The sequence below is a fragment of the Faecalibacterium sp. Marseille-P9590 genome, assembly GCF_017377665.1.
Lineage (GTDB): Bacteria > Bacillota > Clostridia > Oscillospirales > Ruminococcaceae > Faecalibacterium.
In genome coordinates this window covers 1-114,876 of sequence record NZ_JAFREF010000008.1, presented here as the reverse complement: position 1 = coordinate 114,876, position 114,876 = coordinate 1, and the positions used below count along the sequence as shown (strand labels likewise).

Here is a 114,876-nt window from a genome sequence, read left to right as displayed (position 1 = left end):
ATCCGAACCTTTTCTCGATAGGAGAAGGGTTCGGATTTTTTGTTTTCTTTGGAAATGACAATTCCGGCTCCTTCCCGACGACTGTGTGTCCAAAACCTTATCAGAAGAACCGTATAACAAAAGTCACAACTGTAAAGGTGCCGTAAGGCAGAAAGGACACGATTATGAAGTACGATGAAAGAACTTGCAAATTCAACATGGATACCGGCTGCGTGGAGCTGCTGCTCCGGGATGGGAGAATGATCTCCATTGACTGCACCGGGGTCGAGGATGAATTGGACGTGACCATGGCGCAGAGGACGGAACTGGACTACCTCATCTACAATGACCCGCTGGCGTATGCCGAACTGATCTTGAACGGTGAGCCGGACGAGTATCTGAGGAATGTAACAGGTAGTCACGGATTAGAGGATTGAACGCAAAAACAGGGTGCGCCCTGCCGGACGCACCCTGCAAAAATCCACACACGATAAGTAAGGCAGGGAGTTCCCCAGAGCAGAGTTCCCATAAAACAGTATTTGCAAAAGTTCCCGCAATGGGGCAGATTTGGCGTGACTTCGGTCACGCCTTTTCTTTTGCTTCCAGTTCATCCAGAGGGATATACCCCAGCCCATCATACTTAATATGGATGTGCTGCACCCGCTTTCCGCTGGACTTATCCGGGGCATCCACATAGATGGCCGACACCAGTTCACGGAGAGCATAAGGGGTGAGTTCTTCAATATGAACGTACTTGTGCGCTTTCTGGACGAACTTCTCAATATTCTCGATCTGCTGTTCCTGTACTTCGATTTCCTGCTGGATAGAGAGGGCTTCCTCTTCCAGATGCTTCTGTTCGGCATCGTAGCTCTGGCTCATCATGTCAAAGCGTTCATCGCTCAGCTTTCCGCTGGCGTTATCCTCGTAGATTTTCATGAACAGCCGTTTGAGGTCTGCAATCCGCTTCTCATTCCGGGCAAGCTGCTTCTTCAGGACGGTCAGCTTTTCGGTGCTTTCCACCCGAAGCTGCTCCTCCATGACCTTGCGGAAGTAGTCTTCATGACGGAGAATGTAGTCCGTCACCCGCTGAACATGACTCAGTACACGTCCTTCCAGAACCTTTACCCGGATGAAGTGTCCCTTGCACTTGCTCCCGTTCTTCTTGTGCAGAGAGCAATCAAAGAAGTCTTGACTGAAGTCCCTGTTGTTGGACGAACCATATTGCATCTTAGAACCGCAGTCAGCGCAGTAGACCATACCGGAGAAAATGCTGCTCTTGCCTGTCCGGGTCATGCGGTGACGCTGGTTACGAATCTCCTGAACCTTTTCAAACACATCATCGTCAATAATGCGCTCATGTGTATCTAGGAAGATAGCCTGATTTTCCACAGGATTCAGATGTCTCTTTTTATCCCAGATAGAGTTAGTATAGGTCTTGAAGTTGACTGTGCAGCCAGTGTACTCCCGGCGTTCCAGAATCAAACTTACTGCTCTTTTATCCCAGCGGTAAGGGTCTTCCGGGGCAGGTGCGTTTGTACTCCGGCCATGGCTCAACTTGTAGGCGGTAGGAGTCAGAACTTTATCTGCCCACAGTTGGTTCGCAATTTGGGTCGGCCCACGTCCCTCCATGCACATGGAGAAGATGCGCTTCACAATCGCAGCCGCTTCCGGGTCAACAAGCCAATGCTTCGGGTTCTCCGGGTCTTTCACATAGCCGTAGGGGACATTGACCGTCAGCGGTACTCCACGCTCTCCCTTGGCCTTCTGGACAGCCCGAATCTTGCGGCTGGTATCGCGGGCGTAAAACTCGTTGAACCAGTTCTTAATGCCCGCAAAATCGTTGTTTACGCTGTTCGGGTCAATGGTGTCGTAATTGTCGTTAATGGCAATGTAGCGAACGCCATACTGGGGAAAGGTGAAGTTTGTGTACAGACCCGTCAAGGCAGAGTTGCGCCCCAGTCGGGACAGGTCTTTTGTGATAACGATTCCTACACGCCCTGCTTCGATCTCGACCAGCATACTCTGAAAGCCGGGGCGGTCATAGTTCGTGCCAGAATAGCCATCATCAACAAAGAACACCGGGTTCGAGAAGTGGTTCTTTTTAGCGTAGTCCAAAAGGATATCCTTCTGGTTCTCGATAGAAAGGCTTTCGCCGAGTCGCTCGTCCTCCTGCGACAGTCGGCAGTAAAGTGCGGTGATTTTATTCGTTGCTCCAGACATTGTTGTGTCCTCCTTATTCTGTGGAGCAACTGTCAGTACAGGATTGGTTACCGGGTCAAGTATAGCAGAATTGGGCGCAGTTGTCATTCGTCTGCACCCTCATCTTCAAATTTTTGCTGGGCGTTCTTGGCAACAATGCGCTCCAGCTTCTTCAAAAAGGACTCCTTGCCCTCATAGCTGCCGGTCACGGTATAGGTGGTGTGACCGACTTTCTCCGTGGTAGTCAGTTCTGGAATCCAGAAGGCGGACAGGTTCTTGACATGGAGATTGCCGTTCTCATCTACATAGGAGCCGTGCTTCTTCTGCTCTTCGGTCAAGGGCTGCCGCTTGAAATAGATTTCATTTTCGGAGATGCTCACGGTTTCGCTGGCCTGCTCCTTCGGGGTATCGTCATACAGCTGGGCGAAAAATGCCAGTGCATCTTCGGGTGAGTCTTCCTCCATGAGCTGCTCGAAAATCCGCTGTTCCTCTGCCGAGAGGTTATTCCATGCGGCTTCCAACTCCTGCTCGTTGGCTGCGTTGACAAAGGCTTCGATCTCTTTTTTCATGGTGCATCCTCCTTTGGCTGCGAAAAGCGGATTTTCAAAAAGTATGGGTTTTCGTGAGAGCAAGAATCGTCCCGTGGCCACAAATTTTCAATTCTTGAAAATTCTTGCCCTTTTGGGACAGCTTCTTGTTGGGGCGTGCCTGCCCCAAACCCTGCTTAGGAGTGAGTGCGATATACTAGGAATTTATTTATTGCTTGCATCGGTTTTGTCGTTTCCCTTTTTCTTACGAGACAAACCTAAACAAAGATGCGTCGAGCCAAGGCAAAGAAATGATGAACCAAGACACAACCATACAACAGCCATAGAATTATCATTTCCACTTATGAAGCTAATAAGTGAAGCCATATATAACAGAGCAGAAGCTGCATAGAATAAGATAGATTTCTTGGTTTCTTTTTTCATAAATAATCGCCTCCACAAATCGATTTGTTGAGTCAATTATACCACGTTCTTTATCGAAATTACACCCTCTACATGGGAGAACTTGGCCGATTTACTGCGTACGTGCGTACCCATCTTCCGTATACACGTATGCGGCGATTTGCCCGAAACGCACTCTATACAGCCGTTCCCCCTCGGAGAGCCCACTACACTTTGCAGACCACAGGGATGAAAGTGTCATAGTGGGTTATTACACTTCCGCAGAAGTGCCTTTCCCTCGCCGCAGACAGCCGGGTGTGCCTTTGCGAGAGCCTTTTGTGCGGCGAACCCACATCGCCCATGGGCGATGTGAGCAGGGATTCCAAGGGGCGCAGTACCCTTGGCACACGGCTTTGGTACAAAGTCTAGTGTGTTACACCTTGATAGAGGTGTACAGACCCCCGATATGCAAAAAGTCCCATGTTCAACACCTTGACGGTGCGAACATGGGACTTGATGATTCCTCGGCCTAGCTGGGTACTCGTAACCAATCCTGACAGGCAGTTGCCATGTCATTTCTCGAAAACTGTTTTACGAATACCCAGCAAGCGGGAACTTCCTGTTTTTCTTTGGTTGCAATATGAGCCTGTTCCGCCTGCCACGCGGCAAACTCCCGTTGGCCTTCCTCACTGTTCCAGCAGGCAAGGATGGCCGGGTAGAATGCCCGTGCCAGACGTTCGATGGCTTCATCGGGATAAGGGGAAGTGTTTGTGGACTTTTTCTTTTTGTTCAACCGCACGCTCCTTTGATCGTCCCACCGTGGCAAAGCCGGGCAAGAAAATCAAAGTTCCATTTTTTATCAGGCGCAAGGGCGCGGATGCTTTCTGCCCTGCTCTTGCGGCTGGTGGCTCGTTGATGGCTTACAAGTGCCTGTCGTTATGCGATTTTTTCATCGTTCAGCAGTTCTTCAAACTGTGCCATATATGCCTTATGCTGTTTGAGAATCTTCGTGGTCTCCACTTTCACATAGGCATCATCAGGCACCTTAGGGAGATACTTCATCAGGAAATCAATATCCTGCTGGATTCGCCGGACGGCAGCTTCCAGTGCAGAATAGTTGATTTCGTAGATTCGTTTCTGCGGAGCAGGGCGGTCCTCCGGGTGCAGAATTTCGTGCACGATCTGCTTGCGGTTCGGAAAATCTGCCCTAGCAAGACGGTGCATATCGGCATCACGGACTTTGAATTGCCCGGACAGGATTTTCTCCTGCATACCGGGCACCATCTGTTCCATGATCTCTACGCCGCGCATGAACTTTTCAGAACGGGCAACATAGGATTCGCTGACATTGTTCCGCTCTGCAATCTGCTTGCGGACGCTTGTATCTGTGGCAGTGGGAGGAATTGTGTCAATTTGACACAATTCCTCCGGGGCGGTTTTCTTGGAAGCAGCCGTGTGCTGGTTGTTGCCGTTTCCACCGGGCTTTCGATGTTCCACACTGTACTGCTTTCCAATGAGGAACTTCTTCTGCTCCGGCGTGAGATTGCGCCGCCCCAGTTGATTTTTGCAGATCCATGCGAGGACTTCCTCTCGGTTCGCAAAGCGGAGCGGCATAGTAGAGAAACAAATCTCCGGGTGCTTCTTGAGAATGGCATAACGATTGTGGCCGTCAACAAGGGTGTTGCCCCAGACGATCAAAGGAGAGAGCAGCTTGCCTTCCTTGAGGATGTTTTCTTCAAGCTGCTTACACTCATCGTCCGTCAGCGGCGGGATCTGATTCTGGAACTCCGGGTCGATTTTCAGATTGATCATACGCACACTCCTTTATCTCTCCTGCTGCGTCGGTTCTTCCTCCCGGAAATAGGACGCAACATTCTGCTTTGCGGTTTTCAGCTTGAGCAGTTCGGACTTGGCTTCCTTGTACTGCTCATAGAACTGGGCCTTTTCGGATGTCAGCTGCGCATGCTCGGCTTCCAACTTGTTCGGACTTGGCAGCTTGGTGATGTTGTTTACCTTAAAATAGGCCACTGCCGCCCGGTACGCTGTCAGCTCTGCACGATGCTGTTCTTCAAAGGCTGTTGGTCGTTTTGCAGCTTTTAACTGCTGTGCAATTTTCTTGGTGTTGTTGTAAGCTGCCACCTGCTCCAACAATTTGCAAGTGGATTTCATGCGGGCATCGAGGTCGAGAACGACTTTCTTTGCACTGTCGTACTGCGTTTGCAGTTCTTCAATGCGTTGGTTGAGTGCGGCCCCGTTGAGCAGACCTTTTTCCTGCAAGAGAATTAAGGTCTGAGCCATGGCTTTGAGGTTGTGCTTCTTGCCCCAACGCTCATAGCCGATGCCCTTGCCCTGCTTCAGCTTCGCCTGAATGTCCACCAGCTTCTTGATTCGGTCGGGTTCTTCCTCAAGATTGCTGTGGAGGATAATGGGCTGGCTCTTGGCATTTTCTTTCAAGGTGGCAAGCACGAGTTCTTTCTCAAACTTGTCACCGAGGCTGTGTGCCCGGATAAACTTCTTTCTTCCGGCTGGCAGGTAGCTGAGCCGCCCACGGCTTTCCTTGACCGTGATGCCGTACCGCTGCAAGAGCCTGTCCGAGAAATCTTCAAAGCTCACTGCATTGTCCAGCACATCCGAGATCTGTTTCCGCAAAGTCTCCTTTGCGGTTTCAAACTCCGTTTGTGTGGGCTGCTGTCCGGCGGCAAGCAGGGCTGCGTTTTCACGGTCGAGTTTCATCTGACCGCGCCGTTTCATCCAGTACTCGCGCTCACTCACACGCTTTTTCGAGCTGAGCAGGTCGATCTGGTACAGCTTGGCATCCTGACACATTTCCATGACCGCGACACGCAAGTGCCGCATGGTCTGGGCTGTGCTGGAATGCTTCATGCCCTCACGCCAGTCACGGGGCTTCTGCATATAGGGCTTGCGCTCCACCTCTCGCGTTCGGACGCTGCCGATCACGATGTGGACGTGGATATTTCCCGAATAGTTGTGTCCATCAGGGTGAGTGCAGACGATGGCAGGATGAGCGGGGAAGTTGTCCTTGCAGAACTGCAAGCCAAGGGCTTGCGCCCGCTCCATGGTCAGGCCGTTCTCTACTGCGTCCTTCGGGTCGAAGCTGATGATATAATGGTGGGTCTTCACGTCCGCAGACTGTTCGTAAAACAGTATTCAACAAATGACACGGCAACTGGATGTCAGGATTGGTTACTGTTCACTCCGCTAGGCCTAAAAAGCATTAAGTCCCATGACCACACCGCCGAGGTGTTGGCCATGGGACTTTTTGTGTCTGGGAGCGGCACACCTCTATCGAGGTGTAACACACTAGACTTTGTTCCAAAGTCGTGTGCCAAAGGAGATTACGCTCCTTTGAAATTTCCGTCATCATAGAGGAAAGAAACAACCTATTAACTTTCCCATGCAGCAACAATGCTTCTTTCTGGGTTTTGAGGGTCAATAGTCACCTTTATAGGTGTTCCCTTGCTCACGAGAGGTTTGAACCAAAACCAATGGGACTGTCCATAATAAGTGTCTTTTCCAATCTTGTATTGGTACCGAATCACCCAAGGATAAATTACATCTTCATCAGCAAGGTGATAGGTACTCATGTGGAATTTTATGTGAACCCTTTTTACTGCATTAACTTTTCCGGAAACAATCTTTCCGTTTTTCAGCAGGTCTGCTTTGCGGATGTCTGTAATCCATGCTACCCCGATAATTGCCATAGCAATAAGCCACGCAGCTATGAGTGCCCCGATTCCAACTTGCTTATAGGCGATAGAAATCAGAAAAGCAACAAAAATCCCAACAGCACCAAGAATATGGAGCAAATCTTTAGAAAAGAACTTATGGATTTTTTTCATGGAAAGACACTTCCTTTCTCGGTAGACAACATTATTTATTCTATTGTATCATATGCTCTGTGTTTTTTCAAACCAAGTCAAGTGATTGGTGAAACGACATGAAATAATTGCATCTCACGACAGGTCACCGAAGATAATTGGATTTTTGCAAAAAGAGGAGTAGTGTATCGTCGAAGGATGTGTTATACTCAGTCCATGGAACAATTATGAACTTTATTGTTACTCGGCAGGGTTTGGGGCAGGCACGCCCCAACAAGATCACTTCGGAAATGCAGGTGCATTGAAGAAGTGAAGTCCCGGTGGAGCACAAGATTTTCAAGAATTGAAAATTTGTGGCCACGGGACGGTTCTTGCTCTCCACCGCTGCGCTCAAAACGCATTTCCGAAAGTTGTTTCCGAATTGTTAAGACGCAGAAATAAGTAGAAAGTTCCACTGCTCGTGTATGTGAATCGCCGTTTGACCCGAACGAAGTTCCTGCCCTTGTTTTGCAGCGGCGTTGGCCGGAAAGCCGGTATCACGTTCGGACGGCTCATGAAATTTTCAAGGTACGGCTTCCCGGAAAAGAAAAATACCGCCCACGCAGTACAGGCGAAGGATTTTGTCGGGTGAAACAGACGGCAAAATGATCGGGTGTGTTGCGGGGCGGTAAATCTTCGCAGGAAATAAAACCGCACAGAATCGTTTCTTTACAGAAATCTCTGTGGATTTGTTGGGAATGATAACATAAGTACGAATGCGTGTCAACACTTCAGGATAATGAATACATCAGATGAACGAAACACACAAAGCACAAGCGAAAGCAAGGCTGCGTTTTAGAAGAATGTTTTAATTTTCGCAGTTCAGGCGGACTTGGACGGTAAACACACCGTCTTTCTTTTTCGTATAGAAGTCACCATGATTTTCCTGAACGATACGATTTATGTTCTTTAGTCCGTAACCGTGATACTCTCCGATGCGGATTCCGCGAGAAGTATCACTGTATGGGTTTTCCAGCCGATAGAAGAGGCTTCGATACTGTTTGCGCAGCTGTAAATGAATGGTTCGCTGCTCCGCTGGCAGACTGCAACAGGCTTCAATGGCATTGTCGAATGTATTTCCGATGATGATGCTCAAAGACAGTGATGAAATCGTCAAAACTTCAGGAATCGTCACATCCAGTTTGACCTTGATGTTATTCTTCTCTGCGATTCGCAGGTAATAATTCAAAAGAGCATCCACAACAGGGTTTCCGACAGCAGAAACATTTGTGGAACGCTCAAAAATATCCGTGGCAGCTTGTGCAATCTTGTGAAGTTCTTCGGTATCGCCGTGTTCTGCAACTGCCTGCATCGCCAGAATGTATTTCTTCACATCATGCCGTAGAGAACGGACTTCTTCCTGACGTTCTTTGAGCTGCTGGTAGTATTCCATTTGAAGATTGTACTGCTGCTCGTTGAACTTGACTTTGAATTTTTCTAGCTCATTTTCCCGGAGAGCTTCCACATAGAACACAATCAGGATGTTTATAAGGAGAAGCACCGCCATAAGACCGACCATATAATCCGGGAAATACTCATCCGCAGCATGATACTGTGCCACATAACAGACAGCAATACTTGCGATTTGAATCGCAATGATCGGCAGCAGCCATAGGATGCGCAGAGCATTTCCTTTTCGGCTAAAAAAATGTGAGATCAGGACTACGAGTGGAATTTGAATCAGGTTTGAAAAAACAACATAGACCAACCGTGCTGCCCCAGCCTGCATCAGAATGTCGGTATCCGGGATGCGCAGCCCAATCAAAAGCATTGCAAACACTTCCACCAAAGCAATCAGTGTGAAGAAAGCTCCGCTTGCAAAAACCGCCTGCCACGGTCGAACCTCATAGAACAGCAATGCAAGGAAAAATCCGCCAACTAAAAGATAGATCGTGCGCTGCGTTACCCAATCCGGGAATAAACTCAAAGCGCACTGCCCAGCGATCAAGAGTGCAACATATGACGCATAGAACCATCTTGAAACAGGTTCTTTTTTAGAAAACAGCCGACCGATAAAAAGCAGCAACAGGGCAATGTTGGCAAAGCTCCCTGCAAACTCAACGAAATAATATAGCATCATCTTCCCAAATAAGCGTTGAAGTTCTGATTGAACTCCTGACGCTTCCTCCTGCTGATCGGCAGCTGATGTCCGCTGGAAAGAAAAACAGCGGTTCCCGTAGCGTAAACAATGTGTTCCATGTTGACGAGATAACTTTTGTGTGGTGACACAAAGCACCGTTTTGGAAGCTGCTCCAAGGCTTCAGGAATGCTCATTCGCAATGTAAGGTCTTGCTCCTTGCAGTGAATCAGAACTTTATGTCCGTGGCTTTCCAGAAAGTAAATGTCCGATGTTTCCAAGGACATGGTAATACCATCGTATTCGATCGTAAAATGTTTGGAGTTCAGTTCCTGAAGGACGGCATCCATTGCCGCAGCGAACAGTGTCTGATCCAAAGGTTTGACAAGGTAGCGGAATGCAACGCCATATCCCTGCACAGCGTACTCATGCCGCTTCGTGACAAATACCACCAAAGGATGCTTCTCCATTTGGATCAAAGACTGCGCCAACTGAAAACCGTTGGATGGCATCTCGATATCGAGCAGCAGCAAATCGAAGGATTTTTTCTGCATTTGCAATTCGCTCAGAAGTTCATTCCCATCCATGTAAGTCTCAATGTCAAAGCAGCCTTGCACATCGTACTGCTGGACGCTTTGAACAATGCCATCAAGGTCTGACTTCTCATCATCGCAGACTGCAACGTGGTACTTCAGCATTTCGACAACCTCCACAAAATAATGTCCTGCTACTATTATAGACTGTGCAAAGGCTCCTTACAAGTAGCCTGACCTACCACTTTTGTCACCAGAACGACCAGTTTTGCCAAACCTCTTGATTTTGCTGAAATTTATGATACAGTGAAGCAAAAATCAGAAGATAAGGTGGCGCAACTGCAATGTGGGAACGCACGCTGTCTCAAAAATTAGTCCGTCTTTTCTGCGAGCAAAAAGTGATAGATGAAGCAAAGGCGGATGCGTATGTCTATGGGTACGAGTTGCTCATATCATCTGTTGTGAGCATTCTGCTTGTTATTCTCATCGCTGCTGTGTGTGGTGATGTGCGGTACGCACTTTCATTTTTGATCGGGTTTATCCCACAGCGAATCTACATTGGTGGATATCACGCAACGTCGCACACCAGATGCTATCTGGCGTTTACCGGACTGGCACTTATCTGCATTTTGCTAAGTAATGCAATCGCAGCAAATCACCTTTTTCGTATCCTGACAACAGCAGCTCTTTTGGTCATCTCCATCTTTCTCTCTCCTATCGAAGCAAAGAATAAGTCTTTAGGTGAAAAGAAGAAGTCAAGTTACAAGACAATCGCATCTATTCTTTCATCAATAGATTTCCTGCTTGCCATTTTTAATGTGCTTCCGTATACACGTCATGTAGTTTGCTACTATCTCTCCAAATGGGTATTGATTGTATTCTCAACAATTCCTTTGGTTCAACAAAAATTTAATGCCAACTTTTGTAGATAGGGAGGTGATAACATGAAAAAAAACAAATGGGTGCTGCTTCTTATCGCTTTTGTTGCATTTTTGGTATTGGTTTATTTTATTGGTGCTTGCCTTAATGCAACGGCAGAGGCATTGACAATTATTTCTCTCTGCATCGGCATACTGGTCATTTATTTAGTCGTAAAAGCAATCAAATCAAAATAAGGAAAGGAAAATGTGATCATGAGTACAAGAAAATTTATCAAAAAACTTACGGCGAGTCTGCTTTTTATTGCGGTTGTAATGTCGTTTGGCGTTCAGTCTGCCTTCGCTGAATCGAATTCACCGAAAGCTACCGTTAAGAACAACGTTGTTACTTTTAGCAATCTCGATCAACTGAAGGCAAACGAGAAGCTCACAATTGCGGTAGTTGACAGTAATGGTGATCCAGCAACTATTACTATCGAGTCAGTGGACAATTCAATTTCTCGTGTAGCGAAATCGTCGAATTCTTGGAAGGTTTCGTATAAGGGAGTGGTGATTCATGCATATTTTTATATGACAGTGACGAATAACAAAGTCACAAATGCATGGGACTATTCGATTACAACTTTGGGTTCCACATATAGTGATGCAAGTTTGACGTATAACTCCAGTTCGGCAAAACTCACCTTTACCAGTAACGCTTATAATGGTATTGCTTCTCATACTTGCTGGCTGAAGGGAACTCCTCGCGGAACAAACAATGAAGTCGATGTAACGTATTCTATGTAATGTGGAGGACAATATGAAACAGAATTCACAAAAACTGATTTTTTTCCTGAGTAAAATTACATGTGCTTTTGCAATGGCGATTGCAGTCTTAAGTGTGAATAGCACCTGCTGCTTTACAGCGTATCAGCCGGATGTCCCTGAATCGCTTGATCGCAACTAAACTCATATGATAGACATTACCCATTGCTATCATGATATTTTGTATTCGTATGATTCCGGTGGACACCTTATGGATACTACAAAATCGTACCATCAAGCTGTGGGAGGCTAAGAATGAAAAAAGGCAAAAGCAACTTTTTTCTTATTGCTCCTTTTGCTCTTTGGGGCTGCATTTCAGTATGGACTAGTAATCTTGTCCGATTGACAGATAAAAGCGCAGTACCTTATGCTTGGGCTTCTTTGTTTTTCTCATATGGAATCGTAGCAGTGCATTATATCCAAGTGGCAGTATCCTCCAAAGGCTGTAACAATGCCGAAAACGAAAAAATTGCATGGGTTCAGCTTGGGCTTTCAACTTTGTTCTTGATAGTAGCTGTTGTTCTAGCTATTCAATGAAGGAAAGCAACGTAATCACCCAAAGCAGTGTAAGGTCACAATATTTTCTATTCCAACAGTATTCTAGTAGTTTCAGCATTTGTATGGTTCACATTTATTTGCCGAGGAGTATACACCTGAAGGGGAAAATTTAATGAAGGTGATTCCAATGGAGCTTTAGTGTATTGAGTGAAGAAAAAAATAAATTAGGAGGCAGTATACTATGACTAACAAAATCAAACGGCTGATTTCCATTCTATTGGTCACGGTTTTATTTCTCCTGACCATTCAGCCAGCATTTGCAACTGGAAATAAGAGAAAGATCGATGATTATTCGATAGAAGAACTTCTCAATCTTTCTGTGCAAGAACAAGAGAATCTCGGATTTTATGTTTTGGCCGAGGTTCCAATGCGCATTCCTGTTTCTAATACAGACGGCTCAAGAGTTGTATCGTATATTGATGGAACATGGAGAGTTCTTTATACAGAGGCCAATGGATTGGGCTTTTATATGAGTGGAACTACCGTCGGTATTGGCCCGGATTTAATAAAAAATGTTTCAGGAACGGATTACTACACGAGCTATTCCGATAACATCGAACGAAGCTGCCCATTTTCAACGACAGCACTAGTTCCAGAACAAAGTATATATAATACAACCTATACATATGACTTCTATGATGTTGGAACTTATCTTGATTGCAGCGTTGGGTGTTATTTTGGAGTGGTTGGCTCAAGCAAACCAATCTATTGGAGTGCAACTACACAAGTTACCATCCCGAAATTATGATTTTGACCAGCTATGGATGAAATTGTTTTTGAACCCAGTGATGTCAATATGTTAGCAGCTTTAGGCATCGTCGAAAGTGTAAAGTTGTTTCCGTTTATGTTATCAATGGGAGAACTTCAATATGCTTGCGATTCAGAATATCGTTGCAAACAATTCGTGAATTGCCTTTCAGAATATTATCCTGACAGCCAAATTGAAGCTAGACAACTGTGGTCGAAATATCATGGTACAGCGAATGCGGTTCAATGTGATATGATAAATCATAAGCCACTGCGTGTTTGGGTCAGGAGTTCTGCCGATTGTTGGTGCGGCATTTATTATATTTGTTACTATGCAGCAAAGTATGGTACAAATAGAATTTTGCTTGCATCCAGAGAAGGTCTGAAAGAATTTATGGAAGGGAAAACCGATAAGATCTCACAAAAGTATTTGACGGAAGAAACTATTACTGAGTATGCCAAAAGATGGGGAAAGCTATTAAACGAAAACACCTCCATGCGTATTTGGCATGCGAACGATGTTAAAAGCGTTAACATAGATTATTTCGACCAGAGAATTATTAGTTTAGTATCGAGAATTCCTATTTCGGTTGGTGAACTTACCGCAGACGTATTAAAAGCGATTTCTGCTCCGGTAAGTGACTGGTATGTCATGAAACGCATAGAAGCACTTTTGAAAAAGGGTGTTCTTCAAGTCGTTATTCCAAACAAAATCTTTTATAATACCATCGTCCAGCTAAACGAAGAATAAAGGAATCCGAGCAAGTCGGCCCAACAGTCACCTCATTTCAACGAGAGGGGTGGCTGTTGGGTCAATTGTTCAAAAAGAAAAACTGAAGATAATAAAAAGTCTTGATTTCTCCATCAAAACATGGTATATACATTATACGAAACAGTGCTTTGAAAGAACGCTCCACCGTTCAATGACGTGTAAAGAGAGGTGCTTGCCATGACCGCTGTGATCTACGCCCGCTATTCCAGTGATAACCAGCGCGAAGAATCCATCGAAGGCCAGATTCGTGAATGCACGGCCTATGCCGAAAAGAATGACATCACTATCGTCAAGCACTACATTGACCGCGCCATCTCTGCCAAGACGGATAATCGCCCTCAATTCCAACAGATGATAAAGGACAGCGACAAGAAGCTGTTTGATATTGTTCTGGTCTGGAAACTTGACCGCTTTGCCCGGAATCGCTACGACAGTGCCCGGTATAAGACCCAGCTGAAGAAGAACGGTGTCAAGCTCATGTCGGCTACGGAGATCATCTCCGAGGGGCCAGAGGGTATCATTCTGGAATCGGTTCTGGAGGGCTATGCAGAATACTACTCTGCCGACCTTGCCGAAAAGGTTGTCCGTGGACAGACAGAGAACATCCTGAAAGGCCGCTGCAACGGTGGTCGTGGAACGTTTGGATATACGCTGGATTCCGAGCGGAAATTTCACATCGACCCGCTTGCCTCCCCTTTCGTGCTGGAATCGTTCACGAAGTATCGGGATGGCCTCACGATGAAAGAGATTCGGGACTGGCTGAATGAAAACGGCATCAAGAACCCGGTCGGAGGCGAATTTACTTACAACAGCGTGGAGCACATGCTCAAAAACCGGCGTTATATCGGAGAACTGAAATTCCGGGATGTGGTCGTGCCGGATGCGATTCCGCCCATCGTGCCGCTGGAACTGTTCGATGATGTGCAGGAAAAGATTGCCAAAAACAAGAAAGCCCCTGCCCGAAGAAAGGCAGAGGACGATTACCTGCTGACAACCAAGCTGCACTGTGGTTGCTGCGGTGCGCTGATGTTTGGCGAAAGCGGCACAAGCCGGACGGGAGAAGTCCACCGCTACTATAAATGTGCCACGGCCAGAAAGAAGAAGGGCTGCAAGAAGAAAACTGTCCGCAAACAGTGGCTGGAAGATCTGGTGGTGAACCAGACCATGCAGCTTGTCCGGGACGATGCCGCCATGGAATCCATTATCGCCAAGGTCATGGAGCTGCAAGACCGAGAGAACACCAACCTTCCTCTCTATGAGAAACAGCTCCGGGATGCAGAATCGGGTATCCAGAATATGCTCAACGCAATTCAAGCCGGAATCCTCACCAGTTCCACCAAGGAACGGTTGGAACAGCTCGAAGAAACCAAGCGTGAGCTTGAAGCCCGCATTGCGGAAGAAAAGCTGGCAAAGCCAAAAATCAAAGAGGAATTTATCCGTTTCTGGCTGATGCGCTTCCGTAAACTGGACATGAGCCTGAAAGACCAGAGGCAAGCGTTGGTGGATACGTTCATCAATTCGATTTATCTGTACGATGATAAGGTTTTGATAACCTTTAACTATAAAGAAGGTACACAGACCATCACGTTTGAGGAAGCGGCCCAAGCCGCATCAAAGGAAAATGGTTCGGATTTGGATTGCTTTACTGCACCAATAAAAGAGCGTTGAATCGTAGGATTTGGCGCTCTTTTTCGTTATGTAACCCCGAAAATTCGGGGCTTGCACGGTCAATGCACGGTTTTTGCACGGTCGGCGTTTTCGTGGGAATCCTCTGCATGGGCTGGAATTGCCTTGAAATGCGTGGTAAATTTTGCATCAGGTCAGAAGAGCCAGACGGAGCTGCGCCTTTACTTCGGGGTCTGCGTTCTTCAGAAGTTCCAGCAGAGCAGTCATAGAGATGGTCGGTTCGCCTGCGGCGGGTACAGCCTGTGGGCTGGGGCTTTCGGACTTAGCATAGAACCCTTCCTCGAACTTCTTCCCCAGTTCAACACGAGAGGACTGCTGGATATGGGCGTAGGTGTTCACCAGCATATCTGCCGTAGCGTGTCCAGTGGTTCCCTGAACGGCCTTCACATCGCCGCCGGAGATCATCAGCTGATAAGTCGCACTGGAATGCCGCAGACCGTGGAACACAATACGAGGGAACTCCGGGTGTGCATCCTGCCATTTGAGGAACTTCTTGCGAATCAACACAGGCTCTACCGCCAGACCGTTGGGCAAACGGAACAGCATTCCACTGTCATGGTAACGTGTTGGGTCTTTCCTCTCGTCTGCCGCCAGCTGCTTCAGCCACTTCTTCAATTCCTCTTTCAGAGCAGAGGTCATGAAGATGGTGCGGCAGGAAGACGCCGTTTTGGTACTCTTCAAAATGAGGGAAGTGGTGCTGCGCTCCAGCTTGTCCGGGAATATCTTGATGATGCAACCATCGTCCACTTGATTTAGGGCTTCTTTCCGCACCCGCTGCATGGACTTGTTGATACGGACGGTTCCGATGCCATCTGCTGCGTCAAAATCGAGATCTTCCGGGGTCAGACCTACGATCTCGCCCTCTCGCAGTGCGCCCACCAGTGTGAGGTGGACTGCCAGATGCAGGATGGGGTCCTCCATGCTGTCCAGAGCCGCCCTCATTTCCTCTACCGTCCAGATGGTGCGCTCCTGCGTAGACTTCTTGGGGCTGTCCACGGGAACAGGGCTTTTGACAAGGATGCCCCACTCTACGGCATACTGGAAGGCAGTGCCCAGCAGCCGGTGCACCTCATGGATCGTTGTGCCGGAAAGGAAACGCTGCTTCTGCTTTTCGGTCAGTTCCTGCTTCTTGCCCTCGATATACGAACCACAGGGCGTTTTGCTCAGGGTCGTGTAGAGGTTCTCCATGTGGTAGGGCTTGAGCTTCTGCATCTCCATGCTACCGATATAGGGGATAATGAGATTCTGAATGGTGGAAAGGTTGGATTCGTAGGTTTTGGGTGCCCACTTGTGCTTGCTGCACTGTTTCGGCAGCCAGTCCAGCAGGAACTCTGCCACCGTTACCGAGGACGGAATCAGGAAAGTGCCAGCGGCCAGTTCATGCTCGATTTGCTTTTTTCGGTTCGTTGCCTCCTCTTTTGTGGGAAAGCTCTCCCATTTGTCGCAGCTCTTGCCGTGCTCATCTTCGTAGGTGTAGCGGACGCTGTAAGAGTTGCCGCGCTTCGTAATATATGCCATACTGTTTGCCTCCTTATCAAGCTGCCCGGTAGAGCCACGCATCGAAGCTGTCCTTCGGCACACGGATGCTTCCGCCTACTCGCAGGACACGGAATTCGGTAGTGCTGTTGCACAGATTGTAAGCAGAGCGCAGGCTGATGGCCAGCATTCGTGCGATCTCTTCCACCGTGTACACCAGTTTCGTGGTTGCCGGGCTGTCAGTCGGAGACTTGACGGCATTGGTTTGAGTGACCACTTCCATTGTAGTGGGATTCGAGTCCTTTTGCAAGAACTTTTTCGTATAATCGGAAGATTGCACAGGGACGGTCATAGAATTACGGTCAAAATCCATAAGCATTGCTCCTTATATTGTCATATCATCTAAAAATTCAGCTTAAAGTTCTACATCTTGCCCACGCTTACGGTTTTGCTGCGGCACATTCATGGTGTGCTCCTGCTTGGGGGCAAGAATCTTTTCCAGAAAGCCACGCACCAGTTCGGGCGCACGGTGGAGAGCATCCAGATAGGGTTTCACGTCGTACCACAGGTCGTGGTACTTGTTGCTCCAACGAACGGCCTCTTTCTTGGCGGTGGAAAGTTCTTCTTTCAGGCGGCGGTTCTCCACATCCATCATATAGCCGTGGTCGGCTTGCTTTTTCAGCTTGGAAAATTCTTCTTCGGTCAGCGAGTAGTTGCCGAGGAAGGTGCGCTTGCCGATATAATCCAGATCACGCGCATGAATGAGGGCTTCTTTCGTGAGCGTGGTCTTTTTCTGAATGGAGGCAAGTTCTTTCTCCTTTTTGGAGAGGGTCTGACTGGTTTTAGCAAGCGATTGTGCTTGCTGGTCGGCTTGGGCGGTCAGGCTGTCCAGCCGCTCCTGCTCCCGCTGGACTTTGAACTGGGTGACGGTCAGGTGTTCTTCGGTGCTGCCACGCTCGCCGCGCTCCACATCGGTATACCCAGCATTGTGCATATAGTTGAAGAAATCGTCTTGCAGGATGCTGTACGACTTCTTCAGGACTGGTTTGCCGTTCTTTTGCAGGACGGGCTCTCCAGCATCGTCCAGCAGGGGCTTGGATGCCCACTTCTTGCTCCGGCTGACCTGCATGACGGTCTCCTTGACTGTGCCGACCAGTGCCTTGTCCTTGCAACGTTTCGACCAGAGGATCTGCTTTTCCACCACAGGTATATAGACCACATGGAGGTGGTAGTGGTAAACTTCGCGGCCTAGTGCTTCGGTCATGGCACGGTTGATCTCATCGGCGTGCATGACTGCCGAGAGGATATACTGCTCACCACCCACGATTTGAACGGCTGCTTTGTAGGCATCCTCATAGAACTGCTTGGCGAACTCGTAGCCACCGTGATTGTCAAAATAGGCCGAGTTAACATCAAAGACAAGCTCGCAATAATGGGTGGCATCCGGCTTCAGGCCGCGCGTGGAAATCGTACCAGCGGTTTCCAGTTGGGCGAACAGGTCAGTATAGCTGGCGGTTGGCTTTTTGAAGTGGACGTTCCATGCAGCGCGCTGGGGGATAATATCGGGGTTCCGATAGCTGTCCTTTTCACGCTCATTGTGCTGCTGGGTGTTGCCAACGGCCTTGTCCGAAACGGCGAGATTTCGGACACTGGTGCGGTCAATACCATCGTTTCTTGCCAAAGGGCATCCCTCCTTTCGGGGTTCAGAGGAAGGTGACGGGGACGGAGATGCACTTCTTCGGAAGTGTAATAACCCACTATGACACTTTCATCCCTGTGGGCTGCAAAGTGTAGTGGGCTCTTCGAGGACTCTCCGAGGGGGAACGTCTCCTGCGGGAGAGCTACGATCAAGTTCGCACAATGCGAACTTGATCGCTCCGTACGCATCTGAAAAAATTGCGTACGGACTTCAAATAACCTGTACGGTTCGTACGACGTACAGAAATCAGAAATATAAACGATAATTCGTCTTAATTTGCTTCAATTCGCCGTACAGGTGCGTACAAGTACAGACCGTACAGGTTGTACGAACTTCTTCCGTAAAAAATGCACTTTTTACGGGCAGGGGTGGACAAGCGGCTCGATGCCTACAAAACCCCGCACCCTGCGGCCACCGGGCAGGTAGATGTTATGTACTGCACCAGAGTACCCAGCGTGGGAACTCTGGTGTTTTTTGCTTCCTGCCTGAATATACGGAGAATTTTGCGGAAAGGGCAAAAAAGCAGCAGAACTGCAACGGAAAAAGAAAAAAGCCCTTGCTGGTTGCAGAGTTGCTACAGCTCTTTTTAATAAAGAAAAATTTATCACTGCCAGACGAAACACGCGGTCGAGAAACAAAAGCCCCGAAAACTGGATAGTTTTGATAGAAAACACAGGAAAAACCTGTGGAAAAGGTTGAATTGAAGGAAAACGAACAGCTTATTGTTGCATTGAACAGTCAAAAAGTGCATAATAAAGGCAGACAACGACCTGTGAGGAGGCTTTGGCGTTGAAAACAGAAAGCGGCAAGGAAAAGCGGATGGTCCAGGAACTGGACCTTTTGAAAAAACATCAGAAAATATCAGTAAAAGAACTGGCAGCAGCGCTTGGGGTATCTGAGATGACCGTGCGGCGCGATTTGGAACTGCTGCGCAAGAACCATGTGCTGGAGCGTAGCTATGGTTATGCCACGCTGGTAGAAGGAGGAAACGGCTATTCCTACGAAGGCGAAAACTACGATCTGCGCCGGGCACGGCTGGAAAATTTTGCGGAGAAAGACCGCATCGCCAAATATGCAGCTTCTCTCATCCGCCCGGACGACTGGGTGTTCCTCGACAACGGCACCACCGTTTCACGGATGACGTTCTACCTGCCCACAGATTTTGAGTATACGGTGCTCTGCTACAACTTCCTCATCCTGGCTGAATTGCTCAAACACTCGAATATCAAGGTCATTTTTCCCGGCGGCTACTACCACCCCGAGGATTATAACTTTACTTCCCCGGAGGCTGTGGAGTTCATCCGCCGCCACCGGGCCAACAAGGCCTTTCTCTCGGTGTCGGGGGTCCACCAGAGTTTGGGCATCACCTGCATCAACGCCAACATCGTGGAGAACAAAAAGGCTATGATTGAATCCTCAGCCCAGAACATCATTCTGGCGGATTCCAGCAAGTTCGGGCTGGTAAAGGCCAACCACTTTGCGGACATCCCGGATATGGATCTGGTCATCACCGATACCAACCTTCCTACCGGGTGGAAAAAGATCCTGGCAAATGCACAGACGCAGCTCAAAATGGTCTGATAAAATGAAGATGAGGGGGCTGTTGCAAAATGCAGCACTCTATATTTTAACGGTAATACGCGATAATTTAAACTGTAATCTTACATAAAGAAAAGCAAGTGCAACACTTTTTCTCGAAAACCAGAATTTTTTGATGGAGATGTGATGCACTTGCTTTTTGTATTGTTCACTTTTTCGCTTATTTTTGAAATTGTTATAGCTATTTGTGTTGCGCTATTTTGCAACAGCCCCTTTTTGTGTTCATTTGAACATGACTTGAGGGAGCGGGATATAACTTTTTGTGCTTGATAGGCGGGTGAAAGCCGTCTGGACGAACCGAAAAATTCAAAAGAACCTTGTTTGAATAAACAAAATATGACGTAGAAAAGATTTTTTGCGACGATGCTGGATACTTGAGCCAAGGAGAAAAGAATACAATGCAAAAATGTTCAAAAGAACAAAAATAGCATGATTTTAATGGCGCAAATGAACAAAATATGCCCGGAAATGTGTGCAATGTCATGAAATGAAACAAAAACTATTGACGAATCCGGGAGAGAATGTTATTCTCTGCTCAGAGAACGAACAAACAGTATGTTTGAATAAACAGAGAGGAGCAGAGCTGTGAGACTGACAGAGATAACAGACGACCTGACGGGCGCTGCTGATTCCGGCAGTTACTTCACCGCACGAGGCCGGAAGGTGCGTATCTGTACGAATGGACGGTGCAGTCTGGAACATGAGACCGACGAGATCCTGACCGTGAACCTCTCTTCCCGCAACACCGCGCAGGACAAGGCACGGCAGCTCCACGCAGACCTTCTGAGACGGCTCGAGCCGGGCGGCTTCTATATGAAGAAGATTGGCACGGGCTTCCGGGGCAATGACTCCTACGAGCTGGACGGTCTGCTGGACGGCTGGCCGGACTACAATGTGTTCATTGTGGACAACGCTCCCGACCTCGGTACCTTTACCCTTTATGGCAACCAGTACTGTGAGGGCGAGATCCTCCCCAAGTCGGTTTATGCCAACGACCCCATCTTCCCACCGACGGAATCCTACATCCCCAAAATTCTGGGAAAGGACACCGACAAGAAGATCGGTCTGGTGGACATCGACGCAGTAAAGGGCAGCGAGGAAACGCTGCTGGCCGCTGTGGAACATCAGCTGGCCGAGGGAACACGCATTCTGGTGTTCGACGCCATCACCCGGGCAGATGTCCTTCATCTGCTCAAGACGCTGGCGCCCCGATACCCCAAGGTGTTCTGGACCGGCTCTCTGGGCATCGCGGATGGTCTGGCCGAATATCTCTACGGCCCGGCGCAGACTCACACCTTCCCTGTGCGGGACATCCGAAGCCTTTGCTTCTGTGCTTCGGCCTACGACATCGCTCATAAGCAGATCACTTATTCTGCGGAGCGTGGGCTGCAGACCGTGCCGCTGGACATCGACGCCTACATCGAGGGCGGCAAAGAGGTGCCGCAGCTGGCCGCAAAGCAAGCAGAGCAGCTGCTGGGGCAGGGGAGCGTCATCCTCTTCCCGCAGGTGGAAAAATATTCCTACAAGCCCGGCACCAGCAAAGCTATCATGGAGTGCTTTGCACAGGCTGCGGCAGCGTTTGACCACGATGCCGCATTCGACCGGCTGGTCATCATCGGAGGCGAGACTTCGCAGGGCGTGCTCCGGCAGTTCGGTGTTGAGCATCTGCAGCTCGGCTGCGCACTGGAACCCGGCGTGGCACAGGGCCTGATGCTGGACGGCTGCTTCGCAGGCCGGGAGTTCGCTCTCAAGGGCGGCAGCATGGGCCGTGAGGATACGCTGGAAAAGATGCTCTGCCGGAAGGAGGTCGTTTACTGATGGAATATAAATCGATCGTCTGGCCGAAACCGGCCGATGACATCATCCGCTACTCGGCACTGGTCTACCAGAAGGGTTTGGTAAGTGCAGCGGGAGGAAATGTCAGTGCTCGGCTGGGAGGTGATATGCTCATCACCGGCAGCAACGTGCCGCTGCGGGCAGTCACCTACGAAGGTCTTGTGCTCTGCGATGCTGAGGGGCATGTCAAGCGAGCAGCGCAGGGGCTGAAGCCCTCTAAGGAGACGCGGTTCCATCTGGATGTCTACCGCCTCCGCCCTGAGATCAACTATATCATCCACGCCCACCCCACCTATTCGGTGCTCTGGACGCTGCAGAAAAAGCCGCTGCCCCTCTACACCGAGTCGGCAAAGCTCAAGCTCGGCGAGGTGCCCATCGTGCCCGACCGGGCACCCGGTTCCACAGAGCTGGCCGATGTCGTGGCAGAAACGGCGGCCAACGCATCGGCGGACACAAGGGCTTTCCTGATGGAAGGCCACGGCATCCTCGTTATGGGCAAGACCATGGAAGAGTGCTTCGATCAGGCAGAGCTGTTGGAAGATACAGCCAAGATCGCGTTCCTGCAGCAGTTGGCCTGCCTCCGCTGAGGCTTTGATAATTACGAACTGTAAACACAGGATATAAAAACAAAAAGAAAAAGGAGAATAATCTTATGAGCACCAAGAAAATTTCCCGCCGTGATTTCCTGAAGGTAGCCGGAATCTCCGCTGCTGCCATTGGCCTGACCGCCTGCGGCGGCTCTTCCAGCACCGCAGCTTCCACCACCGGCAGTGCAGGCTCTGCTGCTGCATCGGCTGAGAGCGCTACTTTCTCGGTCACTGCAGACGTCACCGGTGACCGCGCCCCCTATGTGGAACGCTTTGCTGAACTCATCTCCGACAAGACCGGCGGCCGCTATCAGGCTAACGTCATCGCCGCAGGCTCTCTGGGCAACGGCTCCGACATGGCACAGATGCTGCAGATGGGTACGCTGGATGTGCTGATGAGCGACGATATGACCATAGACGGCGTGCTGGACGGCGCACTGGGCTTCGCATGGCTGCCCGGTCTGGTGGCTGACTACGACGAGGCGGATAAATACTACCTCAAGGGCTGGATCGCCGACGAAGTGGCCAAGATCATGGAGCAGAACAGCCTCATCCGCATCTCTTCTTACTGCAACGGCTTCCGTCAGGTGGGCAATATCGTCCGCCCCGTCACCGAGATGTCTGACTTGGCCGGCCTGAAGATCCGCACCCCGTCCGTCGCCTCTGTTGTCTCTTTCTATGAGAAGTGCGGCGCACTGCCCGTCATGATCGCCGGTTCTGAGGTGCTGAATGCCCTGCAGACCGGTACCGTCGATGGTCTGGACAACGCGGTCTTCAATTACACCAACCAGGGCATTCTGGATGTCATCACCCACATCACCGAACTCAACTACTGCTACTCCGGCGGCTGCTTCATCGCAGGCGCTCCCTTCTGGGAAAAGCTGAGCGACGAGGACAAGGCCGCCTTCAAGGAGGCTGCACAGGAGGCTTCTGACGAGTTCACCGAGTTCTTCCGTGAGAAGACCGAGAAGGTCACCAACGACGGCGTGGCCAGCGGCCAGTGGACCGTGGATCAGCCCTCCGATGATATGAAGGCTAAGCTGCAGGAGATCTACCAGCAGATCTGGGAAGAGAGTCGCGGCTCCTACAGCGACGAGATCATGGACGCCATCACCAGCGGTGATTACAAGAACAAGTAAGGCTATGTGGCGCTCCATATTTTGATGTAAAGTGATTCTGCCGCCTTGCGGGGAGTGCCCGGGGGCGGCAGTTTATGAAAGGAGGCAAATGCTGTGAACAGCAATAACAAAACGCTGCAGGGCTTGAAGAAAGTCAACGACAGACTGTTGGGCATCGAGATCTTCCTGCTGGCTCTTATCACAATTCTGCTGGTCGCGGCCATCTTCATCGAGGTGGTTTGCCGGTATTTCCTGTTTATCTCTGCCGCGTGGGCAGAAGAGTTCACCCGCTATCTCTTCATCTGGTTGACCTACATCGGCTCAGCCTACGCCATCTGCGACAACAGCCACACCGAGATCGATGTGCTCAAGCAGGTGCTTATGAAGATCAAGGGCCCGGCCCGCGAAAAGTGGCTCAAGGCGCTGGAAGTCGCAGCCATCGTTTCCACTTTTGCATTCCTGGTCGTCTTTGCCAAGCTCTTCTTCGACTATATGATGAAGATTTTCGGTACCACCCAGACTTCGCCCACCATGCGCATCCCCATGGGCTGGGTCTACCTGCCGGTGTTTGTAGGCATCGTGCTGGCAGCCCTGCACGAGGTGTACATGCTTGCAGCCTGCCTGCTGGGCGGCGATAAGAAGTCTGCCGCCGAGGCGGACAACTGAGAAAGAGGGTGAAATTATGACAGCGCTTCAAGCTTTGCTTATCTTCCTGATCTCCTTCATGGTGGTGGCCGTCCTGTTCAAAATGCCGGTCTCCTTTGCACTGGGCACATCCTCTCTACTGGTGCTGGCTTTTGGCGGCTACAATCTGGTCACTGTGCCCCAGTTCGCGTTCTCCGGTCTGGACAGCTTTGCTCTGCTGGCCATCCCGTTCTACATCTTCGCCGGTGTCATCATGGAATACAGCGGCATCTCCAAGATGCTGATCGACTGGATCAAATCTTTTGTGGGTCGTATCCGCGGCGCCACCGGCGTCATCACCATCTGCGCCTGCATGGCCTTCGGCGTTCTGACTGGCTCGGCCATGGCTACCATCTCCGCCATCGGCAAGATGATGGTGCCCGAGCTGGAAAAAGAGGGCTATCCCAAGGCTTATAACTCCGCTTTGCTGGCGGCTACCTGCTTTCTGGGCATTCTCATTCCCCCGAGTGTCCCCGGCATCATGTACGCTCTGGCCTCCGGCGGTAAGATCTCTGAAATCTGGATGTCTACCATCGGCCCTGCCTTCATTTTTGCAGTGGGCTACTTCGTCATTAACTACTTCCGCATCGGCCGTCATCAGGTCAAGCCGGAAAAGGTCAATATGGCGTTCAGTGAAAAAGCCCGTCAGATCGGCAAATCCACCTTCTACGCTATCCCGGCCCTGCTGATGCCCATCATCATCTATGGCGCTATCTACGGCGGCTTCTGCACCGTTACGGAGGCAGGCGCTGTGAGCTGCGTCTACGGTATCCTCTATTTCGCCGTTCTGAAAATCATCAACAAAAAGAAGATCCAGATCACCTTCTGGCGCTGCTGCGCCATCGCCGGTGCGTCCACTGCCGTTATCGGTCTGCTGAACGCCTTCTCCGCTGTGGCCGGCAAGGTCATGACGCTGGCCGGTATCTCCTCCTTCCTGTCCAACCTGATCACGGCCAATATCTCCAGCCGCTGGGGCTTCCTGCTGATGATCAACATCCTGTTCATCTTCATGGGCACATTCATGGACATTAACGCCACCATCCTCATCATGACCCCGCTGTTGCTGCCCGTGGCGCAGACTTACGGCATCAGCACCATCCACTTCGGTGCCATCATGCTGGTCAATATGTGCGTTGGCTTCCTGACTCCTCCCTTTGCTGTCGGTATCTTCGTTTCCACCAAGATCGCCCACTCCACATTTGGAGAAACGGTCAAGGAAGCTATCCCCTTTATGGGCGTGGGCCTGATCGCCATCCTGATCACCACCCTCTGCCCGCAGTATATCAACTTCTTTGTGAACCTGCTTGCGTAAACAGCAGCAACGAGGTAACAGTATTATGATCGGAAAAGAAATTCGTCTCAAGCGCCTGATGCCCACCGAGGACGGTAAGTACTTCGGCCTGACCGTAGATCATGCCATGGGCCGTGGTGTGATGAAAGGTCTGGATACCATCGATGATACCATTGCCAAGATGGTGGCCGGCGGTCCGAATGCCATCACCATGCATAAGGGCATTGCAGAACACTGCTTTGCTCCCTACGCAGGCAAGACCTGCCTTGTGCTCAAGTTGACCACCTTTGGCGTCTACCATTACGAGAGTGATGTGCAGGTGGCCAGTGTGGAAGAAGCCATTGCCATGGGCGCCGATGCCGTGTCGGTGGGCTGCATCCTAGGCGGTGACAATCAGGAGCAGCAGATTGCCATGCTGGGCCGCATCAGCGAGGAAGCTCACCGCAACGGGATGCCCCTCATCAGCCATATCTATCCCCGCGGCAACCATATCACCGGGGACGACCAGCGTAGCGTGGAGAACGTGATGTACGCTGCCCGCACTGCTGCAGAGCTGGGGGTGGATCTGGTAAAGACCACCTACACCGGCGACCCCGAGAGCTTTGCCCGGGTGGTGCAGGCTGCCCCCACCCGGGTGGCCATTGCCGGAGGCAACGGCTGCAAAACCGCACAGGATTTCATTCAGATGACCCGTGATGTCATGGATGCCGGTGCTGCAGGCGTGACTTACGGACGCTTCGTGTTCCAATACCCCCATGTGACCCCGCTGGTCAAGACTCTGGGACAGGTGGTACACAATGGTCTGTCCGTGAAGGAAGCCATGGAGCTGCTGGACACGCTGGAGCATGAGGATGCATAAGGGAGGACCGCTATGCTGAAATTTGATCTTCAGAAGCCCAATGATGTGGTAGCCTTTGGCCGCGCCACCATCGATCTCTATGCCAATGAGATCGGCCCCATGGAGGAAGCAAAGACCTTCTCCAAATATGTGGGCGGCTCTCCCGCCAACACCGCTGTCGCCATGGCCCGTCTGGGCCTGAAAGTTGGCTACATCGGAAAGGTGTCCGATGACCAGTTCGGACGCTTCATCGTCAGATATCTGGATGACCAGGGGGTAGATACCTCCCACATCGAGACAGCCGCCCCCGGCATCCGTTCCGGTGTGACCATGGGTGAGATCAAAGAGGGCTCGTGCAACTGTTTCATGTACCGCACCGACTGCGCCGACCTTCACATCGACTGTGCTCAGCTGGACGAGAGCTATATCGCCAGCCACAAGCTGCTGCTCATCTCGGGCACATCTCTCTCCCATTCTCCGGCGCGGGAGGCTGTGTTCCTCGCCATCGCCATGGCAAAGCGGAACGGTGTGGTTGTTGCCTTTGACCTCGACTACCGTGACGGAACCTGGGACAATGACGACGAGACCAGTATCTATTTTACCCTCACTGCCCAGCAGGCTGATATGGTGCTGGGAACTCGGGAAGAGTTTGATAAGATGGAAGAACTTTTCCACCCGGGCAATCATGATGACGACCGGAGTGCTCACTGGTTGCTGGAGAAGGGCGTAAGCCTTGTCTCCATCAAGCAGGGCAAAAAAGGCTCTCATCTCTATACCGCCGAGGGCCGCACCATGGGCGGTATCTATCCAACAAAGGTGCTCAAGAGTTTTGGTGCGGGAGACTCCTACTCCGGCTCTTTCAACAATGCGTTGATACGTGGGAAGAGTCTGGAAGAAGCACTGAAGTATGCTGCAGCAGCTGCTTCAATCACCATTACCGGCCATAGTTGCTCCGATGCCATGCCCACCTTGGATCAGGTAGAAGAGTATATGCAGACCCACGAGTATCAGATGCCGGAGGCTTGAGAACCACCGCAAGAACCATATCAATCCCCCTTTTTTAACACAGAAGCCGCGCATTGACAGGGCGTGCGGCTTCTGTATTTTTGTTTGTACGGGTACAAAGCGGGGTGCGGCCACTCAAACCAATGCCGTCAAGCCGGTGGGGGATAGAGCGATTTTGTTTGTCGGAGAGTAGGTGCACGGTTTCTGCACGGATTTTGCACGGTTTCAAAATGTGCAGAAGGTGCTTTTCGCTGCAAAATCCGACAAAGGGTGCAGAAATTGCCGGGTGAAAAACTACGCTGCTTTGTTCAAAAATAACGATGACGCGAAACTTCCATGAATTGAGACGAACCAGCGGCTTGCTCTCTTAATCAGTGGGCCCAGGGTTCGAGTCCCTGGAGGTGCACCAAATTTTGAACGTCAAATCGTAAGATTTGGTGTTTTTTCTTTATGTAGGAAAGCGGCTGCACACTTTCTGCACACCGTTTGCACAGCCTGCTTTCCTTTGCATAAAAAGAAGAAATTTTAGGCGAACAAGGCTCTCGTCAACTCTCTGCGTTCGTCTGCATTCATCAGCCGGATGGCTTCAAGGATCTCCTTACCAGAGATTTTTGTGGTTACCGGCTTTTTATTTTGCTGGATCTGGGATGCTGCCGGGGTCAAATCTTGGGAATAGAAGTTGGCTTCGATTTTCTCGGTCAACTCCAGCCGGGGTTTGTCGAAACTCTACTTGTTCACACGGAAACTTTAGCAAAAAGACAGAGGGCTGGACGGTGCCAGCCCTCTTGACAGAACCTAATATCAAAGGTTCAGAGATATTTTCAAAAAATTGAAATTCCGAATCGTTTTTACGGTTCAATGACATTGAAGGTTTTTTCAAACTTGGACGCATATGCCAGCAGGCGTTTCAGGACAGTGGGATCTCCGCTGATCTGTATCTGCCCGGCCTTTTGACCCTGCATCAGAGCAAAGAGCTGCAGACGCTTGCAGGTGACGGAAGCCTGCGCATCCGGATGGTTCTCGCCGGGGTAAGACAGCAGGATGCCATTCTTACGGGTTACATAGAACTGTTCATTCACATCTGTCACCGTCAGATTCAGAGTCAGATCATCGTTCTGGGCGGCATTGGCATCACTCATGATACCGATGTAATCCAGCAGCATGGCAATGGTCATCTCGCCCATTGTCGCGGTCAGTCCATTGGCTGAGCGCGCCAGTTTGGACAGGTTGCCTCTGCGGAGTTCTGCAGCGCCCATCAGGTAGGCGTTGCGCCACGCGCCGGACTCTGCCTGATAGCCAAGTTGTTCCAGTGCATCTGCACACAGATTGCGTGCCTTCTGGTTGGATGGGTCGGCGTAGACCAGTTCTTTGGTGATCTGCGCCACCCATTGATACTCGCCCTTTTCAAAATCCTTCTGCGCTTTGCGGAGGACTGCATCGGCACTGCCCAGATATTCTACCAGCTTCTTGGCGGTATCGCTGGGCGGGAGCGGATTCAGGTTGACCGGGTTTGCGTCATACCAGCCCAGATATTTCTGATAAACGGCCTTGGAATTGTGCGCCAGCGTACCGTAGTACGGACGGGTATACCAGACCTTTTCCAGTTTTTTGGGCAGGGTCAGCATCGCCGAGATCTCATTTGAGGTATATCCCTGATTCATGTAATGCAGGGTCTGGTCGTGGATGAACTTGTAGATCGCTGCCGTGTTCAACAGATACTCATGGATCTCCTCGCCCCAATGCGGCCAGTTGTGGCTCTGGAACACCACATCAGTCTTGCTGCAGAAGCGCTGATCTGCCTCGATGATATACTTCGCCCAGTCGTTGGCATCGCGCACCTCTGCGCCGCGCAGGGTGTACAGATTATGCAGCGTACCGGTGCAGTTTTCCGCCATCCAGAGGGCGCGGTATTTCGGGAAATAGGCGTTCATCTCAGCAGGGGCTTCGGTGCCGGGGGTCAGCTGGAATTCGATCTCCAGCCCGTCGATGGTCAGCTTCGGAACATCTTCCCCGATCTCGTAGGTGGGAGCGATGAGGGACACCGTACCGGTGGACTGTCCCATGCCGATGCCCACGCTCAGCGCACCCTTTTCGCCCTTGTCAAGCACCGTGCCGTACTGGAACTGTGCGCGCCGCGCCATGGCGATGCCCGCATAGACATTCTCGCTGATGGCGTGCTTCAGAAAGCCCGCCGGCGCAAGCACAGGGGTCTTGCCGGAAGCCAGCTGCTTTTTAAGCGAAAGCGTTGCATCCGCTACCTGCTCCCGGGTGATAATGCCCTCCACGCCGCCGAAGTGGTCCACATGAGAGTGGCTGTACAGCACCGCCTTGATGTCCAGCGGACCGAAGCGCTCCTCCATCAGCTCCTTGGCTGCCTTCATGTTTTCCTTGCACATTAGCACATCAAACACGATCCAACCGTGGTCGGTGCGGATAAAGGTCGTATTGGCCATATCAAAGCCGCGCACCTGATAGATGCCGTCACATACTTCAAACAGACCGGCTTTGGCGTTGAGTTGGGTATTCCGCCACAGACTGGGGTTTACAGTGTCCGGAGCATCCCGGTTCAAATCGCCGTAGCTTTGCAGATCCCATGCAGATCTGTTATCCTCACCATCGATGATCCTGCCTTCCGCATTGTCCAGCCAGCCGCGTTCTGCGTTGGCAAACTCCCGCCGATCGGAAAAATCCAGCTTTTCATACCATTCGGCGTTCTTTTCTGCCGTGATAGCCGTTGCCTCTTCGATCTCGCCCGGTTGGGTGGAGTCCTTGAAAATGTCTGTGATAAAGTTCAGACTGTTTTCATCGGTACTGCCTGCTGCGTGTGCGGTCAGGGATGCGCCGCAGGCTAACGCCGCAACCGCTGAAGTGGAAAGAAAGTTTCTGCGGGTCATCTTCATGGTGGTTTGCCTCCTTTATATCTGGGTTTATTTTACACAGACCGTGGGCGGCTGCCAGCCGCTCAGGGCATTCATCTTGCGAAAAAACCATTTGACCTTCTATGTTACAGAATACACAGAAAATGCCTGAAAGTCAACGACTTCTGCATTTTCGACATTGAAAACGTGAATATTGACAAAAATATTCGATGCAAATTGGCGAAAACTCCGTTGAAATGAATTTCAATCAAGCTGTTCTTGTGCGCTGCACGGAGGTATGCTATACTAAACATATCCAACTGACAAAGGAGTATGGCGATGAATGATCTGCATGAGTGGTTTCAGAAAAATGACCTTTGCCCAGAAAACATCTTGTATCTTTACCGTAACGACCGCAAAACGGTCATTCACCGCATGGATGGGGAAGAAGTTGCGCTGTATGCTCCGTTGCACAGCGTCTGGTCTGCTTTGCCGGAAGATATGTTTCTGAACATCAGTAAGGGAATCGTAGTGTGCCGCAGCCAGATCGTAGATATTAGCAATGACGGTATTTATACAATGTCAGATGGCCGCAGTTTTCAGGGACGTAGACGTGGTCTGAGCGACCATCGCCGCTTGCGCGCAGAAATCAGGCGGGTGGACGCACAGCTACGCCCAATGAGTATGAGCCTGCTGGAAAAATGCAGTCTGCTGGACGATATGCCGCTGGCATTCTGCATTATTGAGCTGGTGTTCAATGAGGACGGACGCGGGGTGGATTTTATTTTCCGCTACTGCAATGCCGAAATGGCAACGATCGAAGGCGTGCCGGTGGAAGAAATGCTTGGCCGTTCGTTTTACGAAGTGTTCCCCAATGGTGATAAGAAGTGGCTTGTATCGTATGCGGATGTGGCGTTGAACGGAACAAAGCACATCCTTCATGACTATAGCCCGGAGGTGGACAAATGCCTTACGATCCATTGCTACCAGCCGGAACCGGGGTATTGTGCCTGCGTATTGCAGGCAACAGATCCGTGACTGTGACACATTGAAAAGAACCACAAAAAACACATCAGGGAGCAGCTGTGACCTATGCTGCTCCCTGATGTGTTTTGAAATGTCCAAATCTCTGCCATGAATCGTAGTCGGGGTCTTATTTCTGACTGTATCCCAAAAGCCGCTGCACGAAGGGCCGGAGCGAGTGGATGAACTCTTCATCCGAAAGCTCTGTCTGATGTTCCAGCTTCCAGACACAGAGATGATGGAAAAATTTTCAAAAAAGTTGCAGATTGTGCAGGAAAAATTTCTTGTAGTCCGTTTTGTTAGGTGGTATCATTATAACGGTTTGCGCCGCTAACCCGGGGCAGCATCTCGCAGACAGGTCGTTTTTGGCGGACGCTGTGGGGGAAAGCGCAGAACGAATGAAAACAGGCAGAAAGAACTTTTCTTTTTCATGAAACACAGGAGGTCAGGCTTTTCATGCTAGGTTTCAACAAGAAGACACAGGACGCCTCTCCGCAGGAGAATACCGGCGGAGAAAATAAGGTGTTCCACTTTATCAAGACCCACAAAAAGCGCTGCATCGCGGTGGTCGCAGCCGCAGCGGTGCTGGTGGCGGTCATCGTGCCGCGCAAGAGCCGCAGTGCGTCGGCAGACCTTGCCTACACGCAGGAGAAGCTGGGACGCCGCGACATCGTGAACGTCTACGACGGCAGCGGCACCATCAACGCCGCCGATTCCTACACCGTCAAGTCCCTCGTCACCGGCACGGTGCTCACCGCCGATTTTGAGCTGGGTGACAGCATCGAGAAGGGCGATATTCTTTACACCATCGACATTTCGGATGTGGAAAACAACCTCGCGAGCGCACAGCTCTCGGTGGAGCAGGCACAGCGCAATTACGATGACATTGCGGATATGCAGAACGTCCGCACCAGGATCAGCGGCGAGGTCAGCTCCTTTGCAGTCGCCGCAGGCGACGCCGTGCAGGCTGGTCAGGCTGTGGCCACCATCCGCGACACCTCCGTGATGCTGCTGGCCGTGGATTTCCCTGCCGCAGAGGCCCAGAGCTTTGTCGCCGGTCAGGCCGCACAGGTCATGCCGGACACCACGTTTGAGACGCTGAACGGCACCATCCGCTCCGTTTCCGGTGCAGACCCTGCCGGCGACGCCAGCCTGATGACCTGCACCGTCACCATCGCTGTTCCCAACGCGGGCAGCCTGACCACCGCACAGGCCGCTGTGGCACAGGTGAACGGCGTCAGCTCCCTCAATTCTGCACACTTTACTTACCAGCGTGAGGAGACTGTCGTGGCAGCTGCCTCTGGTACCGTGTCTGAACTCTGCGTCAAGGAGGGCAGCACCGTCCGTCAGAATGACGTCATCCTCCGCATTACCGGCAAAGATCTGGACAAGCAGACCAAAAACGCCGCTGACAGCCTGCGCGCTGCCGAGCTGCAGATGTCTTCTGCCGAGAAGACCATCAGCCACTATACCATCGACGCCCCGATCAGCGGCACCATCGTGGATAAGAAAGTCAAGGCCGGCGACAAGCTCAGCGCCAACGACACCGCCATGCAGAACCTCTGCACCATCTACGATATGAGCTATCTGGAAATGAAGCTCAACGTGGACGAGCTGAAGATCCGCTCCCTCGAGGTCGGCCAGGAGGTGGACATCACCGCCGACGCCGTCCCGGGTGAGACTTACAAGGGCGTCATCAGCAGTATCCTCGTGGCAGGCACTACCGCCAACGGCTCCACCAGCTACCCCGTCACCGTCCGCATCGACGACATGGGCGAGCTGCTGCCCGGAATGAACGCCACTGCGAAGATCACCACCGCCAGCGTCAAGAATGTTCTGGCCCTGCCCAACGCCGCCCTCGTCCGGGGCAGCTATGTGCTGGTGACCAAGGATTCGCCCAGCGCTGCCAATGCTGAGACTTCCATGACCGCTCCCGACGGCTATGTCTACGTCAAGGTGACCACCGGCATCAGCGATGACGATTACATCGAAGTGAAGAGCGGCCTGCAGGAGGGCGATACCATCGCGTACGACAACTCCAGCGTCAGTGCGACCGACTTCTACAGCAACATGATGGCCTCCGCCGAAGGAGATGACGAATGAGCACGCTGATAGAATTTGATGAGGTCTGCAAGTATTACCAGATGGGCGACACCCTCGTAAAGGCCGCCGACCACGTCTCTTTCAAAATCAACAAAGGCGAGTTCGTGGCCATCGTCGGCCAGTCCGGTTCTGGTAAATCCACTTGTATGAACATCATCGGCTGTCTGGACGTGCCTACCGAAGGCACTTATCTGCTGGACGGCAAGGATGTCGGCAAGATGAGCCGACGCGAGCTGGCACACATCCGGAACGAGAAGCTGGGCTTCATCTTCCAGCAGTACAACCTGCTGCCGAAGCTGACGCTTCTGGAGAATGTGGAAGTTCCTCTTGTGTATGCGGGCATCCCCGCCGCACAGCGCCACGCGACGGCAAAGGCTGCCCTTGAGCGGGTGGGTCTGGGCAATAAGCTCAAAAACCTGCCCAACCAGCTTTCCGGCGGTCAGCAGCAGCGTGTGTCCATTGCCCGTGCGCTGGCTCGCGGCCCGGCGGTCATCCTGGCCGACGAGCCGACCGGTGCATTGGACTCCCACACCAGCCGCGAAGTTCTGGGAATGCTGCAGGATCTGCACAAGCAGGGCAATACGGTCGTCCTCATCACCCACGACAACTCCATTGCCGTGCAGGCCGAGCGCATCATTCGCCTCGAAGATGGCCGCGTCGTCTACGATGGCGATGCCCACGCACCCGAGGCAGTCGTTCAGCCGAACTTCATGATGGCAGAGCCGAAAGCCGGAGAGGAGGGGACGCAGGCATGATAAAGGAGACCTTCAAACAGGCCGTCCAGAACGTCTTGAGCAACAAAGTCCGCACCTTCCTCACCATGCTGGGCATCATCATCGGCGTCATGGCCGTCATCGTCATCGTTGGTCTCGGCAACGGCATGACCAACATGATGCAGGACTTCTACTCCGACATGGGCAGCGATATTCTGAGCGTCAACGTCATGACCGCCAGCACCCGCTCAGTGGAAGTGGACGATGTGTACAGGATCATCAATGAAAAGCCCGAGTATTATAAGGGCCTTTCGCCGATTGCCAGTGTCGGCGACACGCTGCGGGTGGCGGGCGAGAAGTACCGCCGCACCTACATCAGCGGCGTCAACGAAGATTACACGACCATCAACAACTACAAGGTGGCCAAGGGCCGCGGCATCCAGTACACCGATTTGATAGACAACAAGAATATCTGTGTCATCGGCGACTATGTGGACCGCAGGATCTTCGGCGGCAACGGTCTCGGCAGCACCCTCAAGGTAGGCGCCAGCGAGTACCGCATCGTGGGCGTGCTGGAGGGCCGCTCCAAACCTGCCTCTCAGTACGAGGGCGGCAACGACGACATTGTTCTTATCCCCTATACCACCCTGATGAGCGTCAACAACACCAGCAGTGTCAGCCAGTACTATGTGGTCCTGCAGGACGCGGACCACTCGGATGAGGCACAGGAGTTTTTGCAGTCGCGGCTCAAGAAGCTGGTCAGCAAGGACGACTATGTCTACGTCATGAGCCTGAGTGCAGCCATGAAGCAGATGTCCTCCATGATCAACGTCATGGTGGGCGTCCTGACGGCCATTGCAGGCATCTCGCTGCTGGTCGGCGGCATCGGCATCATGAACATCATGCTGGTGTCCGTCACCGAACGCACCCGTGAGATCGGTATCCGCAAGGCACTGGGCGCACAGGAGAGCACCATCCTGACCCAGTTCGTCGTGGAGGCCGGCGTCACGTCGGCGCTGGGCGGCTGCCTCGGCATCGTGCTGGGCTACGTCGTGTCGGCCATTATCAACCAGATCCTTCCGTATATCCTGACGGATATTACCCTGAACGTCACTCCCTCGGCGGACGCAGCAGCCATCGCCGTGGGCATCTCCTGCGGCATCGGTGTCCTGTTCGGCTTCCTGCCGGCCCGCCGTGCCGCCAGCCTGAACCCCATCGAAGCGCTCAGATATGATTAAGGAGTTTACCATGAAAAAACAATTCCTCGCATTCCTGCTGGCTGTCTGCGTGGCTGTTTCCATGCTGGTGCTGCCCGCTTCTGCGGTCGGCTCCAACGCGGCAGTCCAGACGGCGACGGCACTGGGCGGTCTGACCGCCGAGCAGGCCGGTTCTCTGGGTGCGCCCCTCACTCGTGGGCAGGCGGCCCGCCTCCTCACCGCATTCTCTGCTTACCGCGATACCACCACGGCACAGGGCCGCACCGGCCGCCTCTACAGCGATGTAGACAGCGACTCTCCCTATGCGGTCTACATCCGCACCGCTGTCCAGAACGGCTGGATGACCGGCTACTCCGACGGCAGCTTCCGCCCGGACAACACCGTCACGCTGGAAGAAGCCTGCACCATGGCGCTGCGCCTGCTGGGCTATGATGTGGCAAAGCTGGGCGGTACCTTCCCCACAGCTCAGCTCAGCAAGGCCAGCGCACTGGGCCTGCGCAATGAGATCAATGCCCGTCAGGGCGAGACTCTGACCCTCGAGCAGGGTACCATGCTCTTCTACAACGCCCTCACCGCTATGAACGGCAGCGGTCAGGTCTACGCTTCCACCCTGGGCTTTGCCGTGAGCAACGGCCAGGTGGACATCTCGTCGGTCCTGCTGGACAACGTCAAGGGTCCCTTTGTGGCAGATGCTTCCACCGTCCTGCCTTTCGCCCCGGTGGCCATCTACCGCAACGACGAAGTCACCACCTCTGCGGCCCTCTCTCCCTATGATGTCTACTATTATAACGAGAGCGCCCGCACCGTCTGGATCTACAACAAGCGCGCCGCAGGCCGCGTGACGGCTGTCTCGCCCTCGGCCAGCGCTCCGACCTCTGTGACCGTGGCCGGCGTCACCTACGCCATCGCTTCGCCCTCTGTGGCCTATCAGCTGTCCTCCCTGTCCGGCGGCGGCGTGGGCCAGGTGGTCACTCTGCTGCTGGGCATGAACGATGCAGCTGTCTCCGTCCTCACCGGCGACGCGGCAGACGCTGTGTTCTACGGCGTGGTCCAGTCCTCATCCCGCACCCTCGTGGAGACGAACAGCGCTGAGGTGCAGCAGGCTGTCTCGGTCATGTGTACCGACGGCACCGCCCGCACAGTCAATGTGGACAATAAGCTCAATTTCCCGGCCGGCAAGCTGGTGGAGATCAGCGTGGACTGTGACGGCGAAAGCGTCCAGTCCATCTCGCCCCGCTCGACCAGCGGCACCGTCAGCGCCGACGGCACCGCGCTGGGCGACACCCCGTTTGCAGACAACGTGCAGATCATTGATACGACGTCGGAGGGTGTGGCTGGGGCAGTTCGCCCCAGCCGCCTATCGGGGGTAACTCTGAGTGAAAGCGACGTCCGCTACTACACCACCAATTCCGCGGGCCAGATCGACCGGGTCATCCTCGACGATGTGACCGGTGACCTGTGGGAGTACGCTGCGCTGGATTCTGTCCGCCGCCTGACGGACGAAGCCGCCAAGAAGATCGACAAAAAAATCAGCGACAAGGCACAGGACGCCGCAAGAGAGGCCGCGGGCCTCCCCGCTGCGACCACCACCAAGGTGGACAAGACCGATGAGGAGACCTTCCAGGATGTGAAGAACATCCTTGTTCCCAGCACCAGCGATGTGCTCTACGGCCTCATCGACGGCAGTGTCGTCAGCTCTACCTGGAACACCCTTACCGGCAAGACGGACCAGCTGTTCAGCTATGTGCTCCGCCGCACCGGCGACAGCGTGGGCGGTACGCTGGGCGACTTCCTCAACTATCTGGGCGAGGGCGCGACCTATGTCTGCTACTCCGGCGGCAAGCAGGTGGCCTACAGCACCGCCACCAAGTACCCCGTTATCGCAGGCGGCATCGCCATCGGCCGCTCTGCTGACGGCAAGGCCATCAACCGGATGCTCCAGCTCTCGCCGGTAGTCATCGATAAGCTGGGCGCAGCTTCGGTCATGAGCGGCGACAAGCGCTATGAGACCGCCGACGATATGCAGGTGTATCTGTGGTCGAACGGCCAGTATTTCGCCACCTCGCTGCCCAAGATCAACACCGAGGATTATAAGCTCATCGGCTGGTACGACAACTTCGGCTGCTCCGGCGGCAGGAAGATCCGTATCCTTGTGGCCGTCAAGACGAACTGAGCCTGAAATTTTCCAATCACAGAACAGCAGCCTCGCGGCAGATGAAGCGGGGCTGCTGTTTTATTCTCCTATTTGCCACACGCCCTATTTCGTGTTACAATAAAAACTAGAAAAATTGCGGAAAAAGGAGGTGCGGCAATGATACGCATTGCTCTGGTCGAGGACGAGGCAGAGGTGCGGGCGCAGCTTCAGGGCTATGTGCAGCGGCACACCCGGCAGTACGGCACCGAGTTCGCGGTGACGGAGTTCGCTGACGGCATGGAGCTGCTGGATGATTACCGCCCGGTGTACGACATCCTGTTTCTGGACGTGGAGATGAAGCATCTGGACGGCATGGAGACGGCCCGGCGGGTGCGGGAGCTGGACAAGGACGTCATCATCGTTTTTATTACGAATATGGCGCAGTACGCCATCGGCGGGTACGCCGTGGGCGCACTGGACTATGTGCTCAAGCCGGTGCCTTATTTTGCGTTTTCGCAGCAGCTGCGCAAGGCCGAAGAACAGCTGCGCCGCCGCGCACGGCATTATCTGGCCCTGCCGGTGGAGGGCGGGATGCGGCGGCTGGATTCGTCCCTCATCTATTATCTGGAAAGCGAGGGACACCGCGTCCATTTTTATACCGAAGAGGGCGATTTCGTGGCGGCAGGCACCCTGAAAGCCTTTGAGGAAAAGCTGGCCGAGCGGCCCTTTGCCCGCTGCAACAGCGGCTACCTTGTCAATCTGGCACAGGTGAAGAGCGTGCAGCAGGGGATGGTGCAGGTGGGACCCTACGAATTGCAGGTCAGCCGCCCCCGGCGGAAAGCCTTCCTCGCGGCGCTGGCCGACCACATCGGGGGTGAGGGTGCATGACGGCACTGCCCAGCATCCCGCGCCTGTATACGGCGCTGGCCGAGTGTCTGGCCGTGGGCATCTACGCCCTGCCGCTGGGCATCCGCTTCGGCAAAACGGCCACCATCGCTGCCAGTGCGGCATGGGCGCTGGCCCTGAGTGCTTTTTTGCAGGCCACGGGCAGAGTTCCGCTGGCGTGGTGGATCCCCTGCATGGCGGCAGCTGTGGGGATACAGTATTTATACCTCTGGGTCACCCGCACCATCTCCCTGCTGGAAGCGGGCTATGTCTGCGCCCGGGCCTTCGTTCTGGCAGAGCTGGCGGCCAGCGCCGAGTGGCAGCTGCACTGCTTCCTCTGGCCTCAGCGCAGCGGGGCCGACGGCCTGTCACTGCTGCTTCTGGTGGTGGTCTATGGCGGCGTTTTCGGCTGCATCTGGGGGCTGGAGCATAAGCACACCAGCCCCAAGGGGCATATCGTCATCAGCGGAAAAGCGGCCCTCGTGGCCGTCGTCATGGCGGCGATGGTCTTCGCGGTGAGCAATCTGCTGTTCTTGGGCGACCGCGAGGTGGACATGAGCGTCTACTACATCCGCACGCTGGTGGACATCTGCGGCGTGCTCATCCTGACGGTCCAGCACGAGCAGCTGCGGGAGGCGGCGCTCCACAGTGAGCTTGCCGCCATGGACGAGGTGCTCCACCGCCAGTACGAGCAGTACAAGCGGAGCAAAGAGGGCATCCGGCTCATCAACAGCCGCTATCACGAGCTGAAGATTCAAATCGCGGACATCCGCGCCGAGCGCGACCGGGCCAAGCAGGACGCGGCTCTGGCCCGGATGGAGAGCGGCATCCGGCAGTATGAAGCCGAGAACAAGACTGGCAACCCGGTATTGGATACACTATTGACCGCCAAAAGCATGGACTGCCAGCAGCGCGGCATCAACATGACCAGCGTGGCCGACGGCAGCCAGCTGGGCTTTCTGAGCACGCGGGAGCTGTGTACCCTCGTGGGCGCGCCGCTGGACAACGCCATCGAGAGCGTGCTGGCCGAGCCTGACCCCGAAAAGCGTCTGCTGCGGGTGGCCATCTATAACCAGAGCGGCTGCGTGATGCTCCGCTTCGAGAACTACTGCGCCCAGCCTGTGGAGCTGGGCGCGGACGGTCTGCCCGTCCACAACGCCCACGGCGGCTATGACTTACAGGGCGTGCGTGCGGCCGCCCAGCACCACGACGGCACCATGACTCTTCATTGGGCCGACGGCTGGTTCACCCTGCGGATCTTGCTGCCGGTCCCGGAAAAATAAAATATAATAGGAATAACCTCTCAGTCTCGCTGCAGCTCGACAGCTCCCCTGGCGAAGAGAAAAAGCTTTGCGTTATGCCAAGGCCTCTCCTCGATAGGAGAGGTGGCATCACGTAGCGATGACGGAGAGGTTTTGTTATTCTGCACAATAAAACCGCTCTCGAAATTGTGGATTAGCACAATAAAATTTGAAACCAAATTGAAACTTCTGCAAACTATGCCTCCAAAATGACAGATTGTGAAGATGTTTGTGAATTTTCTTTGAATCCATTTATAATAGTGGCAATGCTCCGGGAGCTGTACCCGGAAAATATGGATTCAGAATAAGGAGGAAGAAAATTATGTTGTCCATCAATATGGATGATGTAATGCAGGTAGTTTCGAATATTCAGAACTATCTGATTGCATTCGGCGTCGTCCTCGTACTCGCGCTCCTCGTGATGTTCGCGGTGCGGAAGATGCCCAAAGCGAAAAAGAAGATGATTCGTGCGCAGTCCGGCCTCGCCATTCTGCTGGCGCTGGCGATTGTCGTCAACCTCATCTGCACCGGCCCCATGTCCACCATGCTGGATCTGGTCTCCGGCGAAGGTTCCATCAGTGAGGAGACTTCCGCAGAGGCCACCGAGCTGGTCAATGAGATCACCCAGGAAGGCATCGTTCTGGCTCAGAACGACGACAACATCCTGCCTGTGGCTTCCGGTTCCAAGCTGAACGTCTTCGGCTGGGCTTCCACCAGCCCCTGCTACGGCGGCACCGGTTCCGGCGCTCTGAACGACGCTTACCCTGTCACCGACCTGCTCACCGGTCTGCATGATGCAGGCATCGAGACCAACGACGAGCTGAGCAAGTTCTACACCGATTACTGCTCCACCCGCCCCAGCGTCGGCATGGCACAGCAGGACTGGACCCTGCCCGAGCCGAATGTCAGCCTGTACACCGACGAGATGATGGCAAACGCCAAGGCATATTCTGACACCGCTATGGTCGTCATCACCCGCGTCGGCGGTGAGGGCGCAGACCTTCCCACCGATATGTCTGCTGTCGTGGACGGCAGCTGGGTCCGCCGTGTGGCAGATTACCGTGGTTCTCAGCGCGGCGCCGGCTACTACAACGGCACTTACGATGACAGCCTGAACGAGGGCAATGACTGGGATAAGGGCGACCACTTCCTGCAGCTGTCCAACCGCGAGGAAGAGCTCATCGACCTCGTCACTTCCAACTTCGACAACGTCATCGTCGTTTACAACGGCGCAAACGCTTTCGAGATGGACTGGGTCAAGAACTACCCCCAGATCAAGGGCGTCCTGCTCTGCCCCGGCACCGGTCAGTCCGGCTTTGAGGGCTTTGGCCGCGTGGTCGCCGGTGAGGTCAACCCCTCCGGCCGTACCGCTGACACCTATGCTGCTGACCTGACCGCTTCTCCGTGGTGGAACAACTTCGGTGACTTCAAGTACACCAACGCCACCGAGCTGGATTCCGATTCCAGCTTCTTCGACCCCGCAGGCGCTACTGCATCCTTCGTCAACTACGCTGAGGGCATCTATGTCGGCTACAAGTTCTATGAGACTGCTGCCGATGAAGGCCTCATCGACTACGACAAGGAAGTTGTCTATCCCTTTGGCTACGGCCTGAGCTACACCACCTTCACCCAGAAGATGAGCGACATCACCAGCGACGGCAGCAGCCTGAAGTTCTCTGTCACCGTCACCAATACCGGCTCTGCTGCCGGCAAGGATGTCGTGGAGATCTATAATGATCCTCCGTACACCAACGGCGGCATTGAGAAGGCTTCCGCAAACCTGCTGGACTTCGCCAAGACCAGCGAGCTTGCCCCCGGCGAGAGCGAGACCATCGACTTCACCATCCCGGTCGAGGATCTGGCTTCCTACGATTACAAGAACAACGGCTGCTATGTGCTGGAGGCTGGCGATTACATCATCAGCACCAACTCTGACTCCCACAATGTTCTGGATTCCAAGACCTACACTGTTGCTTCCGACATCGTTTACAACGAGTCCAACAAGCGCGAGAGCGACGCTGTTGCAGCGACCAATCAGTTCGATTTCGCAGAGGGCGAGATCACCTATCTGTCCCGTGCGGACGGTTTTGCAAACTATGCTGAGGCCACTGCCGCTCCTGCTGATTACAACATGAGCGATGAGGTCAAGGCTGTCTTCGACAACGCACACACCTACACTGAGGTCAACTACGAGAAGGACGATGACCCCAACGCAGAGGACATCACCACCGGCGCAAAGAACGGCCTCAAGCTGGCTGACCTGCGCGGCGTGGATTACAACGATTCCAAGTGGGATGACCTGCTGGATGAGATGAGCATCGACGACCTGCAGCAGACCATCGGCTTCGGCGGCTATCAGACTGCAGCTGTGGACAGCATCGGCAAGGTGCGCACCAACGACTGTGACGGCCCTGCGTCCATCAACAACAACTTCACCGGCGTCGGCTCTGTCGGTTTCCCGGCTGCTACCCTCATCGGCATGACTTGGAGCAAAGATCTGGCACACGACTTCGGCGACAGCATCGGCAAGATGGCCAACGAGATGAACACGTCCGGCTGGTATGGCCCGGCAATGAACATCCACCGCACCGCTTTTGCAGGCCGTAACTTCGAGTACTACTCGGAGGACGGTGTCCTGTCCGGTGCTATGGCCGCAAACGCCATCGCAGGCGCACAGGAGCACGGCGTCTACGCTTACATGAAGCACTTCGCCCTGAACGATCAGGAAGGCAACCGTACTTCTATGCTGGCTACCTGGTCCAACGAGCAGGCTATCCGCGAGATCTACCTCAAGCCCTTCGAGATGTCTGTCAAGGATGCTGACTGCCACGCTGTCATGTCTTCCTTCAACTACATCGGCAGCCGCTGGGCTGGCGGCTGCAAGGAGCTGCTGCAGAACGTCCTGCGCGGTGAGTGGGGCTTCCTCGGCTTCGTCGAGACCGACTACTTCGGTGTCTACGGCTACATGACCGCTGATCAGGGCGTCCGCAACGGCAGCGATCTGATGCTCTGCACCACCGGCAATGACTTCAACAAGATGACTGTTCTGACCAACAGCAGCAAGCAGGCAATGCGCACCTCTGCCAAGAACATCCTCTACACTGTGGTCAACAGCCGCGCTTATGAGGCTGAGAACCTGAACCCCGGCATGGCAAAGTGGAAGGTCATCATGATCGGTGCTGACGTCGTGGCCGCGCTGCTCATCGTTGGCCTGGAGTACACCGCCATCAAGAACTACAAGAAGCGCAAGGAAGAGGAAGAAGAAGTCTAAACCGAACTCTCTCTCCATGCAGCACCTGAACTGAACCAACGGCAAAGGCCCGCTGCACCAGACAGCGGGCCTTTGCCCTGCTCAGGATAAAATGAGGAAAATGCGATGAAGCATACCGACATCATCCAGAAACTGAACTTAGAGCAAAAATGCGCTCTGCTCTCGGGCGAGACTGTCTTTACCACCCGCGCTCTGCCGGGCAAGGGCATCCCGGCCATCACCCTTTCGGACGGCCCCAATGGTGTCCGAAAGCAGGCCGGCGCCGCCGACCATCTGGGCCTCAACCCCAGCGTTCCGGCAACCTGTTTCCCGACCTCTTCCGCCACTGCGTGCAGCTGGGATGAGAAGCTGGGCGAAGCCGTGGGCGAGGCACTGGGCGAGGAAGCCGCTGCACAGGAAGTGGCTGTCCTGCTCGGCCCCGGCCTGAACATCCAGCGCAGCCCCCTTTGCGGCCGCGACTTCGAGTATTTCTCGGAAGACCCCATCCTCGCGGGCAGGATGGCCGCTGCCTATGTGCGCGGCATCCAGAAAAACGGCATCTCTGCCTGCCCCAAGCACTTTGCGGTCAACAGTCAGGAGCTGCGCCGCATGGCCAGCGACTCGGTGCTCGATGAGCGCACCCTGCGGGAGCTGTATCTGACCGGTTTCGAGATCGTGGTGAAAGAGGCAAAGCCCAAGACCATCATGACCTCCTACAACCTCATCAACGGCACCTACGCCAACGAGAATGCCCACCTGCTGCAGGACATTCTGCGGAAGGACTGGGGCTTCGACGGGGCCGTCGTCACCGACTGGGGCGGCTCCAATGACCACGCCCTCGGCGTGAAGAACGGCTCCACCCTCGAAATGCCCTGCCCCGGCGGCGACTCCATCCGGGAGCTGATGAAGGCCGTACAGGACGGCAAAATTTCCGAGGCCGACGTGGACGCCCGCCTCGACGAGATGCTGGAACTGGTGTTCTCCACCCACGCTGCGGTGGAAAAAGCGCCCCGCACCTTCGACGCGGCCGCGCACCATAAGCTTGCCCGCCGCGCGGCCGCAGAGAGCATCGTCCTGCTCAGGAACGAGGGCGGCATCCTGCCGCTCAAGCCCAATGAGAAGCTGGCTGTCATCGGCGATTTTGCCGAGACGCCCCGCTATCAGGGCGCAGGCTCCAGCGCCGTCAACGCCCTGCAGGTGGACACCCTGCTGGACAGCATCAAGGCCGACGACAGCGGCATCACCTTCGTGGGCTATGCCTCCGGTTTCGAGCGTCAGGGTGCAGCTGACGCCGAGAAGCTGGAAGAGGCTGTGGCCCTCGCAAAGAAGGCGGACACCGTTCTGCTCTGCCTTGGCCTCGATGAGCTGCGGGAGAGCGAAGGCCTCGACCGCTCTGACATGAAGCTGGCCGAGAATCAGCAGCAGCTTCTGGCCGCTGTGGCTGCCGTCAACCCGAACGTCGTCGTTCTGCTGAGCGCCGGTGCGCCGGTAGAGACGCCGTGGGTCGGCCAGTGCAGGGCGCTGGTCTACGGCGCACTGGGCGGACAGGCAGGCGCAGGCGCGGCCGCAGACATCCTCACCGGCAAGCTCTGCCCTTGCGGCAAGCTGTCCCAGACCTGGGCGCAGGCTTACGACGATACCCCCGCCAAGGCGAACTTCGGCGGCGAGGGCCGGAACGTGGAGTACCGCGAGGGCCTGTATGTGGGCTACCGGTACTATCAGACCGCCGGTGTGCCGGTGGCGTTCCCCTTCGGCTACGGCCTGAGCTACACCACCTTCGAGTACAGTGATTTGAAGGCAGACGAGAAGGGTGTGACCCTCACCGTCACCAACACCGGCAGCTGTGCCGGTGCCGAGATCGTCCAGCTCTACGTTGCAAAGCAGGACGCAAAAGTCTTCCGCCCGGCGCAGGAGCTGAAGGGCTTTGCAAAGGTCTTCCTCGCCCCCGGCGAGAGCAGGATGGTGAGCATCGCTCTGGACGACAAGGCGTTCCGCTACTGGAACGTCAAGACTGACCGCTGGGAAGTCGAAGGCGGAAGCTATCAGCTCCGCGTGGGTGCATCCAGCGCGGACATCCGCCTGACGGCGGAAGTCTCCGTCAAGGGGACCAACGCTCCCGACCCCTACGAGGGTCTCGACCTGCTCCACTACGTCTCCGGTCAGATCACCTATGTGACTGACGCCGAGTTCGAGGCTCTGCTGGGCCACCCTGTGCCGGAGGATGTCGTCCGCATCGACCGGAACATGACGCTGGGCGAGATGGACCATGGCCGCAGTCCGCTGGGCTGGGTGGCACAGAAGGTGCTGCGCTACCGTCTGGACAGCAGCTTTGCAAAAGGCACCCCCGACCTGAACACCGTGTTCCAGTATAATATGCCGCTGCGCGCGCTGGCCAAGATGACCAACGGCATGGTGAGCATGGGCATGGTAGACGGCCTCGTCTGGGAGCTGAAAGGCTTCTGGCTCGTGGGCATCCTCCGGGTCATCTATGAGTTCGTCAAGAATCTCATCCTGAACAGCCAGATGGAAAACCGACTCAAAAACAGCTGAAAGGAATAAGGTCATGAATTTCTGGAATAACTTTGCCGCAAAACATCCGGCCGCGGCCAAATGGGTGCGGGAGGGTGGACTGTTCGTCATCGTGTCCAACCTCATCACCGTGTTCAAATACCTGCTTTTGCAGTTCCTGCCCAAGGCGTTTGCAAGCCTGCCGGTGGTGGACTTCGGCTGGCCGGGCATCGACATCACTCTGTTCGGCGAGACCTTCAAGTGGAATATCCTCGGCTACGACGCCGCCCACGGCGGCCTGCCCTACTTCTGCGCCTACATGGTGGCCATGGTCATCGGCGAGTGCATCAATTTTCCCATCCAGCGCAACTTTGTCTTCCGCAGCAAGGGCAACCTCGCCAAGCAGATCGGCTGGTATCTGCTGGCCTTCTGCCTCATCACCTGCATCGTCAACTCCATCAACTGCATCTGGGTGGCTGTGGCCGGTCTGCTGGTGCCTGATTTCATCTACAACATCGGCACCACGGTGCTCAACGGCGGCATCTCGATGGTCATCTTCTTCTTCGTGAACAAGATCATCTTCCCCGAAGGCGAAGCCGCAAAATAATCTGTCATCTTCTTTATTTTCATCATTTTCTTCATCCGAACCAACAGGCCGTCCTCCTCCGGAGGACGGCCTGTTGGCATATTGAGTGGTTTTGGACGCTGCAAAGGACGAAATTTCGGTCATAGGGTAAGAATCTGCCCAGGGGTCTTGCACTTTGATGCTTTACTGTGGTAAAATCATGCCATGCTTTTATCATAGAGGAAAAAGCACCAAAGGGGGAACGTGTATGAGTGAGATCTGTATCATCGTCACCATCGTCGTCTATCTTGCGGCCATGCTGCTGGTGGGTTTCGCCTATAGCAAGACCAACAACGACAGCGCCGACTTCTACCTCGGCGGCCGGAAGATGGGGCCGCTGGTCACGGCCATGAGCGCCGAGGCCAGCGATATGTCCAGCTGGCTGCTGATGGGTATGCCGGGTCTGGCCTATCTGACAGGCATTGCCTCGCCGGGCTGGACGGCCATCGGCCTTGCGCTGGGTACCTGGCTCAACTGGCTCATCGTGGCCCGGCGGCTCCGCCGCTATTCGGCCAACCTCGACGCCATTACGGTACCGCAGTTCTTGTCGCTTCGCTTCCATGACCAGCGCAACCTGCTGAACGCTCTGGGCGCGGTCATCATCATCGTCTTTTTCGTGCCGTATACGGCCTCGGGCTTTGCGGCCTGCGGCAAGCTGTTCCACAGCCTCTTCGGCGTAGATTACATGGCAGCAATGCTGGTGTCGGCCCTCGTCATCGTGGGCTATACCATCCTCGGCGGCTTCCGCGCCGTCACCACCACCGACCTCATCCAGTCGGTGGTCATGTCGCTGGCCCTCATCGCGGTGCTGGGCTACGGTATCGTCGTGGCCGGCGGCTGGGGCGCTGTTGTCGAGAACGCCCAGAGCCTTTCCGGCTACCTGACCATGACGGCCAGCCACGACGCTGTGACCGGCGGGGCCGCATCCTACAGCCTGCTGGACATCGTCTCCACCATGGCGTGGGGCCTCGGCTACTTCGGTATGCCCCACATCCTGCTCCGCTTCATGGCCATCGAGGACGAGAAGAAGCTGGTGCTCAGCCGCCGCATTGCCACCGTCTGGGTGGTCATCGCCATGGCGGCGTCCATCGTCATCGGCATGGTGGGCCTCGGCATGACCAGGGTCGGTGCGCTGGAATTCCTCAGCGGCTCGTCCAGTGAGACCCTCATCGTCCGTATCGCCAGCCTCATCAGCCAGCACGGTGTGCTGGCGGCAGTCCTCGCCGGACTCATCCTTGCAGGCATCCTGGCGGCTACTATGTCCACGGCGGACAGCCAGATGCTGGCCGCGGCGTCCAGCGTGTCCCAGAACATTTTGCAGGAGTTCGGCCACCTCAAACTGAGCGAGAAGCAGAGCCTCTTCGCAGCCCGCCTGACCATCATCTGCGTCAGCGTGGTGGGCGTGGTGCTGGCCCGCGACCCGGATTCCAGTGTCTTCGGCATCGTCAGCTTTGCGTGGGCCGGTTTCGGCGGCTCTTTTGGCGCTGTCGTCCTCTGCGCCCTGTTCTGGAAGCGCTGCAACTGGCAGGGCGCTCTGGCCGGTATGCTCTCCGGCGGCCTGATGGTCTTCGTCTGGAAGTACATCGTTAGCCCGCTGGGCGGCGTCTTCGGCATCTATGAGCTTCTGCCCGCCTTCCTCGTCTCGCTGGCCGTCTGCGTGGTGGTCAGCCTCGTGACCCCGGCTCCCACGGAAGATATTCTGGCCGAGTTCGACGCGGCAAAATAACCGGTAAAAACAAGAGAAGGGCCTGTGCTGAAACCCGGCACAGGCTCTCCTTTTATGCTTGCGTGACGCTTCCGTGTTCCACCCGGTATACCTTGTCAAACTGTTTCATGAACGCCCCCGAGATGTCGTGGGTGATGGCCACCACCATGCAGGGGAGAGCGAGGAGATTTTCCATGACCTGTCCGCTGGTGTCGGGGTCGAGGCTGGCAGTAATTTCATCGGCAATGATGAGGTCGTACCGGCGAAGTGCCAGCCGTGCGATGCCGATGCGCTGGCGCTGCCCGCCCGAGAGATTCTTGCCGTTCTCGCTGATGAGGGTGTCGAGGCCGTCGGGCAGGGTGCTCACCCAGTCGGAAAGGCCCGCCGTCTCCACGGCGTGGGTCAGCTGCTCTTCGGGGAAATCCTCACCCAGGCAGATGTTGCTGCGGAGGGTGTCGTTGAAGAGATAGGTGGTCTGGGCGATGTAGCCCACCCGCTGGTAGAGGCTCTGACGGTCGATGCCGCGCAACTGCTGGCCGTTGAAGAGGATGCTGCCGGTATAGTCTGGGTAGTACTGGAACAGCAGCTTTGCCAGTGTAGACTTGCCGCAGCCGCTCTCGCCTACGAGGACGGCCTTTTCCTGCCCGGAAACGGTCAGCCGGACACCGCTCAGCACCGGCACGGCAGCACCCGGATAAGTAAAGCCGGTGTCTTGGCACTCGATGTGCTCAAGCCTGCCGATGGGCTGACCTTTGGGCGTTTCTTCCGGGCCGGACATGGCGTCTTCTAACCGCTGGCGGATGCCTTTGGAGGACCTGACCTTGGCCCAGCACTGAGCGATCTGGCTGCAGGGCGTGATGACGAAATTCGCCATGCTGGCGGCGGTGGAGACGGTGCCGATCGTCAGACGGCCATCAAAGGCGAGGAACAGGCCCACCAGCATGACGATGGGGAAGATGAGGTTGCTGATGAGAGAGGTGTTGACCACCATTGCATTGAGGCTCTGCTGATAGCCCAGCTCGCTGGTGCGGGCCTGCCGAGCCGCGTCCCGGTGGCGGGCGGCGTAGGCGTCCTCCCGCAGAAAGCCCCGGATGACCTCAAACCCGCCCAGAAGCTCTTTGAGCTGTTGGGTGTAGCCCGCCATCTGGAGCGAGAAGGCGTCGCGGGCGGCTTTGAGCCGCTCGTTCATCTTGCGGGGCAGCACCAGCGGCGGCACGGTCACGAGCAAAATCGCCGCCAGCATCACCGGGCTGATGTAGAGGTACATTCCCAGAGCGCAGAGCATGATGCCGCCCCAGAACACGATATTGAAGATGGACATATAATAGTCGTCGTAGAGGGTGCGCAGGTCGGTAGTCAGCAGGGAGAGATAGGCTGCGTCGCCCTCCCGCTGATATTGGGACACCGGGCGGCGCAGCACCCGCTCCATGACCTGTCCCCGTACCTGCTCCACGGCACCGCAGGCGAGTTTTGTAAAGGAGCGGCGGCTCAGCCGTTCGAAAAACCAGCTGGTGAAGGTGATGAGGAACACCAGCCCCATATAGCCCAGCGCCTCCTGCTTGCTCTTGGAGTCGATGAGCCACTTGAGCTGGAAGCTTTTCAGCGGTGCGAAAAAGGACACCACCGCCGTAAAGAGCACAAAGACGATGAGCTTCGCCCAGTGGTGCTTGAAGTAGTCGTTGACTGTCTGATTATTCATAAGCAATACCCCTTATATGTCCCGAAAGGCTTCCTGCCGCGGTGCAGAATTTGGACTAAGTATAACATGGTTCCGCAAAAAAAAATAGGTTTCGCCATTTTTTCGGGACATAAAAATCCCCCTGCCCGGTGTGGACAGGGGGATAAAAGCTCTTTATGTAAGAGGTGCTGTCAGCTTACAGCTGGGGGCCGGCGGAGACCAGAGCCTTGCCGTGCTCGTTGCCCTCGTACTTTGCGAAGTTCTTGATGAAGCGGCCAGCCAGATCCTTGGCCTTCTCTTCCCACTGAGCGGCATCTGCGTAGGTGTCGCGGGGGTCGAGGATAGCGGGGTCAACACCGGGCAGAGCAGTGGGGACCTCGAAATCGAAGTAGGGGATCTTCTTGGTGGGAGCCTCGTTGATAGCGCCGCTCAGGATAGCGTCGATGATGCCGCGGGTATCCTTGATGGAGATGCGCTTGCCGGTGCCGTTCCAGCCGGTGTTGACCAGATAAGCCTTTGCGCCGCTCTTCTGCATCTTCTTGACCAGCTCCTCAGCGTACTTGGTGGGGTGCAGCTCCAAGAAAGCCTGACCGAAGCAGGCGGAGAAGGTGGGGGTGGGCTCGGTGATGCCGCGCTCGGTGCCGGCCAGCTTTGCGGTAAAGCCGGACAGGAAGTAGTACTGGGTCTGCTCCGGAGTCAGGATAGAGACCGGGGGCAGGACGCCGAATGCATCAGCAGACAGGAAGATGACATTCTTGGCTGCGGGTGCAGAAGAGATGGGGCGGACGATGTTCTGGATGTGGTCGATGGGGTAGGAGACGCGGGTGTTCTCGGTCACGCTCTTGTCGGCGAAATCGATGTGGCCCTCAGCGTCCAGAGTGACGTTCTCCAGCAGAGCGTTGCGCTTGATGGCGTTGTAGATGTCGGGCTCAGAGTCCTTGTCCAGGTTGATGACCTTTGCGTAGCAGCCGCCCTCGAAGTTGAAGACGCCGTTGTCGTCCCAGCCGTGCTCGTCATCGCCGATGAGCAGACGCTTCGGGTCGGTGGACAGGGTGGTCTTGCCGGTGCCGGACAGACCGAAGAAGATGGCAGTGTTCTTGCCCTCCTTATCGGTGTTGGCAGAGCAGTGCATGGAAGCGATGCCCTTCAGCGGCAGGAAGTAGTTCATCATGGAGAACATACCCTTCTTCATCTCGCCGCCATACCAGGTGTTGACGATGACCTGCTCCTTGCTGGTGATGTTGAACAGCACAGCAGTCTCGGAGTTCAGGCCCAGCTCCTTGTAGTTCTCGACCTTAGCCTTGGAAGCGTTGTAGACAACGAAATCAGGCTCGAAGTTCGCCAGCTCCTCAGCGGTGGGCTTGATGAACATATTGGTGACGAAATGTGCCTGCCAGGCCACTTCCATGATGAAGCGGACGGCCATGCGGGTGTCCTTGTTGGCGCCGCAGAAAGCATCCACGACGTACAGGCGCTTGTTGGAGAGCTCCTTCTTGGCGATCTCCTTCACAGCTTCCCAGGCTTCCTGAGAAGCAGGGTGGTTGTCGTTCTTGTACTCGTCGCTGGTCCACCACACGGTGTCCTTGGAGTTCTCGTCCATGACGATGAACTTATCCTTGGGGGAGCGGCCGGTGTAGATACCGGTCATGACGTTGACAGCGCCCAGCTCGCTGACCTGGCCCTTCTCGTAGCCTTCCAGTTCGGGCTTGGTCTCCTCGTCGAACAGCTGCTCGTAAGAGGGATTGTACACGATCTCGGTCGTGCCGGTGATACCATACTTGCTCAGATCCAACTTTGCCATGATACTTATACCTCTTCTTTCGTTCAGGTCATCGTCCAGACACCAGCGGTAAGCTGCCCTCAGCCAAAAGGACACCGCAAAAGGACGACGAAAAGAAATACAGATGCGTATTCTCCTGTATATCATTATACATAAATTGGGGCCGAAATCAACCGGCGGAGCGGTTTTCTTCGGGTAAAAGCAACAAATCTTATTAAGAATCTGGGGTATTTGAGACAGTTTCGTAAAAATCTTGGCCCGTTTGCCTGTACAAATTAAAGATTTTATGCCAAAAACAAATCTTTGATAAAATTTTGTCGATTTGGGATACAAGGAGCGGAAAACAGGAGAGAAGAGGCTGCAATTTTGGGCCGCGAAAAAACGTATTATAAGTAGAGACACAAAATGTTTGTGGATATTTTGCGATTTATCTGGAAAAAACGCACAACTTATGATATACTGAATCAGTTTGACCCGCGGCCATGAGCCGCCAGCATGGAGAAACAACGACGATGAAGACGCTTTACATATTTCTTACCCGCTCCGGCACCCTGCTCTCGAACCTCGTGTACAGCCTGACCGGTGCGCAGTACACCCACGTCTCCCTCGCCTTCGACGAGGACCTGAGCACTCTCTACAGCTCTACCCGCAAGAATGGTTATACCATGTTCCCCGCAGGTCCCAGCCGGGAGTACCTGAACCGGGGCGTGTTCCTCATGCGGGAGAACATCCCCTGCGCCCTCTACGCGTTGGAAGTGACGGACGAAGCCTACACCCGCGCCAAGCGCCGCACTCAACACATGATGCACCACGGGGAGCTCTACCGCTTCAATTCGCTGGGTCTGCTGCTCTGCTGGATGCATATCCGCTGGCAGCGCCGTCGGCATTATTTCTGCTCCCAGTTCGTCAGCGAGGTGCTCCAGAAGAGCGGTGCGCTGGAGCTGCCAAAGCCCAGCACCCTCATGCACCCCAGCGATTACGCCGAGCTGCCCGAGCTGCGCTGCCTCTACCGCGGTACGCTGGCCGGCCTGCCCCAGCGCCAGAGCATGGAGCTGGGCGAGGTGGAGAGCGTCATGGGTCTTTACCTGAACGTCCTTCTGGGGGCCGTGAAGGGCAGAGTACGTCGGCTGTTCTGATTTTTTCGAAATTTTTGCCGAAAAATTGAAAATGCCTGTTGACAAAGCGGGTGCGCTGTGCTAAAATAATCGAGTCGGGAACAACACCCGATGCAATGGTAGTATGGCCCGTTGGTCAAGCGGTTAAGACAGAGGCCTCTCACGCCTTTAACATCGGTTCGATTCCGGTACGGGTCACCATTTTAGTAGTAAAACGGCTCTGCGCCGTTTTATATAGATGCCTCTTTAGCTCAGTCGGTTAGAGCACCTGACTGTTAATCAGGGTGTCGCCTGTTCGAGTCAGGCAAGAGGCGCCAGTAAAGCGATGGAAGTTTTCCATCGCTTTTTCTTTTTTATCCGTTCCGGTGCGGCTTTTGTTGACAGAGAAAGCGGCGGGGGATATACTTATAAAAAATGAACCTCTCAGGCCGCCTGCGGCGTCCAGCTCTCCGGATAGGAGAGCCCTTGGCAAAACCGAAAACTTGCCCTTTTCGCCAGAGCCTCCCCTATCAGGGGAGGCGGCACAGCGTCAGCTGTGACGGAGAGGTTGAGGAAAAATGCGCCTGATGAAAAAGGAGAAAAAAATGAAACAGATCATTCTGACGGGCGACCGCCCGACGGGCCGGCTCCATGTCGGCCACTATGTCGGCTCTCTGAAGGAGCGTGTCCGGCTGCAGAACTCGGGCAAGTTCGACGAGATCTATATCATGATCGCTGACGCACAGGCCCTCACCGACAACGCCGACAATCCGGAGAAGGTGCGCCAGAACGTCCTGCAGGTCGCTCTGGACTATCTGGCCGTGGGCATCGACCCCGCCAAGGCACACATCTTCATCCAGTCCATGGTGCCGGAGCTGACCGAGCTGAGCTTCTATTATATGAACCTCGTCACCGTCTCCCGCCTGCAGCGCAACCCCACCGTCAAGGCAGAGATCCAGCAGAAGAACTTCGAGTCCAGCATCCCGGTGGGCTTCTTCACTTACCCCATCAGCCAGGCTGCGGACATCACCGCCTTCAAAGCTACTACCGTCCCCGCAGGCGAGGACCAGCGCCCCATGATCGAGCAGTGCTGCGAGATCGTTCATAAGTTCAACGCCGTCTACGGTGAGACTCTGGTGGAGCCTGAGATCGTTCTGCCCCAGAACAGCGCCTGCCTGCGCCTGCCCGGCACCGACGGCAAGGCCAAGATGAGCAAGAGCCTCGGCAACTGCATCTACCTCTCCGACGAGCCTGAGGACATCAAGAAGAAGATCATGTCCATGTACACCGACCCGAACCACCTGCGCGTGCAGGACCCCGGCAAGGTGGAGGGCAACCCCGTCTTCATCTATCTGGATGCATTCAGCCGCCCGGAGCACTTTGCTGAGTTCCTGCCCGAGTACCAGAACCTCGACGAGCTGAAGGCACACTATCAGCGCGGCGGTCTGGGCGACGTGAAGGTGAAAAAGTTCCTGAACAGCGTCATGCAGGCTGAGCTGGAGCCCATCCGCAACCGTCGCAAGGAGTGGGAGCGGCGCCTGCCCGAGGTCGTGGAAATTCTGAAGGAAGGCAGCGCCGTGGCCGAAAAGACCGCCGCCGCCACCCTCGCCGAAGTGCGTAAGTCCATGAAAATCAATTACTTCACGGATGATAATCTGCTGAAATAACAAAGCGTAAATGAAAATGCCCTTGCAGAACGCTAAAAATAGCTTCGGCAGGGGCATTTTTCATAAGAATTGCGAGCCGGTGACGAGAGAATGACTGGATATAAAAAGTATTTCGACGCGTATTGCAGGGAGCATGGGCTGAATCTGTATTTGTCCTTTGAGATGCCTGCCGGATACAAAACAGCAAAGGGAACATTTGACGCTTCCAGCAGAACTGTGTTTATAAATGCAGAGGGGCTGGACAAAGAGCCTGGGTACGCAAGAATGTTCTATCTTTTTCATGAGCTGCGGCACGCATCCCAGTATCTTGAACCGGAGCGATTTAATGAGACGATAAATCGAAGCGTTCAGTATATCATCATGTTCGACGGGACTTGCTATAAACTGGTGGAAAATCATTATCTGAAATGTAAATTAAAAGGTAGCGAAGGATATTTTACAAGCCTGTATCTCGGACAACCGCATGAAGTCGATGCGAATACATTTGCCTATGAGCAGACCCGAAAAATCTGCGGGGATTCGGCAGGACTAAAAGAGCTGTTTGATTTCTGGATGCCGCGTCAGGCGATTCTGAACGGTACATATGATAGGATTTTTTCGCTGATTGACGAGAAAACCAAAGGGATGACCTGATTCCAAGGCACAAAAATGCCGCTCTCCTATCAAGGGAAGAGCGGCATTTGTTATTTCCTTAAATCTTCAAAAAGTTCATCCAAATCGGTGTAGTGCTTTACGTTGGGGTCCTTCGCAATGCGTTCAGCCTCCAACATGGCGGCAATCGTTTCCTCATTCGGACGCTCGACTTCATCAATATAATCAGGAATCATATCGCTTACAGACTGCGGTTCTTGATCTCGGAAGTGACCTTTGCGATGAACTCATCCACTTCCATCGTGGTGGTCTCGCCCTTGCGGTCACGGACAGAGACGTTGCCGGCCTCGGCTTCCTTGGCGCCCAGGACCAGCATATAAGGCACACGGTCCACCTGCTGTGCAGCGCGGATCTTGTAGCCGATCTTCTGGTTGTCGTCGTCCAGAGCCACACGGATACCGGCCTCCACCAGCTTCTCGGTGATGGCCTCGGAATACTCGAGGGTCTTCTCGGAGACGGGCAGGACCTTGACCTGAACAGGAGCCAGCCAGGTGGGGAACTTGCCCTTGGTCTCCTCGATGAGGTAGGCCATGAAGCGGTCGAGAGAACCGAGGATCGCACGGTGCAGGACAACGGGGGTCTTCTCGGAGCCATCCTTGTCCACATAGGTCAGGTGGAACTTTGCGGGCAGGCAGAAGTCCAGCTGGCAGGTGGACAGGGTGTACTCAGCGCCGACAGCGGGCTTGACGTTGACGTCCAGCTTCGGGCCGTAGAAAGCAGCCTCGCCGATCTCCTCAGTGAAGTGGATGCCCAGCTCGGTCAGGACCTCGCGCAGAGCGTTCTCGGCGTGGTTCCACATCGCGTCGTCGTCGTGATACTTCTTCTTATCGGCAGGGTCACGCAGGGACAGAACGCAGCGGTAGTCGGTGATGTTGAAGTCCTTGTAGGTCTCGAAGATGAGGTTGCAGACATCAGCGACTTCGCTCTTGATCTGCTCCGGAGTGCAGAACAGGTGAGCGTCATTCTGGCAGAAGTGACGGCCGCGCTCGATGCCCTTCAGGGTGCCGGAGGACTCATAGCGGAAGTCGTGTGCGATCTCGCCGATGCGCATGGGCAGGTCACGGTAGGAGTGGGGACGGTTTGCGTAGATCATCATGTGATGGGGGCAGTTCATCGGGCGCAGGACGTAGCTCTCGCCCTCCATCTCCATAGCGGGGAACATATTCTCGCGGTAGTGGTCCCAGTGGCCGGAAGTCTTGTACAGATTCACGGTGCCGATGCAGGGAGTCATAACGTGCAGGTAGCCACGGGCGCGCTCCTTCTCCTTGATATAGTTCTCCAGCTCCTGCCAGACAGTGTAGCCTGCGGGCAGGAACATGGGCAGACCGCGGCCAACCAGGTCATCGGTCATGAACAGGCCCATCTCCTTGCCGATCTTGCGGTGGTCGCGCTCACGGGCCTCCTGCTGCTCCTTCTCCCAGGCGTCCAGCTCCTCCTGATTGTGGAAAGCCACGCCGTTGATACGGGTCAGCATCTTGTTCTCTTTGTCGTTCTTCCAGTATGCGCCGGACTGCTGGGTGATCTTGAAAGCCTTCAGAGCCTTGGTGTAGGTCAGGTGAGGTCCGATGCACATATCGACGTACTCGCCCTGCTGGAAGAAGCTGAACTCGGTCTCGTCGGCCAGGTCAGCCATGTGCTCGACCTTATAGTTCTCGTGGCGCTCTTCCATCAGCTTGACGGCCTCTGCGCGGGGCAGGATGAAGGGCTTGATGGCCAGATTCTCTTTGGTGATCTTGCGCATCTCCTTCTCGATGTTGGCCAGATCCTCGTCGGTCAGCTTGGTGTCGCCGAGGTCAACGTCGTAGTAGAAGCCGTTCTCGGTGGCGGGGCCGAAGGCGAAGTCAGCCTCCGGGTAGAGGCGCTTGATGGCCTGAGCCATGACGTGGGCTGCGGTGTGACGGATAACGTGCAGTTCCTGGTCCTGCGGGCACTCGTCCACATGACCGTCCTTATAGATGATCTTCATGGTGTTACTCCTTCTTGACATGAAAAATGCGTTTGGTATAACAAAAAAAGACGCTTCACCCCGCATTTGCTTTACGGGATGAAGCGCCTTTGAAAAATCCAACTGCGTTCCACGGTTCCACCCGAATTGCGTGCTGCTGCACGCCACTCGCTGTGCTGTAACGGGCGCACCCGGCAGAGGTTCGCCTCTGCACTCTGCGGTGGTAGAAGTCCGGCACATGGCAGGCTGCTTGCAGCGCGTCCTTCCGGACGGCAGCCCTCTCTGCGGCATGGAGAACGGGACTTCGGTTTGTCCGCATCATCGTTTTGGGACATTTGATTTTGACGCACCGGCGGCAGAAAACCTGCGCACACTGCGCATCACAGGATGAAACTACAGATGATTGTAGCACGAGAAACGGAAAAAATCAAGGGCTGTGCCTGCAGAAATTTAGACTGGACAATTCTTGCACTTTTAGGCGAAATATGGTATCGTATAGATGCCGCCTCTGGCGGCAAGGCGCTGACCACAAACACAGGCGGCTGTCCCTTACCGGTACCTGAGTGCCGGGTAAGGCGATTTTCTTGCAGATTCGTGCTCCCCCGGACGCTCAAGGGCGGAAAGGGGGGATAAGACCATGAGTATTTTGGAATTTACCGCGTTGCTCTCGCTTCTTGGCGGTGCAATTTATGTGACGTTTCAAATCACTTGGACTGTATCTCACAGCGACGATAAAGACAAGAAAAATGACCGCCTCTGAGTTCCCCAACTAGACCGGTCATTTTTTCTTGACTTATTATGGTGAGGGACCAGCCGTTTGCGGGCCGGCGCCTTTTCTATTTGTAGTATAACCAGAAATATCGGATTTGTCAAGGAACGGAGCGACGCACTGCCGTTCCTTTTTTATTTTCTGAACCGCTTCCCCCAGCTCTCCGTATACTCCGACAGCAGCTTTTCCGTCACAAAGAGCTGGCTGCTGTAGAGGCCGTGGGTGCCGGAGAGCATATAACAGACGCCGCAGCCCAGCGCGATCAGCTCCAGCCCCACGCCGCCGAACAGCTCATAGGCCAGCAGGATGGAGGGGATGAGGGTGTTCGTCGCGCCGCAGAACACCGAGACGAGGCCCACGGCGGCGGAGAACCCGGCGGGCAGGCCCAGCAGCGGGCCGAATGCACAGCCGAAGGTCGCACCGATGTAGAAGCTGGGGACGACCTCGCCGCCCTTGAAGCCCGCCGAGAGGGTCAGGGCGGTCAGCAGTATCTTGCAGATAAAGTCCCACGGCAGGGCCTGCCCCTGCTCCACGGCGGCAGTGATGACGCCCATGCCCGCGCCGTTGTAGCGGCCTATGCCCATCAGGTAGGAGAGGGCCACCACGGCAACACCGCCCACGACGGCACGCACCCAGGGGTTTGGCAGGCGGCGGGGCATTTCGTGCTCCATGGTGTGGAGAAGCCAGCAGAATGTCCGGGCCACCAGCGCACAGGCAACACCCAGCACAGCCACCAGCAGAGTAGAATCAATGGAAAGCGCCGGTGCGGTCAGCTCAAAATGGGTAGGAGAGATGCCGCAGGCCAGCGAGACGCCATAGGCGATGAGGGCAGCGGCGAAGCCGGGAACAAAGGCCACCGAGAACGCGAGGCCCACGTCCTCCACCATGATGCCGAAGAGGGTCGCTGACAGCGGCGTGCCGAACAGTGCCGAGAAAAACGCCGCCATGCCGCAGGCTGTGGCCGTGCGGCGGTCATGGTCGGAGAAGCGGAAGAGCTTTGCGATGTTGTAGCCGATGCTGCCGCCCATCTGCAAAGCCGCGCCCTCGCGCCCGGCCGAGCCGCCGCAGAGGTGGGTGAGCACCGTGCCGAAGAAGATGGCCGGCACCAGCAGCGGGCTGACGCTCTCGCCGCTGTGGACGGCGCGGATGACGTTGTTCGTCCCCATCCCTTCGCAGCCCGTCACCTTATAAAGTGCCACGATGGCAAGACCTGCCACCGGCAGCAGCCAGAGCAGCCAGATGTGCTCGGCCCGCCACTCGGTGACGTGCTCCACGGCCAGGTGGAACGCTGTGCCGACGGCACCGCAGACGAGGCCGGTGGGGACGGCCAGCAGCAGCCAGCGGGCCAGGATGGCCGCGACGGCCCGGAAGGAATAAAGCTCCTTTTTCAAAAATTCTTTCATGATAACACTCCTGTGTTTTTTATATCCTGCCCACAAAGATAGCACGACGGACGGGCACTGTCAAGAAACGCCAAAGCCCCGCTCCCTTGTGCGAAGGAGCGGGGCTTTGAGCTGTGTTTGGAATTATCAGAAAAAAGGAAAAAGGAGAACAATATATCCACGCCGTCTCGGCGGGATAGCGATGAAATCAGGGGGGGACGCTTACTCGACGTCCTGCAGGGCGGCAAAGTCCTCTTCGCCGGTGCGGATCTTGACCACGCGGGTCACGTTGTAGACGAAGATCTTGCCGTCGCCGATGTGGCCGGTGTAAAGTGCCTTCTTGGCGGCCTCCACCACGGAATCGACCGAGATCTTGGAGACGATGACCTCGACCTTGATCTTCGGCAGGAGGGTGCTGTCCACAGGCACACCACGGTATTTTTCAGTGGTGCCTTTCTGGATGCCGCAGCCCATGACCTGCGTGACCGTCATGCCGGTGACGCCCAGATCGTTGAGGGCGCTCTTAAGCTGGTCGAACTTGGAAAGCTTTGCAATGATGGACACTTTGTGCATCCCGGTGTCGTAGATGCCGTCGTGGATGACAGCAGGCTCACGCACCACAGGCACAGCGGCGTCCATCTGCTTTGCAGAAGCTTTGGAAGCGTCGTCCTCGCCGAGGTCGGTGTTCTCGTTGGGGACCATGGCGGCAGAGTTTGCATCGGAGATGGCGAAACCGGCGTAAGCGGAAGCCAGACCGTGCTCGTGGATGTCCAGACCGTCGATCTCCACCTCAGCGGGAACGCGGAGGCCGATGGTTTTGTCGATGACTTTGAAGACAACGAACATCACGATGAGAACGTAGGCATCGACCACGATGAGGCCCAGCAGCTGGATGCCCAGCTGGCTCAGACCGCCGCCGTAGAACAGGCCCTTACCGACACCGTTGCCGCCGTCGGAGAAGAGGCCCACGGCAATGGTACCCCAGACGCCGTTTGCAAAGTGGACGGAGACAGCGCCCACGGGGTCATCGATCTTCGCAATGTTATCGAAGAACTCGACGCTCAGCACCACGAGGATGCCGGCGACGAAGCCGATGATGAAAGCACCAAAGGGCGAAACGGTGTCGCAGCCTGCGGTGATGGCCACCAGACCAGCCAGAGAGCCGTTGAGCGTCATGGAGACGTCGGGCTTGCCGTAGCGCTTCCAGGTAAAGAGCATGGTCACGCAGGTAGAAACTGCTGCCGCAAGGTTGGTGTTGAAGCAGACCAGACCGGTCAGAGTCATGGTCTCATCGGTGGATAGGCTCAGGGAAGAGCCGCCGTTGAAGCCGAACCAGCAGAACCAGAGGATGAACACGCCCAGCGCACCGGCGGTCAGGTTGTGGCCGGGGATGGCGTGGGGCTTGCCGTCCTTGTCGTACTTGCCGATGCGGGGACCCAGCAGAGCCGCGCCCAGCATGGCGATGACGCCGCCGACGTTGTGGACTGCTGCAGAACCGGCAAAGTCGTGGAAGCCCATGCTCTGGAGCCAGCCGCCGCCCCACATCCAGTGGCCGCAGATGGGATAGACCACCAGCGAAATGGCTGCGGAGTAGACGCAGTAGGCTTTGAAGTTGGTGCGCTCGGCCATGGAGCCGGAGACGATGGTGGCTGCCGTTGCGCAGAAGACAGTCTGGAACACGATGTACACCCACAGCGGGATGTCGAGGCCCAGATGAGAATAATCACCCTGAATGAAGGGGTCGAACCCGCCGATGAGAGCGCCGGTGCCGCCGAACATCAGGCCGAAGCCGATGAGCCAGTAGCAGGGCGTGCCGATACAAAAATCCATCATGTTTTTCATGAGGATATTGCCGGTGTTCTTGGCGCGGGTGAAGCCTGCCTCGCAGAGCGCGAAGCCGGCCTGCATGAAGTAGACGAGGAACGCTCCTACGAGCGTCCAACAGGTGTTGACGGAGCTGAACATGACGCAGATACCTCCCCAATGATCTGGCTGCCGGGTGCCAGCCCGGCGGCGCGTACACTCCGGCTGCTGCACCCCTCTATCTGCGCAGCAGCGCGGAAAATCCGGAAAAGGAAGCCCTCTATTTCTCCCTTGGCCGCAGGGGATACACTTCCCCCGGAAACACAAAAGGCGCTGGCGGATCTTTCATCCGTCAGCGCCTTTGCTTTCGATGGCAAGAGTATAAGGCGGTTTGGTCAAAGTGTCAAGAGCTGGATGCTATTTTTGACGTTCTGCACAAACCGGAAAAGATTGGGCAAAGAAAACTTTGGCAGGCATCATTTTTCCTCTGTGTGGTCTGCCCGCATTTCGACATGGAGCAGCAGACTCATCAGAGCGCGCAGCGCGAAAGTCGCCGCCAGCGGGATGACCGACTCGAGGTTCTGCAGAAGGAAGGTCTTGGCGATCTCTGCCGACATGAGAAATTCCAATGCCGTCGTCAGGCCGGTGCTCATCTCGTGGTGGAAGTCGTACCGGTCGTGGAAAAAGGTCGTCCGCACATAGTGGTAGGTGGCCTTGACAAGGCTCGTCACGATGATGAACAGGCCGATGACCTCCGCCAGCCCCGCAATGAGGGGGACTGCCGATTCCAGAAAGCCCTCCAGCAGGTGGGCGATGTTCTCGTTCAGGTGATACAGGGCCGTCATGCTCTGGCCACCGCTCAAGCCAGCAGGCTCTTGATATAAGCGGCCAGCTCCTCGTCCTTGCAGGAGGCGAAGAACAGCTCGCTGAACTTCTCACCGGCGATGGCACCCTTCAGCAGGTTCTGATCGATGCTCTTGAGGCACTCGATGAGGGGCTTGAAGGTGGCGGCGCGGACGCCGTCGAGGATCTTCTTGTTGCGCTGCTCGGGTTCGACGCGCTCCTTGGGGTAGCCCTGACCGTGGCCGAAGCCGAACAGCTTCTCAAAGCAGTACTCGAGGTTCAGCTCACCGCCCCAGCCGAAGCCTTTGGCGAAAGGCATGGCCACGGCATTGCCGTCGTTGACGTGGGCGAAGGTGTAGGCGTCCACGGGGTCCTCCACATGGCCGCAGATGACGCCGGGGAAGCTGTTCAGGGCCAGCATGGCGCCCTCGCCGGTGCCGCAGCCGGTGATGACGTAGTCGGCAGCGCCGCTGTTGAGCAGGATGGCGGCGAGGATGCCGCACTGCACATAGGTCAGCTGTGCGGCGTCATCGGCAGCGTACATGCCGTAGTTGACCACCTCGTGGCCCATCGGCTCTACGACCTTCTTCAGAGCGGCCTCGATGATGCCGTTCTTTGCGGCCTGACTGTTCTCGTTGATAAGTGCGATCTTCATGGGGAAGTCCTCCTGTTTTTATTATTATGACCAGTGTAGCAGATTCCGGAAAAAAAGTCGATATGGGAAACAAAAGAGCGCCGTGCCCGGCACCCGGAAGGCAGCGGACACGGCGCAAAAAATGCCGGATATGGAAAAACTTACTGCGGCTGCTTGCCGATGTAAGCCAGGATGCCGCCGTCAACGTACAGGATGAGGCCGTTGACGAAGTCGGAAGCGGCAGAAGCCAGGAAGACAGCGGGTCCGCCCAGATCCTCAGCCTCGCCCCAGCGGCCTGCGGGGGTCTTGGCGACGATGAAGCTGTCGAAGGGGTGACGGCTGCCGTCGGGCTGACGCTCGCGCAGAGGTGCGGTCTGCGGGGTAGCGATGTAGCCGGGTCCGATGCCGTTGCACTGGATGTTGTACTCGCCGTACTCGGAGGCGATGTTCTTGGTCAGCATCTTCAGGCCGCCCTTGGCTGCAGCGTAGGCGGAGACGGTCTCACGGCCCAGCTCGCTCATCATGGAGCAGATGTTGATGATCTTGCCGCCGCCCTGAGCGATCATGTCGGGGATAACAGCCTTGGCGACGATGAACGGAGCGTTCAGGTCAACATCGATGACCTGACGGAACTGAGCAGCGGTCATCTCGGTCATGGGGATGCGCTTGATGATGCCGGCGTTGTTGACCAGAATGTTGATATGGCCGACTTCCTCGGTGATCTTTGCGACCATGGCGTTCACGGCGTCCTCATCGGTGACGTCGCAGACATAGCCGTGAGCCTTGATGCCAGCTTCTTCATAAGCGGCGAGGCCCTTATCGACCAGCTCCTGCTTGATGTCGTTGAAGACGATGGTAGCGCCGTTTGCGGCCATTGCCTTTGCGATAGCCATGCCGATGCCGTAAGATGCGCCGGTGATGAGCGCGACCTTGCCGGTCAGGTCAAAGGATTTGGGAGTACACTGTGCCATAATTAAGTCCTCCAATCAGAATTTTGCTTTGCGGGGCGCTACGCTGCCGGACGATACCTGTAGTCTAACTGCCGCCACGGGAAGCAGCAATTTGGACTGTCCGGCCCTGCACCCTCTTGTATACTAGAGTAGCATTCTTTATTCCGACTGTCAAGGTGTTTTCTTGGCACAATTACTGCAAATTTTTTCTCATTTTGCTGCGTTTTCGTGAAATCGTCATAAAAACGGACTCTGCAAAGGCCGGGATTGCTGCTTGTTGCACACAATAGCCCTTCAGCCCAGTTTTTTCTTCTGCTGGTGGGCCATGATGGGCATTAAGATCGCCATCGGCATGAACCGCTGGGCCGTCGTCGCCGCCCGCATGAGGGCCGATGGGACGATGATGGTCTTGTGGTGCAGCATCCCCCGCATGGCTTCCTCTACGCAGAGTTCCGGGCTGATGCCCCGCAGCGCGAACACCACATCGGCCCGCTCGTTGAACTCGGTGTCCACCGGGCCGGGGCAGAGGGCGCAGACGTAGACCGGACTGTGCTGCTCCCGCAGTTCTTCGGCCACGCCCCGGGTCAGGCTGACAACATACGCTTTGGTGGCGTAGTAGCCCGCCATATAGGGTCCGCCCGGCAGCAGCCCGGCGGAAGACGCCACGTTGAGCACGGTGCCGAAGCCCTGAGCCTCCATCTTTTTCACGGCGAACTTGAACAGCTGGTGCATGGCCAGCACGTTGACCTTCGCCATGGAGAGCTCTTTCTCGCCGCTGGTCTCAAGAAAGCTGCCGCAGACGCCGAAGCCGGCGTTGTTGATGAAAATATCGATGCGCTCGTCAGTCAGCGCCTCGCAGAGACGGGCGCACTCGCTCTCCTGCTCCAAATCAGCAGGCAGGATGCGGCAGAAGGTGCTGTGCTTCGCGGTGAGCTCTGCGGCCAGAGCTTCGAGTCGGTCAGTGCGGCGGGCGGTGAGGATGAGCCGGAAGCCGAGGCGGGCATACCGGCGGGCAAACTCCCGGCCAATGCCGGAAGAAGCTCCGGTTATCCATACAGTTTTGGACATAAATTACTCCTTGTAAAATCCGGAAGCCTTATCGATGGCTTCCAGCTCGTCAGCGGTGAAGGTGGTGTTGTTCAGGGCAGCGATGTTGTCGAGGATCTGCTGGGGCTTGGACGCGCCGATGAGGACGCTCGTCACCTTGCCGTCCCGCAGTATCCACGCCAGCGCCATCTCGGCCAGCGTCTGGCCGCGGGCGGCAGCGATTTCGTTCAGGGCGCGTATCTGTGCAAGCTTTTCCTCGGTAATGACGCTCTCCTTCAGGAAACGGCCATCGGTGCGGATGCGGCTGTCCTCCGGGATGCCGTTGAGGTAGCGGTTGGTCAGCAGACCCTGCGCCAGCGGGCTGAAGGCGATGATGCCCCTGTTCAGCCGGACAGCAGTCTCTTTCAGGCCGTTCTGCTCGATGGTGCGGTCAAAGATGGAGTAGCGGTTCTGGTTGATGACGAAGGGGACGTGGAGCTCGTCGAGGATGGCGCAGGCTTTTTCCAGCGTCTCACCGTTGTAGTTGGACAGGCCGGCATAAAGCGCCTTGCCGCTGCGCACCGCCTGCGCCAGAGCGCCCATGGTCTCTTCCAGCGGGGTGTTGGGGTCCATCCGGTGGTGGTAGAAGATGTCCACATACTCGAGGCCCATCCGCTTCAGGCTCTGGTCGAGGCTGGCCAGCAGGTATTTCCGGCTTCCCCAGTCACCGTAAGGCCCTTCCCACATGGTGTAGCCCGCCTTGGTGCTGATGAGGAGCTCATCGCGGTAGGGGGCAAGATCTTCCTTGAGGATGCGGCCAAAGTTCTTCTCGGCGCTGCCCGGCTCGGGGCCGTAGTTGTTGGCGAGGTCGAAGTGGGTGATGCCGTTGTCGAACGCCGTGCGGCAGAGCAGGCGCATGTTCTCGAAGTTCGCGGTATCGCCGAAGTTGTGCCACAGGCCCAGCGAGACGGCGGGCAGCATCAGGCCGCTTTTGCCGCAGCGGTGATAGGGCAGGGTGGAGTAGCGTGCAGGAGATGCAGCATACATGGCGGGAAACTTCCTTTCGTTCAGTTTACCCCATTGTAGCACGGAAAAACGGCAGAATCCACATAAAAGTGCAGCGCCCCGGCATCTTTGCTGCCGGGGCGCTGTGAGAAAAAAGAAGAAAAGACGAGAAACTCAGATTCAGGCGTCAGCCTTGACGCTCCGGGCGGCCAGATAACGAGCCGGCTTCATGAGCAGTACGCAGCCGCCGTTGAAGACCAGAGAGCCGACGATGTACACCCCGAAGAAGAGAGGAAGATTTGTTGCAAAAGCTGCGCTGTCGATGCAGGCGACGGTCAGGTAGGCAAAGCCCACATTGTTCAGCACTTTGGGAGCGTAGGGGTGCAGGATGATGAGGATGAAGAGCACCACGCCCAGCGGCAGCAGCAGGCCCAGCGTCCCGCCCAGAACAGGCGTCAGCGCACCGATGGCCAGCATCGCCAGCACCGTGAGCACCATGCCCACGAGGCCGCCCAGCTCCACGCTGACAAAGCGGTCTTTGATGTCGCCCTCCATCGTAAAGAGCATGATGTTGCTCAAAAAGACGAGCCAGCTGTACTCAAACTCGATGGCGTGGAAAAAGGCGTTGGCGATCAGGATCCACACCACCATCATCAGGCGGAAGTAGAGCAGGAAACGCTTGGTCACAGTTTCGTTCATGGAAAAACTCACTTTCCAGAAGCTGTTTTCATAAGCGGGGTGCAATGCCTGTGAAAACGGCTTCTTAACTTCGGCCTGCAAAAGCGGCTGGCCGGTCGTTTTTGTGTCGGATAAAGTTATTATACTCTGTCTGGAAACAAAAGGCAATATTTGCTTGCCAATATATGCAATAAAAACTTGCCGAATTTAAAAAAACAGCTTCGTCTTGTTGCCCGGCGTGGTTTGGAGTATAATAAAACCGTAAAAGAGAAACACCCTTTTCAAGGAGGAGATAAAACATGAACAAACCGGTCCTGGTGGTCATGGCTGCCGGCATGGGCAGCCGCTACGGCGGCATGAAGCAGATCGACCCGGTGGGTCCCTGCGGTCAGGTCATCGTGGATTATTCCCTGTACGACGCCCGCCGCGCAGGCTTCGAGACGGTCATCTTCGTCATCAAGCACGAGATCGAAGAGGCTTTCAAAGCTGCCATCGGCGACCGCGTGTCCAGGGTGATGGACGTGAAGTACGCCTTCCAGCAGCTGGATGAGCTGCCCGAGGGCTACACCATCCCCGAGGGCCGCGTGAAGCCCTGGGGTACCTGCCACGCGGTGCTGGCCGCAAAGCCCTACATCCACGGCCCCTTCGCCGTCATCAATGCCGACGACTACTACGGCCCCGAGGCGTTCAAGGTCATCTACGATTACCTCTCCACTCACACCGACGACGAGGTCTACGACTACTGCATGGTGAGCTACCTGCTCAAGAACACCGTTTCCGAAAATGGCAGCGTCGCCCGCGGCGTCTGCGCCCTCAACGAAGACAGCACCCTCCACAGCGTCACCGAGCGCACCCGCATCGAGACCTATGAGGGCGGCATCCACTACACCGAGGACGGCGGCGAGAGCTGGACGGACCTGCCCGGCGAGACGCCCGTGAGCATGAACCTCTGGGGCTTTGGCGAGAGTTTCGTAAAGGAAGCTGACCGGCGTTTTGCCCGCTGGCTGGACGAGAATCTGGAAAAGAACCCGCTCAAGTGCGAGTATTTCCTGCCGCTGGTGGTCAGTGAGCTCATCGGCGAAAAGAAAGCCGCCGTCAAGGTGCTGCGCAGCACCGATAAGTGGTATGGCGTCACCTACCGCGAGGATAAACCCGTGGTGGTGGAAGCCATCGCCAAAAAGACGGCCGACGGCCTTTACCCGGAAAATCTCTGGGCTTAATCTGCATAAAAAAATACGGCTGGGACAGCGTCCCAGCCGTATTTTTTTATCTTTACTGGATGCCGAATCCGTTGAAGGAGTCGGGATATTCGTCCTCGAGCTGCTCGAGCAGGCTGCTGAGGGAGCGGTTGCTCTGACCGTGCTTCAGCTTGGGGTAGGCGCGGAGCATACGGCCCTTGCCCAGCAGATGGGTGCCGCGGCGGGTGCGGGCCTGCATGACCTGCGCACGGGCTGCCAGCTCTTCCTTGAGCTGTTCCAGCTGCAGGAATGCGGTGGTCTGCTCGGCTTTGCCCTGCGCGGCCAGCTTGACGGCCTTGGCCGCTTCGGCGGCGTTGAGGCGGGCAGTCTGGGAGGCGCGGCGTGCGGCCTCCATGGCCTCATCGGCGCGGGTGCGCATGGTGGAAGCGGCCTCACGGGGCGACAGCTTGTCGTAGCTGTCCCGGGCCTCGGCGGCGGCCAGCTTGAGCTGCAGGCGGCTCTCGTCCATCTTCTGGTCCATGTCCAGTGCGGTGGTGCCAAGGATCTCGGTCATGGCGTCGCTGACAGCATGCATACTGTCGGCCACCTTCTCGAGAGCGTCCAGCTCCCGGGCGAGGTCGGAGGCGGCGATGGCGGTAGCCACCACGTCAGCGGCATACACCGCATAGAGCAGACATATCAGCACAAAGCCCACCAGCGGCGGAATGATGTTCACCAGCGCGGCAATGGTGGGATGGATGGCCTTGACCATCACCATGGCACCCACGCCCCACATCAGCGAGAACTCAAGACAGACATAGCCGCCGATGTTGAAGGGTTTGTCGGTGTAGTCCCACCAGCGGGTGCGGTAGAGCTTATACAGCGCCCATCCGCCCACCAGCTCCAAGGTACTGGGCAGGATGACGCCGCCGAGATACAGCAGCAACAGGTTATCTTCCAGCGGCGTGAGGAAGAAGAGCACCAGTATCATGCCGAAGCCGTAGATAGGGCAGACCGGGCCGTTCAGGAAGCCCCGGTTCACCAGCTGGCCGGTGGTGGCGGCGGCATACACCACCTCGACGCACCAGCCCAGACAGGAGTAGATGAGGAAAAACGCAAGGATATGATAAAGCGAGAAGCCGCAGACTGTCGTGTTGAGAAAAAACGACAAGGGGACACCTCCGATCAGTTCTGTTTGCGGACGATCTTATATTCATCGCCCGGCTCAAAGTAAGGGCAGGCCGAAGTGGTATGGGAGAGATAGCGGGCCATCTCGTCCTCATCCAGTGCGCCGCCCTCGGCGCAGTACCAGCTGCCATATTCGTCCTGCTGGTTGTTCAGGCAGTATTCACAAGGGTCAGACATTGCCTTCACCCTCGGCCTTGGCCGAAGCTTCGGCCTCCGCCTGCGCGGCCAGCTTCTTGAGCACCTTCGGCTCCACCCAGGTCACGGAGTCGTCGCCGGCCTTCTTGCGGGCGATGAGGGCCTTGATCTTAATGCCCATCTCGGTGAACATCCCCTCATGCTCGGTGCGGATGTTCCACTCCGGCTCGTTCTCGTGGAGGTCGTAAGTCTGCCAGATGATGTCGTAGCCGGAAGCGGGGAAGTAGGTCAGGCTGTCGCGGAACAGGTCATCGTCGTCGGTCTTGAAGTAGATCTCGCCGCCGTCCTTGAGAAAATCGCGGTACTGGATGAGCTGACGGGGGTAGGTGAGGCGGTGCTTGTTGGAGGAAGCGTTCTTGCTCCACGGGTTGCAGAAGTTGATGTAGATGCGGCTGACGGTGTCCTCCGGGGTGATGACGCCTTTGATGCGCTCGATGTCGGTGCTCATGATCTTGACATTGTCGATGGGGCGGCCTGCCTCGGCGTAAGCGGCTTCGATTTTGCGCTTTGCGAGGATGAGCACCTTGTCGGTGATGTCGATGCCCAGATAGTTATTCTCGGGGTGGGCAGAGGCCAGCTGGGAGATGAAGCCGCCCTTGCCGCAGCCCAGCTCCAGCACGAAAGGCTGCTCCGGGCGGGCATACTGGCTGTGCCACTTGCCGCCCCAGATGAGGGGCTCGTGGACGTGGAAATCAGCGGCCATCAGTTCGTCGTGGGCGTAGGGCTTGAAACGCATTCTCATAAGATAGTATTCTCCTTGTGACGTGAAAAGTTTGTACTTACAGATTTTTCTTCAAAAATTCCTCTACCTGCTCCGGCGTGGCGGCGCAGCTGCCCTGGCAGATACCGGGCTTGCCGCCGCCGCGTCCGTTCAGGGCGGCGTTGAGGGCTTTGGTCAGGGCGCGGACGTCGCCGCCGGCCTGCGCGATGCAGTAGCCGGTGCCCTTCTCGCTGGGCGTCAGAGCGGCGCAGAGACCGGTGGTGGCCTCGCTCAACCGTGCGGCCAGACGGTGCAGGCCGTCCGGGTCGAGGCCGGGGACGGTGCGGATGGCCGTTTCGCCGGGGCCAAGCTGTGCGGCCAGTGCATCGAAGAGCTGACTGCACAGGCCGAAGTGGGCGAATTTCAGGGCCGTGTACTCGTCGTACACCCGGTGGACCGCCACGGCGGTCTGGTCGGCCTTAGCCGAGAGCAGTGCGCCGATGTCGGCCTGACGGCTCCGCATGGCCTGCGCTTCCCGCAGGGCGCGTCCGCCGCAGACGACGCTGAGCCGGACACCGCCCTTGTAGTTCTCAGAGGTGAGGATCTTGATTTGTCCCACCTGTCCGGTGGCGGCGGTGTGGGTGCCGCAGCAGGCGCAGACGTCCGCACCCGGGATGGTCACGATGCGCACCTGCCCGGCGATCTCTTTTTTGCTGCGGTAGGTCAGCGCCGCCAGCTCTTCGGGGGTGGGGTAGGTGATGAGCACCGGCACATTCTCCCAGATGATGCGGTTGGCGGCAAGTTCTGCCTCCCGCAGGCCCTCGGCGGAGATGGGGACGCTGGTGTCCATCCGCACGGCGTCGGAGCCGATATGGAAGCCCACGTTCTCCGCCCCGAACATCTGGTGCAGAATGCCGGAGAGGATGTGCTCGCCGGTGTGCTGCTGCATCTTGTCGAAGCGCCACTCCCAGTCGATGGTGCCGGTGACGGCGGCACCGGGCTGTGCGGTCTCGGGCATGGCATCCACCGTGTGCCAGATGATGCCGTTCGTCTCGTGGACGTCGGTGACATTAAGCACCGTGCCGTCGGCGAGGGTCAGCGTGCCTCTGTCGGCGGGCTGACCGCCCCCTTCGGGGTAGAACACCGTGCCGTCCAGCGCGATGCGCCCGCCGCCCGTCTTTGCGTCCGCCTCTGCGGCCAGGATGACCCCGGCGGCAGTCTTGCGGAATGCGTCGTTCTCAAAATATTTTTCCGTGCGCTGCATGGCACGATACCTCCTGTAATAAAAACGATATTATCCCACTATAAAACTAAGTATACCACGTTTTTTGCCTGTGGAAAATAGTCTTCGCTTATGTTATGATAGGAAACAGCATAAACCCAAACGGAATATAAAGCGAGGAAGGTATCATCATGCGTGAAAGTGGAATCCTGATGCCGGTGTCCAGCCTGCCCGGCCCCTATGGTATTGGCTGCTTTGGCGCCGAAGCGCTCAAGTTCGTGGATTTTCTGGCCGCTGCTGGCCAGCACATCTGGCAGCTGCTGCCCCTCAGCCCCACCGGCTACGGCGACAGCCCCTACCAGAGCTGCTCTGCCTTTGCGGGCAACCCCTACTTCATCGACCTCGACGCTCTCAAGGCCGACGGCCTGCTGACCGCCGCCCAGCTCAAGGCAGAAAAGTGGGGTGATGACCCGCTTTCGGTGGACTACGGCACTCTCTACACCAGCCGCTATAAGGTGCTGCGCACCGCCTACGCCGCATGGCGCGAGAAGTACGCCGGTCTCCACGGCTGCGCCCACTACTACCCCGACGACTACTACGCTTTCGCCCTTGCCAACGACAGCTGGCTGAATGATTACGCCCTCTACATGGCCCTCAAGACCGCCAACGGCATGAAGAGCTGGACTGAGTGGCCCCGGGAGTACCGCCTGCGGGACGCCGCCGCGCTGGCAAAGTTCGCAGCAGAGCAGGAAGAGGAGATCGGCTTCTGGAAGTTCCTGCAGTACGAGTTTGCCACCCAGTGGAAGAAGGTCAAGGACTACGCCAACGCCAAGGGCGTGAAAATTCTCGGCGACATCCCGATCTACGTCTCTGCCGACTCGGTGGATGCATGGGTGGGCGGTGAGCTTTTCGAGCTGGACGCGCAGGGAGGCTTTGCCCGCGTGGCCGGCTGTCCGCCGGATTACTTCTCCGCAGACGGCCAGCTCTGGGGCAACCCGCTGTATAACTGGCCGTATCATAAACAGACGGGATACGCCTGGTGGATCCGGCGCGTCCGCCACGCCCTCGGCATCTACGACCTGCTCCGCATCGACCACTTCCGCGGCTTCGACACCTACTGGGCCATCCCGGCGGGCAGCTCTACCGCCTGCACCGGCAAGTGGGAGGTCGGCCCCCGGATGGACTTGTTCCACGCACTGGAAGCTGCCCTCGGTAAGCTGCCCATCATCGCGGAAGATCTGGGCGAGCTGTTCCCCAGCGTCCGCGAGCTGCTGGCCGACAGCACCTTCCCGGGCATGAAAGTTTTGCAGTTTGCTTTCAGCGGCGGCGACAACGAGTATCTGCCCCACAACCACGTCAAGAACAGCGTGGTCTACCCGGGTACCCACGACAACACCACCCTCACCGACTGGTGGGAGAACGCCGCCACCGGGAAGGAGAAGGCCAGCGCCGCCGCTTATCTCCACCTGACCCCCTGCAAGCCCACCGCGAAGGAAGTGGCCGCCGTCAAGCCGGACGCCGCCCGCATCGCGCTGCTGCGTGCGGCCCTCGGCTCTGTGGCTGACCGGGCCATTATCCCCATGTCCGACTGGCTGGGTCTGGGCGCAGAAGCCCATCTGAACACCCCCGGCAAGCTGGGCGGCAACTGGACCTGGCGCGCCGCGGAGGGCTTCGACGCAGAGCCTCTGGCCAGCCGCATCCAGGCCGAGTGCGAGGTCTACTGCCGCGCCGAGGAGCCGGTCGAAAAAGAGGCAAAAACCTCAATTTGACGGAAATGTAAAAAATCTTTTTGAAAATTGTGCGTTTTGCTGGTAAGCGTCCCGCCGTCGTGGTATAATCGCATGAGAGGCAGTCAGGGATAAGAACCTGTTTTCACAGCGATACACTGGCCATGAAAACAGGTTCGACTGTGAAAAGGCAGAGCACCGGGAAGGAAGACCCGGTGTATAAAATGGGGAAAAACGCATGAAAAATGAATGGACTGAGCAGGACTTGCGGCGATTCGTCGAAAGTTCGCGGCCTGTGTTTCAGGATGTGAGCCTGACACAGGTGGACGAGGACGCCGACCGCTGCTGGCAGGACGACGGCCTGATGGTGGACTACGAGTTGCGCGGTGGTCAGGTGGACTGTGTGCTGCGCCGCTGTGTCGTGGCAGACGGCAAGGTGTGGCAGCTGCAGATGACGGCCCCGCTGGCAGGCAATGACCTGCCCGAAGACCGGATGACCCCGCGGGAGCGGGAGATGTGCCGCGACGACATGAACCACGACTTTGTGACGGGGGTGTTCAACCGCCGCTACTACGAGACGGAATTCTGCACGAAACTCGATGAGTGGACCGACTGCCACCGCTGCGCGGCGCTGGCGCTGGTGTCCATCGACGGCGCAGAGAAGCTTTCCGCGCGGGAGAGCGACGCCGTCATGGGCCAGCTGGTCTGCTTTGTGGCAAACCAGTGGAAAAAGCACTTTGACCAGCCTGCTGAGCGGGTGGTCTGCCGCCTGAGCGATACCCTGTTCGCCATCGGCTGTGCCGACCGCACCCGCCGTGAGCTGGAAGAGGAGCTGAAAGCCATCTACGCCGAGATGCCCAAGGAGTGTGTGGCCTCGGTGGGCCTGATGCGCCGGGTGCCGTTCACCCAGTCCATCGGCGTGGCCGGCACCCGCGAGGTGCGCTGCAAGAACTGGGACGCCCTCTATGACCTGTGCGAGAAGCGGCTGGCCGCTGCACAGACCGCAGGCGGCGACCGTATCTACGACGGCGAATAATGCATAAGAGTCCCCCTTTTGAGAGAAACTACCCTCAAAAGGGGGATTTTTATATGGAAAACCAGAAAAACGACAATCTCAATATGCTGGAAGCCATCGTGCAGAATACCGAGATGGGGAAGAACACCCTCGATCAGCTCGTGCCGATGGCGGAGGATGAGCAGTTCAAGGCGGAGCTTCTGCGCCAGCGCAATATCTACCGCCAGCTCAATCAGGAGGCCCACGCCGCCATCGACGCCTGCGGCGGCTCAGCCCAGGGCCAGAGTGCCATGGCGAAGCTCAACACGAAGGTGAGCATCGGCATGAAGACCATCACCGACAAATCCACCCGCAACCTCGCCGAGATGCTCACACAGGGCAGCGGCATGGGCGTGGTGGACTGCATCAAATCCCAGAAGGACTACCCAGACGCCGCGCCGGGGTCGAAGAGGCTGATGCAGAAGCTGCAGGATTTTGAGGAGGATAACAGGCTGAAGCTGGAGCAGTACCTGTAACGGAGCTAAGTTCTCTTTTGCGCGCCAAAAGAGAACCAGAAAAGCGCCGCTTTTCCGAGGCGCGGGCACGGGAAAGGGGCTGCTCGCCCCTTTCAGACCCCGAAGGGGAAGTCGAAACGGAAAAAAGCTAGCCGCTTCGCTAAGACGGGTTGCGGCTCCCAGCGTCTGCTTCGCTGCCGCTCGCATCCTGCTGGCCGCTGTCCCAACAGCTCCTCCCTGTTTCCGCCACTGGCGGCGGTCGTCGCTGTTGCGCTTTTTTCTCGCTTCTCCGATTTGCTGCTTCGCAGCAGATTTTTTAGATGCTGCAATAGAAAAAGCTCCTGCCCGGATGAGGCAGGAGCTTTTCGCAGCTAAAATTAGAGAGATTCGACCATCGCGGCGACGATTTTGGTCGCGGTGGCGACGTACTCGGTGATGCTGAACTTTTTGACCACCAGCACCTCATGGCCGTCCTCGTCGGCGTTATCGCTCATGGCGCGGAGGATGACGCAAGGCACATCGTTCTTGGCGGCGATCTGACTCACGGCCGCGCCCTCCATCTCCACGCAGTCGGGGGCGCATTTGGCCTCGATGGCGGCTTTGGTGGCGCTGTCGCCCACGAACATATCGCCGGTGGCGATCTTGCCTGCCAGAGCCTTGACGCCTGCGTCGGCGCAGGCTTTCTCGGCGGCGGCGATAAGGGCCGGGTCGCCGGTGTACTCCTTCAGGAAAGGCGGATTCTGGCAGATCATATCCAGCTGGGCGTCGTGGTAAAGCACCGTCTTGCCGATGACCACGTCACCGATGCCGATCTTGCTGGTCATGTTGCCTGCGATGCCGGAGAAGATGATCTTCTCAGCACCGAACTTGGTGATGAGCACCTGGGTGGTGGCAGCGGCGTTGGCCTTGCCCATGCCTGCACAGCAGACGACCACCTGCTTGCCGGCCAGCGTACCCTTATGATACTCCACGCCGCCGTAGGGCTCGACCGTGACATTTTCCAGCCTGGCGCAGAGCTGGTCCACTTCGTCGGGCATTGCGCCCATGATACCTAAAATCATAAACTCTCCTTACACATTGAACAGGAACTCGATGACATCGCCGTCCTTGACGACATATTCCTTGCCCTCGGTGCGCTGCAGGCCCTTGGCCTTGACGGCAGCGTAATCGAAATCATGAGCTTCGAGGTCGCTGTAGGCGATGACGCTGGCGCGGATGAAGCCGCGCTCAAAGTCGCTGTGGATCTTGCCGGCAGCCTGCGGAGCCTTGGTACCCTTGCGGATGGTCCAGGCGCGGCACTCCTTCTTGCCGTCGGTCAGGAAGGAGATGAGGCCCAGCAGGTCGTAGCTGGCGGTGATGAGGTTGTCGAGGCCGCTTGCTTCGATTCCCATCTCGGCGAGGAAGGCTTTCTTTTCCTCGGGGCTGTAGTCGGCGATGTCCTCCTCGGTCTTGGCGCAGATAGGGATGTAGCGTGCGCCCTCTTCCTTGGCGCGTGCAGCCACCAGCGGGACGTACTTGTTGTTCTCGATGCCCTCCATCAGGTCGTCCTCGCCCACATTGCAAGCGTAGAGGACGGGCTTTGCGCTCAGCAGGCCCATCTCGTGGAGCACGGTCTGCTGCTCGGCGTCGTTCTCGTCGAAGTCGAAGCTGCGGGCGGGCTTGCCGGATTCCAGATGGGCGGCCAGCTGCTGCAGCCATGCGGCCTCGGCGGCAGCACCCTTGTTGTTGCCGCTCTTTGCGGCCTTAGCCATGCGGCCTGCGCGGTTCTGGACGACTTCGAGGTCGGAGAGGATGAGCTCGTAGTCGATGGCGTCGATGTCGGCGATGGGGTCCACGGCCTCGGCCTTGGTCACGTCCTCCACGACATGGATGATGTTGTCGTCGTCGAAGCAGCGCACGACATGGACGATGGCATCGCACTCGCGGATGTGGCCGAGGAACTTGTTGCCGAGGCCGGCACCCTGGCTTGCGCCCTTGACGAGGCCGGCGATGTCCACGAACTCCACGATAGCGGGGGTCTTCTTGTTGGTCTGCCAGATCTCAGCCAGCTTATCCAGCCGCTTGTCCGGCACGGCCACGATGCCGCTGTTGGGCTCGATGGTGCAGAAGGGGTAGTTTGCAGCCTCCGCGTTCTTGGTGGAGGTGATGGCGTTGAACAGAGTGGACTTGCCGACGTTGGGCAGGCCGACGATACCGAGTTTCATTTCAGATTTCTCCTTTTATAGTCATGGATGATAGAGCATTTTACAGAATGACTCCGGGTCATTTTTACATACACATCTATTTTATCATGCCTGCGGCGGCTCTTCAAGACCTTTCCGGAAGCAGAAGAAGGGGCAGATGGGCGATATGTGATTGATTTTTCACTTTCGAATCGGTTGAAAGCGCCTGCAAACTATGATATAATGCATGGAAGAGCGCGCTTTAGAAGGGGGAAGTCTGCCCTTTTGCGCTCGGGAAGCATTGGAATTGTGTAAAATAGAGGGACTAGACTCGAGAAAGGAAAACAAAATGAATTATCCTGTCGAATATACTGTGATTGCGGAAAATGAAAAAATCTATATTGAGGGCGGCGCCGATTATTGGGGGCTGTTCAACTACCTCATCGGTGACTATCTGCGGGACGCGGTCCTGAGTGAGACTCGCTCGGCTGTCTGGAACAGCGCCAAGAAGGGTTCTACTGAGCCGCTGCAGAACTGGTTCAAGAACTTCAAGAGCATGGGGATCATGGGTATGATCGGCTACATCTATGGTATCTACCACCTGGGCGAGAAGATCGATACTTACCTGAGCAAGAAGGACTAATGGCCGCGGAAAAGAGAAAGGTCCAAAAGTGGGGCTGGAAGACTTTGCTGGCACTGCTTGGCCTGGCAGCGGCTGGTGCATTCGGCTTTTTCAGCATCTTCAATACGGTAAGAGTGACAGCGGCTGAACCCTCCCTCTCGGAGAACGAAGCGAATGAAGCGGCATCTGTCACCATCACAGATGCGGAACTGGAACAGCTGCTCAGCGGCGAGCTCACGCTGGACAGCCTGACCCGGACCGGTACGGATGAAGCGCCTGCAGCCTCCGAGGCGCAGGGGACCGCCGCCGGTGAGCAGCCGGCCAGAATGGAGTCTGAGGCGGCAGCGTCCAGCGAGCCGGAAGACTCTGCATCCGGCACGGAGCAGAGCGCAGCCTCGTCGTCCGAGACTCCGGCGGAAAAAAAGCAGCAGGAGGCAGCCTGTGAGGCCGAAGTCAAGGCTCTCATCCAGCAGACCTACGCGCTGAAAGCCATTGCAGAAAAGGGACTCAATTCCAGCATCTCTGCGGCAAAGGCTGAGTACAAGACGCTGCCCGCAGAGCAGCAGACCAAAACCAAAAAGATCATGATCTGCCTGTCCAAGACAGGTGAGCTCACCTCGCTGCAGTCGTACTGCGACAAGGAGATGGGCCGCATTGTGAGCCAGCTGCGCACGGTCCTGAAAGAAAATGGACAGAGCACAGAACTGGCCGATCAGGTCATGAGCACCTACAAAGCCGAAAAGAGCCAGCGCTATGCAGAGCTGAAAAACAAGCTGTATAACGGCTGACTGTTCTGAAAGAGCAAGGAAGGCTGAAAAGCAGAAGCACAGGAGAGGAATCACAAAGTATGGACAATTACAAGGCAGAAAATCAGGAGCAGGAGATCGATCTGGTCTCGCTGTTCTTTGCGGTCGCCCATAGGTACAAGCAGATGGCCGCCGCAGCGGTGATCTGCGCCGTGCTGTTCGGCGGCTTCAGCGTGGTGAAGGGAATGCTGAACCAGCGCTCCATCGACGAGGCCATCGCCAACGGCGAGGAAGTCCCCCGTACCAGCGCAGAGCAGCAGTACGAAGAGGACATGGTCGAGTACCGTGAGGCCCAGATAAAGCACGACACGGATGTCACCAGCTATAAGCAGCAGTTGAACCAGAACGAGGCGGATCAGGTGCGTGCGCAATTTGACATCGACAATGCACAGGAGTACATTGACAAATCTGTCCTGAACAGCCTTGACCCCTACAGCGTCTATACCTCGGAGACCAGCTTCTATATCACCACCGATTATAAGATCATGCCTGGTATGGACTACCAGAACCCGGACTACACCAGCGCCGTCCTCAGTGCTTACAACAGCCTGCTGACCAGCCATGAGTCCATCATCACCATTGCGGACCAGTTCAGCATGGAAGAACGCTATATGCGTGAACTTATCAGTGTTTCTGTGGACAACGATACCCGTCTGCTGACCATCACGACTTATGGTGAAGATGCTGATGAGGCGGGCCGCATCATGGATTTGATGCTCAAGCGGATGGAGGCAGTCCGCGAAAACATCGAGATGACCGTGGGCGGCCATAATACCAAGCAGGTCTCCCGCAGTGACAGCACCACTGTGCTGACCTGGCTGCGCGACAGCCAGCAGGATACCCGTGATAACATGATCAGCCTGCAGAACAATCTGACAGACCTGCAGAACAATCATGAGCTGCTGGAAAAGAGCATCGAGACTGCAGATCAGGACCTCGCCGCACAGGAAAAGCCCGAGGAGCCCAAGCAGAGCAGCGGTGCCAAGAAGTTCGTTCTTACCGGCTTCCTGCTGGGCATCGTGGCTGTGGCAGGCGTGGCAGTCGTCCGCTTCCTGATGGAGGACAAGGTCTGTGTCAGCGAGGACCTCCAGAGCAGCTGCGGCGTGGGCGTGCTGGGTACGCTGGCCAACGCAGCGTCCAAGTCCGCCAAGGGCATGGATGCCTCTCTCAACAAGATGGAGAAGCGGCCGGACGGCAGTGCCGATGCTGAGATGACCTGCCTCATCGCGGCGACCATCCGCAACCGTGTGCCGGAGGCTGAGAACATCCTGCTGACCGGCGACATCGCCGGGGATCAGCTGACGGCTCTGGGCGAGGCTCTGAAGGCTTCCGGCGAGCTGGACGGCAAGAATATCCTTGTTTCCGGCAGCATCCTGCAGTCTTCGGCAACGGTCTCTGAGGCTGCCAAAGTGGATGTCGTTGTCCTTGCAGCAGACTGCGCTGTTTCTACTCACGCTTCGCTCCGCGCACAGAAGGCAAAGCTCGAGAGCTTCGGCAAGAAGGTCCTCGGCTGCGTTCTGTACGCATAATTACCAGTATATCAAAACGAGGGATGGCTTCAGGGCCACCCCTCGTTTTTGTATGTATCAGTCTTTCAGCTTGCTCAGATAACGGTAGATGGTCGCCTCCGAGGAGCCCAGCTGTGCCGCCACCTCGCTGACCGCGCCTTTCATGTAGAAGATGCCCGCCTGCTGCAGGTCTTCCACGATGCGGATCTTCTCGTCCATCGTCAGCCGGTCGGGCGGCAGAGCGCTGCCGGTCACGTCGGTGATGGCGGCCTGCACCGCGTCGGGCAGGCTGCTGACGAAGTTTTCCACCCCAACGCTGGGGCCGGGCTCCTGATGGGCTCCGCAGAGCGACAGAAGCTCCTGCGCCATTCGGCTGTACTTGGCGGCGTCAAAGTTGATGCAGAGCATCCCGATAAGCTCGCTGCCGTCTTTGATGAACATGGTGGAGGAGCGCAGCCGCCCCTTGGCCTGCGACGCGCCCTGATAGCCTGCCACATAGGGCTGCTTTTCGTAGACTTTGCCGTGGATGAACCGCAGGGCCATATTGGACAGCGGTGCGCCCTCGGTGCGGCCGCTGATGTTGTTGTTCACGATGGCTGCGATGGTGCCTTCCTCGCTGGTCAGGTCGTGCAGCACCACTTCATAGTCCGGCCCCAGTGCCTCGCCCAGAAACGAAACGAGTGTCCGATAGGGTTCCAGCCGTGCATCCATGTATGTCACCACTTTCCACGTTGTTTCATGAGGGAAATGATAAGAATTTATTCTCATCCTGCTGCCTATATCATATCACGTTCGTGTGTTGTTGACAATGAGAAATGGAAAACTTAATGCATTTTCGTGAAAGTGCTTCAAAATATCCGCGGGATTTGTCACAAGTGATAATAATTTATCATTGAGAGAAAAAATTGTTGACTTTTGCCGCCCGCCGCGTTAGGATAGGGTCAGGACAAGGGGCATCAAGGCAAGCGATGCCCCTGCAATTCGGAAAAGGAGAGAGAATTATGAAACAGGCACTCGCCACTGCACAGGCGCCCGCCGCCATCGGGCCGTATTCGCAGGGCATCGCAGCAGGCCAGACGGTCTACGTCTCCGGCCAGCTCCCCATCGACCCCGCCACCGGGGCCATCCCCGAGGGCATCGCGGCCCAGACCGCACAGTCCCTCAAGAACATCCAGGCCATCCTTGCCGAGCAGGGCATGACCCTGGCCGATGTGGTCAAGACCACGGTCTTTCTGGCCGACATGAACGACTTTGCTGAGATGAACAAAGTCTACGGCGAATACTTCGCCCAGCCCTTCCCCGCGCGGAGCGCCGTGCAGGTGGCGAAACTGCCGAAAGGCGCACCGCTGGAGATCGAATGCATCGCCGTGAAGTAACAGAGCATCCTATAAGAGAAAGAGACGGTGCAACACTATGGAACAGAACATGTTCATTCGCATCCTGAACAGTGAGATGGAGCTGGCTACCGGCTGCACCGAGCCGGGCGCTGTGGCGCTGACTGCCGCCGAGGCGGGTCAGGCCCTGCGGAAGGCCGGTGTGGATAAGGCCGAAGAGATCACGGTCAACGCCAGCATCAACATCATCAAGAACGCCATGTCGGCGGGCATCCCCGGCACCGATTACGAGGGCATGGACTATGCCGCCGCCATCGGTGCGCTGGGCGGCGACCCGGTCTATCTGCTGGAAGTCATGAACCACGTTCCCCGCGAGACGGTGGAAGCTGCCGCCGCGCTGGTCAAAGCCGGCAAGGTCAGGGTGAATGTGGCGCAGGTGCCGCAGAAGCTTTACATCGAGGTCATTGCCAAGGGCGGCGGCCATACGGGCCATGCCATCGTCCGCGACCTGCACACCAACGTCGTGCTGGTGGAGCAGGACGGTGTGGCCACCCTCGACAAGCGGGACACGGACACCGCCGCCGCAGGCGACAGCGATGTGGTCTCCCCGGAGCAGATCGCGTCCTTCCTGACCGTCCGCTCCATCTGGGATTACTGCACCAAAGAGCTCGACCCGATGAACGACCCCATCGACATCATCCGCAGTGCCGTGAAGGTAAACTCCGTCATCAGCGATGAGGGCCTCTCGAAGGAATACGGCCTCGCCATCGGCCGCAACCTCGACCTCAACTGCCGCAAGGGCCTCATGACCCGCGATCTGACCACCAACTCCATGATAGCCGCCGCTGCGGGCGCAGACGCCCGTATGGCAGGCGCTCCAGTGTCGGTGGTGGCAAACTCCGGCAGCGGCAATCAGGGCATCACTGCGACGATGCCCGTCGTGGCTGCTGCCCACTGGCTGGACATCGACGAGCCCACCATGCTGCGTGCCGTCACCCTGTCGAACCTCATCGCCATCCGCATCAAGTCGAAGTTTGGCCGTCTGAGCAACCTGTGCGGCGCCACCGTCGCCGGTACCGGCGCGGCTTGCGGCATTACATACCTGCTGGGCGGCGGCTACCATGAGATATGCTGCGCTATCCAGAACATGGTGGGCAATGTCACCGGCATGGTGTGCGACGGCGCAAAGGCCGACTGCGCCCTGAAGATCTCCACCTGCGTCAATGCCGCCTGTCAGGCAGCGGCCATGGGTACCCGTGGCGTCCGCGTCCAGAGCACCGACGGCATCGTGGAAGAGAACGTGGAGCGCACGCTGGACAACTTCGCCATCCTCAGCACCCACGGCACCAGCGACAGCGTCATCCTCGATCTGATGCTCAACAAAGAACATGCTCCGGACGCCGAATAAGCGTCCTTGAAAAACCCTGGCAAGCCTGCATCCGCATCCTGCAAAAAACACCCTGCGCCCGAAGCGCAGGAGAATTAGGGGTAAATTATTATGAAAAAGCTATTCGATAACCTGCCGTTCCGGCTGCTTCTCGGTATCATCATCGGCGTCATCCTGGGCCAGGTCTTCCCGGAGAGCGTCATGAAGGTGGTCGTCACCTTACAGTATATCATGGGCCAGCTCATCACCTTCTGTGTGCCGCTCATCATCATCGGCTTCATCGCCCCGTCCATCACCAAGCTGGGCAAGAACGCTTCCCGCCTGCTGGGCGTGGCGATCGTGATCGCTTACGTTTCCTCTGTCTGCGCAGCCCTCATGAGCACCGGCGCAGGCTACGCCCTCATCCCGCACCTGTCCATCGACACTGAGGTGGCCGGTCTGCGGACCCTGCCCGACGTCGTGTTCGAGCTGAACATTCCCCAGATCATGAGCGTCATGAGCGCCCTCGTGCTCAGCGTTCTGGTGGGTCTGGCCGCTACCTGGACCAACAGCAAGCTCACCTGCGACTTCCTCGGCGAGTTCCAGAACATCGTGCTGGACATCGTCGGCAAGATCATCATCCCCATGCTGCCCTTCTATATCGCCGCTACCTTCTGCAACCTGAGCTATGAGGGCATGATCACCCACCAGCTGCCCGCCTTCATCCAGATCATCCTCATCGTCATGGCAGGCCACTATATCTGGCTGGCTGTCCTGTATCTGCTGGCCGGTGCATACTCCGGCAAGAACCCCTGGGAAGTCCTCCGCCACTACGGCCCCGCTTACCTGACTGCTGTCGGCACCATGTCCAGCGCCGCCACCCTGGCAGTCGCTCTGGACTGCGCCCGCAAGAGCAAGGTCCTGCGCAAGGATATGGTCAGCTTCGGCATCCCCCTGTTCGCCAACATCCACCTCTGCGGCTCTGTCCTGACTGAGGTCTTCTTCTGCATGACCATCTCCAAGATCCTCTACGGCCACCTGCCCAGCATCGGCACCATGCTCCTCTTCTGCGCCCTGCTCGGCATCTTCGCCATCGGCGCTCCCGGCGTCCCCGGCGGTACCGTCATGGCTTCTCTGGGCCTCATCACCGGCGTTCTGATGTTCGATGACGCCGGCACCGCTCTGATGCTCGCCATCTTCGCCCTGCAGGACAGCTTCGGCACTGCCTGCAACGTCACCGGCGACGGCGCTCTGACCCTGATGCTGACCGGCTACGCCGAGAAGCACGGCATCCAGAACAACGACAACATCCAGAGCCCCATCCTGTAAAGACCGCTTCAAAGGATTTGAGCGCATTTCCCTGAAAATACCAGAAACCGGGCTGCGTCCCCCATTCTGACCAGCCCGTGATATGCAAAAGGGGCCTCCTGCAAAGGAGGCCCCTTTTGGTCATTGTAGTTATAGCGATTTGCTTTTGATTTTCTTTTGATAAGAGAGGAATTGAACATATTCCTGTACTTTGTCTATGTCATCTGACGAAAAATTCGGTGGACAAAAAATTGTATGCTGGCTGCGTTCAAAAGGAAACGGCTCACGAATCAACCCGAGCAGATAATCAAGCGAGACGTTAAAAATCCGTGCGATTTTCACTTTTGTCTCATCGTCCGGCATACTTCGACCACATTCGTAGGCTGAAATCGTCAGAGGAGAAAGAGAAAGCAGCGCTGCGAGATCGGTTTGCGTCATTTTATGGTCTTTTCTTAGTTCCCTCAACAATTCTCCGAACATAAAGCTGCTCCTTTGCTAATTTGCTAAAGTATAGCCCTTATAGATAGTCAAAACGGAGAAACTGTTGCTTGTTTTATATTTTTGCTTGACAAACTATTGTATAAGTTATAGTATTTACTCAGGCACTATTGGAATTCTTATAGTGTATAATATGCTGACAGGAGGACGTTGATTATGCCGTATAGACACAAGACAGATTACGGATATGAAAACTTTGACCGTAAAACGGTAAACAGTGATGGCACGACTTTCTGGGGAATGGACCAGCCGGATGGAACAACGGTGTGGTACAATGATCACGGCGATTTAGAAACTATCACGCGTACACAAGGACCGTCGCATTTCTGGGATTTTGTGGACGATTTGTAAAAAACGAACGAGCCGTTTTGAACAATATGCGATATACCCAAGGGGCCTCCTGCAAAGGAGGCCCCTTTTGGTGTATTTATATTGCTCCCGCCCTCTTTGTCTGCCAAAGATTCAAAAATCATACAAAACCTTCTTTATTTTGTCATAACTGTCCCGTATAATAAAATATAGGTCAACATCAAAATTGCGGCCAGCGCCCGGCGGGGGCTGGCTTTGGACTGGATAGAGGAGGAACACTCACATGGCAAACGAAAAGATACTCGTTGTGGACGACGATACCAACATCTGCGAGCTGCTGCGGCTCTACCTGACCAAGGAGGGCTATCAGGTCACGACGGCCAACGACGGCGAAGAGGGCCTTGAAAAGTTCAACCAGCTCAAGCCCGACATGGTGCTGCTGGACGTCATGATGCCCAGGATGGACGGCCTCGAGGTCTGCCGCCGCATCCGCAAGCTGGGCAACACCCCGGTCATGATGCTGACGGCCAAGGGCGAGACCTTTGACAAGGTGCTGGGCCTCGAGCTGGGCGCAGACGACTACATGGTCAAGCCCTTCGACACCAAAGAGGTCGTGGCCCGCATCAAGGCGGTGCTGCGCCGCTGCACCGTCACCACGTCCCAGACCGAGAGCTCCGAGGGCGTCATCGAGTTCGACAACCTCCGCCTCGACATGAACAGCTACGAGCTGCGGGTCAAGGGCAAGGTGGTGGAAGCTCCCCCGAAGGAGCTGGAACTGCTGAACTGCCTCGCCTCTCACCCCAACCGGGTCTACACCCGTGACCAGCTGCTGGACGAGGTGTGGGGCTTCGAATACTACGGCGACAGCCGCACCATCGACGTCCATGTCAAGCGCCTGCGCGAGAAGCTGGCCGGTGCTTCCGATAAATGGGAACTGAAGACCGTCTGGGGCGTGGGCTATAAATTCGAGGTGCGTCAGTAATGCGCAAAAGTGTTTCCGTTGCGTTCTTCTCGCTTATGAGCACCCTGCTCATCTTCGGTACGGTGATCATGGGCGGCTCGGAGCTGGTGCTGTTCAGCAACTACTTCGCGCAGGAGCGGTACGACGTGCTGGACGAAGTGGTCAATGTGGCCCAGCGCACGGCGTCCCATCTGGTGCAGGAAGCTGCTCTGCCAGAGGGCGAAGAACTGGAAGCCCTGAACACCAAGCTCGAGCTCATCGGCGAGAGCGCGGAAGTGTACCTGTTCTTCACCGACTGCGACGGCAACGTGGTGCTGGCCTCAGACCCGGACGATCTGGCCGGGGATGTGGTGGAGGCGTCCGTGCTGGAAAAGTCGGCCAAGGCCAAGGAGAATTATCACGTCTTCGGCACGCTGGACGGCGTACTGACCGAGAAGAGCTACATCTCGGTGCATGAGATGCGCAGCGAGAGCGGCGAGTGTACCGGCTACCTTTTCCTCTGCTCGTCGGGCGACCGGCTGGTGGAGTTCCGCAATGAGTTCTTCTCGAACTTCTTCCTCTCGGCCTGTCTGATGCTGCTGGTGGCCAGCGTCCTCACCAAGGTGATGATGCATAAGCTCACCGACCCCATCCAGAAGGTGACGGATGCGGCCCAGCGCTTCGGCGGCGGCGACCTGTCCGTCCGGGTCGAGGGCGTGGACGGCGAAGGCGAAGTGGCCGACCTGGCCCGCACCTTCAACCAGATGGCGGACAATATCCAGTCCAACGACAACTCCCGGGGCCAGTTCATGGGCAACATCGCCCACGAGCTGCGCACCCCCATGACCACCATCAAGGGCTTCATCGACGGCATTCTGGACGGCACCATCCCGCCCGATATGCAGAACCACTACTTACAGCTGGTCAGTGAGGAGACGGGCCGTCTGGCGCGCCTCATCCAGAATATGCTGGATCTCTCGAAGCTGGAGAGCGGCGAATATCAGGTGAACGCCCGGATGTTCAACATCTGGGAGACGCTGACCGGCGTGGCCCTCTCGGCAGAGCAGCGCATCAACGACGGCATGATCGACATTGACGGCCTGACCATGGATGAGAAAGTGCTGGTCTACGCCGACCCCGACCTCATCCATCAGGTGGCCTACAATCTGCTGGACAACGCCATCAAGTTCACCCCGGCAGGCGGCACAATCCGCTTCGGGGTGGAGAGGCTGGGCCCGGAGGTGGAAGTCTCCATCTGGAACTCCGGCCAGGGCATCAGCCCCGAGGCGCTGCCCTACGTCTTCCAGCGCTTCTACAAAGAAGACCGGTCCCGGGGCCTCCACGCCCGGGGCGCAGGTCTCGGCCTCAACATCTGCAAGGTGCTGGTCAACCTCTCCGGCGGCCAGATACGGGTGGAGAGCAAGCAGGGCGAGTGGTGCAGGTTCGTCTTCACTCTGCCCGTCCAGCCCCCCAACCCCGGCGGCATGAAGCGTCTGCCCGACGAGAGCGGCCGCCCCGGTGCGGTGGAAGACCCGGCCAGTATGAAGCCGGTAGACTAACTTCACAGCGGTCAGACTGCCCCTCAAAGGAGCGGTCTGGCTGCTTTTTGCATTGTGGAAGAGGGGAGATACGCAGAACTTTACGTCTTTTCCGTGAAAAACACGGCGGCGGGTTTGATTTTTTCGCTGTTTTCATGTAAACTATAATCGACTATGCCGACTGCTCCTGTGGGAGATGCCGCAGGGACGGCGGCAGAACAAAATTACAAAAATTCTCTAAAAAATAACGGGGAGTAAAATAAAATGACAACGATCAGTCCTTCTATCCTTTCGGCTGACTTCAGCCATCTCGGCGCAGACTGCCGCATGGTGCTGGATGCCGGTGCGCAGATGCTGCATTATGACGTGATGGACGGCCACTTCGTGCCGAACATCAGCTTTGGTGTCCCGGTGCTCAAGAGCCTGCACAAGGCCCTGCCGGACGCTTTCTATGACGTCCACCTGATGATCACCCACCCCCAGCAGTATGCCGAGGCTTTTGCCAAGGCCGGTGCCAGCCTGCTCAACTTCCACCTCGAGTGCGACGACGACATCCAGGAGACCATCGACGCCATCAAGGCCCAGGGCTGCAAGGTGGGCATGACCATCAAGCCCGGCACCCCGGTGGAAGAGCTGGGCTACTACCTCGACCAGCTGGACCTCGTGCTGGTCATGAGCGTGGAGCCGGGCTTCGGCGGCCAGAAGTTCATGCCCTCGGCCCTCGACAAGCTCCGCTGGCTCAAGGCGGAAAAAGACCGCCGTGGCCTGAAATTCCTGCTGGAAGTGGACGGCGGCGTGGATGCCGCCACCGCTCCGCAGTGCGTTGCCGCCGGTGCGGACGTGCTGGTGGCAGGCAGCGCCATCTTTGGCGCCGCCGACCCCGCCGCGGCCGTCCGTGCGATGGCAGCTCTCTGAGAGGGGACTGCCCATGGATGAAGCATTGATCCGGCTGCAGGAGGAAGAACTCCAGCGCACCGGCAGATACTATAAGCACATCTGCTTTCTCTGCGTGCCGCTGCTCTGCGTCTCCTGCTACCTCTACGGCCTGCGCCCGCTGCTGCTCTGCGGCTTTGCGGTGCTGATGGGCAACCTGTGTGACCGGCTCATCTCTCTGCTGCGCCGCCGCGTCTATCAGGCCGGGGATTATTCCAACGAGAGCTTTGCCCTCGTCATCACCCTGCTGATGCCCGCGACGGTGGACTGGTACGTCCTCGCCGCCGCCATTCTGGCCGGTGCTCTCATCGGCAAAGAGGTCTTCGGCGGCTATGGCAGCTACCCCTTCCACCCCGCCGCCGTGGGCTACGCGGTGGCGGCAGTGTCCTGGCCGGAGCAGGTCTTCCGCTATCCGGCCCCATACGCCAATATCCCGCTCTGGGACGCCTCCGGCGTAGCAACATCCAGCACCATCTCGGACACCCTGCGCAGCGGCGGCCTCATCAACATCAGCGCCCTGTCGCTGGTGCTGGGCGAGTATGCTGCCCCGATGGGGACCGGTGCAGCCATCGTGCTGGTGGCCTGCGGCCTCTTCCTCTGGATGCAGAAGGATGTGCGGCTGAGCGCCTCCCTGAGCTTTCTCATCACGGCGGGCCTCATCGTCTTCTTCTTCCCGCGCCAGCTGGGTCTGACGGAGGGGACCGCCTTTACGGCGGGCCTTGTGTTCCGCCTGCGCTGTGTGCGCGACGAGATGCTGACGGGCGCGATGCTCTTCAGCGCCGTCTTCCTGCTCAATGAGCCCTACACCTGCGCCCACCACCGGCGGGGCCGTATCCTCTACGGCGTCATGGTGGGAGCCTTTACGATGGGCTTCCGCTACTTCGGCGTCTACGAGACGGGCGTCTGCTTCGCCATTCTGGCGGTCAACAGCATCTCCGGCTGGCTCGACCGCACCGAAGTCCGCCTCCATGAGCTGATAAAGAGCGGCAGATACTTCAAAGGGAAGAAGACCGGAAAGGGGGATGCGGAATGAAACGTCATGCTGCAGAACTCATCACCCGGAACCCGGAAAGATTCTTCCACCATGACCGCGTCTTTCTGAATAACCCCGTGGTCATGCAGGGCATGGGCCTTGCGCCGCTGGTCGTCCTTGCGACGAGCGGCCAGAACGCCCTGATGCTGGCCGTGGCCGTGGCGCTGCTGCTGACGCCCTCCCGGATGCTGGCCTGCCTGCTGAGCCGCCTGTTCCCCCTGCGGGAGGAGCATCCGGCCAACGCAGAGCTGGAAAAGAAGCTGCTGCCCCGCAGCATCCTCTATTCGGGCAGCGCGGCAGTGGTCTATCTGGCGGCGTACCCCATCCTGAATCGGCTGTTCGGCGTGAGCCTGCTGGTGCTGGGTATCTATCTGCCCATGCTGGTGGTGGAGCCGCTGCTGACCTATCGCTTTGGCCGCGTGCAGGAGACGATGAAAAAGGCCGTCTCCAAGGGCATCCGCATCACCATCGGCTACGGCCTGCTGCTGCTTTTACTGGGCTGTGTGCGCGAGTGGCTGAGCGCCGGCACGGTGTTCGGCCATGTGCTGAGCCGTTCCGTCCTGCCCATGGCCAGTATGCCGGCTGGCGGCTTCATCGTGCTGGGCGTGCTGTGTGCCGTCTGGCGCACGCTGGCCAAGAAGCACAAAAACTATCTGACATCAGAGGCCCGCGGCCTCATGGCGGTCTACCGCCAGAAAGAGGGGGAGCCTGAGGATGAATGATGTGATGCAGGCCGTCGGCGTATTTTTTGGCTACGCCGTGCTGGCCGTCTTTGCACAGAACGCGGTGTTCACCCGGGGCCTCGGCGTGTCCCGCCTCGTCCAGCTGGTGGGCGACGAGCGCACCAGCAGCGGGTGGTTCGCCCTGCTGCTCTGTGTCACGCAGGTGCTGGTGGCTCCGCTGGCGTTCTATGCGGGCGGCTTCATCGCCGCCCAGTCCAACCCCGCCCAGCTCCGTCCGCTGGTCTATCTGGCCTGCGTGGCGGTGGTGAGCCTGTTTGAATTTATCGTGCTCTGGGCCGCACGGGGCAAGCGCCACGGCGGCCAGCTGCTCCGCATCCTGCCGCTGGCGGCGGTCAACAGCGGCGTGCTGGGTACGGTGCTGGTGGAGCGCACCCAGAGCTTTACGCTGGAGCAGAGCATGGGCTTCGGCCTCGGCAGCGGCCTGGGCTATCTGCTGGCCGTCATGCTGGTGACGGAGGCTGACCGCCGTCTGCGCAGCGAGGCCATCCCGGAGGCGTTCCGGGGCCTGCCCATCACGCTCATCTACATCGGCGTGCTGGCGCTGGCTATCTATGGTTTTACGGGCCACTCGGTGATCCTGTGAGGAGTGCAGGAGAAAGGGACGATCATGGCAAAGTATAAAAAGGTCAAGCGGTATCACCGCAGTTTTTACAGCCCCGGCATGTGGGTGAAGAAGGCCGTCGGCATCATCGTGCTGGTGGCCGTGGTGCTGGTCGTGGGCTGGCTGGCCGCGCCCCATGTGCTGGACTGGGCCACCCACACCTGGTACACCGTGGTGCGCAACCGTGACCTCTCGGCTTCGTCTGAGACGACAGCCTCCAGTGCGGCCGCTTCGTCGGAAGTGACGGCAGAGCCTGCCGCTTCCTCGGAGGTGCGGGCGGACTCGGAGCCGGGATCGGAACCGGCTGCACCCGCAGGCGTCATCATCGAGGGCAGCTGGGGCGTTCTGGACACGGCTGCGGCAAAGGACGAAGCTTCCCTGCGTGCCGCCGCCCGGCAGCTGGCCCAGCAGGGCGCAGCCTACGCCGTCGTCACCCTGAAGGACAGTGCCGGAAACATCCTGTATCCCTCTCAGGTGGCTGCTGCGGCAGGCAGCATCGAGGGGGCGTCCCTTGACCCGGCCCTCATCGCCTCGGTGCTCAAGGAGAACGGCCTTGTGCCGGTGGCAAAGCTGGCGGCCTTCCGCGACCCCATCGCGGCCCGCACCGACCGCAATATGGCCATCGGCTACACCGGGCAGGCTTACCTCTGGCTGGATAATAAGGCGTCCGCCGGCGGCAACCCCTGGCTCAACCCCTATTCCGACGAGGCCGTCCAGTTCATCGGCGACCTCATCGGCGAGGTGCAGAGCATGGGCTTTGACCACGTGCTGCTGGAGAACGTCCAGTTCCCCTCTGCCCAGAACGGCAAGCAGGACTTCGGCTCCACCGGCGGGCGCGACCGCAGCGCCCAGCTGGCTGCGGACATCGCCGCATGGGATGCCCGCTTTGAGGGCAGCGTGACCCTGTGGTACGGTTACTCGCTGGGTCAGGTGACGGACGGCGCTTCCACCGTGGGCGGCTCCGCGACGGCACTGGGCGTCAGGAACCTCGTGGTCGAAGTCCCCGCAAAGCAGACCATGGACGACACTGCCCGCAACGAGCTGCGGGACACCCTGTCGGCTTCCGGCGTGGAGCATGCCGTGTTCTGGGACGATGCAGCGGGCATTTTCCAGTGAGAGCGCTCCATTTGCTGTTGGTGATTTATGTGAGAGGGAGGAATGTGTTATGAAAACTGCATCCTGCTTTGGTCCGGCCCACATCCTGCTGCCCGGGGAGAACATCCCTCTGGAAAAGTGGGGCTGCGTGGCCTGTGACCAGTTTACCAGCGACCGCGCCTACTGGGAGCAGGCAGACGCCGCTGTGGGCGGCTGCCCCAGCACCCTGCGGCTCATCCTGCCGGAAGTCTACCTCGAGGATGAAGACGCGGCCCAGCGGGTGGAGAACATCCACGCCGCGATGGACGAGTACAGCCGCGACGTGCTGACCCGCGCCGTGGACGGCTTTGTCTACGTCGAGCGCACCGAGCAGAGCGGCCGGGTGCGTCAGGGCCTCGTGGGCAAGATAGACCTCGAGGCTTACAGCTACGAGAAGGGCGCCCGCCCGGCCATCCGGCCCAGCGAGCGCACCGTCACTGAGCGCATCCCGCCCCGCATGGCCGTGCGCCGGGGTGCGGCGCTGGAAACGCCCCATGTCATGATGCTGGCCGACGACCCCGGCTGCACCCTCGTCGAGCCCATCGGCGCGCACAAGAGCGAGCTGAAAAAGCTGTACGAGGGCGAGCTGATGCAGGGCGGCGGCCACATTGCAGGCTGGGCCGTGGAAGATCCTGCGATGCTGGCACAGATCGATGCTGCACTGGCTGCACTGGGCAGTCAGGAGGCTTTCGACGCCAAGTATCCCCAGGCCAGGGGCGCAAAGCCCTTGACGCTGGCTGTGGGCGACGGCAACCATTCGCTGGCCGCAGCCAAAGCCTGCTGGGAGGAGCTGAAAGCCACCCTGACCCCTGAGGAGCGGGAAAGCCATCCCGCCCGCTGGTGCCTGGCTGAGGTGTGCAACGTCCATTCGCCTGCGATCGAGATCGAGCCCATTCACCGCGTCCTCTTCAATGTGGACTGCGGCGCGGTGCTGCTGGCCCTGATCTCGTGGAGCGACTCCAACATGGCCGGCATCTGCTTCGGCGACTCGAAGCAGCAGGCCTTCACGCTGGCCGGCCCCCATGTGTCCAACGTCCTCAGCTTCGAGGACCCCGTCGCCCCGCTGACCGTCGGCACGGTGGACGAATTTATCGAATACTTTATGGCCCGCCACAGCGAGGCCCGGGTGGATTACGTCCACGACGAGCCCGCCGTCCGCGCCCTGACCAGACAGGGCGGCGTGGCCTTCCTGCTGCCGCCCTTCGAGAAGAGCGATCTGTTCAAAGGCATCGTGATGGGCGGCGTGCTGCCCCGCAAGACCTTCAGCATGGGCCATGCGGAGGAAAAGCGGTATTACATCGAGTGCCGCAGAATCAAAGAATGACCAAGGAGAACCATGACTTTTAACGATTTGAAACTGTCCGCCCCCCTGCTCAAGGCTGTAAGCGAGGCAGGCTATGAGACCCCCTCGCCCATTCAGGCTTCGGCCATCCCGCCGGTGCTGGAAGGGCGCGATCTGATGGGCTGCGCCCAGACCGGCACCGGCAAGACCGCTGCCTTTGCGCTGCCCATGCTCGACCGGCTGAGCGCCGCCGCCCCCCGCAAGAAGGGCGCTGTCCGCGCCCTCATCCTCACCCCCACTCGTGAGCTGGCTCTCCAGATCGGCGAGAGCTTCGACGCCTACGGCAAGTACCTCAAACTGCGCAGCACCGTCATCTTCGGCGGCGTGGGCCAGGCCCCGCAGGTGGAGGCCATCCGAAAGGGCGTGGACATCCTCATCGCCTGCCCGGGCCGTCTGAACGACCTCATCGGACAGGGCCATATCGACCTGTCGAACCTCGAGGTCTTTGTGCTGGACGAGGCCGACCGGATGCTGGACATGGGCTTTGTGCATGACGTGAAGAAGGTCATCGCAAAGCTGCCCGCAAAGCGCCAGAACCTGATGTTCAGCGCCACCATGCCCAAAGAGATCGAGCAGCTGGCCGCAGGCATCCTGCATGACCCTGCCTTCGTGAAGGTGGACCCTGTGTCCAGCACGGTGGAGCGCATCGACCAGAGCCTGTATTTCGTCGAGAAGGGCAACAAGAAGTTCCTGCTGCCCTGGCTCATCAAGAACCTGACCCCGCCGGTGCAGAATGCGCTGGTGTTCAGCCGCACCAAGCACGGCGCGGATAAGATCGCCCGCGATCTGACCAAGCAGGGCATCACCGCCGCTGCGATCCACGGCAACAAGAGCCAGACCGCCCGTGTGGCGGCGCTGGAAGGCTTCAAGGAGGGCAAGACCAGGGTGCTGGTGGCCACAGACATCGCCGCCCGCGGCATCGACATCAGCGAGCTCTCCCATGTGTTCAACTACGACCTGCCCGAGGTGCCGGAGACCTACGTCCACCGCATCGGCCGCACCGCCCGCGCGGGCGCAGATGGCACGGCAGTGAGCTTCTGCGCACCCGAGGAGATGGAATATCTGGCCGGCATCGAAAAGCTCAACCGCCGGAAGATACCGGTGGTGTCCGGCCACCCGTGGGACGGCGTACCCGCCCCCGTAAAAGCAGCCCCGCCGGTGCGGGGCCGCAAGCCCAAGGCCGAACAGCCTGCCCCCGAAAAGGCCGAAACTCCCAAGGCGGAAAAAGCCGCCAAACCCGCTGCGCCCGAAAAAAAGAGTGCGGCCAGGCCCTCTGCGGCAAAAAAGCAGAAGGCTCCCAAAATCGAAGCAAAAGAGGAACAACTCATGGATGATAACAAGCGCACCCCCGGCGGACGCGACAACAGCCGCCGTAACAATAACAACCGCCCCCGCCGCGAAGGCAATGCCCCCGCACAGGGCGCAGGCCGCGGCAGCAACGCCCAGCCGAAGTTCGACCCCCACTTTGTGAGCGCCCCGGAGGCCACCCCGCTCCGTTCTGCCAAGAAAAACGCTGCCACCCCCGCCGTTCCGGCCCAGACCATTCCTACCGCGATGCAGAACCGCCAGCCCGCCCAGCGCAGCGAGAACAATGGCCGTAATGGTGCAGGCCGCAGCCCCCGCAATGAGCGGAACGACCGCAGCGCCCGCCCGGCTCAGCCTGCCCAGCAGAACAGCCAGCGCAATGAGAACCGCAGTGGCCGCAGCAACAACCGCAATGAGCAGAGCGGCGCAGGCCGTGCGCCCCGCGCCCCCAAGGCAGAGCAGTCCGGCCGCAATAACCGCAGCCGCAGCAATAATGTCCCGACGAAGGACGAAGACCCGGGCCTCGTGCTCATCAGCCGCCGCCCGCCGCAGCAGAAGTTCACCAGCTTTGAGGAGTATATGAACGCCCACGGCGGCGCGACGGCTCCCATCGAGGACCACAGCGAGGAAGTGTGATGGCAGAGGGATTCGCCCCGTGGTGCTGCCCGCTGTGCGGCGCACCGCTTGCCGGGGATAACGCACTGAAATGTCCCTCTGGCCACAGCTTCGACCGGGCCAAAGAGGGCTACTGGCATCTGCTGCCGGTGCAGAACACCCGTACCAAGGCCCCCGGCGACAGCAGGGAAATGGTCGCTGCCCGCCGCGCGTTCCTGAGCGCGGGCTACTACGGCATCTTCGGGCAGGCGCTGGGAGAACTCTGCCTCGAGTACGGTCAGCCGAAAGCCGGAAAGCCGCTCCGCCTGTTGGACGCAGGCTGCGGCGAGGGCTGGTATGACCGGTGCATCGCAAAACAGTTCGAAGAGGCGGGCCTCCCGCTGGAATTGGCCGGTTTTGACATCGCAAAGCCAGCCGTGCGTCTGGCTGCGAAGGCCCTGCCCTCGGCCCGGTACGCCGTGGCGTCCAGTTTCCATCAGCCGGTGCGCACAGGCTGGGCGGATGTGCTGCTCAACTGCTTCTCGCCCTTCGCGCAGGAGGAGTTTCTCCGCGTCCTGCGCCCCGGCGGACGGCTCATCTACGCCGTGCCGGGTGCAGAGCATCTCTTCCAGATGAAGGCCGTCCTCTACGAAAAGCCTTACAAGAACCCGGTGCAGGAAGTGGAGTATCCGGGCTTTGAAGCCATCGGAGAACGGGAAGTCTCCGGCAGCATCACGGTGCCTGCCGGGCAGCTGGAAGCTCTCTTCGCCATGACGCCCTACTACTGGAAAACGCCCCGGGACGGCGCAGCCCGTCTCGCGGCACTGCCGGAATTGACCACCGACATCTCGTTCCGGTTCCTCGTATTTGAAAAGAAATAAACGAAAAAGGCATCTGCTATGTGGCAGATGCCTTTTTCGCTTTATGAGTACATCAGACAGGAATGGAAGTTGGTTACTTGTCGGCCTTCTTCTCGGCCTTGGGCAGCAGGTTTGCACGCTCGAGGGCCGGGCGCAGGGCTAGGTAGAGGATGACGACGCAGACGGTGGAGGCCACGCTGTTCACGAAGGTGACGCCGCCGGTGATCTTGGTCAGAGCCTTGGCGATGGTGTACTCCTGGCCGAAGATGTAGACGTTGCGGAAGTAGCCGAGGAACGGGTCGGTGAAGACATTCAGCAGCAGGCCGGAGGCAGCTGCGACAATCACCTTGGCCAGATAGCCGGGGGCGTGCTTGTCCAGCTCACGGAGCTTGAACACCTTGTGAGCGACTGCACCGCAGGTGATGCCGATGATGAACTTCAGGACGAAGGTGGTGACGGCATAGCCCGGGTCACCGGCCAGGATGTCGGCCAGAGCCAGACCGATGGCACCGGCCAGACCGCCGGATACGCCGTCCAGCAGCAGGGCGGTCAGGGCGGTGAAGGTGTTGCCCAGATGGAACGAAGAGCCGCCGTAGAACGGCACACGGAAGAACAGGTAGGCCACGAGGCTCAGCGCGGCCATGACGCCGGTGAGCGCCAGCTCGTGGACGGTGAAGGTGCGCTTATACAGCACACTTGCAAAGACGATAACGATGACGACGACTGCCAGCAGCAGCCACATTGCAGTTGTTGACATGATTTTCCCTCCCAGTTTTACGAAATACCCACAAAACCGATTGACTTTTTTGGCTCTTGCGGGTATGCTCCTATTATACGCAAAACTGGCACTGTGCAAATACCCAGAATAAAGATTTTTTATGGGGTCAGTTTGGCGCACTGCCCGAAAAGGAGGGGCTTTTTATGGTCCATTTGACGACAGCACTGGACGCGGCGTCCGGTGTGCCGCTCTACGAACAGCTCTACCGCAGCCTCGCCGCCGAGATGCGGACGGGGGCGATTTCTGCAGGAACCCGGATGCCCGGCAAGCGGCGGCTGGCGGCAGAGCTTTCTGTCTCGGTGAACACGGTGGACGCGGCCTACCAGATGCTGGCGGCGGAGGGCTATCTGGAGGCGCGGGAGCGCAGCGGCTTTTATGTACAGGAATATCTGGCCCTGCCCGAGCGGACAGAGTCCGCCGCGCCGCCCCAGCCCGAGGCAGCGCCAGCGCCGGAGCAGCCCGTCCGCTACGACCTCTCCACCCGGGGCGTAGACCCGGAGCTGTTTCCCTTCCGCACATGGGCGCGGCTGCAAAAAGAGCTGCTCTACTCTTCGCCGGAGCTGCTGACCCACGGTGACGCGCAGGGCGACCTCTCGCTGCGGCAGGCACTGGCCGAGTACCTTGAGGAGTACCGCGGTGTGCGGTGCGGCCCGCACCAGCTCGTCGTTGGCGCGGGCCTCGAATATCTGCTGGGCCTGCTGGCACCGCTCCTGCCCGGGCCGGCGGCAGTGGAAAATCCCGGCTACCCCCGCGCCCGGCAGGTGCTGGAAAACAACGGCATCTCTTGCTGTTGTCTGCCGGTGGACGAGGACGGGCTTTCCATCCGCGCGCTGTCGGAGTCGGGGGCGGCGGTGTGCTACGTTACCCCCAGCCACCAGTTCCCCACGGGCGTCACCATGCCCGCCGGACGCCGGGCAGAACTGCTCCACTGGGCGGCACGGCGTCCCGGACAGCGGTACATCATCGAGGACGACTACGATTCTGAGTTCCGTTTCGACACCCGGCCCCTGCCCAGCCTGCAGGGGATGGCGGGGGCCGACGGGCCGGTGGTCTACCTCTCCACCTGCTCCCGCAGCCTCGCGCCCAGCATCCGCATTGCCTACATGGTGCTGCCGGAGCAGCTTCTGCCCGCATGGCATGCGAAATACGCCCTCTACTCCGGCACGGTGAGCCGTTTTGAGCAGCAGACACTGGCGCGGTTCATCACCGGCGGCTACTTCACCCGCCATCTGGCCCGGGAGCGGGTGGCCTATAAGGCCCGGCGGGACGCCCTGACAAAAGCCCTGCGGGAAGCCTTTGCGCCGGAAGAACTGCACCTCACCGGCCTGCACACCGGCCTGCACTTGCTGGCCGAACTGCGCGACCCGCCGCCGGACGATGCTCTCCGGGCCGCCGCTGAGGCCGAAGGCGTCCGGCTCAGCCTCCTGAGTGACTATGACCTCACCGGCGGCGGGACCGCTCTGGGCGGGACGCTGGTGCTGGGTTACGGCTCGCTGGCCGACGAGAGCTGTGCCTCGGTGGGTGAGACGTTGAAGAGGGCCTGCACGGCGGCACGGGAGTCGTCGGTGAGGGTGTAGCATTCGCCGTCCCACCCGCCGGGCAGGGCCTCGGTGTGGATGGCGGCAGAGCGGTCAGCGAGAAATTCCAGCGTATCTTCTAAAATGAGCAGGTCCTGCGCCGTCAAATCGGTGAGCAGGCTCGAGCTGTGGGCGCGCAGGGCGTCCGGCAGGGCAACGGGCAGAAGTTCCAGCTCCTGCCGGAAAAAGGCGTCCCACACCGCTGCCCGGGCGGCGGCTTTGTGGGCGGGCGAGACAGTGTCCTCCATCCCGTTGAGCAGTTCTTCTGCCTCCCGGGCCGAGACGGCCTGCACATTGGAACTGCACCCGGTGAGGGCCAGCTCCTCGGCGGTCAGCGCTCCCGAAAAACCCACCCGAAGCATCCCGTACCGGTCGGCGATGGCTTGCAGAACGGACGGCGCAAGGGCGAGATAGTGGGTGTCCTCGGGCAGGGAGAGAGCTGAGAGAAGTGCTTCCCGGCAGCGGGCCGGGCCGGCGGCGCGGTAGCAGTCGGAGAGGGCGGTTTCGTCCGCTCCGAAGGGTACGGTCAGCTCTCCGGGCAGAGCCAGCGCGTGGACACAGTTCTGGCTGGCATTCAGGTAGAGCAGCAGAAAGCCGGGTGCTGTCGTCTCGGTGGGAGCGATGCAGACCAGCAGACTCAGGCGGTTCTCTTCCTTCGGCTGACGGATGGCGACGCCGCTCTGAGGCCGGGAGGCCAGTCTTGTCCGCAGAGAGCGGCGGGTGAGCAGCACGGTGCCGCCCACTAGCGGCAGCAGCACCAGCAGCGCCGCCAGCAGTGCGGCCCAGAAGGGTCTCCAGCCTTTTTCTTTCATCTCCCGTTTCCTCCCTGAGAAGCCGTTTTCGTAAGTATTGCACACCGCCTGAGCGGTCTTTTTATCCGTATACTGCGTTGCTTCCCCTTGCAATCCACCAAGGATCGCTGCGGGAAATCGCCTTGTCTGCGGGTAAAAATCCTCGCCATTCGGCGAACCCCGCTCACGAAAACGGCTTCTAAAAAACTGCATAAAGCATGGCCTGATGGGGGAACCTTTATGCAGAAAAGGAGGGAAATACTATGAAATTCGATGATACCCCCAGCAGGGAAGAGCGGGAGGACTTCTGGCTCGACATCGGCCCGGCCAGTGCCTACGAGGGGCTGGACTGCTGTGAGACAGCCCGCCGCGACGGCGACGCCAGTCCGGACGGCCTTGCCCATGGTTTCGAAGGGGCCGAAAGCCCGAAAGACCTCGTGGCCCCGCCCGACGACGACCCGGACAGCGAACCGGTGCCGCATCTGCCGCCCCAGCTGAAAGCGCTGGAGTGGCTGGACACGATGGGCAGCCCCGATGATGTACCGCCCATCGACCGATAAAGGACGAAAAAAGTCACACCATAATAAAATTCACTTTCTGGTATGAAAGATGAAACTCGGGAATAAAATGCGGTAAAAGGCTTGCCAAGAAGCCGGAAATGTGATAAAGTATCTCCATTGTGTACAGTTGTGCATGTGGTGAGAACCGAATCGCAAGATGTGCCGCCCGGTGAGCCGGGTGTGCCGCACTCTGGAGAAGCCTGCAGGAGGCGGGTGCCGAAGGTGTAAGGCCGTTTGGGCCGATCTCTCAGGCAAAAGGACAGAGCAAACGTCTTTTGTGCAGGAAAGGTGTCCTGTGCGGGGTCATACGCTGAGTTTTTTGCGGGCAGAGCCTTTGGAAAAGAGGTTCTGCCCGCATTTTTGTTTGGGATGATCAGAGGGGGATTTCATATGGTGGACATCGTCACGCGCGTCAACAATGTGGTCAACGGCTTCGTCTGGGGGCCGTTCGGTCTGGCACTGCTGCTCTGCACCGGCCTGTGGCTCAGCGTCCGCACCGGCTTTTTCCAGTTCCGGCGGATGGGCTACTGGCTCAAGCATACCATCGGTGCTATTTTTACCAATAAGGACGTCACCGCCCACACCAGCAAGGAAGACATGGCCATCAGCCAGTTCCAGAGCATGTGTACGGCGCTGGCAGGCACCATCGGCACCGGCAACATCGTGGGCGTGGCCACGGCCATCGTCTCCGGCGGCCCGGGTGCCATCTTCTGGATGTGGGTCATGGCCCTGCTGGGCATGATGACCAGCTTTGCGGAAAACGTGCTGGGCGTCTACTACCGCCGCAAGAACGAAAAAGGCGAGTGGAGCGGCGGCGCGATGTATTATCTGACCGACGGTCTGGGCGCAAAGCCCGGCTGTAAGGCAGCGGGCAGGGTGCTGGCTGTCCTGTTTGCCTGCTTCTGCATCCTCGCGTCTTTCGGTATCGGCAACATGAGCCAGATAAACTCCATCGCCGGCAACATGAACGCGGCCTTCCATCTGCCGTACCTCGCCACCGGCCTTGCGCTGATGGTGGTGACGGCCCTCATCGTCATCGGCGGACTCAAGCGGGTGGCCGCTGTCACGGAAAAGCTGGTGCCGCTGATGGCACTGTTCTATGTTGCAGGTGCGCTCATCATCGTGGTCATGCACGCGGGCAATATCCCGGCGGCACTGGCGGCTATCTTCAAGGGTGCATTCAACCTCAACGCTGCAGGCGGCGGCGCGCTGGGCTACGGCATCAGCCAGACCATCACCTGGGGCTTCAAGCGCGGCGCGTTCTCCAACGAAGCCGGCCTCGGCTCTGCGGTCATGGTCAACTCGGCCTCTAACGTCAAGGAGCCGGTGCATCAGGGCATGTGGGGCGTGTTTGAGGTCTTCGCCGATACCATCGTGGTCTGCACCCTGACGGCCCTCGTCATCCTGACCACCGGCGTGGTAGACATCGAGAGCGGCGCTGTCCTCGCAGGTGTGCAGGACAATGCGCTGGTGGGCCAGGCGTTCACGGCGGCTTTCGGCAGTTTCGGCCCGAAGTTCATCGCTGTGTCCATCCTGCTGTTCGCCTACTCCACCACCCTCGGCTGGAGCCACTACGGCACCAAGGCCGTGGAGTATCTCTTCGGCACGGCGGGAAGCCGCATCTATAAGGTCGTCTTTGTCTGCATGACTGTCGTGGGCGCGACCATGAAGCTGGGCCTCGCGTGGGACCTCTCCGACACCTTCAACGGCCTGATGATGATACCGAACCTCATCGGCGTGCTGGCATTGTCCGGCACTGTGGTGGACATCACCAGGAACTACTTTGCCCGCCGCGTCCGGGGCGAGGACATCGAGCCCATGTGGTCGGCCTTTGAAGAGTATCAGAAGGAAGAAGAGGCCGAGGCTGCCGCCGAGGAGGCGGAGCTGGATAAGGCCGCAAACAAATAACACAAAAAGCAAGCCCCCGGAAGACGACCTTCCGGGGGCTTGCTGGTTTACTTCTTCTTTTTGCGAAGCTTTGCCGCCGCCCGCCCGGCGATGATGCCGCTGCCGAAGGCCCAGTGGAGGTTGTAGCCGCCGCAGCTGCCGGCGCAGTCCAGCGTCTCGCCCACGAAGTAGAGTCCCGGACAGCCCTTGAACTGGAAATCGTCCTCTACCTCGTCCAGAAGCAGGCCGCCGCCGGTGGTCTGAGCCTGCTTCCAGCCGCAGGGCGTCAAGCCCTCGAACCGCCAGCACTTGGCCGTGGCGGCGAGTTTCGGCCACGCGGAGGCGGGCAGGGCGCGGGCGTTTTCAGGTAAACCGGCATCGGCCCAGAGGGCACGGCCCAGCTTTGCGGGCAGCAAGCCCAGCCAGAACTCTGCCGCCTCGCTGCCCAGTAGTCCGACCCGCTGGGCGAACAGCGCGGCCAGCTCGGTTTCACTCAGAGCAGGGAAGAGGTCGAGGGCCGCGACAGGCCGCTTCGGCCCGCGCCCCGGGGCCAACAGACCCGAAAGCTGCATGATGCAGATGCCCGAAAGCCCGTACTCGGTGAACTGCACCTCGCCCGTTTCCCGGGCAAGCACGCGGCCATCTGCGCCGTCCAGCAGGCTGGCGCAGCCCTTGGCCCGGATGCCGGCCAGCGACTTGCGGGGATGAGCACACTGCAGGGCTGTCAGGCAGGGATAGAGGGGGGCCATCCGTCCGCCGCACTGGGCGGCGAACCGGGTGCCGAAGCCATCGGTGCCGAACTGAGGGCCGGCATCACCGCCCATGGCGCAGATGACGGCGTCGGCCCGCAGGGTCTCGCGGCCTGCCTCTGTCTCGATTTGGACGGCATAGCCGCCCCGGCTTTGGCTCAGGTTCTGGACGGTGCAGCCGGTGCGCACCTCGACGCCCAGTCTCGACAGATGGTGCTCCAGCAGGGCCAGTACGTCCGCTGCCTGATTGGAATACGGGTACACCCGCCCGGCCTCGTCGGTGCGGGGGTAGAGGCCGAGGCTCTCGAACCACGCCAGCGGCGCAGCCTCGTCCACGGCGCTCAGCAGGCGGCGCAGGGCCTTGGGGCTGCTGGTGAAGTACCGCTCCGGCGTGATGTCACGGTTGTCGAGATTGCAGCGCCCGTTGCCGGTGGCCAGAAGCTTTTTGCCCACCTTCACGTTTTTGTCCAGCACGGTGATGTGTGCGCGGCCCTCTGCGGTCTGTGCTGCCGCCAGCGCAGCGGCCAGACCGGCTGCGCCGCCGCCCAAAATCAAAATCTGCTGCATCCTCTGCCCATCCTTTCTATCGCAATTTTCAAAAATAGTGCCTATCAAAATAGCATATTTGCGATATGCAGTTTGCGGATGTTGCTTGTGCATTAAAAACGCAAACTGCTATAAATATAAGCTCATTGTATCATAGCCGCCCCTGTTTGGCAAACACAGGGCGGGCAGGTGTATATTTCCCTGCCGCTTCCACATAATAACTACACAGCATGGGAAAATGCAGAATGGGAAGGATGGTACACAGATGAAAGCAACCGGAATCGTCCGCCGCATCGATGAGCTGGGCCGGGTGGTCATCCCGAAGGAGATACGCCGCACCCAGCGTATCCGCCGCGGTGACCCCCTCGAGATCTTCACCACCGGCGACGGCGAGGTCATTTTTAAGAAGTATTCCCCGGTGGGGGAGCTGCAGGGGGTGGCGGTGCAGTACGCCGAGGTACTGAGCCGAAGCTTCGCCCTGACGGCCTTCGTGGCTGACCGTGACCGCATCCTCGCCGCAGCCGGGTCGGGGAGGCGCGACCTTGCCGACCGCAGCGTCAGCCAGCCGCTGGAAAAGGTGATGGAGTCCCGCAAGCCCTACCTCAGCGAGGGTGACCCCGAGCATGTCCTGCTGCCCTGCGAGGGTTCGCTGCGGCCATTGCTTTGCGCGTGGCCCATCATCGCGGCAGGGGATGTCACCGGGGCCGTGGGTCTGCTGGCCGAGGACCGCACCCAGCAGCCCGACCCTGCCCAGCAGAAGGCTGTGGCTGTGGCGGCAGCGTTCCTGGCAAAGCAGATGGAAGAGTGAACATTATTATAATAGAGGGAGCGTCTGCGTTTCTGGCAGGCGCTCCCTTTTTTGTTTATGACAGAATTATGAATCTTTATAAACTTTTTCGAGAAGCTATTGACAGGGGAAAATTTTTGGCTATAATGGTCTTAGCACTCAGGAAGACGGAGTGCTAAAGAAACGAAAGCCAAAAAGGAGGCAGGCGCTATGACGATGGATGCACGCAAGCAGCGAGTCTTGCAGGCGATCGTGGCGCTGTATGGCCTCGAGGGCGAGCCTGTGGGCAGCAGTGTGCTGGCAAACTATTTTGATATGGCTGTGTCCAGCGCCACGCTGCGCAACGAAATGGCGGCGCTGACCAAGCTGGGTCTGCTGGAGCAGCCCCACACCAGCGCGGGCCGTGTCCCCAGTGCCAAAGGCTACCGTTATTATCTCGACAATCTGCTGACGGACGACCAGCCGCTGGACCGCGTGACCCGCGCCCGCGTCGAAGCCGTTTTCGCCAGCCTCGACCATGAGCCGGAAAAGCTCGCACAGGGCGCTGCAAAGGCGCTGGCCGCCATCAGCGGCTGCACCGCGGCCGTCAGCACCCCCTGTGCCGAAGACCTCTGCGTCGCCCACTACGAAGTCGTTCAGGTGGGCCGCAGCGCGGCGGCTGTACTGGCCGTCACGACGGCGGGCTACGTTCGCACCCGTGTGGCGCGGGTCCGCACCGGCCTCTCCCGCGAGAACGCCGCTGCGCTGGCCGCGCTGCTCAACCGCAACCTGACCTTCGTTGCGCCGGTGGACCTGTCCAACCGGCTGCTGGCAGAGCTGTGCAGCCAAATCGACCCGGAGCTGGTTCCGGTCATCAGCGCAGCCGCTGCGATTTTGCAGGATTCCGCACAGCCCCACGTATTTCTGGGCGGTGAGCAGTACCTGCTCAACTGGCCGCAGCTCGAAGGCAAGGTGGGCGACATCCTCACCCTGCTGAACGACGAAGAGCAGGCGGCCCACATCATCGCACCCCCGGCAGACCGCAGTGAGAGCGTGCTGCTGGGTGAGGATCTGGAACCTCAGATCCCCGGCTTGTGCATCGTCAGCGACCGCTACCTGGTAGGCGGCGGGCTGTGGGGTACGGTGGCCCTGATCGGGCCGACCCGGATGCCCTTCCAGAAGCTGATGCCGCTGCTCCACCTCTTTGCCGACGAGCTTGGCGAGGGCATGAGCGGCAAACGAAAAGACACCCCGCAGATGGCCGCACCCCGGCGGACTGTGATATATAAGGAGGATCTGGAATGAGCGAAGAGACCAAAAAGACGGCAGAAGCTCCCGAGCAGGAAGCAAAGGAGACCGAAGCCGCACCTCAGGAAGCGCCCGAGACCGCCGCAGCCCCCGAGAAGGAGACCGAGGCAGAACCCGCAGACGCCAAGAAGAAAGATGGCTGGTTCAATAAGAAGGCACGCGAGATGGACGCCGTAAAGGCAAAGCTCGACGCAGCCGAGAAGAACGCCGCACAGGCCAAAGACCAGCTGCTCCGGATGGCAGCGGAGTACGAGAACTACCGCAAGCGCTCCACCCGCGAGGCTGACCAGAAGTTCAACGATGGCGTGTCCTTCGCCGTGAACCAGATCATCCCCATCCTGGACACGCTGGAAATGGCAGCCAACGCCCCCACCACCGACGAGAACTACAAAAAGGGCGTGACTATGACGCTGGACAAAGCCGCCAAGGCACTGGATGCCCTCCATGTAGAGGAGATCGAGGCGCTGGGCAAGCCTTTTGACCCCAACTTCATGAACGCCGTCCAGCAGATCCCCGCCCCGGACGGGCAGGAGAGCGGCACCGTCATCACGGTGTACCAGAAAGGCTACAAGCTGGGCGACAAGATCGTCCGCCACGCGACCGTCGTGGTGGCCGAGTAAATCCGCAAAGACCCGCAGGGGTTTTGAATATAGACATCCGCTTCATATCTAAGCATGAGATAAACAAGTTCTTTTGAGAGGAGACTTCATTTATGAGCAAAATCATTGGTATTGACCTTGGTACTACGAATAGCTGCGTGGCTGTCATGGAGGGCGGCGAGCCCGTCGTCATCGCAAACTCCGAGGGCGCCCGCACCACCCCGTCTGTTGTTGGCTTCACCAAGACCGGTGACCGTCTGGTCGGTCAGGTCGCAAAGCGTCAGGCCATCACCAACCCCGAGAACACCGTTTCTTCCATCAAGCGTCAGATGGGTACCGACCACAAGGTGACCCTGAACGGCAAGGAGTACACTCCCCAGCAGGTCAGCGCTATGATCCTGCAGAAGCTGAAGGCTGATGCGGAGGCTTATCTGGGCGAGCCTGTCACCGAGGCCGTCATCACCGTTCCTGCTTACTTCAACGACAGCCAGCGTCAGGCTACCAAGGACGCCGGCACCATCGCCGGCCTGAACGTCAAGCGTATCATCAACGAGCCTACTGCCGCTTCTCTGGCATACGGCATCGATAAGGAAGATGACCAGAAGATCATGGTCTACGACCTGGGCGGCGGCACCTTCGATGTCTCCATCATCGAGATGGGCGACGGCGTCACCGAAGTTCTGGCCACCAACGGCGACACCCATCTGGGCGGCGACGACTTCGACCAGCGCATCATCGACTGGATGGCTGACGCCTTCCAGACCGAGAACGGCATCGACCTGCGCAAGGATAAGATGGCCGCTCAGCGCCTGAAGGAAGCTGCCGAGAAGGCAAAGATCGAGCTGTCCAGCGCTATGAGCAGCCAGATCAACCTGCCCTTCATCACTGCTGACGCTACCGGCCCCAAGCATCTGGATATGACCCTGACCCGTGCAAAGTTCAACGAGCTGACCGCAGATCTGGTCGACCGCACCATGACCCCTGTCCGCAAGGCTCTGCAGGATGCCGGCCTGCGCGCATCTGATCTGAAGAAGGTCCTGATGGTCGGTGGTTCCACCCGTATCCCCGCTGTCTACGATGCAGTCAAGAAAGAACTGAACTGCGAGCCCTTCAAGGGCATCAACCCCGATGAGTGCGTGGCTGTCGGTGCTGCTATCCAGGGCGGCGTCCTGCAGGGCGACGTCAAGGGTCTGCTGCTGCTGGATGTCACCCCGCTGAGCCTCGGTATTGAGACTCTGGGCGGCGTCTGCACCAAGATCATTGAGCGCAACACCACCATTCCTACCCACAAGAGCCAGGTCTTCTCCACTGCTGCGGATAACCAGCCCTCTGTTGAGATCAATGTCCTGCAGGGCGAGCGTGAGTTTGCCCGCGACAACAAGAGCCTCGGCGTCTTCCATCTGGACGGCATCGCTCCGGCTCCCCGTGGTGTGCCTCAGATCGAAGTCACCTTCGATATTGATGCAAACGGCATCGTGAAGGTCAGCGCGAAGGACCTGGGTACCGGCAAGGAGCAGAACATCACCATCACCGCTTCCACCAACATGTCCAAGGACGACATCGACAAGGCTGTGAAGGAAGCTGAGCAGTTTGCTGCCGACGATAAGAAGAAGCGCGAGGAAGTGGACATCCGCAACGGCGCCGACCAGATGGTCTTCCAGACTGAGAAGATGCTGAAGGAGAACGGCGACAAGATGCCCGCCGACGTCAAGAGCGAGGCTGAGGCAAAGCTGGCCGACCTGAAGACCGCTGTCCAGTCCGGCTCCATCGACGACATCAAGGCAAAGCAGGATGCTCTGAGCCACGTCTTCGAGAAGATGTATCAGGCTGCCGCTGCTGCCCAGCAGCAGGCCGCAGGCGCACAGCCCGGCCCCGATGCTGGCGCAAACGGTCAGCAGAAGCCCAACGATGACGGCGTTGTGGACGCAGACTTCAAGGAAGTCTGATTTGAGACACAGCAGTGCGTATCCGGCCAAACCGGCGGGTATGCGCGTAGAATAGCAAAAGCCGCTCCGGTTTTGCCGGGGCGGCTCTTGCTGGTTATAGAGAAAACCTCTCAGTCTCGCTGACGCTCGCCAGCTCCCCTGATAGGGAAGCCATTGGCAGGCCGGTCAGGCTTGTACAGATTTGCTTGAGGGCTGTCTGTACTGGAAGCGGCAGTGCGCTGCTATATAGGGGAGGTTGCTGCTTATACGAGAGGTGATTGGATTATGGCACAGGAGAAACGTGATTACTACGAAGTGCTGGGTGTATCCAAGACGGCCACCGACGCGGAGATCAAAAAGGCTTACCGCAAGCTGGCCATGAAGTACCACCCGGACTATAACCCCGGCGACAAGGAAGCCGAGGAAAAGTTCAAGGAGATCAACGAGGCAAACGAGGTGCTTTCGGACCCGAAGAAGCGCCAGCTCTACGACCAGTACGGCTTTGCCGGTGTTGACCCCAACTACGCCGCCCAGAACGGCGGCGGCCCCGGCGGCTTTGGAGGTTTCAGCGGTTTTGGCGGCGACGGTGTTGACCTTGGCGATATTTTTGGCGACATCTTTGGCGGTGGCTTCGGCGGTTTTGGCGGCTCGAGCCGTTCGGCGAATCCCAACGCCCCCCGCAAGGGTCAGGACATCCGGGTGCGCATCACCCTGACGTTTGACGAGGCGGTGCATGGCTGCAAGAAGAACATCACCATTACCCGTCAGCAGGAGTGTACCGAGTGCCACGGCAGCGGCTGCGCCGCCGGTTCCAGCCCGGAGACCTGCCCTGACTGCGGCGGCAGAGGCTTTGTTATTCGTCAGCAGCGTACGCCCTTCGGCGTCATGCAGACCCAGCAGCCCTGCTCCCGCTGCGGCGGCAAGGGCAAGCTCATCAAGAACCCCTGCAAGAGCTGCCACGGCAGCGGCACCATCGCGGTCAAGAAGACTCTGGAGGCCAATGTCCCTGCGGGCATCGACGACGATCAGGGCTTCCGCCTCTCGGGCATGGGCAATGCCGGCACCAACGGCGGCCCCGCAGGTGACGTCATCGTGGCGGTGACTGTCCGGCCCAGCGAGGTGTTCCAGCGCGACGAGAACAACATCTACGTCGTCTTCCCCATCACCTACAGTCAGGCTGTCCTGGGCGATACCATCACGGTGCCTTCCATCGACGGCAAGGTCGAGGTCAATGTGCCGGAAGGCACCCAGAGTGGCACCACCTTCCGCCTGCGCGGCAAGGGCGTCCAGTATGTGAATGGCAGAGGCCGCGGTGATATGTACGTCAAGTGCGAGGTCGAGATCCCCAAGAAGCTCAGCCGCACCCAGCGTGAGGCCCTGAAGAAGTTCGAGGGGACCCTGAAAGAGGATAACTACGAAAAGCGCAAGGGCTTCTTCAAAAAGCTGAAGGATATGTTCAATAACTAAATCAGCACGTCTATAAACAGGCAGAGGCATCCGGTTTGGGTGCCTCTGCTTTTGTATGGACAGATAAAAAGAGGGCGGCGGCCCTTCCCTTACGGGAAGAGCCGCCGCCTTTGTTGTTCTTTGGAGTCTCCTGATTTATTAAAGCAGGATAAGAGCTGCGTTAATCACAAGGCCAATTCCGGTAGCGGAGGTACCCAGAACCCAACTGGCACACGCAAGGTCATAGAGGAAATTAGACACACTCTTCCCCATATCATTTGCGAAATAGTCCAGACCATCCTGAGTCCAAGTATTAGGGTTCTTCTTGCGGTAATCACGGATAGCGGTGACGCCCGCAAGCCATGCATAAGGAGGGAAGACCCATGCAGCGATAGCCTGAATAGCACTGGCACCACCGGTGGTATAGGTCATTTCCTCTTCGTTCATCACGCAGTAGGAAGCGGGCAGCATCATGATGTTTTCCATAGTAGCACTCCTTTACGAACAATATCCCAAAACAGCGCGGTGTGCGCCGGTTTGACGAAAGATAGAAGTTCCCGAAAAGCCGCAGGGGAAACTTACAGGATGAGCAGCAGCGCGCTCAGGGGAGCGAGAGCCACCACCGTACCGGTAGAAACAACGTCACGCAGGAAGTTGGAAGGCGATTTGGACATATCGTCGCTGATGGCGTCCATTGCACGGCCCATAACGGTGAGAGGATTGCCCCTGCGGTTGCTGTCAACGCTCAGCCAGTCTCTGGCCTGCGAGATGCCCCAGACATAGCTGGATGCCAGAACGGCCACGCCCACGATGGTGACGACGCCGCCAACAGCGCTGCCGCCGGTGGTGTAGGTCATCTCATCGTCAGAAAGCACTGCGTAATCAGCAGGCAACTCCATATATTTCTTCATAAAGAATCACTCCTTCATATCAGCAGACGGCGCACCGCACCGCGCTGCAAAGATCCCTCTTGCAGAGCTAACTTCTCTGACAGCATCATTCTACTACAATGCTGGATTTTGTGCAAGGGTTTTGGATAGAAACCACAAAAACCCGGGAAAATGCATGAAAAACACCTCGGAAGTTTGTGGAAAAATACTGCAATAATTCCCGGTATCAGCCCGCTACGCCGGCCCGGTAGAGGTAGGGGTCGCTCTTGAAGCTGTCGAAACTGTAGAGCACGAGGAGCTGGTCGTAATCGTTGTCCGCAATGAGCTTGTCCAGACCGTAGTTATAATTGCGGAAATCCACCACGTCGATGTCGGCGTAGTTGGCCGTCAGGTAAGGCACGAAGCAGTTGGCGTAACTGTCCTTGATGACGAGAATGCGCCCGGTGCCGTCGCCCTTGATGCGGCTCAGGCCGTTGTTGCCGTGGAGGAACATGGCATACTTGTCGTAAACGTCCAGCTTGGCCGTGTCATACAGGCCGGTCGTCTCACCGTCGGCGGGCTGGCCGGGGCCGCTGACCGAGTAGATGGTCAGTTCGTTCGGCAGGTCATAATAAGTGATGGTGTCCGGTTTTGCGTCCGGCGTCCGCGCCTTGGAGTAGTGGGTGCCGTAGAAGCCGTCTGCCGCCAGCACGGTGTGGGCCGAGGGATCAAAGGGCGTAAGGCCCAGGGTGTCGCAGAGCAGCTTGTAGGCGTAGTATGCGCCGGCGCTCGTCCAGTGGTGGTCGGTGCGGTAGTAGATATATTCGTCCTTGTGCGCGGTGAGGGTCTGCCGCACGTCCACAAAGCGGCCTCCGGCGGCCTGTACGGCATCGGAAAGCGAGTCGAGATAACAGTCCTCGTCCAGCAGCGGAGCGCCCGCAGGGACGTTTTCCGGGTAGATGGCGGACGCCGCAGGCACCAGCATCACGTTGACCTTGCCCGGGTACCGCTGACAGAGCGCTTCCAGCGCGGCAGTGTTCTTGGGCAGGGTGCGCGTCTCGCTGGAAACGAGGCCGTAGGTGCGGGGGAACATCATGTGCTGTTTGCCCAGCAGGATGCCGCCGCTCTGCTCCTTCTGCATCACCTTCGTTTCCACGGTGCTCTGCAGGGCGACCCAGTTGTCACGGCCCGCCACCTGGTCTTTGACGTATTTCGTGTAGGCCGTGAAGAACTTGTTCAGCCCATCAGCCGAGACGCTGGACAGGCTGGGCTGCTGGGAGAGGGTGGTGTTTTCCAGTTCACTGTAGGCCCGGTCCGGCGTGACAAGGTCCAGCACGAACAGCCCGGCAAAAAACAGGGTGAATGCGATAAGGACCGGATAGCGGAAAATCGAAGCGGAGCGCTTTGAATGTTTGTCCATCGTTCACGCCTCCTCTTAAAAGTTGAAATACAGGAACGGGCTGTTGGTGCTGCCCACGACGTAAGCCATCGAGACCGTCAGCAGCACCAGAATGGTCAGCGCCTTGGTGATGGCATTGCGGGAAAGCAGCTTCCACAGCTTTTCGATGAGCGGGGTGCAGCAGACGACGGAGACCGCCAGCAGTACGCCGTAGTTGCGCAGGAAGTAAAGGGGCATCACGCCGCCGGAAGGGATGAAAAGCTTGCGGAACAGCAGGCCGAACTCCACGCCTGCGTCGTTGCCCACGAACATGGCCCAGCCCACGACCACGAGGAAGAGGGTGTAGATATGGGGCCAGACCCTGCCCTTTTTGAGGTAGGGCAGGAGGAAGAGCTTTTCCAGAGCCAGCAGCACGAAATAGTACAGGCCCCAGCAGATGAAGTTCCAGTTCGCGCCGTGCCAGATGCCGGTGAGCAGTTCGACGACGAACAGGTTGAAAATCTGTCGCTTGAGGCCCTTGCGGTTGCCGCCGAGGGGGATATACACATACTCCCGGAACCAGCCGGACAGCGTCATGTGCCAGCGCCGCCAGAACTCGGTGATGGACGCGGAGATATAGGGGTAGTTGAAGTTCTGGGGGAAGTCGAAGCCCAGCATCTTGCCCATGCCGATGCCCATCAGGGAGTAGCCGGAAAAGTCGAAATAGAGCTGGAGCGAGTAGGCGATGACGCCCAGCCAGACCAGCGGGGTCGAGGCGTTGGCGAGGCCCACGAAGGAGACGGAGGGGCTGTCCGCTACGCCGATGATGTCCGTCCAGAGCGCACCGATGGCGTCGGCCAGCAGGACTTTCTTTGCCAGGCCGAAGGTGAACAGGGTCATGCCGTCCTCGATCTGCTTGAGCTCATAGCGGCCTTTGTAGACGTGGAGACGGTCGGAGACGTCCCGGTACTTGACGATGGGGCCGGCGATGAGCTGGGGGAACATGACGACGTAAGCACCAAAATCAATGATGTTATGCTCCGTTTCCACATCCCGGCGGTAGACGTCGATGGTGTAGGAAAGTGTCTGGAAGGTGTAGAAGCTGATGCCCAGCGGCAGTACGCTGATGCCCTGAATGGACGCAAAACCGGTGCCGAAGATGGCATTGATGCTGCTGAGCACGAAATTTGCATACTTGAAGTAGAAGAGCATCCCGAGACTGCCCGCCAGCGCGATGAGCAGCAGGATGAGACGGGCGGCCTTGTTCTGCTCGAAGCGCTCAAGCCCTAGGCCGCAGAGGTAGTTGATGAGGATGAGCGCCAGCATGACCGGGAAAAAACGCACCTCGCCCCAGCAGTAGAACACGAGGCTGCACAGGAACAGAACGGTATTTTTGAGTTTCGGGGGCGCGAGATAGTACAGCGCCAGTGTGATGGGCAGAAAGCGCAGCAGAAAGATGATGGTGCTGAAGACCACGGCGTCAGCCTCCTTTTAACATTGTGATAAAGCCGAAAAAGGCCGATGCCGCCACGGCACCGGCCCGAGAGAGTCTGTTTATTTGCCCAGAACGTCCTTCACGGCGCTGGTCAAATCAGAAGAGCAGTCGTTGGAGGCAATGACCATCACCACGAGGTCGTCGCCGCCGTCGATGATGGCGTTCTCCACGTTGGACTGTGCCTGTGCAAACTCAGCATAGTTGCCGTAGAAAGCCACCTGGTCCTGCTGGTAGGTCTTGAGGGTGTCCATGACGTCCTGTGCCTTGCCAGCGGCGGGCTGGATGGCCAGCACCAGACCGGCGTCGCCGTTGTCGTTGCTCTTGAGGCCCTTGTAGCTGGTCACATCGTCGGCTTTCAGGCCAAAGTCGTACTCGATGTTCATGGCCGTTATCTCAAACTGGTTGGAGATGGGGTCGGCCTCGAGCAGAGCGTCTACGGCAGAAGCCACGGCGTCGGAAGCGCCGTTCTCCTCAGCGGAAACGGAAGCTGTCGGCTCGGAAGAAGCGCTCTGGCTGGCGGCCTCGGAGGACGCTGCGCTCGAAGCGGCAGAGGATGCCGAAGAGGCAGAGCCGCCGCAGCCTGCCAGCAGGACACAGCCTGCAGCCAGCGCAGCAGCAGAAAGGACGAGTTTCAGACGAATATTCATAAAAGATTTCCCTCTTTTGTCGTTAAAATTCTGAGGCCCGGCCGCCCCGAAAACTGTCGGCCCAAAACCCCAAGATAGTCTACCATATCGACGGCAGAATTGCAAACGAAGCGTGAAATTTTAACCTTTTCTTCACCAGTGGATTCAGCCCTCGGCGGCGATGCTCTGCAGAGTCTCGATATAGTCCTCAAAGCACAGGCCGCTGGCGTTGATCTTAGCGGCGTTCTCCACGCCCACATACCGCCAGTGCCAGGGCTCGTAGATGATCTCCGTCTTGTCCTCGGCGTCCTTGGGGTAGCGGAGGATGAAGCCGTAGTCGCCCGCGTGCTCACAGAGCCAGCGGAAGGCGGCGGTCTTTTCGAAGCCCTCGTCCAGACCGGTGTGCTCCGGGCTGTTCAGGTCGGCGGCGAGGCCGCAGTTGTGCTCGGAGTATCCCGGAGGGTTGACGACGGCAGCGGCCTTTTCCTTGGCAGTGGCATTGTCGTAGCCCTTGTCGAGGTAGTATTTGGTCTTCCGCTCGTAGAGGCTGGTCTGGTACTTGACGCTGCGGTAGCCGCTCTGCATCCAGACGGTCACGCCGTCGGCGGCAGCGGCTTTCTGCATCTCAAGGAAGGCGTCGCAGGCCACGGTCTGCAGCGTCTTGTTGACGGCGGTGGCAGAGCCGCACTCCTTGGTATCAAAAGTATAGTCGTCCGGCATCTTGCTGGTGTGGTTCACCAGCACCATCAGCGGGTCGGCCAGCATGGCGCGGGCCTCGTCGGCGGTGAGGCCGAGGGCGTTGGCGGCGGTGAGGCCGAGGGCGTTGGCGGGCGCAGCGGTGTTCTCGGCAGAGCTCACAGTGGAATCGGCGATGCTCTGGGCCGGCATGGAGATGGCGGACGCCGCCGAAGCGCTGGGGACGACGGCATGGCGGGTGAGCAGGAAGGAGACGCCGCCTGCGGCGACGCAGAGCATCACGGTAAGGCCGGCCACCCGGCGGATGGCGCGGTTACGTCTGCGGCGGCGCACCTCGGCGCGGGTGAGGCGTCGGCGGTGAGGATGAGGAGCGGAGGGATTCATAATGGACCTTCTTTCTTGTTGAGGGTGTGTATATTTTTGCACACGGGCGGACATCCTATTCCCGGGAGGCGAACAGGATGAAAATGTCGGCTGAGGAATACGGGCGCAGGGTGCGCCGGGTCGGCCCGCCCTCGCCGCTGGGCGGGGACTGCCTCTGGGCGTTTGGCGTGGGCGGCAGCATCTGCCTGCTGGGCGAGGTGCTGCGCGGGTGGTATCTGACCATGGGGCTCGACAAAGAGCTGGCCGGGACGCTCACCAGCTGCACGCTGGTGGCGCTGTCGGCATTGCTGACGACGCTGGGCCTCTACCAGAAGCTGGCCGCGAAAGCGGGCGCAGGCACCCTCGTACCCATCACGGGCTTTGCCAATGCAGTGGTCAGTGCGGCCATCGAGTTCAAGACCGAGGGCCGTGTGCTGGGGACCGGCGCGAAGATGTTCATCATCGCCGGGCCGGTCATCGTATACGGTACGCTGGCGGCGGTTCTCTACGGCAGCGTCTACTGGCTGCTGCAGTAAAAGTCCCCCTGCCAAGGATACGCATAAGGAAGTGCGGAAATTGCACTTTCACACTAAAATTCAGTATACCACAAAAAACAGATAAAATCAGCCCCATAAAGGAGGAAACTGTGATGGCTGCACGACGCGGAGACACTCTTTTGTTCCCGACGCCGCCCGTCGTGGCGGCTCATGCGGCCATCGGCGGCAAAAAGGAGGGTGAAGGCCCCCTTGCCGCCTGTTTCGACGAGCTGAGCGCCGACAACTTTTTCGGCCAGTCCAACTGGGAGGCCGCCGAGAAAGAAATGGCCCTGCGGGCGGCGCGGCTCTGCCTCAAAAAGGCTGAGACGACGCCGGATAACGTCAGCCTCGCGCTGGCGGGCGACTTACAGGCCCAGTGTACCGCGTCCAGCTACGCCCTGCGGGAGCTGGGCATCCCCTTTGCCGGCCTCTTCGGGGCCTGCAGCACGATGGCCGAGGCGCTGGGCCTCGGCGCGGCGCTGTGCAGTGCAGGCATGGCCGACGGCCTGCTGGCGATGACGTCCAGCCATTTCTGCGCGGCAGAGCGTCAGTTCCGCACGCCGCTGAGCTACGGCGCTGTCCGGACGCCCACCGCCCAGTGGACGGCTACGGCGGCGGGTGCCTGCCTGCTGCGGCCCGCCGGTGAGGGGGTGCAGCTCTGCGCCGCCACCTTCGGACGGGTGCAGGACTATAAAATAAAAGACATCAACAACATGGGTGCGGCCATGGCCCCCGCTGCCGCCGCAACTCTTTTGCACTATCTGAAGGACACCGGCAGCGCCCCGGCGGACTTCGACCGCATCTACACCGGCGACCTCGGCCATGTGGGCAGCCAGCTCCTGCGCGACCTGCTGGCGGCAGAAGGTCTTCTGCTCAAGAACCATGTGGACTGCGGCTGCATCCTCTACGATGCCGCCGAGCAGACAGTGAAGAGCGGCGGCTCCGGCCCGGGCTGCTGCGCCTCCGTCCTCTGCGGGCATATCCTGCCCCGCCTCGAGAAGGGAACGCAGAAGCGGGTGCTCTTTATCGCCACCGGTGCGCTGATGAGCCAGACGACCTTTTTGCAGAAGGAGAGCATCCCGGCCATCGCCCATCTCGTGGAGCTGCGCAGCCCGCAGCAGAAGGAGGAAAACGGATGAATTACTTCTGGGCCTTCGTGGTGGGCGGCTGCATCTGCGTCATCGGCCAGCTGCTCATCGACCTCACCGGTTTGACCCCGGCCCGCATCCTGACGGGCTATGTGGTGGCAGGCGTCATTCTCTCGGCGGTGGGGTGGTATGCGCCGCTGGCGGAGTTCGCGGGCTGCGGGGCCACCGTGCCGCTGCTGGGCTTCGGCCATCTGCTGGCGAAAGGCGTGCGGACGGCCATCGAAGAGGAAGGGGCCATCGGCATCCTCACCGGCGGGCTGACTGCCGCTGCGGCAGGTATTACCACCAGCCTTGTGTGCGGAGTCGTCTGCTCGTGGGTGGGGAAGAGTCATGACCAGAATTAGAAAAACATCCCGGCTCAAACCGGGATGTTTTTGTGTGTAAGGCGGGCCGTTTCGCCTCATTTTTCGCCCGGAGTGCGTTATATTGGGGCCAGAAGGAGGCGAAAAGCCATGCGACAGGAAACACAATGGACGACGATCTTCTGGGAGGGCTGGACGGCGCTGGCGCTCTGCGCAGCGGCGGTGTTCTGGCCCGGCAGTGCGGCGCTGGGCTATCCGGCTGTGCTCTGGCCGGGGCTGGCCCTTGCGGCGGCGGTCCCCGTCCTCTGGGCCGGGTGGTGGCTCTGGGCGGAGAAGGCTCCGCCGCTGCCGGAGGAGGAGCTGATGGGGCAGCAAGGGAAAGTACATATTGTTACGGATGAAGTTTTTCTATGACAAAAGTTAAGTTCTCTTTTGCGCACCAAAAGAGAACCAGAAAAGTGCCCGCTACTTTCGAG

General features: G+C 57.6%; 108 protein-coding genes, 2 tRNA genes and 1 riboswitch. Of the genes, 67 read left to right on the top strand and 43 right to left on the bottom strand.

What is annotated here, in order from left to right; genetic code table 11:
• Positions 1–164 precede the first annotated feature (164 nt).
• The gene (locus J3349_RS10080) at positions 165–416 is read left to right on the top strand and encodes a DUF6061 family protein (protein ID WP_207677322.1); all 252 of its coding nucleotides are present in this window, start codon (positions 165–167) and stop codon (positions 414–416) included.
• Between the two features lie 145 nt (positions 417–561).
• Here the strand turns inward: J3349_RS10080 and J3349_RS10075 are convergent, their stop codons facing one another.
• The 9 genes from J3349_RS10075 to J3349_RS10035 form a co-directional block, all read right to left on the bottom strand.
• Complete coding sequence (locus J3349_RS10075; RefSeq protein ID WP_015538117.1) at positions 562–2,199, bottom strand: recombinase family protein; 1,638 nt, start codon at positions 2,197–2,199, stop codon at positions 562–564.
• 83 nt (positions 2,200–2,282) lie between these two features.
• Entirely contained in the window at positions 2,283–2,747 is a 465-nt protein-coding gene (locus J3349_RS10070) for a hypothetical protein (protein ID WP_005922204.1), read from the bottom strand.
• 183 nt (positions 2,748–2,930) lie between these two features.
• On the bottom strand, positions 2,931–3,149 hold the full coding sequence (locus J3349_RS10065) for a hypothetical protein (protein ID WP_080545308.1): 219 nt from the start codon (positions 3,147–3,149) through the stop codon (positions 2,931–2,933).
• Positions 3,150–3,636: 487 nt separating this feature from the next.
• Positions 3,637–3,906, bottom strand: a complete 270-nt coding sequence (locus tag J3349_RS10060) for a hypothetical protein (protein ID WP_347565001.1) — start codon at positions 3,904–3,906, stop codon at positions 3,637–3,639.
• Between the two features lie 137 nt (positions 3,907–4,043).
• Complete coding sequence (locus tag J3349_RS10055; RefSeq protein ID WP_207677321.1) at positions 4,044–4,919, bottom strand: hypothetical protein; 876 nt, start codon at positions 4,917–4,919, stop codon at positions 4,044–4,046.
• A gap of 12 nt (positions 4,920–4,931) precedes the next feature.
• Positions 4,932–6,272 (bottom strand): relaxase/mobilization nuclease domain-containing protein, encoded by a 1,341-nt coding sequence (locus tag J3349_RS10050; protein ID WP_242699613.1) that lies wholly within the window; start codon positions 6,270–6,272, stop codon positions 4,932–4,934.
• 239 nt (positions 6,273–6,511) lie between these two features.
• The gene (locus tag J3349_RS10045; RefSeq protein ID WP_015537049.1) at positions 6,512–6,967 is read right to left on the bottom strand and encodes a DUF3592 domain-containing protein; all 456 of its coding nucleotides are present in this window, start codon (positions 6,965–6,967) and stop codon (positions 6,512–6,514) included.
• An 826-nt stretch (positions 6,968–7,793) separates the two neighbouring features.
• Complete coding sequence (locus J3349_RS10040; RefSeq protein WP_207677320.1) at positions 7,794–9,065, bottom strand: GHKL domain-containing protein; 1,272 nt, start codon at positions 9,063–9,065, stop codon at positions 7,794–7,796.
• A complete protein-coding gene (locus J3349_RS10035; RefSeq protein ID WP_112148500.1) occupies positions 9,062–9,760 on the bottom strand; it encodes a LytTR family DNA-binding domain-containing protein in 699 nt (232 codons plus the stop codon). Before J3349_RS10035 ends, J3349_RS10040 begins: the two co-directional genes overlap by 4 nt.
• 179 nt (positions 9,761–9,939) lie before the next feature.
• On the opposite strand from J3349_RS10035, the gene J3349_RS10030 reads away from it, so the two are divergent.
• From J3349_RS10030 to J3349_RS09995, 8 genes are all read left to right on the top strand, one after another.
• On the top strand, positions 9,940–10,527 hold the full coding sequence (locus tag J3349_RS10030; protein WP_207677319.1) for an accessory gene regulator B family protein: 588 nt from the start codon (positions 9,940–9,942) through the stop codon (positions 10,525–10,527).
• Positions 10,528–10,539: 12 nt separating this feature from the next.
• On the top strand, positions 10,540–10,710 hold the full coding sequence (locus tag J3349_RS10025) for a hypothetical protein (RefSeq protein WP_005924488.1): 171 nt from the start codon (positions 10,540–10,542) through the stop codon (positions 10,708–10,710).
• 18 nt (positions 10,711–10,728) lie between these two features.
• Complete coding sequence (locus J3349_RS10020; protein WP_097774012.1) at positions 10,729–11,259, top strand: DUF5626 family protein; 531 nt, start codon at positions 10,729–10,731, stop codon at positions 11,257–11,259.
• A 13-nt stretch (positions 11,260–11,272) separates the two neighbouring features.
• Complete coding sequence (locus tag J3349_RS10015) at positions 11,273–11,419, top strand: cyclic lactone autoinducer peptide (RefSeq protein WP_081027705.1); 147 nt, start codon at positions 11,273–11,275, stop codon at positions 11,417–11,419.
• A gap of 113 nt (positions 11,420–11,532) precedes the next feature.
• Positions 11,533–11,814, top strand: a complete 282-nt coding sequence (locus J3349_RS10010; RefSeq protein ID WP_005943373.1) for a hypothetical protein — start codon at positions 11,533–11,535, stop codon at positions 11,812–11,814.
• A 202-nt stretch (positions 11,815–12,016) separates the two neighbouring features.
• A complete protein-coding gene (locus tag J3349_RS10005) occupies positions 12,017–12,583 on the top strand; it encodes a hypothetical protein (RefSeq protein ID WP_207677318.1) in 567 nt (188 codons plus the stop codon).
• A gap of 12 nt (positions 12,584–12,595) precedes the next feature.
• Positions 12,596–13,333, top strand: a complete 738-nt coding sequence (locus tag J3349_RS14085; protein ID WP_223387800.1) for a DUF3658 domain-containing protein — start codon at positions 12,596–12,598, stop codon at positions 13,331–13,333.
• A gap of 198 nt (positions 13,334–13,531) precedes the next feature.
• Complete coding sequence (locus tag J3349_RS09995) at positions 13,532–15,022, top strand: recombinase family protein (protein ID WP_207677317.1); 1,491 nt, start codon at positions 13,532–13,534, stop codon at positions 15,020–15,022.
• Positions 15,023–15,169: 147 nt separating this feature from the next.
• Here the strand turns inward: J3349_RS09995 and J3349_RS09990 are convergent, their stop codons facing one another.
• Genes J3349_RS09990 through J3349_RS09980 form a run of 3 tightly spaced genes read right to left on the bottom strand, consistent with a single transcriptional unit; the run spans position 15,170 to position 18,197 of the window.
• Positions 15,170–16,558, bottom strand: coding sequence for a site-specific integrase (locus tag J3349_RS09990; protein WP_207677316.1), 1,389 nt, complete (start codon positions 16,556–16,558; stop codon positions 15,170–15,172).
• A 16-nt stretch (positions 16,559–16,574) separates the two neighbouring features.
• Positions 16,575–16,889, bottom strand: a complete 315-nt coding sequence (locus J3349_RS09985) for a helix-turn-helix domain-containing protein (RefSeq protein WP_097783233.1) — start codon at positions 16,887–16,889, stop codon at positions 16,575–16,577.
• 42 nt (positions 16,890–16,931) lie between these two features.
• On the bottom strand, positions 16,932–18,197 hold the full coding sequence (locus J3349_RS09980; RefSeq protein WP_207677315.1) for a plasmid recombination protein: 1,266 nt from the start codon (positions 18,195–18,197) through the stop codon (positions 16,932–16,934).
• 807 nt (positions 18,198–19,004) lie between these two features.
• Here J3349_RS09980 and J3349_RS09975 point away from each other — a divergent pair.
• The 8 genes from J3349_RS09975 (at position 19,005) to iolC (ending at position 27,194) form a co-directional block, all read left to right on the top strand.
• On the top strand, positions 19,005–19,796 hold the full coding sequence (locus tag J3349_RS09975) for a DeoR/GlpR family DNA-binding transcription regulator (RefSeq protein ID WP_207677314.1): 792 nt from the start codon (positions 19,005–19,007) through the stop codon (positions 19,794–19,796).
• 603 nt (positions 19,797–20,399) lie between these two features.
• On the top strand, positions 20,400–21,632 hold the full coding sequence (locus J3349_RS09970; RefSeq protein WP_207677313.1) for a four-carbon acid sugar kinase family protein: 1,233 nt from the start codon (positions 20,400–20,402) through the stop codon (positions 21,630–21,632).
• Complete coding sequence (locus tag J3349_RS09965) at positions 21,632–22,237, top strand: class II aldolase/adducin family protein (RefSeq protein WP_207677312.1); 606 nt, start codon at positions 21,632–21,634, stop codon at positions 22,235–22,237. The genes J3349_RS09970 and J3349_RS09965 overlap by 1 nt, the downstream gene beginning before the upstream one ends.
• Positions 22,238–22,302: 65 nt before the next feature.
• Positions 22,303–23,376 carry a TRAP transporter substrate-binding protein DctP gene (dctP, locus tag J3349_RS09960; protein ID WP_207677326.1) on the top strand — a complete coding sequence of 358 codons (1,074 nt, stop codon included), beginning with the start codon at positions 22,303–22,305 and terminating at the stop codon, positions 23,374–23,376.
• A 93-nt stretch (positions 23,377–23,469) separates the two neighbouring features.
• Positions 23,470–24,021: a TRAP transporter small permease gene (locus tag J3349_RS09955; protein ID WP_207677311.1), complete on the top strand. Its 552-nt coding sequence runs from the start codon at positions 23,470–23,472 to the stop codon at positions 24,019–24,021.
• 16 nt (positions 24,022–24,037) lie between these two features.
• On the top strand, positions 24,038–25,351 hold the full coding sequence (locus J3349_RS09950; protein ID WP_207677310.1) for a TRAP transporter large permease subunit: 1,314 nt from the start codon (positions 24,038–24,040) through the stop codon (positions 25,349–25,351).
• Positions 25,352–25,376: 25 nt separating this feature from the next.
• The gene (locus tag J3349_RS09945; protein ID WP_207677309.1) at positions 25,377–26,189 is read left to right on the top strand and encodes a 2-amino-3,7-dideoxy-D-threo-hept-6-ulosonate synthase; all 813 of its coding nucleotides are present in this window, start codon (positions 25,377–25,379) and stop codon (positions 26,187–26,189) included.
• A 12-nt stretch (positions 26,190–26,201) separates the two neighbouring features.
• Positions 26,202–27,194 (top strand): 5-dehydro-2-deoxygluconokinase, encoded by a 993-nt coding sequence (gene iolC / locus J3349_RS09940; protein WP_207677308.1) that lies wholly within the window; start codon positions 26,202–26,204, stop codon positions 27,192–27,194.
• A 504-nt stretch (positions 27,195–27,698) separates the two neighbouring features.
• On the opposite strand, the gene J3349_RS09935 is transcribed toward iolC, so the two are convergent.
• Both J3349_RS09935 and J3349_RS09930 read right to left on the bottom strand, forming a co-directional pair.
• The gene (locus J3349_RS09935) at positions 27,699–27,875 is read right to left on the bottom strand and encodes a hypothetical protein (protein WP_207677307.1); all 177 of its coding nucleotides are present in this window, start codon (positions 27,873–27,875) and stop codon (positions 27,699–27,701) included.
• A gap of 146 nt (positions 27,876–28,021) precedes the next feature.
• A complete protein-coding gene (locus J3349_RS09930) occupies positions 28,022–30,073 on the bottom strand; it encodes an alkyl sulfatase dimerization domain-containing protein (RefSeq protein ID WP_242699608.1) in 2,052 nt (683 codons plus the stop codon).
• A gap of 291 nt (positions 30,074–30,364) precedes the next feature.
• On the opposite strand from J3349_RS09930, the gene J3349_RS09925 reads away from it, so the two are divergent.
• From J3349_RS09925 to J3349_RS09875, 11 genes are all read left to right on the top strand, one after another.
• Positions 30,365–31,069, top strand: a complete 705-nt coding sequence (locus tag J3349_RS09925) for a LytTR family transcriptional regulator DNA-binding domain-containing protein (protein WP_207677306.1) — start codon at positions 30,365–30,367, stop codon at positions 31,067–31,069.
• A gap of 441 nt (positions 31,070–31,510) precedes the next feature.
• Positions 31,511–33,157: an HlyD family efflux transporter periplasmic adaptor subunit gene (locus J3349_RS09920; protein WP_207677305.1), complete on the top strand. Its 1,647-nt coding sequence runs from the start codon at positions 31,511–31,513 to the stop codon at positions 33,155–33,157.
• Positions 33,154–33,912, top strand: coding sequence for an ABC transporter ATP-binding protein (locus tag J3349_RS09915; protein WP_207677304.1), 759 nt, complete (start codon positions 33,154–33,156; stop codon positions 33,910–33,912). Before J3349_RS09920 ends, J3349_RS09915 begins: the two co-directional genes overlap by 4 nt.
• The gene (locus J3349_RS09910; RefSeq protein ID WP_207677303.1) at positions 33,909–35,108 is read left to right on the top strand and encodes an ABC transporter permease; all 1,200 of its coding nucleotides are present in this window, start codon (positions 33,909–33,911) and stop codon (positions 35,106–35,108) included. Before J3349_RS09915 ends, J3349_RS09910 begins: the two co-directional genes overlap by 4 nt.
• 10 nt (positions 35,109–35,118) lie before the next feature.
• On the top strand, positions 35,119–37,260 hold the full coding sequence (locus J3349_RS09905; RefSeq protein ID WP_207677302.1) for an S-layer homology domain-containing protein: 2,142 nt from the start codon (positions 35,119–35,121) through the stop codon (positions 37,258–37,260).
• Positions 37,261–37,398: 138 nt separating this feature from the next.
• Complete coding sequence (locus J3349_RS09900; RefSeq protein ID WP_158395466.1) at positions 37,399–38,109, top strand: LytTR family DNA-binding domain-containing protein; 711 nt, start codon at positions 37,399–37,401, stop codon at positions 38,107–38,109.
• A complete protein-coding gene (locus J3349_RS09895) occupies positions 38,106–39,389 on the top strand; it encodes an ATP-binding protein (protein ID WP_207677301.1) in 1,284 nt (427 codons plus the stop codon). The genes J3349_RS09900 and J3349_RS09895 overlap by 4 nt, the downstream gene beginning before the upstream one ends.
• 340 nt (positions 39,390–39,729) lie before the next feature.
• Positions 39,730–42,678 (top strand): glycoside hydrolase family 3 N-terminal domain-containing protein, encoded by a 2,949-nt coding sequence (locus tag J3349_RS09890; RefSeq protein ID WP_207677300.1) that lies wholly within the window; start codon positions 39,730–39,732, stop codon positions 42,676–42,678.
• Positions 42,679–42,783: 105 nt separating this feature from the next.
• A complete protein-coding gene (locus J3349_RS09885) occupies positions 42,784–45,207 on the top strand; it encodes a glycoside hydrolase family 3 C-terminal domain-containing protein (protein ID WP_207677299.1) in 2,424 nt (807 codons plus the stop codon).
• 13 nt (positions 45,208–45,220) lie between these two features.
• Positions 45,221–45,772 (top strand): GtrA family protein, encoded by a 552-nt coding sequence (locus J3349_RS09880; protein WP_158400317.1) that lies wholly within the window; start codon positions 45,221–45,223, stop codon positions 45,770–45,772.
• 226 nt (positions 45,773–45,998) lie between these two features.
• Positions 45,999–47,516: a sodium/proline symporter gene (locus tag J3349_RS09875; RefSeq protein WP_207677298.1), complete on the top strand. Its 1,518-nt coding sequence runs from the start codon at positions 45,999–46,001 to the stop codon at positions 47,514–47,516.
• A 52-nt stretch (positions 47,517–47,568) separates the two neighbouring features.
• On the opposite strand, the gene J3349_RS09870 is transcribed toward J3349_RS09875, so the two are convergent.
• Positions 47,569–49,194, bottom strand: a complete 1,626-nt coding sequence (locus J3349_RS09870) for an ABC transporter ATP-binding protein (RefSeq protein WP_207677297.1) — start codon at positions 49,192–49,194, stop codon at positions 47,569–47,571.
• 175 nt (positions 49,195–49,369) lie between these two features.
• Positions 49,370–50,974 (bottom strand): phosphoenolpyruvate carboxykinase (ATP), encoded by a 1,605-nt coding sequence (gene pckA / locus J3349_RS09865; RefSeq protein WP_207677296.1) that lies wholly within the window; start codon positions 50,972–50,974, stop codon positions 49,370–49,372.
• Between the two features lie 491 nt (positions 50,975–51,465).
• Between pckA and J3349_RS09860 the strand changes: the two genes are divergently transcribed.
• From J3349_RS09860 to J3349_RS09840, 5 genes are all read left to right on the top strand, one after another.
• Positions 51,466–52,089: a hypothetical protein gene (locus J3349_RS09860; RefSeq protein WP_207677295.1), complete on the top strand. Its 624-nt coding sequence runs from the start codon at positions 51,466–51,468 to the stop codon at positions 52,087–52,089.
• A 105-nt stretch (positions 52,090–52,194) separates the two neighbouring features.
• Positions 52,195–52,269 (top strand) — tRNA-Glu (locus J3349_RS09855).
• A 39-nt stretch (positions 52,270–52,308) separates the two neighbouring features.
• A tRNA-Asn gene (locus J3349_RS09850) sits at positions 52,309–52,385 on the top strand.
• Positions 52,386–52,652: 267 nt separating this feature from the next.
• Complete coding sequence (gene trpS / locus J3349_RS09845) at positions 52,653–53,714, top strand: tryptophan--tRNA ligase (protein WP_207677294.1); 1,062 nt, start codon at positions 52,653–52,655, stop codon at positions 53,712–53,714.
• A 90-nt stretch (positions 53,715–53,804) separates the two neighbouring features.
• Entirely contained in the window at positions 53,805–54,347 is a 543-nt protein-coding gene (locus J3349_RS09840) for a hypothetical protein (RefSeq protein WP_207677293.1), read from the top strand.
• A 50-nt stretch (positions 54,348–54,397) separates the two neighbouring features.
• Here J3349_RS09840 and J3349_RS09835 read toward each other — a convergent pair whose 3' ends face one another.
• A complete protein-coding gene (locus J3349_RS09835) occupies positions 54,398–54,541 on the bottom strand; it encodes a hypothetical protein (RefSeq protein WP_015564559.1) in 144 nt (47 codons plus the stop codon).
• A 5-nt stretch (positions 54,542–54,546) separates the two neighbouring features.
• On the bottom strand, positions 54,547–56,331 hold the full coding sequence (gene thrS, locus J3349_RS09830; RefSeq protein WP_207677292.1) for a threonine--tRNA ligase: 1,785 nt from the start codon (positions 56,329–56,331) through the stop codon (positions 54,547–54,549).
• Between the two features lie 616 nt (positions 56,332–56,947).
• Here thrS and J3349_RS14200 point away from each other — a divergent pair.
• Positions 56,948–57,070, top strand: a complete 123-nt coding sequence (locus J3349_RS14200) for a hypothetical protein (protein WP_256276003.1) — start codon at positions 56,948–56,950, stop codon at positions 57,068–57,070.
• A gap of 143 nt (positions 57,071–57,213) precedes the next feature.
• On the opposite strand, the gene J3349_RS09825 is transcribed toward J3349_RS14200, so the two are convergent.
• The 8 genes from J3349_RS09825 to J3349_RS09790 all read right to left on the bottom strand — a co-directional run bounded on the left by J3349_RS09825 (position 57,214) and on the right by J3349_RS09790 (position 65,421).
• The gene (locus J3349_RS09825) at positions 57,214–58,482 is read right to left on the bottom strand and encodes a chloride channel protein (RefSeq protein ID WP_207677291.1); all 1,269 of its coding nucleotides are present in this window, start codon (positions 58,480–58,482) and stop codon (positions 57,214–57,216) included.
• A 201-nt stretch (positions 58,483–58,683) separates the two neighbouring features.
• Positions 58,684–60,426 carry an ammonium transporter gene (locus J3349_RS09820; RefSeq protein ID WP_207677290.1) on the bottom strand — a complete coding sequence of 581 codons (1,743 nt, stop codon included), beginning with the start codon at positions 60,424–60,426 and terminating at the stop codon, positions 58,684–58,686.
• A 314-nt stretch (positions 60,427–60,740) separates the two neighbouring features.
• Positions 60,741–61,127: a DUF1622 domain-containing protein gene (locus J3349_RS09815; RefSeq protein WP_242699607.1), complete on the bottom strand. Its 387-nt coding sequence runs from the start codon at positions 61,125–61,127 to the stop codon at positions 60,741–60,743.
• Positions 61,124–61,762 (bottom strand): RpiB/LacA/LacB family sugar-phosphate isomerase, encoded by a 639-nt coding sequence (locus J3349_RS09810; protein ID WP_207677289.1) that lies wholly within the window; start codon positions 61,760–61,762, stop codon positions 61,124–61,126. The genes J3349_RS09815 and J3349_RS09810 overlap by 4 nt, the downstream gene beginning before the upstream one ends.
• A gap of 140 nt (positions 61,763–61,902) precedes the next feature.
• Positions 61,903–62,712 (bottom strand): gluconate 5-dehydrogenase, encoded by an 810-nt coding sequence (locus J3349_RS09805; protein WP_015564554.1) that lies wholly within the window; start codon positions 62,710–62,712, stop codon positions 61,903–61,905.
• Between the two features lie 273 nt (positions 62,713–62,985).
• A complete protein-coding gene (locus J3349_RS09800) occupies positions 62,986–63,759 on the bottom strand; it encodes an SDR family oxidoreductase (protein ID WP_207677288.1) in 774 nt (257 codons plus the stop codon).
• 3 nt (positions 63,760–63,762) lie between these two features.
• Positions 63,763–64,764 carry an L-glyceraldehyde 3-phosphate reductase gene (gene mgrA, locus J3349_RS09795; protein ID WP_207677287.1) on the bottom strand — a complete coding sequence of 334 codons (1,002 nt, stop codon included), beginning with the start codon at positions 64,762–64,764 and terminating at the stop codon, positions 63,763–63,765.
• A gap of 138 nt (positions 64,765–64,902) precedes the next feature.
• A complete protein-coding gene (locus J3349_RS09790) occupies positions 64,903–65,421 on the bottom strand; it encodes a hypothetical protein (RefSeq protein WP_207677286.1) in 519 nt (172 codons plus the stop codon).
• A 278-nt stretch (positions 65,422–65,699) separates the two neighbouring features.
• On the opposite strand from J3349_RS09790, the gene J3349_RS09785 reads away from it, so the two are divergent.
• Complete coding sequence (locus J3349_RS09785; RefSeq protein WP_207677285.1) at positions 65,700–66,620, top strand: nucleotidyltransferase; 921 nt, start codon at positions 65,700–65,702, stop codon at positions 66,618–66,620.
• 52 nt (positions 66,621–66,672) lie between these two features.
• Here the strand turns inward: J3349_RS09785 and J3349_RS09780 are convergent, their stop codons facing one another.
• From J3349_RS09780 to J3349_RS09765, 4 genes are read right to left on the bottom strand one after another with little or no spacing between them, the layout of a single operon-like run.
• Complete coding sequence (locus tag J3349_RS09780) at positions 66,673–67,749, bottom strand: putative ABC transporter permease (protein ID WP_207677284.1); 1,077 nt, start codon at positions 67,747–67,749, stop codon at positions 66,673–66,675.
• Between the two features lie 14 nt (positions 67,750–67,763).
• Positions 67,764–67,943, bottom strand: coding sequence for a DUF6472 family protein (locus J3349_RS09775; protein WP_015564550.1), 180 nt, complete (start codon positions 67,941–67,943; stop codon positions 67,764–67,766).
• A complete protein-coding gene (gene trmB, locus J3349_RS09770) occupies positions 67,936–68,703 on the bottom strand; it encodes a tRNA (guanosine(46)-N7)-methyltransferase TrmB (protein WP_158402179.1) in 768 nt (255 codons plus the stop codon). The genes J3349_RS09775 and trmB overlap by 8 nt, the downstream gene beginning before the upstream one ends.
• Positions 68,704–68,740: 37 nt before the next feature.
• Positions 68,741–69,925 carry an alanyl-tRNA editing protein gene (locus J3349_RS09765; RefSeq protein WP_207677283.1) on the bottom strand — a complete coding sequence of 395 codons (1,185 nt, stop codon included), beginning with the start codon at positions 69,923–69,925 and terminating at the stop codon, positions 68,741–68,743.
• A 149-nt stretch (positions 69,926–70,074) separates the two neighbouring features.
• On the opposite strand from J3349_RS09765, the gene malQ reads away from it, so the two are divergent.
• From malQ to J3349_RS09750, 3 genes are all read left to right on the top strand, one after another.
• Entirely contained in the window at positions 70,075–71,652 is a 1,578-nt protein-coding gene (gene malQ, locus J3349_RS09760; protein ID WP_207677282.1) for a 4-alpha-glucanotransferase, read from the top strand.
• Positions 71,653–71,848: 196 nt separating this feature from the next.
• Positions 71,849–72,646: a GGDEF domain-containing protein gene (locus J3349_RS09755; protein WP_207677281.1), complete on the top strand. Its 798-nt coding sequence runs from the start codon at positions 71,849–71,851 to the stop codon at positions 72,644–72,646.
• Positions 72,647–72,699: 53 nt separating this feature from the next.
• A complete protein-coding gene (locus J3349_RS09750) occupies positions 72,700–73,140 on the top strand; it encodes a hypothetical protein (RefSeq protein WP_015564545.1) in 441 nt (146 codons plus the stop codon).
• 356 nt (positions 73,141–73,496) lie between these two features.
• On the opposite strand, the gene J3349_RS09745 is transcribed toward J3349_RS09750, so the two are convergent.
• Together J3349_RS09745 and ychF are read right to left on the bottom strand one after the other, a co-directional pair.
• Positions 73,497–74,180, bottom strand: a complete 684-nt coding sequence (locus J3349_RS09745; RefSeq protein WP_207677280.1) for a 5'-methylthioadenosine/adenosylhomocysteine nucleosidase — start codon at positions 74,178–74,180, stop codon at positions 73,497–73,499.
• Positions 74,181–74,189: 9 nt separating this feature from the next.
• Positions 74,190–75,323, bottom strand: a complete 1,134-nt coding sequence (gene ychF, locus J3349_RS09740) for a redox-regulated ATPase YchF (RefSeq protein ID WP_015564543.1) — start codon at positions 75,321–75,323, stop codon at positions 74,190–74,192.
• Between the two features lie 307 nt (positions 75,324–75,630).
• Between ychF and J3349_RS09735 the strand changes: the two genes are divergently transcribed.
• The 3 genes from J3349_RS09735 to J3349_RS09725 are packed head-to-tail and all read left to right on the top strand — an operon-like array spanning position 75,631 to position 78,238.
• The gene (locus tag J3349_RS09735) at positions 75,631–75,924 is read left to right on the top strand and encodes a hypothetical protein (RefSeq protein ID WP_207677279.1); all 294 of its coding nucleotides are present in this window, start codon (positions 75,631–75,633) and stop codon (positions 75,922–75,924) included.
• 44 nt (positions 75,925–75,968) lie between these two features.
• Complete coding sequence (locus tag J3349_RS09730) at positions 75,969–76,691, top strand: hypothetical protein (RefSeq protein ID WP_207677278.1); 723 nt, start codon at positions 75,969–75,971, stop codon at positions 76,689–76,691.
• Between the two features lie 59 nt (positions 76,692–76,750).
• On the top strand, positions 76,751–78,238 hold the full coding sequence (locus tag J3349_RS09725; protein ID WP_207677277.1) for a hypothetical protein: 1,488 nt from the start codon (positions 76,751–76,753) through the stop codon (positions 78,236–78,238).
• Positions 78,239–78,295: 57 nt separating this feature from the next.
• Here J3349_RS09725 and J3349_RS09720 read toward each other — a convergent pair whose 3' ends face one another.
• Positions 78,296–78,928: a PAS domain-containing protein gene (locus J3349_RS09720; protein ID WP_158395418.1), complete on the bottom strand. Its 633-nt coding sequence runs from the start codon at positions 78,926–78,928 to the stop codon at positions 78,296–78,298.
• 290 nt (positions 78,929–79,218) lie between these two features.
• Between J3349_RS09720 and J3349_RS09715 the strand changes: the two genes are divergently transcribed.
• The 3 genes from J3349_RS09715 (at position 79,219) to J3349_RS09705 (ending at position 82,246) form a co-directional block, all read left to right on the top strand.
• Positions 79,219–79,593 carry a RidA family protein gene (locus J3349_RS09715; protein ID WP_015564491.1) on the top strand — a complete coding sequence of 125 codons (375 nt, stop codon included), beginning with the start codon at positions 79,219–79,221 and terminating at the stop codon, positions 79,591–79,593.
• Between the two features lie 37 nt (positions 79,594–79,630).
• Positions 79,631–80,959 (top strand): L-serine ammonia-lyase, iron-sulfur-dependent, subunit alpha, encoded by a 1,329-nt coding sequence (locus J3349_RS09710; RefSeq protein ID WP_207677276.1) that lies wholly within the window; start codon positions 79,631–79,633, stop codon positions 80,957–80,959.
• Between the two features lie 90 nt (positions 80,960–81,049).
• Positions 81,050–82,246 (top strand): dicarboxylate/amino acid:cation symporter, encoded by a 1,197-nt coding sequence (locus tag J3349_RS09705; RefSeq protein WP_207677275.1) that lies wholly within the window; start codon positions 81,050–81,052, stop codon positions 82,244–82,246.
• A gap of 129 nt (positions 82,247–82,375) precedes the next feature.
• On the opposite strand, the gene J3349_RS09700 is transcribed toward J3349_RS09705, so the two are convergent.
• Positions 82,376–82,705, bottom strand: coding sequence for a helix-turn-helix transcriptional regulator (locus tag J3349_RS09700; RefSeq protein WP_207677274.1), 330 nt, complete (start codon positions 82,703–82,705; stop codon positions 82,376–82,378).
• Between the two features lie 174 nt (positions 82,706–82,879).
• Between J3349_RS09700 and J3349_RS09695 the strand changes: the two genes are divergently transcribed.
• The 11 genes from J3349_RS09695 to J3349_RS09645 all read left to right on the top strand — a co-directional run bounded on the left by J3349_RS09695 (position 82,880) and on the right by J3349_RS09645 (position 94,076).
• Positions 82,880–83,074, top strand: a complete 195-nt coding sequence (locus J3349_RS09695) for a hypothetical protein (protein WP_207677273.1) — start codon at positions 82,880–82,882, stop codon at positions 83,072–83,074.
• A gap of 241 nt (positions 83,075–83,315) precedes the next feature.
• Complete coding sequence (locus tag J3349_RS09690; protein ID WP_015564480.1) at positions 83,316–84,014, top strand: response regulator transcription factor; 699 nt, start codon at positions 83,316–83,318, stop codon at positions 84,012–84,014.
• On the top strand, positions 84,014–85,531 hold the full coding sequence (locus J3349_RS09685) for a HAMP domain-containing sensor histidine kinase (protein ID WP_207677272.1): 1,518 nt from the start codon (positions 84,014–84,016) through the stop codon (positions 85,529–85,531). The genes J3349_RS09690 and J3349_RS09685 overlap by 1 nt, the downstream gene beginning before the upstream one ends.
• Positions 85,532–85,774: 243 nt before the next feature.
• On the top strand, positions 85,775–86,425 hold the full coding sequence (gene rpe, locus J3349_RS09680) for a ribulose-phosphate 3-epimerase (RefSeq protein ID WP_149794013.1): 651 nt from the start codon (positions 85,775–85,777) through the stop codon (positions 86,423–86,425).
• Positions 86,426–86,438: 13 nt separating this feature from the next.
• Complete coding sequence (locus J3349_RS09675; RefSeq protein WP_207677271.1) at positions 86,439–87,476, top strand: RnfABCDGE type electron transport complex subunit D; 1,038 nt, start codon at positions 86,439–86,441, stop codon at positions 87,474–87,476.
• The gene (locus J3349_RS09670) at positions 87,473–88,198 is read left to right on the top strand and encodes an Rnf-Nqr domain containing protein (RefSeq protein WP_207677270.1); all 726 of its coding nucleotides are present in this window, start codon (positions 87,473–87,475) and stop codon (positions 88,196–88,198) included. Before J3349_RS09675 ends, J3349_RS09670 begins: the two co-directional genes overlap by 4 nt.
• Positions 88,191–88,802, top strand: a complete 612-nt coding sequence (locus J3349_RS09665; protein WP_207677269.1) for an Rnf-Nqr domain containing protein — start codon at positions 88,191–88,193, stop codon at positions 88,800–88,802. The genes J3349_RS09670 and J3349_RS09665 overlap by 8 nt, the downstream gene beginning before the upstream one ends.
• 24 nt (positions 88,803–88,826) lie before the next feature.
• Entirely contained in the window at positions 88,827–89,936 is a 1,110-nt protein-coding gene (locus J3349_RS09660) for a putative glycoside hydrolase (RefSeq protein ID WP_207677268.1), read from the top strand.
• A gap of 49 nt (positions 89,937–89,985) precedes the next feature.
• Positions 89,986–91,278, top strand: coding sequence for a DUF1015 domain-containing protein (locus J3349_RS09655; protein WP_207677267.1), 1,293 nt, complete (start codon positions 89,986–89,988; stop codon positions 91,276–91,278).
• 12 nt (positions 91,279–91,290) lie between these two features.
• Positions 91,291–93,237 carry a DEAD/DEAH box helicase gene (locus tag J3349_RS09650; RefSeq protein ID WP_207677266.1) on the top strand — a complete coding sequence of 649 codons (1,947 nt, stop codon included), beginning with the start codon at positions 91,291–91,293 and terminating at the stop codon, positions 93,235–93,237.
• On the top strand, positions 93,237–94,076 hold the full coding sequence (locus J3349_RS09645; RefSeq protein ID WP_207677265.1) for a putative RNA methyltransferase: 840 nt from the start codon (positions 93,237–93,239) through the stop codon (positions 94,074–94,076). The genes J3349_RS09650 and J3349_RS09645 overlap by 1 nt, the downstream gene beginning before the upstream one ends.
• Positions 94,077–94,149: 73 nt before the next feature.
• Here the strand turns inward: J3349_RS09645 and J3349_RS09640 are convergent, their stop codons facing one another.
• Entirely contained in the window at positions 94,150–94,812 is a 663-nt protein-coding gene (locus J3349_RS09640) for an ECF transporter S component (RefSeq protein ID WP_242699606.1), read from the bottom strand.
• A gap of 164 nt (positions 94,813–94,976) precedes the next feature.
• Between J3349_RS09640 and J3349_RS09635 the strand changes: the two genes are divergently transcribed.
• On the top strand, positions 94,977–96,410 hold the full coding sequence (locus J3349_RS09635; protein ID WP_207677264.1) for a PLP-dependent aminotransferase family protein: 1,434 nt from the start codon (positions 94,977–94,979) through the stop codon (positions 96,408–96,410).
• Here J3349_RS09635 and J3349_RS09630 read toward each other — a convergent pair.
• Complete coding sequence (locus J3349_RS09630; protein WP_207677263.1) at positions 96,317–97,222, bottom strand: hypothetical protein; 906 nt, start codon at positions 97,220–97,222, stop codon at positions 96,317–96,319. The genes J3349_RS09635 and J3349_RS09630 overlap by 94 nt on opposite strands.
• Before the next feature lie 242 nt (positions 97,223–97,464).
• Here J3349_RS09630 and J3349_RS09625 point away from each other — a divergent pair, with 242 nt between their 5' ends.
• Complete coding sequence (locus tag J3349_RS09625; protein ID WP_207677262.1) at positions 97,465–97,761, top strand: hypothetical protein; 297 nt, start codon at positions 97,465–97,467, stop codon at positions 97,759–97,761.
• A 180-nt stretch (positions 97,762–97,941) separates the two neighbouring features.
• Positions 97,942–98,034: riboswitch (glycine riboswitch) on the top strand.
• 117 nt (positions 98,035–98,151) lie between these two features.
• Positions 98,152–99,669 carry a sodium:alanine symporter family protein gene (locus J3349_RS09620; protein WP_207677261.1) on the top strand — a complete coding sequence of 506 codons (1,518 nt, stop codon included), beginning with the start codon at positions 98,152–98,154 and terminating at the stop codon, positions 99,667–99,669.
• A gap of 47 nt (positions 99,670–99,716) precedes the next feature.
• Here the strand turns inward: J3349_RS09620 and J3349_RS09615 are convergent, their stop codons facing one another.
• Positions 99,717–100,964: an aminoacetone oxidase family FAD-binding enzyme gene (locus J3349_RS09615; protein ID WP_207677260.1), complete on the bottom strand. Its 1,248-nt coding sequence runs from the start codon at positions 100,962–100,964 to the stop codon at positions 99,717–99,719.
• Positions 100,965–101,208: 244 nt separating this feature from the next.
• Here J3349_RS09615 and J3349_RS09610 point away from each other — a divergent pair, with 244 nt between their 5' ends.
• The 5 genes from J3349_RS09610 to dnaJ all read left to right on the top strand — a co-directional run bounded on the left by J3349_RS09610 (position 101,209) and on the right by dnaJ (position 107,008).
• A complete protein-coding gene (locus J3349_RS09610) occupies positions 101,209–101,751 on the top strand; it encodes a stage V sporulation T C-terminal domain-containing protein (RefSeq protein ID WP_158400354.1) in 543 nt (180 codons plus the stop codon).
• Positions 101,752–101,940: 189 nt separating this feature from the next.
• Positions 101,941–103,014 carry a heat-inducible transcriptional repressor HrcA gene (gene hrcA, locus J3349_RS09605; RefSeq protein ID WP_149793999.1) on the top strand — a complete coding sequence of 358 codons (1,074 nt, stop codon included), beginning with the start codon at positions 101,941–101,943 and terminating at the stop codon, positions 103,012–103,014.
• Positions 103,011–103,637, top strand: coding sequence for a nucleotide exchange factor GrpE (locus tag J3349_RS09600; protein WP_207677259.1), 627 nt, complete (start codon positions 103,011–103,013; stop codon positions 103,635–103,637). The genes hrcA and J3349_RS09600 overlap by 4 nt, the downstream gene beginning before the upstream one ends.
• Positions 103,638–103,729: 92 nt before the next feature.
• A complete protein-coding gene (gene dnaK / locus J3349_RS09595) occupies positions 103,730–105,562 on the top strand; it encodes a molecular chaperone DnaK (RefSeq protein WP_158395384.1) in 1,833 nt (610 codons plus the stop codon).
• Between the two features lie 264 nt (positions 105,563–105,826).
• Positions 105,827–107,008 (top strand): molecular chaperone DnaJ, encoded by a 1,182-nt coding sequence (dnaJ, locus tag J3349_RS09590; protein WP_149793996.1) that lies wholly within the window; start codon positions 105,827–105,829, stop codon positions 107,006–107,008.
• A gap of 138 nt (positions 107,009–107,146) precedes the next feature.
• Here dnaJ and J3349_RS09585 read toward each other — a convergent pair whose 3' ends face one another.
• The 6 genes from J3349_RS09585 to J3349_RS09560 form a co-directional block, all read right to left on the bottom strand.
• Positions 107,147–107,473: a hypothetical protein gene (locus J3349_RS09585; protein WP_149793994.1), complete on the bottom strand. Its 327-nt coding sequence runs from the start codon at positions 107,471–107,473 to the stop codon at positions 107,147–107,149.
• A gap of 92 nt (positions 107,474–107,565) precedes the next feature.
• Positions 107,566–107,898 (bottom strand): hypothetical protein, encoded by a 333-nt coding sequence (locus J3349_RS09580; RefSeq protein WP_015564456.1) that lies wholly within the window; start codon positions 107,896–107,898, stop codon positions 107,566–107,568.
• A 205-nt stretch (positions 107,899–108,103) separates the two neighbouring features.
• The gene (locus J3349_RS09575) at positions 108,104–109,276 is read right to left on the bottom strand and encodes a DHHW family protein (RefSeq protein ID WP_207677258.1); all 1,173 of its coding nucleotides are present in this window, start codon (positions 109,274–109,276) and stop codon (positions 108,104–108,106) included.
• Positions 109,277–109,291: 15 nt separating this feature from the next.
• Complete coding sequence (locus tag J3349_RS09570) at positions 109,292–110,710, bottom strand: MBOAT family protein (RefSeq protein ID WP_207677257.1); 1,419 nt, start codon at positions 110,708–110,710, stop codon at positions 109,292–109,294.
• Between the two features lie 78 nt (positions 110,711–110,788).
• Positions 110,789–111,376, bottom strand: a complete 588-nt coding sequence (locus J3349_RS09565; protein ID WP_207677256.1) for a DUF4358 domain-containing protein — start codon at positions 111,374–111,376, stop codon at positions 110,789–110,791.
• Between the two features lie 144 nt (positions 111,377–111,520).
• Entirely contained in the window at positions 111,521–112,435 is a 915-nt protein-coding gene (locus J3349_RS09560; protein WP_207677255.1) for a M15 family metallopeptidase, read from the bottom strand.
• Between the two features lie 77 nt (positions 112,436–112,512).
• On the opposite strand from J3349_RS09560, the gene J3349_RS09555 reads away from it, so the two are divergent.
• From J3349_RS09555 to J3349_RS09540, 4 genes are all read left to right on the top strand, one after another.
• On the top strand, positions 112,513–112,950 hold the full coding sequence (locus J3349_RS09555) for a SpoVA/SpoVAEb family sporulation membrane protein (RefSeq protein ID WP_207677254.1): 438 nt from the start codon (positions 112,513–112,515) through the stop codon (positions 112,948–112,950).
• A 113-nt stretch (positions 112,951–113,063) separates the two neighbouring features.
• Positions 113,064–114,089, top strand: a complete 1,026-nt coding sequence (locus J3349_RS09550) for a stage V sporulation protein AD (protein ID WP_207677253.1) — start codon at positions 113,064–113,066, stop codon at positions 114,087–114,089.
• Positions 114,086–114,442 carry a SpoVA/SpoVAEb family sporulation membrane protein gene (locus J3349_RS09545; protein ID WP_158398340.1) on the top strand — a complete coding sequence of 119 codons (357 nt, stop codon included), beginning with the start codon at positions 114,086–114,088 and terminating at the stop codon, positions 114,440–114,442. The genes J3349_RS09550 and J3349_RS09545 overlap by 4 nt, the downstream gene beginning before the upstream one ends.
• A gap of 108 nt (positions 114,443–114,550) precedes the next feature.
• Positions 114,551–114,814: a peptidoglycan synthetase gene (locus J3349_RS09540; RefSeq protein WP_207677252.1), complete on the top strand. Its 264-nt coding sequence runs from the start codon at positions 114,551–114,553 to the stop codon at positions 114,812–114,814.
• Positions 114,815–114,876 lie beyond the last annotated feature (62 nt).

Bases quoted from the DNA above. Each gene is read 5' to 3' on its own strand.
- J3349_RS10080 (WP_207677322.1), top strand. From the start codon at position 165: ATGAAGTACGATGAAAGAACTTGCAAATTCAACATGGATACCGGCTGC.
- J3349_RS10075 (WP_015538117.1), bottom strand. From the start codon at position 2,199: ATGTCTGGAGCAACGAATAAAATCACCGCACTTTACTGCCGACTGTCG.
- J3349_RS10070 (WP_005922204.1), bottom strand. From the start codon at position 2,747: ATGAAAAAAGAGATCGAAGCCTTTGTCAACGCAGCCAACGAGCAGGAG.
- J3349_RS10065 (WP_080545308.1), bottom strand. From the start codon at position 3,149: ATGAAAAAAGAAACCAAGAAATCTATCTTATTCTATGCAGCTTCTGCT.
- J3349_RS10055 (WP_207677321.1), bottom strand. From the start codon at position 4,919: ATGATCAATCTGAAAATCGACCCGGAGTTCCAGAATCAGATCCCGCCG.
- J3349_RS10045 (WP_015537049.1), bottom strand. From the start codon at position 6,967: ATGAAAAAAATCCATAAGTTCTTTTCTAAAGATTTGCTCCATATTCTT.
- J3349_RS10040 (WP_207677320.1), bottom strand. From the start codon at position 9,065: ATGATGCTATATTATTTCGTTGAGTTTGCAGGGAGCTTTGCCAACATT.
- J3349_RS10035 (WP_112148500.1), bottom strand. From the start codon at position 9,760: ATGCTGAAGTACCACGTTGCAGTCTGCGATGATGAGAAGTCAGACCTT.
- J3349_RS10030 (WP_207677319.1), top strand. From the start codon at position 9,940: ATGTGGGAACGCACGCTGTCTCAAAAATTAGTCCGTCTTTTCTGCGAG.
- J3349_RS10025 (WP_005924488.1), top strand. From the start codon at position 10,540: ATGAAAAAAAACAAATGGGTGCTGCTTCTTATCGCTTTTGTTGCATTT.
- J3349_RS10020 (WP_097774012.1), top strand. From the start codon at position 10,729: ATGAGTACAAGAAAATTTATCAAAAAACTTACGGCGAGTCTGCTTTTT.
- J3349_RS10015 (WP_081027705.1), top strand. From the start codon at position 11,273: ATGAAACAGAATTCACAAAAACTGATTTTTTTCCTGAGTAAAATTACA.
- J3349_RS10010 (WP_005943373.1), top strand. From the start codon at position 11,533: ATGAAAAAAGGCAAAAGCAACTTTTTTCTTATTGCTCCTTTTGCTCTT.
- J3349_RS10005 (WP_207677318.1), top strand. From the start codon at position 12,017: ATGACTAACAAAATCAAACGGCTGATTTCCATTCTATTGGTCACGGTT.
- J3349_RS14085 (WP_223387800.1), top strand. From the start codon at position 12,596: ATGGATGAAATTGTTTTTGAACCCAGTGATGTCAATATGTTAGCAGCT.
- J3349_RS09995 (WP_207677317.1), top strand. From the start codon at position 13,532: ATGACCGCTGTGATCTACGCCCGCTATTCCAGTGATAACCAGCGCGAA.
- J3349_RS09990 (WP_207677316.1), bottom strand. From the start codon at position 16,558: ATGGCATATATTACGAAGCGCGGCAACTCTTACAGCGTCCGCTACACC.
- J3349_RS09985 (WP_097783233.1), bottom strand. From the start codon at position 16,889: ATGGATTTTGACCGTAATTCTATGACCGTCCCTGTGCAATCTTCCGAT.
- J3349_RS09965 (WP_207677312.1), top strand. From the start codon at position 21,632: ATGGAATATAAATCGATCGTCTGGCCGAAACCGGCCGATGACATCATC.
- dctP (WP_207677326.1), top strand. From the start codon at position 22,303: ATGAGCACCAAGAAAATTTCCCGCCGTGATTTCCTGAAGGTAGCCGGA.
- J3349_RS09950 (WP_207677310.1), top strand. From the start codon at position 24,038: ATGACAGCGCTTCAAGCTTTGCTTATCTTCCTGATCTCCTTCATGGTG.
- J3349_RS09945 (WP_207677309.1), top strand. From the start codon at position 25,377: ATGATCGGAAAAGAAATTCGTCTCAAGCGCCTGATGCCCACCGAGGAC.
- iolC (WP_207677308.1), top strand. From the start codon at position 26,202: ATGCTGAAATTTGATCTTCAGAAGCCCAATGATGTGGTAGCCTTTGGC.
- J3349_RS09930 (WP_242699608.1), bottom strand. From the start codon at position 30,073: ATGAAGATGACCCGCAGAAACTTTCTTTCCACTTCAGCGGTTGCGGCG.
- J3349_RS09925 (WP_207677306.1), top strand. From the start codon at position 30,365: ATGGCGATGAATGATCTGCATGAGTGGTTTCAGAAAAATGACCTTTGC.
- J3349_RS09920 (WP_207677305.1), top strand. From the start codon at position 31,511: ATGCTAGGTTTCAACAAGAAGACACAGGACGCCTCTCCGCAGGAGAAT.
- J3349_RS09915 (WP_207677304.1), top strand. From the start codon at position 33,154: ATGAGCACGCTGATAGAATTTGATGAGGTCTGCAAGTATTACCAGATG.
- J3349_RS09910 (WP_207677303.1), top strand. From the start codon at position 33,909: ATGATAAAGGAGACCTTCAAACAGGCCGTCCAGAACGTCTTGAGCAAC.
- J3349_RS09905 (WP_207677302.1), top strand. From the start codon at position 35,119: ATGAAAAAACAATTCCTCGCATTCCTGCTGGCTGTCTGCGTGGCTGTT.
- J3349_RS09900 (WP_158395466.1), top strand. From the start codon at position 37,399: ATGATACGCATTGCTCTGGTCGAGGACGAGGCAGAGGTGCGGGCGCAG.
- J3349_RS09895 (WP_207677301.1), top strand. From the start codon at position 38,106: ATGACGGCACTGCCCAGCATCCCGCGCCTGTATACGGCGCTGGCCGAG.
- J3349_RS09890 (WP_207677300.1), top strand. From the start codon at position 39,730: ATGTTGTCCATCAATATGGATGATGTAATGCAGGTAGTTTCGAATATT.
- J3349_RS09885 (WP_207677299.1), top strand. From the start codon at position 42,784: ATGAAGCATACCGACATCATCCAGAAACTGAACTTAGAGCAAAAATGC.
- J3349_RS09880 (WP_158400317.1), top strand. From the start codon at position 45,221: ATGAATTTCTGGAATAACTTTGCCGCAAAACATCCGGCCGCGGCCAAA.
- J3349_RS09875 (WP_207677298.1), top strand. From the start codon at position 45,999: ATGAGTGAGATCTGTATCATCGTCACCATCGTCGTCTATCTTGCGGCC.
- J3349_RS09870 (WP_207677297.1), bottom strand. From the start codon at position 49,194: ATGAATAATCAGACAGTCAACGACTACTTCAAGCACCACTGGGCGAAG.
- pckA (WP_207677296.1), bottom strand. From the start codon at position 50,974: ATGGCAAAGTTGGATCTGAGCAAGTATGGTATCACCGGCACGACCGAG.
- J3349_RS09860 (WP_207677295.1), top strand. From the start codon at position 51,466: ATGAAGACGCTTTACATATTTCTTACCCGCTCCGGCACCCTGCTCTCG.
- trpS (WP_207677294.1), top strand. From the start codon at position 52,653: ATGAAACAGATCATTCTGACGGGCGACCGCCCGACGGGCCGGCTCCAT.
- J3349_RS09840 (WP_207677293.1), top strand. From the start codon at position 53,805: ATGACTGGATATAAAAAGTATTTCGACGCGTATTGCAGGGAGCATGGG.
- J3349_RS09835 (WP_015564559.1), bottom strand. From the start codon at position 54,541: ATGATTCCTGATTATATTGATGAAGTCGAGCGTCCGAATGAGGAAACG.
- thrS (WP_207677292.1), bottom strand. From the start codon at position 56,331: ATGAAGATCATCTATAAGGACGGTCATGTGGACGAGTGCCCGCAGGAC.
- J3349_RS14200 (WP_256276003.1), top strand. From the start codon at position 56,948: ATGAGTATTTTGGAATTTACCGCGTTGCTCTCGCTTCTTGGCGGTGCA.
- J3349_RS09825 (WP_207677291.1), bottom strand. From the start codon at position 58,482: ATGAAAGAATTTTTGAAAAAGGAGCTTTATTCCTTCCGGGCCGTCGCG.
- J3349_RS09820 (WP_207677290.1), bottom strand. From the start codon at position 60,426: ATGTTCAGCTCCGTCAACACCTGTTGGACGCTCGTAGGAGCGTTCCTC.
- J3349_RS09810 (WP_207677289.1), bottom strand. From the start codon at position 61,762: ATGAAGATCGCACTTATCAACGAGAACAGTCAGGCCGCAAAGAACGGC.
- J3349_RS09805 (WP_015564554.1), bottom strand. From the start codon at position 62,712: ATGGCACAGTGTACTCCCAAATCCTTTGACCTGACCGGCAAGGTCGCG.
- J3349_RS09800 (WP_207677288.1), bottom strand. From the start codon at position 63,759: ATGTCCAAAACTGTATGGATAACCGGAGCTTCTTCCGGCATTGGCCGG.
- mgrA (WP_207677287.1), bottom strand. From the start codon at position 64,764: ATGTATGCTGCATCTCCTGCACGCTACTCCACCCTGCCCTATCACCGC.
- J3349_RS09790 (WP_207677286.1), bottom strand. From the start codon at position 65,421: ATGAACGAAACTGTGACCAAGCGTTTCCTGCTCTACTTCCGCCTGATG.
- J3349_RS09785 (WP_207677285.1), top strand. From the start codon at position 65,700: ATGAACAAACCGGTCCTGGTGGTCATGGCTGCCGGCATGGGCAGCCGC.
- J3349_RS09775 (WP_015564550.1), bottom strand. From the start codon at position 67,943: ATGTCTGACCCTTGTGAATACTGCCTGAACAACCAGCAGGACGAATAT.
- trmB (WP_158402179.1), bottom strand. From the start codon at position 68,703: ATGAGAATGCGTTTCAAGCCCTACGCCCACGACGAACTGATGGCCGCT.
- J3349_RS09765 (WP_207677283.1), bottom strand. From the start codon at position 69,925: ATGCAGCGCACGGAAAAATATTTTGAGAACGACGCATTCCGCAAGACT.
- malQ (WP_207677282.1), top strand. From the start codon at position 70,075: ATGCGTGAAAGTGGAATCCTGATGCCGGTGTCCAGCCTGCCCGGCCCC.
- J3349_RS09755 (WP_207677281.1), top strand. From the start codon at position 71,849: ATGAAAAATGAATGGACTGAGCAGGACTTGCGGCGATTCGTCGAAAGT.
- J3349_RS09750 (WP_015564545.1), top strand. From the start codon at position 72,700: ATGGAAAACCAGAAAAACGACAATCTCAATATGCTGGAAGCCATCGTG.
- J3349_RS09745 (WP_207677280.1), bottom strand. From the start codon at position 74,180: ATGATTTTAGGTATCATGGGCGCAATGCCCGACGAAGTGGACCAGCTC.
- ychF (WP_015564543.1), bottom strand. From the start codon at position 75,323: ATGAAACTCGGTATCGTCGGCCTGCCCAACGTCGGCAAGTCCACTCTG.
- J3349_RS09735 (WP_207677279.1), top strand. From the start codon at position 75,631: ATGAATTATCCTGTCGAATATACTGTGATTGCGGAAAATGAAAAAATC.
- J3349_RS09725 (WP_207677277.1), top strand. From the start codon at position 76,751: ATGGACAATTACAAGGCAGAAAATCAGGAGCAGGAGATCGATCTGGTC.
- J3349_RS09720 (WP_158395418.1), bottom strand. From the start codon at position 78,928: ATGGATGCACGGCTGGAACCCTATCGGACACTCGTTTCGTTTCTGGGC.
- J3349_RS09715 (WP_015564491.1), top strand. From the start codon at position 79,219: ATGAAACAGGCACTCGCCACTGCACAGGCGCCCGCCGCCATCGGGCCG.
- J3349_RS09710 (WP_207677276.1), top strand. From the start codon at position 79,631: ATGGAACAGAACATGTTCATTCGCATCCTGAACAGTGAGATGGAGCTG.
- J3349_RS09705 (WP_207677275.1), top strand. From the start codon at position 81,050: ATGAAAAAGCTATTCGATAACCTGCCGTTCCGGCTGCTTCTCGGTATC.
- J3349_RS09700 (WP_207677274.1), bottom strand. From the start codon at position 82,705: ATGTTCGGAGAATTGTTGAGGGAACTAAGAAAAGACCATAAAATGACG.
- J3349_RS09695 (WP_207677273.1), top strand. From the start codon at position 82,880: ATGCCGTATAGACACAAGACAGATTACGGATATGAAAACTTTGACCGT.
- J3349_RS09690 (WP_015564480.1), top strand. From the start codon at position 83,316: ATGGCAAACGAAAAGATACTCGTTGTGGACGACGATACCAACATCTGC.
- J3349_RS09685 (WP_207677272.1), top strand. From the start codon at position 84,014: ATGCGCAAAAGTGTTTCCGTTGCGTTCTTCTCGCTTATGAGCACCCTG.
- rpe (WP_149794013.1), top strand. From the start codon at position 85,775: ATGACAACGATCAGTCCTTCTATCCTTTCGGCTGACTTCAGCCATCTC.
- J3349_RS09675 (WP_207677271.1), top strand. From the start codon at position 86,439: ATGGATGAAGCATTGATCCGGCTGCAGGAGGAAGAACTCCAGCGCACC.
- J3349_RS09670 (WP_207677270.1), top strand. From the start codon at position 87,473: ATGAAACGTCATGCTGCAGAACTCATCACCCGGAACCCGGAAAGATTC.
- J3349_RS09665 (WP_207677269.1), top strand. From the start codon at position 88,191: ATGAATGATGTGATGCAGGCCGTCGGCGTATTTTTTGGCTACGCCGTG.
- J3349_RS09660 (WP_207677268.1), top strand. From the start codon at position 88,827: ATGGCAAAGTATAAAAAGGTCAAGCGGTATCACCGCAGTTTTTACAGC.
- J3349_RS09655 (WP_207677267.1), top strand. From the start codon at position 89,986: ATGAAAACTGCATCCTGCTTTGGTCCGGCCCACATCCTGCTGCCCGGG.
- J3349_RS09650 (WP_207677266.1), top strand. From the start codon at position 91,291: ATGACTTTTAACGATTTGAAACTGTCCGCCCCCCTGCTCAAGGCTGTA.
- J3349_RS09645 (WP_207677265.1), top strand. From the start codon at position 93,237: ATGGCAGAGGGATTCGCCCCGTGGTGCTGCCCGCTGTGCGGCGCACCG.
- J3349_RS09640 (WP_242699606.1), bottom strand. From the start codon at position 94,812: ATGTCAACAACTGCAATGTGGCTGCTGCTGGCAGTCGTCGTCATCGTT.
- J3349_RS09635 (WP_207677264.1), top strand. From the start codon at position 94,977: ATGGTCCATTTGACGACAGCACTGGACGCGGCGTCCGGTGTGCCGCTC.
- J3349_RS09630 (WP_207677263.1), bottom strand. From the start codon at position 97,222: ATGAAAGAAAAAGGCTGGAGACCCTTCTGGGCCGCACTGCTGGCGGCG.
- J3349_RS09625 (WP_207677262.1), top strand. From the start codon at position 97,465: ATGAAATTCGATGATACCCCCAGCAGGGAAGAGCGGGAGGACTTCTGG.
- J3349_RS09620 (WP_207677261.1), top strand. From the start codon at position 98,152: ATGGTGGACATCGTCACGCGCGTCAACAATGTGGTCAACGGCTTCGTC.
- J3349_RS09615 (WP_207677260.1), bottom strand. From the start codon at position 100,964: ATGCAGCAGATTTTGATTTTGGGCGGCGGCGCAGCCGGTCTGGCCGCT.
- J3349_RS09610 (WP_158400354.1), top strand. From the start codon at position 101,209: ATGAAAGCAACCGGAATCGTCCGCCGCATCGATGAGCTGGGCCGGGTG.
- hrcA (WP_149793999.1), top strand. From the start codon at position 101,941: ATGACGATGGATGCACGCAAGCAGCGAGTCTTGCAGGCGATCGTGGCG.
- J3349_RS09600 (WP_207677259.1), top strand. From the start codon at position 103,011: ATGAGCGAAGAGACCAAAAAGACGGCAGAAGCTCCCGAGCAGGAAGCA.
- dnaK (WP_158395384.1), top strand. From the start codon at position 103,730: ATGAGCAAAATCATTGGTATTGACCTTGGTACTACGAATAGCTGCGTG.
- dnaJ (WP_149793996.1), top strand. From the start codon at position 105,827: ATGGCACAGGAGAAACGTGATTACTACGAAGTGCTGGGTGTATCCAAG.
- J3349_RS09585 (WP_149793994.1), bottom strand. From the start codon at position 107,473: ATGGAAAACATCATGATGCTGCCCGCTTCCTACTGCGTGATGAACGAA.
- J3349_RS09580 (WP_015564456.1), bottom strand. From the start codon at position 107,898: ATGAAGAAATATATGGAGTTGCCTGCTGATTACGCAGTGCTTTCTGAC.
- J3349_RS09575 (WP_207677258.1), bottom strand. From the start codon at position 109,276: ATGGACAAACATTCAAAGCGCTCCGCTTCGATTTTCCGCTATCCGGTC.
- J3349_RS09565 (WP_207677256.1), bottom strand. From the start codon at position 111,376: ATGAATATTCGTCTGAAACTCGTCCTTTCTGCTGCTGCGCTGGCTGCA.
- J3349_RS09560 (WP_207677255.1), bottom strand. From the start codon at position 112,435: ATGAATCCCTCCGCTCCTCATCCTCACCGCCGACGCCTCACCCGCGCC.
- J3349_RS09555 (WP_207677254.1), top strand. From the start codon at position 112,513: ATGAAAATGTCGGCTGAGGAATACGGGCGCAGGGTGCGCCGGGTCGGC.
- J3349_RS09550 (WP_207677253.1), top strand. From the start codon at position 113,064: ATGGCTGCACGACGCGGAGACACTCTTTTGTTCCCGACGCCGCCCGTC.
- J3349_RS09545 (WP_158398340.1), top strand. From the start codon at position 114,086: ATGAATTACTTCTGGGCCTTCGTGGTGGGCGGCTGCATCTGCGTCATC.
- J3349_RS09540 (WP_207677252.1), top strand. From the start codon at position 114,551: ATGCGACAGGAAACACAATGGACGACGATCTTCTGGGAGGGCTGGACG.